Annotated in this window: 97 protein-coding genes, 7 tRNA genes and 1 other RNA gene (2 of these 105 cut by a window edge); 63 read left to right on the top strand and 42 right to left on the bottom strand. The window is 62.6% G+C overall.

Annotated features, from left to right (window positions below; all coding sequences use genetic code 11):
- Positions 1–172 carry the beginning of a DUF3000 domain-containing protein gene (locus tag AUCHE_RS04325; RefSeq protein WP_006502053.1) on the bottom strand. The gene continues 410 nt to the left of window position 1, outside the view, so 172 of the gene's 582 nt are visible here — the first part of the coding sequence; its start codon is at positions 170–172; its stop codon lies beyond the left edge, outside the window.
- A gap of 134 nt (positions 173–306) precedes the next feature.
- On the opposite strand from AUCHE_RS04325, the gene hemE reads away from it, so the two are divergent.
- Together hemE and hemQ are read left to right on the top strand one after the other, a co-directional pair.
- A complete protein-coding gene (hemE, locus tag AUCHE_RS04320; RefSeq protein ID WP_040321432.1) occupies positions 307–1,359 on the top strand; it encodes a uroporphyrinogen decarboxylase in 1,053 nt (350 codons plus the stop codon).
- Positions 1,360–1,449: 90 nt separating this feature from the next.
- The gene (hemQ, locus tag AUCHE_RS04315; RefSeq protein ID WP_006502051.1) at positions 1,450–2,154 is read left to right on the top strand and encodes a hydrogen peroxide-dependent heme synthase; all 705 of its coding nucleotides are present in this window, start codon (positions 1,450–1,452) and stop codon (positions 2,152–2,154) included.
- Positions 2,155–2,291: 137 nt separating this feature from the next.
- On the opposite strand, the gene AUCHE_RS04310 is transcribed toward hemQ, so the two are convergent.
- From AUCHE_RS04310 to AUCHE_RS04300, 3 genes are all read right to left on the bottom strand, one after another.
- Entirely contained in the window at positions 2,292–2,573 is a 282-nt protein-coding gene (locus AUCHE_RS04310; RefSeq protein ID WP_006502050.1) for a hypothetical protein, read from the bottom strand.
- A 144-nt stretch (positions 2,574–2,717) separates the two neighbouring features.
- Complete coding sequence (msrB, locus tag AUCHE_RS04305; RefSeq protein WP_040321431.1) at positions 2,718–3,137, bottom strand: peptide-methionine (R)-S-oxide reductase MsrB; 420 nt, start codon at positions 3,135–3,137, stop codon at positions 2,718–2,720.
- 127 nt (positions 3,138–3,264) lie between these two features.
- The gene (locus AUCHE_RS04300) at positions 3,265–5,709 is read right to left on the bottom strand and encodes a lamin tail domain-containing protein (protein ID WP_006502048.1); all 2,445 of its coding nucleotides are present in this window, start codon (positions 5,707–5,709) and stop codon (positions 3,265–3,267) included.
- A gap of 256 nt (positions 5,710–5,965) precedes the next feature.
- Between AUCHE_RS04300 and AUCHE_RS04295 the strand changes: the two genes are divergently transcribed.
- On the top strand, positions 5,966–7,114 hold the full coding sequence (locus AUCHE_RS04295) for an alpha/beta hydrolase family protein (protein ID WP_052024819.1): 1,149 nt from the start codon (positions 5,966–5,968) through the stop codon (positions 7,112–7,114).
- A gap of 104 nt (positions 7,115–7,218) precedes the next feature.
- On the opposite strand, the gene glgX is transcribed toward AUCHE_RS04295, so the two are convergent.
- Entirely contained in the window at positions 7,219–9,456 is a 2,238-nt protein-coding gene (glgX, locus tag AUCHE_RS04290; protein ID WP_040321430.1) for a glycogen debranching protein GlgX, read from the bottom strand.
- Positions 9,457–9,911: 455 nt separating this feature from the next.
- On the opposite strand from glgX, the gene AUCHE_RS04285 reads away from it, so the two are divergent.
- The 6 genes from AUCHE_RS04285 (at position 9,912) to AUCHE_RS04265 (ending at position 11,600) form a co-directional block, all read left to right on the top strand.
- Positions 9,912–9,984: transfer RNA gene (locus AUCHE_RS04285), tRNA-Gly, on the top strand.
- Between the two features lie 42 nt (positions 9,985–10,026).
- Positions 10,027–10,100 (top strand) — tRNA-Cys (locus AUCHE_RS04280).
- An 11-nt stretch (positions 10,101–10,111) separates the two neighbouring features.
- Positions 10,112–10,188, top strand: a tRNA-Val gene (locus tag AUCHE_RS04275).
- Positions 10,189–10,323: 135 nt separating this feature from the next.
- Positions 10,324–10,397: transfer RNA gene (locus AUCHE_RS04270), tRNA-Val, on the top strand.
- Between the two features lie 751 nt (positions 10,398–11,148).
- Positions 11,149–11,367, top strand: a complete 219-nt coding sequence (locus AUCHE_RS16905; protein ID WP_006502045.1) for a hypothetical protein — start codon at positions 11,149–11,151, stop codon at positions 11,365–11,367.
- Positions 11,368–11,381: 14 nt separating this feature from the next.
- Positions 11,382–11,600: a hypothetical protein gene (locus tag AUCHE_RS04265; RefSeq protein ID WP_155889036.1), complete on the top strand. Its 219-nt coding sequence runs from the start codon at positions 11,382–11,384 to the stop codon at positions 11,598–11,600.
- A 619-nt stretch (positions 11,601–12,219) separates the two neighbouring features.
- On the opposite strand, the gene AUCHE_RS04260 is transcribed toward AUCHE_RS04265, so the two are convergent.
- Positions 12,220–13,173 carry a DMT family transporter gene (locus AUCHE_RS04260; protein WP_006502044.1) on the bottom strand — a complete coding sequence of 318 codons (954 nt, stop codon included), beginning with the start codon at positions 13,171–13,173 and terminating at the stop codon, positions 12,220–12,222.
- Positions 13,174–13,233: 60 nt separating this feature from the next.
- On the opposite strand from AUCHE_RS04260, the gene AUCHE_RS04255 reads away from it, so the two are divergent.
- Positions 13,234–13,740, top strand: a complete 507-nt coding sequence (locus AUCHE_RS04255) for a MarR family winged helix-turn-helix transcriptional regulator (RefSeq protein WP_006502043.1) — start codon at positions 13,234–13,236, stop codon at positions 13,738–13,740.
- A 94-nt stretch (positions 13,741–13,834) separates the two neighbouring features.
- On the opposite strand, the gene AUCHE_RS04250 is transcribed toward AUCHE_RS04255, so the two are convergent.
- Both AUCHE_RS04250 and AUCHE_RS04245 read right to left on the bottom strand, forming a co-directional pair.
- A tRNA-Ile gene (locus AUCHE_RS04250) sits at positions 13,835–13,908 on the bottom strand.
- A 184-nt stretch (positions 13,909–14,092) separates the two neighbouring features.
- Complete coding sequence (locus AUCHE_RS04245; protein ID WP_006502042.1) at positions 14,093–14,359, bottom strand: hypothetical protein; 267 nt, start codon at positions 14,357–14,359, stop codon at positions 14,093–14,095.
- Positions 14,360–14,817: 458 nt separating this feature from the next.
- Here AUCHE_RS04245 and AUCHE_RS04240 point away from each other — a divergent pair, with 458 nt between their 5' ends.
- Positions 14,818–15,327 (top strand): DUF3145 domain-containing protein, encoded by a 510-nt coding sequence (locus AUCHE_RS04240; RefSeq protein WP_006502041.1) that lies wholly within the window; start codon positions 14,818–14,820, stop codon positions 15,325–15,327.
- A gap of 111 nt (positions 15,328–15,438) precedes the next feature.
- Here AUCHE_RS04240 and AUCHE_RS04235 read toward each other — a convergent pair whose 3' ends face one another.
- The 6 genes from AUCHE_RS04235 to aceE all read right to left on the bottom strand — a co-directional run bounded on the left by AUCHE_RS04235 (position 15,439) and on the right by aceE (position 24,037).
- Complete coding sequence (locus AUCHE_RS04235) at positions 15,439–16,692, bottom strand: beta-ketoacyl-[acyl-carrier-protein] synthase family protein (RefSeq protein WP_006502040.1); 1,254 nt, start codon at positions 16,690–16,692, stop codon at positions 15,439–15,441.
- Positions 16,693–16,839: 147 nt separating this feature from the next.
- Positions 16,840–17,088, bottom strand: coding sequence for an acyl carrier protein (locus tag AUCHE_RS04230; protein ID WP_006502039.1), 249 nt, complete (start codon positions 17,086–17,088; stop codon positions 16,840–16,842).
- A 107-nt stretch (positions 17,089–17,195) separates the two neighbouring features.
- Positions 17,196–18,260 (bottom strand): beta-ketoacyl-ACP synthase III, encoded by a 1,065-nt coding sequence (locus AUCHE_RS04225; protein ID WP_006502038.1) that lies wholly within the window; start codon positions 18,258–18,260, stop codon positions 17,196–17,198.
- Positions 18,257–19,210 (bottom strand): ACP S-malonyltransferase, encoded by a 954-nt coding sequence (locus AUCHE_RS04220; protein WP_040321557.1) that lies wholly within the window; start codon positions 19,208–19,210, stop codon positions 18,257–18,259. Before AUCHE_RS04220 ends, AUCHE_RS04225 begins: the two co-directional genes overlap by 4 nt.
- 79 nt (positions 19,211–19,289) lie before the next feature.
- Complete coding sequence (locus AUCHE_RS04215) at positions 19,290–20,474, bottom strand: PucR family transcriptional regulator (RefSeq protein WP_245706805.1); 1,185 nt, start codon at positions 20,472–20,474, stop codon at positions 19,290–19,292.
- Between the two features lie 794 nt (positions 20,475–21,268).
- Positions 21,269–24,037, bottom strand: a complete 2,769-nt coding sequence (aceE, locus tag AUCHE_RS04210; RefSeq protein WP_006502035.1) for a pyruvate dehydrogenase (acetyl-transferring), homodimeric type — start codon at positions 24,035–24,037, stop codon at positions 21,269–21,271.
- A 225-nt stretch (positions 24,038–24,262) separates the two neighbouring features.
- On the opposite strand from aceE, the gene AUCHE_RS04205 reads away from it, so the two are divergent.
- From AUCHE_RS04205 to AUCHE_RS04175, 7 genes are all read left to right on the top strand, one after another.
- Positions 24,263–24,682, top strand: a complete 420-nt coding sequence (locus AUCHE_RS04205; protein ID WP_006502034.1) for a DUF3052 domain-containing protein — start codon at positions 24,263–24,265, stop codon at positions 24,680–24,682.
- A gap of 77 nt (positions 24,683–24,759) precedes the next feature.
- Positions 24,760–25,239, top strand: a complete 480-nt coding sequence (locus AUCHE_RS04200; protein ID WP_006502033.1) for a redoxin domain-containing protein — start codon at positions 24,760–24,762, stop codon at positions 25,237–25,239.
- Positions 25,240–25,333: 94 nt separating this feature from the next.
- Complete coding sequence (locus tag AUCHE_RS04195) at positions 25,334–26,377, top strand: zinc-binding dehydrogenase (RefSeq protein WP_006502032.1); 1,044 nt, start codon at positions 25,334–25,336, stop codon at positions 26,375–26,377.
- A gap of 177 nt (positions 26,378–26,554) precedes the next feature.
- A tRNA-Val gene (locus AUCHE_RS04190) sits at positions 26,555–26,627 on the top strand.
- Position 26,628: 1 nt separating this feature from the next.
- A complete protein-coding gene (locus AUCHE_RS04185) occupies positions 26,629–27,537 on the top strand; it encodes a Nif3-like dinuclear metal center hexameric protein (RefSeq protein WP_052024818.1) in 909 nt (302 codons plus the stop codon).
- Complete coding sequence (locus AUCHE_RS04180; RefSeq protein WP_006502030.1) at positions 27,534–28,271, top strand: zinc ribbon domain-containing protein; 738 nt, start codon at positions 27,534–27,536, stop codon at positions 28,269–28,271. Before AUCHE_RS04185 ends, AUCHE_RS04180 begins: the two co-directional genes overlap by 4 nt.
- Before the next feature lie 14 nt (positions 28,272–28,285).
- The gene (locus AUCHE_RS04175; RefSeq protein WP_006502029.1) at positions 28,286–29,497 is read left to right on the top strand and encodes a bifunctional RNase H/acid phosphatase; all 1,212 of its coding nucleotides are present in this window, start codon (positions 28,286–28,288) and stop codon (positions 29,495–29,497) included.
- A gap of 35 nt (positions 29,498–29,532) precedes the next feature.
- On the opposite strand, the gene AUCHE_RS04170 is transcribed toward AUCHE_RS04175, so the two are convergent.
- A complete protein-coding gene (locus tag AUCHE_RS04170; protein WP_006502028.1) occupies positions 29,533–30,291 on the bottom strand; it encodes a YaaA family protein in 759 nt (252 codons plus the stop codon).
- Between the two features lie 48 nt (positions 30,292–30,339).
- Here AUCHE_RS04170 and AUCHE_RS04165 point away from each other — a divergent pair, with 48 nt between their 5' ends.
- Complete coding sequence (locus AUCHE_RS04165; protein WP_006502027.1) at positions 30,340–31,320, top strand: HAD family hydrolase; 981 nt, start codon at positions 30,340–30,342, stop codon at positions 31,318–31,320.
- A 46-nt stretch (positions 31,321–31,366) separates the two neighbouring features.
- Positions 31,367–31,756: RNase P RNA component class A (gene rnpB / locus AUCHE_RS15560), an RNA gene on the top strand.
- Between the two features lie 54 nt (positions 31,757–31,810).
- Here rnpB and AUCHE_RS04160 read toward each other — a convergent pair.
- On the bottom strand, positions 31,811–33,268 hold the full coding sequence (locus tag AUCHE_RS04160; protein ID WP_006502026.1) for a GuaB1 family IMP dehydrogenase-related protein: 1,458 nt from the start codon (positions 33,266–33,268) through the stop codon (positions 31,811–31,813).
- 114 nt (positions 33,269–33,382) lie between these two features.
- Here AUCHE_RS04160 and AUCHE_RS04155 point away from each other — a divergent pair, with 114 nt between their 5' ends.
- The gene (locus AUCHE_RS04155; RefSeq protein ID WP_006502025.1) at positions 33,383–34,048 is read left to right on the top strand and encodes an MBL fold metallo-hydrolase; all 666 of its coding nucleotides are present in this window, start codon (positions 33,383–33,385) and stop codon (positions 34,046–34,048) included.
- A gap of 16 nt (positions 34,049–34,064) precedes the next feature.
- Here AUCHE_RS04155 and ppgK read toward each other — a convergent pair whose 3' ends face one another.
- A complete protein-coding gene (ppgK, locus tag AUCHE_RS04150) occupies positions 34,065–34,835 on the bottom strand; it encodes a polyphosphate--glucose phosphotransferase (RefSeq protein WP_040321552.1) in 771 nt (256 codons plus the stop codon).
- Between the two features lie 50 nt (positions 34,836–34,885).
- On the bottom strand, positions 34,886–35,755 hold the full coding sequence (map, locus tag AUCHE_RS04145) for a type I methionyl aminopeptidase (protein WP_006502023.1): 870 nt from the start codon (positions 35,753–35,755) through the stop codon (positions 34,886–34,888).
- A gap of 171 nt (positions 35,756–35,926) precedes the next feature.
- On the opposite strand from map, the gene AUCHE_RS04140 reads away from it, so the two are divergent.
- Positions 35,927–36,148 (top strand): hypothetical protein, encoded by a 222-nt coding sequence (locus AUCHE_RS04140; RefSeq protein ID WP_006502022.1) that lies wholly within the window; start codon positions 35,927–35,929, stop codon positions 36,146–36,148.
- Positions 36,149–36,211: 63 nt separating this feature from the next.
- Here the strand turns inward: AUCHE_RS04140 and AUCHE_RS04135 are convergent, their stop codons facing one another.
- On the bottom strand, positions 36,212–36,619 hold the full coding sequence (locus AUCHE_RS04135; protein ID WP_006502021.1) for an SRPBCC family protein: 408 nt from the start codon (positions 36,617–36,619) through the stop codon (positions 36,212–36,214).
- 240 nt (positions 36,620–36,859) lie between these two features.
- On the opposite strand from AUCHE_RS04135, the gene AUCHE_RS04130 reads away from it, so the two are divergent.
- The 5 genes from AUCHE_RS04130 (at position 36,860) to AUCHE_RS04115 (ending at position 44,444) form a co-directional block, all read left to right on the top strand.
- On the top strand, positions 36,860–38,197 hold the full coding sequence (locus tag AUCHE_RS04130; RefSeq protein WP_006502020.1) for a glutamine synthetase family protein: 1,338 nt from the start codon (positions 36,860–36,862) through the stop codon (positions 38,195–38,197).
- Between the two features lie 10 nt (positions 38,198–38,207).
- On the top strand, positions 38,208–41,201 hold the full coding sequence (locus AUCHE_RS04125) for a bifunctional [glutamine synthetase] adenylyltransferase/[glutamine synthetase]-adenylyl-L-tyrosine phosphorylase (RefSeq protein WP_006502019.1): 2,994 nt from the start codon (positions 38,208–38,210) through the stop codon (positions 41,199–41,201).
- Positions 41,202–41,325: 124 nt separating this feature from the next.
- Entirely contained in the window at positions 41,326–41,976 is a 651-nt protein-coding gene (locus tag AUCHE_RS04120) for a response regulator (RefSeq protein WP_006502018.1), read from the top strand.
- 163 nt (positions 41,977–42,139) lie between these two features.
- Positions 42,140–42,583, top strand: coding sequence for a universal stress protein (locus AUCHE_RS16105; protein WP_081578126.1), 444 nt, complete (start codon positions 42,140–42,142; stop codon positions 42,581–42,583).
- A 100-nt stretch (positions 42,584–42,683) separates the two neighbouring features.
- Positions 42,684–44,444, top strand: a complete 1,761-nt coding sequence (locus AUCHE_RS04115; RefSeq protein ID WP_074788470.1) for a GAF domain-containing sensor histidine kinase — start codon at positions 42,684–42,686, stop codon at positions 44,442–44,444.
- 20 nt (positions 44,445–44,464) lie between these two features.
- On the opposite strand, the gene AUCHE_RS04110 is transcribed toward AUCHE_RS04115, so the two are convergent.
- Positions 44,465–45,442, bottom strand: a complete 978-nt coding sequence (locus tag AUCHE_RS04110; RefSeq protein ID WP_006502015.1) for a 3-oxoacyl-ACP synthase III family protein — start codon at positions 45,440–45,442, stop codon at positions 44,465–44,467.
- A gap of 915 nt (positions 45,443–46,357) precedes the next feature.
- Between AUCHE_RS04110 and AUCHE_RS16495 the strand changes: the two genes are divergently transcribed.
- Positions 46,358–46,525 (top strand): hypothetical protein, encoded by a 168-nt coding sequence (locus AUCHE_RS16495; protein WP_155889034.1) that lies wholly within the window; start codon positions 46,358–46,360, stop codon positions 46,523–46,525.
- Positions 46,526–46,538: 13 nt separating this feature from the next.
- Here AUCHE_RS16495 and glnA read toward each other — a convergent pair whose 3' ends face one another.
- A complete protein-coding gene (glnA, locus tag AUCHE_RS04105) occupies positions 46,539–47,978 on the bottom strand; it encodes a type I glutamate--ammonia ligase (protein WP_217994347.1) in 1,440 nt (479 codons plus the stop codon).
- Positions 47,979–48,151: 173 nt separating this feature from the next.
- Between glnA and AUCHE_RS16100 the strand changes: the two genes are divergently transcribed.
- A complete protein-coding gene (locus AUCHE_RS16100; protein WP_006502013.1) occupies positions 48,152–48,613 on the top strand; it encodes an RDD family protein in 462 nt (153 codons plus the stop codon).
- Positions 48,614–48,969: 356 nt separating this feature from the next.
- Here AUCHE_RS16100 and AUCHE_RS04100 read toward each other — a convergent pair whose 3' ends face one another.
- From AUCHE_RS04100 to lipB, 3 genes are all read right to left on the bottom strand, one after another.
- The gene (locus AUCHE_RS04100) at positions 48,970–49,704 is read right to left on the bottom strand and encodes a DUF4191 domain-containing protein (RefSeq protein ID WP_006502012.1); all 735 of its coding nucleotides are present in this window, start codon (positions 49,702–49,704) and stop codon (positions 48,970–48,972) included.
- A gap of 66 nt (positions 49,705–49,770) precedes the next feature.
- A complete protein-coding gene (gene lipA, locus AUCHE_RS04095) occupies positions 49,771–50,793 on the bottom strand; it encodes a lipoyl synthase (RefSeq protein ID WP_006502011.1) in 1,023 nt (340 codons plus the stop codon).
- 158 nt (positions 50,794–50,951) lie between these two features.
- Positions 50,952–51,584 (bottom strand): lipoyl(octanoyl) transferase LipB, encoded by a 633-nt coding sequence (lipB, locus tag AUCHE_RS04090; protein WP_006502010.1) that lies wholly within the window; start codon positions 51,582–51,584, stop codon positions 50,952–50,954.
- A gap of 137 nt (positions 51,585–51,721) precedes the next feature.
- Here lipB and AUCHE_RS16095 point away from each other — a divergent pair, with 137 nt between their 5' ends.
- Positions 51,722–53,404, top strand: coding sequence for a serine/threonine protein kinase (locus AUCHE_RS16095; RefSeq protein WP_006502009.1), 1,683 nt, complete (start codon positions 51,722–51,724; stop codon positions 53,402–53,404).
- Between the two features lie 81 nt (positions 53,405–53,485).
- On the opposite strand, the gene sucB is transcribed toward AUCHE_RS16095, so the two are convergent.
- The 4 genes from sucB to AUCHE_RS04060 form a co-directional block, all read right to left on the bottom strand.
- The gene (gene sucB, locus AUCHE_RS04075) at positions 53,486–55,135 is read right to left on the bottom strand and encodes a 2-oxoglutarate dehydrogenase, E2 component, dihydrolipoamide succinyltransferase (RefSeq protein ID WP_006502008.1); all 1,650 of its coding nucleotides are present in this window, start codon (positions 55,133–55,135) and stop codon (positions 53,486–53,488) included.
- Positions 55,136–55,194: 59 nt separating this feature from the next.
- Positions 55,195–56,577 (bottom strand): dihydrolipoyl dehydrogenase, encoded by a 1,383-nt coding sequence (lpdA, locus tag AUCHE_RS04070; protein WP_006502007.1) that lies wholly within the window; start codon positions 56,575–56,577, stop codon positions 55,195–55,197.
- Between the two features lie 136 nt (positions 56,578–56,713).
- Positions 56,714–58,735: an acyltransferase family protein gene (locus AUCHE_RS04065; RefSeq protein WP_006502006.1), complete on the bottom strand. Its 2,022-nt coding sequence runs from the start codon at positions 58,733–58,735 to the stop codon at positions 56,714–56,716.
- A gap of 187 nt (positions 58,736–58,922) precedes the next feature.
- Positions 58,923–60,428, bottom strand: a complete 1,506-nt coding sequence (locus tag AUCHE_RS04060) for a leucyl aminopeptidase (protein ID WP_006502005.1) — start codon at positions 60,426–60,428, stop codon at positions 58,923–58,925.
- Between the two features lie 149 nt (positions 60,429–60,577).
- Between AUCHE_RS04060 and gcvT the strand changes: the two genes are divergently transcribed.
- Positions 60,578–61,687 carry a glycine cleavage system aminomethyltransferase GcvT gene (gene gcvT / locus AUCHE_RS04055; protein WP_040321548.1) on the top strand — a complete coding sequence of 370 codons (1,110 nt, stop codon included), beginning with the start codon at positions 60,578–60,580 and terminating at the stop codon, positions 61,685–61,687.
- Positions 61,688–61,720: 33 nt separating this feature from the next.
- Here the strand turns inward: gcvT and AUCHE_RS04050 are convergent, their stop codons facing one another.
- The 3 genes from AUCHE_RS04050 to AUCHE_RS04040 form a co-directional block, all read right to left on the bottom strand.
- The gene (locus tag AUCHE_RS04050; RefSeq protein ID WP_006502003.1) at positions 61,721–62,326 is read right to left on the bottom strand and encodes a bifunctional adenosylcobinamide kinase/adenosylcobinamide-phosphate guanylyltransferase; all 606 of its coding nucleotides are present in this window, start codon (positions 62,324–62,326) and stop codon (positions 61,721–61,723) included.
- A 24-nt stretch (positions 62,327–62,350) separates the two neighbouring features.
- Positions 62,351–63,133, bottom strand: a complete 783-nt coding sequence (locus tag AUCHE_RS04045) for an SCO2322 family protein (RefSeq protein WP_052024796.1) — start codon at positions 63,131–63,133, stop codon at positions 62,351–62,353.
- A gap of 277 nt (positions 63,134–63,410) precedes the next feature.
- Entirely contained in the window at positions 63,411–64,058 is a 648-nt protein-coding gene (locus tag AUCHE_RS04040) for a TIGR03085 family metal-binding protein (RefSeq protein ID WP_006502001.1), read from the bottom strand.
- Between the two features lie 76 nt (positions 64,059–64,134).
- Here AUCHE_RS04040 and hisI point away from each other — a divergent pair, with 76 nt between their 5' ends.
- The 15 genes from hisI to AUCHE_RS03965 all read left to right on the top strand — a co-directional run bounded on the left by hisI (position 64,135) and on the right by AUCHE_RS03965 (position 81,360).
- The gene (hisI, locus tag AUCHE_RS04035; protein ID WP_040321425.1) at positions 64,135–64,521 is read left to right on the top strand and encodes a phosphoribosyl-AMP cyclohydrolase; all 387 of its coding nucleotides are present in this window, start codon (positions 64,135–64,137) and stop codon (positions 64,519–64,521) included.
- Between the two features lie 2 nt (positions 64,522–64,523).
- Positions 64,524–66,053, top strand: a complete 1,530-nt coding sequence (locus AUCHE_RS04030) for an anthranilate synthase component I (protein WP_006501999.1) — start codon at positions 64,524–64,526, stop codon at positions 66,051–66,053.
- Entirely contained in the window at positions 66,050–66,625 is a 576-nt protein-coding gene (locus AUCHE_RS04025; RefSeq protein ID WP_006501998.1) for a Trp biosynthesis-associated membrane protein, read from the top strand. Before AUCHE_RS04030 ends, AUCHE_RS04025 begins: the two co-directional genes overlap by 4 nt.
- A gap of 229 nt (positions 66,626–66,854) precedes the next feature.
- Positions 66,855–67,055, top strand: a complete 201-nt coding sequence (locus AUCHE_RS04020) for an HGxxPAAW family protein (protein ID WP_006501997.1) — start codon at positions 66,855–66,857, stop codon at positions 67,053–67,055.
- Positions 67,056–67,229: 174 nt separating this feature from the next.
- Positions 67,230–68,051, top strand: coding sequence for an indole-3-glycerol phosphate synthase TrpC (gene trpC / locus AUCHE_RS04015; RefSeq protein WP_040321423.1), 822 nt, complete (start codon positions 67,230–67,232; stop codon positions 68,049–68,051).
- Positions 68,048–69,298, top strand: a complete 1,251-nt coding sequence (gene trpB / locus AUCHE_RS04010; protein ID WP_006501995.1) for a tryptophan synthase subunit beta — start codon at positions 68,048–68,050, stop codon at positions 69,296–69,298. Before trpC ends, trpB begins: the two co-directional genes overlap by 4 nt.
- Positions 69,295–70,119, top strand: a complete 825-nt coding sequence (gene trpA, locus AUCHE_RS04005) for a tryptophan synthase subunit alpha (RefSeq protein WP_006501994.1) — start codon at positions 69,295–69,297, stop codon at positions 70,117–70,119. The genes trpB and trpA overlap by 4 nt, the downstream gene beginning before the upstream one ends.
- Positions 70,119–70,610 carry a MauE/DoxX family redox-associated membrane protein gene (locus AUCHE_RS04000; RefSeq protein ID WP_006501993.1) on the top strand — a complete coding sequence of 164 codons (492 nt, stop codon included), beginning with the start codon at positions 70,119–70,121 and terminating at the stop codon, positions 70,608–70,610. The genes trpA and AUCHE_RS04000 overlap by 1 nt, the downstream gene beginning before the upstream one ends.
- Positions 70,611–70,849: 239 nt before the next feature.
- Entirely contained in the window at positions 70,850–71,635 is a 786-nt protein-coding gene (locus AUCHE_RS03995) for a DsbA family protein (RefSeq protein ID WP_006501992.1), read from the top strand.
- Positions 71,635–72,510, top strand: coding sequence for a prolipoprotein diacylglyceryl transferase (gene lgt / locus AUCHE_RS03990; protein ID WP_006501991.1), 876 nt, complete (start codon positions 71,635–71,637; stop codon positions 72,508–72,510). Before AUCHE_RS03995 ends, lgt begins: the two co-directional genes overlap by 1 nt.
- A 302-nt stretch (positions 72,511–72,812) precedes the next feature.
- Complete coding sequence (gltB, locus tag AUCHE_RS03985; protein ID WP_006501990.1) at positions 72,813–77,360, top strand: glutamate synthase large subunit; 4,548 nt, start codon at positions 72,813–72,815, stop codon at positions 77,358–77,360.
- Positions 77,353–78,810, top strand: a complete 1,458-nt coding sequence (locus AUCHE_RS03980) for a glutamate synthase subunit beta (protein ID WP_006501989.1) — start codon at positions 77,353–77,355, stop codon at positions 78,808–78,810. Before gltB ends, AUCHE_RS03980 begins: the two co-directional genes overlap by 8 nt.
- Positions 78,811–78,942: 132 nt before the next feature.
- Positions 78,943–80,361, top strand: coding sequence for a pyruvate kinase (gene pyk / locus AUCHE_RS03975; RefSeq protein ID WP_006501988.1), 1,419 nt, complete (start codon positions 78,943–78,945; stop codon positions 80,359–80,361).
- 102 nt (positions 80,362–80,463) lie between these two features.
- A tRNA-Leu gene (locus AUCHE_RS03970) sits at positions 80,464–80,546 on the top strand.
- Positions 80,547–80,688: 142 nt separating this feature from the next.
- On the top strand, positions 80,689–81,360 hold the full coding sequence (locus AUCHE_RS03965) for an ANTAR domain-containing response regulator (protein WP_006501987.1): 672 nt from the start codon (positions 80,689–80,691) through the stop codon (positions 81,358–81,360).
- A 91-nt stretch (positions 81,361–81,451) separates the two neighbouring features.
- Here AUCHE_RS03965 and AUCHE_RS03960 read toward each other — a convergent pair whose 3' ends face one another.
- Complete coding sequence (locus AUCHE_RS03960; protein ID WP_006501986.1) at positions 81,452–81,874, bottom strand: PaaI family thioesterase; 423 nt, start codon at positions 81,872–81,874, stop codon at positions 81,452–81,454.
- Between the two features lie 116 nt (positions 81,875–81,990).
- Between AUCHE_RS03960 and polA the strand changes: the two genes are divergently transcribed.
- On the top strand, positions 81,991–84,663 hold the full coding sequence (gene polA / locus AUCHE_RS03955) for a DNA polymerase I (protein WP_006501985.1): 2,673 nt from the start codon (positions 81,991–81,993) through the stop codon (positions 84,661–84,663).
- Positions 84,664–84,714: 51 nt separating this feature from the next.
- Here the strand turns inward: polA and AUCHE_RS03950 are convergent, their stop codons facing one another.
- From AUCHE_RS03950 to AUCHE_RS03940, 3 genes are all read right to left on the bottom strand, one after another.
- Complete coding sequence (locus AUCHE_RS03950) at positions 84,715–85,755, bottom strand: alpha/beta hydrolase (protein ID WP_006501984.1); 1,041 nt, start codon at positions 85,753–85,755, stop codon at positions 84,715–84,717.
- A 74-nt stretch (positions 85,756–85,829) separates the two neighbouring features.
- Positions 85,830–87,533, bottom strand: coding sequence for a formate--tetrahydrofolate ligase (locus tag AUCHE_RS03945; protein ID WP_006501983.1), 1,704 nt, complete (start codon positions 87,531–87,533; stop codon positions 85,830–85,832).
- 45 nt (positions 87,534–87,578) lie between these two features.
- A complete protein-coding gene (locus AUCHE_RS03940) occupies positions 87,579–88,463 on the bottom strand; it encodes a class I SAM-dependent methyltransferase (RefSeq protein WP_006501982.1) in 885 nt (294 codons plus the stop codon).
- 284 nt (positions 88,464–88,747) lie between these two features.
- Here AUCHE_RS03940 and rpsA point away from each other — a divergent pair, with 284 nt between their 5' ends.
- The 3 genes from rpsA (at position 88,748) to coaE (ending at position 92,684) form a co-directional block, all read left to right on the top strand.
- Positions 88,748–90,205, top strand: a complete 1,458-nt coding sequence (gene rpsA, locus AUCHE_RS03935) for a 30S ribosomal protein S1 (RefSeq protein ID WP_006501981.1) — start codon at positions 88,748–88,750, stop codon at positions 90,203–90,205.
- Positions 90,206–90,551: 346 nt separating this feature from the next.
- A complete protein-coding gene (locus tag AUCHE_RS03930; RefSeq protein ID WP_006501980.1) occupies positions 90,552–91,445 on the top strand; it encodes a glycerophosphodiester phosphodiesterase family protein in 894 nt (297 codons plus the stop codon).
- A 45-nt stretch (positions 91,446–91,490) separates the two neighbouring features.
- A complete protein-coding gene (gene coaE / locus AUCHE_RS03925; RefSeq protein ID WP_006501979.1) occupies positions 91,491–92,684 on the top strand; it encodes a dephospho-CoA kinase in 1,194 nt (397 codons plus the stop codon).
- Between the two features lie 69 nt (positions 92,685–92,753).
- On the opposite strand, the gene AUCHE_RS03920 is transcribed toward coaE, so the two are convergent.
- Both AUCHE_RS03920 and AUCHE_RS03915 read right to left on the bottom strand, forming a co-directional pair.
- Positions 92,754–93,269 (bottom strand): roadblock/LC7 domain-containing protein, encoded by a 516-nt coding sequence (locus tag AUCHE_RS03920; protein WP_006501978.1) that lies wholly within the window; start codon positions 93,267–93,269, stop codon positions 92,754–92,756.
- An 11-nt stretch (positions 93,270–93,280) separates the two neighbouring features.
- The gene (locus AUCHE_RS03915) at positions 93,281–93,775 is read right to left on the bottom strand and encodes a hypothetical protein (protein ID WP_245706801.1); all 495 of its coding nucleotides are present in this window, start codon (positions 93,773–93,775) and stop codon (positions 93,281–93,283) included.
- Positions 93,776–94,107: 332 nt separating this feature from the next.
- Here AUCHE_RS03915 and AUCHE_RS03910 point away from each other — a divergent pair, with 332 nt between their 5' ends.
- From AUCHE_RS03910 to AUCHE_RS03880, 7 genes are all read left to right on the top strand, one after another.
- On the top strand, positions 94,108–94,482 hold the full coding sequence (locus AUCHE_RS03910) for a roadblock/LC7 domain-containing protein (protein ID WP_040321422.1): 375 nt from the start codon (positions 94,108–94,110) through the stop codon (positions 94,480–94,482).
- Between the two features lie 127 nt (positions 94,483–94,609).
- A complete protein-coding gene (gene uvrB, locus AUCHE_RS03905; protein WP_006501975.1) occupies positions 94,610–96,679 on the top strand; it encodes an excinuclease ABC subunit UvrB in 2,070 nt (689 codons plus the stop codon).
- A gap of 121 nt (positions 96,680–96,800) precedes the next feature.
- Positions 96,801–97,793 carry a TerC/Alx family metal homeostasis membrane protein gene (locus AUCHE_RS03900; RefSeq protein WP_006501974.1) on the top strand — a complete coding sequence of 331 codons (993 nt, stop codon included), beginning with the start codon at positions 96,801–96,803 and terminating at the stop codon, positions 97,791–97,793.
- Between the two features lie 383 nt (positions 97,794–98,176).
- Complete coding sequence (locus AUCHE_RS03895; protein WP_006501973.1) at positions 98,177–99,331, top strand: acyl-CoA dehydrogenase family protein; 1,155 nt, start codon at positions 98,177–98,179, stop codon at positions 99,329–99,331.
- Between the two features lie 42 nt (positions 99,332–99,373).
- A complete protein-coding gene (locus AUCHE_RS03890; protein ID WP_006501972.1) occupies positions 99,374–100,129 on the top strand; it encodes an SDR family oxidoreductase in 756 nt (251 codons plus the stop codon).
- A complete protein-coding gene (locus AUCHE_RS03885) occupies positions 100,126–101,151 on the top strand; it encodes a phosphotransferase family protein (protein WP_006501971.1) in 1,026 nt (341 codons plus the stop codon). The genes AUCHE_RS03890 and AUCHE_RS03885 overlap by 4 nt, the downstream gene beginning before the upstream one ends.
- A 31-nt stretch (positions 101,152–101,182) precedes the next feature.
- Positions 101,183–102,439: an acyl-CoA dehydrogenase family protein gene (locus AUCHE_RS03880; protein ID WP_006501970.1), complete on the top strand. Its 1,257-nt coding sequence runs from the start codon at positions 101,183–101,185 to the stop codon at positions 102,437–102,439.
- 124 nt (positions 102,440–102,563) lie between these two features.
- Here AUCHE_RS03880 and AUCHE_RS03875 read toward each other — a convergent pair whose 3' ends face one another.
- From AUCHE_RS03875 to AUCHE_RS03855, 5 genes are all read right to left on the bottom strand, one after another.
- Entirely contained in the window at positions 102,564–104,072 is a 1,509-nt protein-coding gene (locus AUCHE_RS03875; protein WP_006501969.1) for an acetyl-CoA hydrolase/transferase family protein, read from the bottom strand.
- Between the two features lie 134 nt (positions 104,073–104,206).
- Entirely contained in the window at positions 104,207–105,097 is an 891-nt protein-coding gene (locus AUCHE_RS03870; protein WP_006501968.1) for an EamA family transporter, read from the bottom strand.
- Between the two features lie 193 nt (positions 105,098–105,290).
- The gene (locus AUCHE_RS03865) at positions 105,291–105,668 is read right to left on the bottom strand and encodes a VOC family protein (protein ID WP_006501967.1); all 378 of its coding nucleotides are present in this window, start codon (positions 105,666–105,668) and stop codon (positions 105,291–105,293) included.
- Entirely contained in the window at positions 105,668–106,342 is a 675-nt protein-coding gene (locus AUCHE_RS03860) for an MBL fold metallo-hydrolase (protein ID WP_006501966.1), read from the bottom strand. Before AUCHE_RS03860 ends, AUCHE_RS03865 begins: the two co-directional genes overlap by 1 nt.
- 33 nt (positions 106,343–106,375) lie before the next feature.
- Positions 106,376–107,101, bottom strand: coding sequence for a maleylpyruvate isomerase N-terminal domain-containing protein (locus tag AUCHE_RS03855; RefSeq protein WP_006501965.1), 726 nt, complete (start codon positions 107,099–107,101; stop codon positions 106,376–106,378).
- A gap of 62 nt (positions 107,102–107,163) precedes the next feature.
- Between AUCHE_RS03855 and uvrA the strand changes: the two genes are divergently transcribed.
- The 6 genes in view from uvrA to whiA are tightly spaced (at most 56 nt apart) and all read left to right on the top strand, a layout consistent with a single transcriptional unit that may run on beyond the window.
- Positions 107,164–110,196, top strand: a complete 3,033-nt coding sequence (uvrA, locus tag AUCHE_RS03850) for an excinuclease ABC subunit UvrA (RefSeq protein ID WP_006501964.1) — start codon at positions 107,164–107,166, stop codon at positions 110,194–110,196.
- Positions 110,197–110,239: 43 nt separating this feature from the next.
- Positions 110,240–110,713 carry a Rieske (2Fe-2S) protein gene (locus AUCHE_RS15495; protein ID WP_006501963.1) on the top strand — a complete coding sequence of 158 codons (474 nt, stop codon included), beginning with the start codon at positions 110,240–110,242 and terminating at the stop codon, positions 110,711–110,713.
- A 50-nt stretch (positions 110,714–110,763) separates the two neighbouring features.
- On the top strand, positions 110,764–112,719 hold the full coding sequence (gene uvrC, locus AUCHE_RS03840; protein ID WP_006501962.1) for an excinuclease ABC subunit UvrC: 1,956 nt from the start codon (positions 110,764–110,766) through the stop codon (positions 112,717–112,719).
- Between the two features lie 20 nt (positions 112,720–112,739).
- Positions 112,740–113,660 (top strand): RNase adapter RapZ, encoded by a 921-nt coding sequence (gene rapZ / locus AUCHE_RS03835; protein ID WP_006501961.1) that lies wholly within the window; start codon positions 112,740–112,742, stop codon positions 113,658–113,660.
- 1 nt (position 113,661) lies between these two features.
- A complete protein-coding gene (locus AUCHE_RS03830; RefSeq protein WP_006501960.1) occupies positions 113,662–114,606 on the top strand; it encodes a gluconeogenesis factor YvcK family protein in 945 nt (314 codons plus the stop codon).
- Positions 114,607–114,662: 56 nt separating this feature from the next.
- Positions 114,663–115,343, top strand: partial view of a DNA-binding protein WhiA gene (gene whiA, locus AUCHE_RS03825; protein ID WP_006501959.1) — the 5' portion only. 300 nt of this gene lie beyond the right edge of the window; 681 of the gene's 981 nt are visible here — the first part of the coding sequence; the start codon lies at positions 114,663–114,665; the stop codon falls past the right edge of the window.

The following is a 115,343-nucleotide window of genomic DNA, read 5'->3' as shown; positions in this document are numbered from 1 at the left end:
CCTCACCGGGGAGGTGGATCTCGGCGCCCAATGCCGTCGAGAAGGGGGCGAGTCGTCGAGGCGCAGGCAGGTCGCTCAGGGTGACTTCCGGCCGGGTACGGACGTCGGCCAGCGCACCGATACACGCGGTGAAGTGCTCCGGTATTCCGCGGTGGGCGTGGCGACTGGTCACTGTGGCACCTTACGGGTGCAGGCGGTCCGCCGGTGAAGAGCCACGCCGTAAGAGATCCCGGCGATGGGATCGGTTCCACCGCGACGGACTTCCGGAGATCGCCTGGTGGGCGGAGTCCGTGGGAGGATGCCCTGGTGAGCGACTCCTCGAACACTACGCCCAGGGAGAGCCTGCTTGTGCGGGCTGCACGTCGTCGACCGGGTTCGCGCCCTCCGGTGTGGTTCATGCGGCAGGCAGGCAGGTCGTTGCCGGAATATCGGGCGGTCCGCGAGGGCGTGTCGATGCTGGATTCGTGTCGACGTCCTGACCTCGTCACCGAGATCACTCTGCAGCCAGTACGTCGTCATGGTGTCGATGCTGCGATCTTCTTCAGCGACATCGTGGTTCCTCTTTCTGCCGTCGGTGTAGACGTGGACATCGTGCCGGGGACGGGTCCAGTGATCTCCCAACCGATCCGGTGCCGGTCTGACCTGGACCGGTTGGTGCCGCTCACTCCGGAACACGTCCCGGACATCACCGAGTCGGTGCGACTCCTCGTGTCCGAGCTGGGGCCCACTCCGTTGATCGGTTTCGCCGGCGCCCCGTTCACCTTGGCTTCCTACCTGGTGGAAGGCGGCCCGAGTCGCAACCATGAACGGACGAAGGCACTGATGTACGGCGACCCCGCCCTCTGGCACGACTTGTGCGCCAGGCTCGCTCAGATCGCCGGTTCTTTCCTGAAGGTGCAGATCGAGGCCGGCGCCTCCGCGGTCCAGCTCTTCGACTCCTGGGTGGGTGCCTTGCCGCTGCGTGACTACCAGCGGTTCGTCGCACCTCATTCTGCGGCGGTGTTGTCCGCTGTAGCGCACACCGGTGTCCCTCGGATCCACTTCGGGGTGGGCACCGGTGAGCTTCTTCCTGCCATGGGACAGGCCGGGGCTGAGGTGGTGGGAGTCGATTTCCGGGTGCCGTTGAGCGAGGCCAGCTCCCGCTTGGGCGGTGATTATGCCGTGCAGGGGAACCTCGACCCGGCCTATCTTTTCGCTCCCTGGCAGGCACTGGAGACGGAGGTTCGGCGTCTCGTCGAAGAGGGGCGAACCACACCCGGTCACATCTTCAACCTGGGGCATGGCGTGTTGCCGAACACCGATCCCGAGGTCATCACCCGGGTGGTCGACCTGGTGCGTTCCTTGGGCGAGGAGGACTGACTCCCGGAGGACGATGCGCTGTTGCCATCCCGGATGCCTGTGCACTGGGCGGCAACTGCCCTTGTCGGGACCATGGTCCACAATGGCCGCATGAACAGTCGCCCCTCGCCGAGTCAGATCCGCGCCATCAACGACACTGTGCGCTACGCCATGTGGTCCGTTTTCGCTTCGGCAGAGCCTCTGCCCGAGGAGGAACGCGACCGGCTGTGCGAAGAGGCGGAGGCCTTCTTCGCGGGTTTGGAAGACCAGGGAGTCGTCGTCCGTGGCTGCTACGACATTTCCGGGTTGCGAGCTGAAGCTGATCTGATGATCTGGTGGCATGCCGAGACGATCGAACAGCTCCAGGCCGCCTATCAGGCCTTTCGGCGCTCCGGCGTGGGCCGTTATCTCGAACCAGTCTGGTCTTCGGCTGCGCTGCATCGTCCCGCCGAGTTCAACAAGGGACACATCCCTGCTTTCCTGGCAGGTGAGGAAGCCCGTGCCTACGTCTGCGTGTACCCCTTCGTCCGCAGTTACGACTGGTACCTGTTGGACGACTCCCGGCGCCGCGAGCTCCTTTCCGAGCACGGTCAGATGGCGAGAGGATTCCCGGACGTACGAGCCAACACCATTGCCTCTTTCGCTCTCAACGACTACGAATGGGTCTTGGCCTTCGAAGCCGATGAGCTGCATCGCATCGTCGATCTGATGAGGCACCTGCGCGGTTCGGGAGCGCGGATGCATGTACGTGAGGAAGTGCCTTTCTTCACCGGTCCCCGCCGCACACCGGCGCAGATCGTCGCTTCCTTGCCGTGAGCACGGGTATTCCGGGAGCATCTGCCCTGCCCGGGCGGTGACGTGGTCAGGGGCGGTGGTGTCCTGACATGTCGGAGGCGCAGGGGGGTACCGCTCCTGGATGCTCGCGGGAAGGGGGACCACGTCCGGCGGAAGTGTCAGTATTGTCTGGCCATCAGCCTCAGGGCGTCGGCTGCGACGCTCTTGCCGTCGTGGAAGCCCATGTTCCAGGGCGCTCCGCCGAAGAGATGCTCCTCCTGGGACGGGCTGATCCGTTCGGCCGCAGTGTGCAGGATCTCCCGGCGGATCTCGTCCGCCTCGGCGTTGAAAAGGTTCAGGCAGCTGTCGGCGATCCGGCAGGCGTCGTCGTATGCGATACGAGGCCGCCCCTCGTCGTCCGGCCCGGAGAGCATTGCTACCAGCAGGTCTCGCGTGATCATGGCTGTCGTCCTCTCTGCCTGCAGCGACCACCGGCCTGGCTGCTCTTCCCCGATCTCGATGGGCTTATCGGCAGTCGGCCCGTCCTTGTGAGGATGTGTCCAGGGGATGACGGATCTGTATTGATACGCGAAAGCCTTTGGAGCTCAGTCTTGGTCGGCTCTGTTGAACCGTAGGCTGATCGAGTTGACGCAATAGCGGCGGTCGGTGGGGGTCCCGTAGCCTTCGCCGACGAAGACGTGCCCCAGGTGGGAGCCGCATGAGGCGCACCTGACCTCGGTGCGAGTCATGCCGTGGCTGGTGTCCTCGAGGTATTCCACCGCATTCCGGTCGATGGGTTCGTAGAAGGCCGGCCATCCGCAGCCAGTCGGGAACTTCGTCCGGCTCGTGAACAGTTCCGAGCTGCATCCCGCGCAGCAGTAGGTCCCTTCCGCGCTGTTGTCGGTGTGCTCGCCGGTGCCGGGAGGTTCGGTGCCCCCTCGCCGTAGGACGTGGAACTCCTGCGGAGACAGGATGCGCGCCCATTCGTCCTCGCTGCGCTGCACTGAACGTTCGTGTCCACTCATCGTGGTGCCTTCCGGAATCGATATCGGCGGGTATGAGGCAGCCCCGCAGCTGACATCGTGGCTAACGCCGTGGTGGGGCCCTTCTCTTCCGGGAAGGGCCCCACCACGGCTGCTCAGTCTCGTCGGTTCACCGCCATCCGAGGGTGTTCAACCGGACGACCTGCGGATCGTGATCGCTGTCCTGGTCAGCGAATTCAGAGTTGGTATGGACGATGTCGTAGGACAGGGCCGGTGAGCCGCCGGCAGTTTTCTGCAGGCTGCGGCTCACCAGGATCTGGTCGAGGATCTGGCTGTTCCCCTGGAAGATGTAGCTGTACCTGTCGTTGACGGGCAGGGTCTTCGTCAGGGAGAGCAGCGCGCCTTCGCCACGTCCTTCGAGGATCCGAGCGGTCTGGCTGTACTCGAAGTCGTTCATGTCTCCGAGGACCACGACCCGTGCGTCGGGGCGTCCGGAGACCAATTTGTCGACGAAACCGCGGACCAGACGAGCCTGGGCGTGCCGGGAGGTCTCGCTGCGACGCTGCGGCTGTTGGACACGGCCGAACTGCGGATCGTCGCCACCTTTGCTGCCGAAATGGTTGGCGATCACGATCAGCGATTTGTCCTTGATCCGGAATTCCGCGGCCAAGGGCTTGCGGGAGCGATTCCAGGCCTTGTCGGCCGGTGCGATGCGCCCGGGGTTATGGGTGAGATGAGGCTGGCCGTCCTCACCGGGAACGACTCCTACGGCGGTGGTGGCGTCCCCGGCCTTACCAGGAGCCGGTGCCAGTCCTCGGTCTGTGCGGTAGAAGAACACCTGCCGGATGTTGCCGCCGGGTTTGCCTCCGTCGACATTGTCCTGCGGGTCGATCCACAGACCGCGGTATTCGGGTCCACCCTGGGCCTTCACCGCATCCGCCAGGCGTTGCACCGTGCGGGTGGAGGTGACGGTGCCGTCGTCGGCCGGGCCGGAATCGTCCTGGATCTCCTCCAAGGCGACCACGTCGGGGCTGCGCAGGTTGGTGACGATCTGCGCGGCGAGCCGGTCGAACTTGTCCTGGGGGGAGGACATGGAGAGGTTCTCGACGTTGAAGGTAGAGACAGCGATCTCGTCGGCTGAGGCGGGCGCGGTGGTCTCCCGTTGGAGGCCTCCGCTGCGGATCTCGGGTCGGCCGGTCAGCAGAATTTTCGGGACGCCGAAGTCATAGTCCATGACGCCGGTGACTTCACCGGGCAGGGTGTCGTTCACATTCGCCTTGGGCATCGAGTTCGAGGGCAGCAGAGATCCCTTCAGGTGGACCCGTGCGCTGTTGGGTTTGTCGTACCCGGAATAGACGACGCCGCCGCGGGCACTGTCGACCTGACCTCGGGCCTGCCCTGGAACGACCACCATCTCTCCGTAGGACGTCGTGGCACCCACGACACGGGCGTCCCGGACGGTGACCCTCATCCCTTCGAGGGATTCGTAGAAGTCCAGCGCATTGCTCTGTGGACGCAGTGGCGGGTTGGCCTTGTCGAGATCACCGACGTTCCCGCTGTAGACACTCTGCGCCGGGGCGACCCGATCGACACCGATGACGACCGGTGGCGGAAGCTCATTGCCGGAGGACACGGTACGGACGTTCGAGGCTGCGAGTTGGGTGGTGCTCAGATTCTTCGGGGCGTTCCTCGGCCGGAATTCGTTGACTCTCCCGGTCACCTCCACGGCGTCACCGATCTTCACGCCGGGCGCCCTGTGGGTGAAGACGTAGATACCGTCGCTGGTGGACGGGTTGTTGGCGGAGCGGGCCGACTGCATCCAGAAGCCACGTTTGTTCAGCGCGGTCACGATGCCGGGGACATCGGCGACTCCCTTTCCGGCGTAGGGGGAGATATGGGTGCCGCCCTGGATCTGAGCGATACTCAGCGCAGCCCTGCCGGGTCGTGACGGAGCGGGGTTGGCTGGTTTACCGGGGGTCGGAGCAGACGGCGGTCGGGGGACGGGCGTGTTCCGGCAGGCGACCGTCGGTGCGGAGCTGTTCAGCGGGGAAGGAGTGGTGAGGTGGAAATCGACGGCGTTGTCGTCGGTGTCCGTGCAGACGTGACGACGTGATACTGAGGTTGCATTGCTCGTCGTAGGTGCCGGGCGTCCTTCGGCACCTTGGGTTCTGGCACCCCATCCCAGCAGGTCGACAACGGTGCCTTGGGGGTCGACCACCGCGACCCGTCCGCCGGTCGCGGAGATGGCGATCCTTCCGACGGCGTCCGGCGCCGGTAACGTTCGGCCGCTGTCGTCGGTGCGTCCTGCCGCCTGTTGGATCAGGAAGTGGCGGCCGGGCGCGATCTGGCCGGACAGGGGAGTGCTGGCCGGCCGGTCGCCGGTCGCCGGCCAGTAACGCAGACTCCAACCGTGCAGGTCGACAGGCTGTGTGCCACGGTTGAAGAGCTCGACGAAGTCGTGGGTGTGAGTGGAGCCTGCGTTGCCTCCACCGCCGTAGGCCTCGGAGATGACGAGGGTGCGGCTGGCGGCGGATGCGCTGGCAGGCAACATCGCGAGGGGGCTCAGCGCGAGGGGAAGCGTGAGCGCGAGCAGCTTGACTGGGTAGCGTTGCATTGCTTCGACTTTCAGACGAAAAGTTGAGCGGTGAACCGAAGGTAACCGCCGTTACCTGCTACGGGGGTGGCGTTGCTCAAAACCTGTGGCCAACTCCCGGTGACTGGTCCGTTTCGAGAAATAACTACCCCCTGACGCGACGAAACCGGAGCGGAGGAACGGGATCTGATGCGTCTGCTCAGCGGCTCTTTGACAGGATGGGGGAGTGCAATCACCTGTTCAACACAAGCATCTTGCGGTTTACGCAGCCGGTGTCATGACCGGCGTCGGAGCGGTCGCCATGGGAGTCGTCGCGGTCGCTTCCTACGCGCTGCGTCTCATGCTCACCCCGGACAGGGACAGACCGGACAATATCGAGATCCTCGCCGTCGGTGTCGACGAAGTCACCTTGCGCGCCAATGTCGACACGGTGGTCCCCGGCCGGTACGGACTGTGGCTGGATCGCGGGCGAGGCCATGCCCGAGTGGGCGAGATCATCGAACACGACCAGGAGGCCGGGACCGTCCGCCGCATCCTGGAGGGTGTCGACTCGGGCACCCTGAAACCGGGGTCTGCTCGTTGGAACGGCTACTACCACGGTGGGAATCCGGCTACTTCCCTCGGCCTGAAGTACCACGAGGTATGTGTGCAAGGCCCTCTCGGTCATCTTCCGGCCTGGCATGTCCCGCCGGAGGACGGCGTCGGGTCGGACGATAAATGGGCGGTCCTCGTCCATGGCCGTAGCGCTTTCCGTACCGAATGCCTACGTGCAGTACCTGCGCTGCGACGTCTGGGATGGAACTGTCTGATCGTCGGCTACCGCAATGACGATGATGCGCCGGCCAGCCGGGACCGCCTGTACGCCTTGGGCCTGTCCGAGTGGGCCGATGTCGACGCCGCGTTGGAATACGCCCGGTCCCGGGGCGCTCGCCGGATCTGCCTGGCCGGATGGTCCATGGGCGGCGCGATCGTCTTCCAGACCTTGGCACGTTCCCCTCGCGCGGACCTGGTCACCGATGTCATCCTCGACGGTCCGGTGGTCGACTGGCGGGACGTCATCTCCCATCACTCTCGCCTGGGTGGGCTACCCGAGGCCGTGGCACGTTCGGCACCTCACGTGCTGCGTTCACGGGGTGCCAAACAGCTGATCGGCATCTCCCGCCCGTTAGACATCGCGGAAGCCGACTGGTCGAGTCGGGCCGACGAACTCACCCACCGGATCCTGCTGATCCATTCGGTGGAAGATGATTTCGTTCCGATCGGGCCGTCTCGTGCGCTGGCGGAGGCGCGACCGGACCTGGTGACTTTCGTGGAATGGCCTACGGCTCGACACACGAAGGAGTGGAATACCGATCCGGAGCGGTGGGAACGGGTTGTTGAGGAATTCCTGGCCGAGGGCGACGGAGGAGTTCCGCGTAGTTCGTGAGCCGACTCGGTGGGTGCACAGGTTCGGTGCGGCTACCAGCTCGATATGTGGGGCCGGGAGAGGATCTCCCGGCCCCACGATGTCGGTGACGGCGTGGAGGGGCCTCAGTCCTGCTTTTCCGTCCGGGCCGAGGAGAGGGATTCCGGCGCCCCGGGCAAGGCCGACGAGGTGGCATTGGCCATGGCGAGTTCTTCGATGTCGTCCGGTTCTTCGGGCATCGGGATGCTGTGCAGCACCAGGACGGATCGACCGGCCACCGGTACGGAGTCACCGGGGGTGAGCAGGGCTGCATTAGGGTCGGGGAGCCCTGTGGCGAGGGCGGTGTTGATCGCGACCTGCCACCGTAGGTCGGCGTGTTCCAACGGGTCGGGGATGGTGAATTCGACGGCTTCGCTGTGGGCGTTGAACATGAGGATGAAGTCGTCGTCGAGGACTCGTCGGCCGAGGGCGTCGGGGGCTTGGATGCCGTCTCCGTTGAGGAAGACCCCCAAGGTGCGGGCGTAGCCGGTCTGCCAGTCCTCTTCGCGCATTTCCTCGCCGTTCACCCCCATCCAGACGATGTCCCGTAGTTCGGACTCGCCGCCGTGGTCGGCGTTACCGCGGAAGAAGCGGCGTCGACGGAAGACCGGGTGTTCCTGTCGGAGCTGGATCAACGACCGGGTGAACTGCAGCAGACTTTCTTGTTCGCGGGACAGTTCCCAGTCGATCCAGGACAGTTCGTTGTCCTGGCAGTAGACGTTGTTGTTTCCTTGCTGGGTGCGGCCGAGTTCGTCGCCGTGGGCCAGCATGGGTACCCCTTGGCTGAGCATCAGTGTGGTCAGCATGTTGCGAACCTGTTGGCGGCGTAGTGCCAGGATGTCGGCGTTCTCGGTGTCGCCTTCCTCCCCGCAGTTCCAGGAACGGTTGTGGCTCTCGCCGTCGGCATTCCCTTCACCGTTCGCGTCGTTGTGTTTCTCGTTGTAGGAGACCAGATCACGCAGGGTGAATCCGTCGTGGGCGACGACAAAATTCACCGAGGCGATCGGGAAACGACCTGAATGTGCGTAGAGATCACTGCTTCCGGTGAGCCGGGAAGCGAATTCGGAGAGGGCGGCCGCTTCTCCGCGCCAGTAGTCGCGCACAGTGTCGCGGTATTTCCCGTTCCATTCGGTCCACAGCGGGGGGAAATTACCGACCTGGTATCCGCCGTCGCCGAGATCCCAGGGCTCGGCGATGAGTTTCACCTGGCTGATGATCGGGTCCTGTTGGATGAGGTCGAAGAATGCTGACAATTTGTCGACCTCGTGGAACTGGCGTGCCAGCGTGGCGGCCAGATCGAAGCGGAAGCCGTCGACGTGCATCTCCGTCACCCAGTAACGCAGCGAATCCATGATCAGCTGTAAGACGTGGGGGTGCCGCATGAGGAGGCTGTTTCCGGTTCCGGTGGTGTCGTAATAGTGCTCTTTGTTGTCGTCGACCAGGCGATAGTAGGCGGAGTTGTCGATACCTCGGAAGCAGATGGTCGGACCGAATTCGTTTCCTTCGGCGGTGTGGTTGTAGACCACATCGAGGATGACTTCGATATCGGCTTCGTGCAGTGCTTTGACCATCGATTTGAATTCGGTGACCTGCTGGCCCAGTGTTCCGGTCGCCGAGTATTCGTTGTGTGGTGCGAGGAACCCGATGGTGTTGTATCCCCAGTAGTTGCGCAGTTCCTTTTCCTGCAGGTGGGTGTCCTGCACGAATTGATGCACGGGGAGGAGTTCGATGGCTGTCACACCGAGATCCTGGAGATATCCGATGATCGCCGGGTGCGCGATCGCAGCATAGGTTCCGCGGATGTCTTCGGGAACCTCCGGGTGGGTCATCGTCAGGCCTTTGACATGGGCTTCGTAGAGCACGGTCTCGTGGTACTCGTGCCGCGGCGGCCTGTCGTGTCCCCAGTCGAAGAAGGGATTGATCACCACGGACAGCATGGTGTGTCCGAGGGAATCGGCGTCGTTGAAGGTCTCCGGGGAACCGAACTTGTAGGAGAAGAGCGATTCGTCTCCGCTCCCGGCCCCGTGGATGGCTTTGGCGTACGGATCGAGAAGAAGCTTGCTGGGATTGCAGCGGTGCCCCTGTTCTGGCTCGTAGGGGCCGTGCACTCGATATCCGTAGCGTTGACCAGGCTGGAGGTTGGGCACATATCCGTGCCACACGTAGCCGTCGACCTCGGTGAGTTCCAGGCGTTCCTCGACGCCGGAACCGTCGATCAGGCAGAGCTCGACCTTGTCGGCGATCTCCGAGAAGAGGGCGAAGTTGACGCCGGAGCCGTCATAGGTGGCGCCCAGGGGGTATGCCTTGCCAGGCCAGATGTCCATGTGTCCCACTTCGTCGATCCTGCCGGCCGGAGTGTCCGTCCGGTGCCGTGCGTAGACGAAGCCACGCGAGCGGCAACGATACTCCGCTTCAGGGAACCGGACCCCGCTGCGAATGGGCTTTGTCGCTGGGATGACATGTGTTGCTGAGACCGGTCTGTTCGTGGGGTGGGTCGAGGTCTGCGGCGCGTCATCGGGTTGTTGAGCGATGGATGAGCGATGCGGGACGCGCGCTGGCGACGGTTCTAAGGGAGTATCGCGGCTGGCTGGACCGCGTGGAGCGGCCACCACGAGCCCCTCGGAAGCCGTTCCATCTGTGAATTTCCTTTTTTAACAAGAGTTTTAGGGGGTGTCGCGAGGCCTCTGGTGCGGGAACTCTCTCGCCGAGTTGGACGAGGTGCATCCAATGCGTTAATGTCATGGGGCACCCGGGGACAGCAAGTCAGCGGGAAAAGCAAGCGGACGTGGCTCAGTTGGTAGAGCATCACCTTGCCAAGGTGAGGGTCGCGGGTTCGAGTCCCGTCGTCCGCTCGAAGGCCCCAGGCCTTTAAAAGAGGGTATTGGAGCTCTCACGGTGGAGTGGCCGAGAGGCGAGGCAACGGCCTGCAAAGCCGTGTACACGGGTTCAAATCCCGTCTCCACCTCCACTCTTTATCTTGGGCGATTGGCGCAGGTGGCTAGCGCGCTTCCTTGACACGGAAGAGGTCACAGGTTCAAGTCCTGTATCGCCCACCAGCAGTACTTCGAGAGGGACTCGCATCAGCTGATGCGAGTCCCTCTCGAAGTTGAGATTGCTGTGAGTTTCCTTTCAGGTCACTCAAATCGACAGTTTGATAGAGTCGCTTCTGCACTCGTCAACATGTCGAGTACGGACGTATAGCTCAGTTGGTTAGAGCGTTCGCTTCACACGCGAAAGGTCAGGGGTTCGAGTCCCTTTACGTCCACCCGCACACAAGGTCCGAACCTGGAACCACTAAAAAGTGGAAAGGTTCGGGCCTTGTTGCTGTGCCGTGTAGGAACCACGTTAGAGCGCCGATCGGATGCCAGCGGTGCGAGGTAACGGTGAAGGCCCATTCCTGATCGGTCACTCCGCCGGTCTAGCATCCATCGTCGAGATCGTTTTCCGTGCCCCCACGATGCTCCATTATCGGTGGGACGTCGTGTGCTGGATGAGGCTTTCCCAGGCAGATATGCCTGTGCGCGAGGCGCGGCCGGTGCCTAACGCGTTTTCTGTGTCGATGCCGAACAGGGGTAGATCGAGTCACCTTGCTTGTCCGGCCATTGCGCATTGTTCCGTAGCCTCAGGCTGGTCGAGCTACTCCGTGACGTGCAGATCGAGATCGGGAAGAGGGGCGACTCCGGCCGTCCGCCGGACAGGTGAGGGGCGGTTCAGGTGGCAGTGTCGATGTAGGTGATGTCGACCGGGGACAGCCGCCAGTACTTGTTGTGTCTCCTTGAACGAGGTCACACATCGCCGCGAGGCTGATCGTCGGGCCGGGGGAGCGGCACTCCCTGCCCCTGAGTGGGTCGATGTCCTGCGGGGTGGCGTCCGCACCCGCGGAATGGCCACACGCTGAGGGGCCGGAGCCTATCGAGGCGTTTACGGATGGGCGCCGACCTCCGAGCTGTTCAGCACCGGGCCCCGCTGGCGTAGTAGGGCTGCGCGACTTCCCCGGGCCGTGTCGCATCCAACCCATGCATGATGCGGCGAAGGTAGGCTTCGGGGCAACGATGGGATCAGATTCAGCTCAAGATATCGGGATCGATGGGGGCAAGGTCAAGAATCTCCTCAATGCTCCATTCGGAGTGGACGTCAAGGACGCAAACGGTTCCGACGGAGATTTTACATCCTTGAACCTTCCGGAAGAATATATTGTTTCGGAGCTCGGGATCGGCGACTCGGGGAATTATTGATGGAGTGTCATCAGATGATGAATGATCACTGGAAAATATCACCTGGGGAGCAGGTGGTCACTGCGGTCTTACTTGCGATATTAGTGTTATGGACTTCTGGGGTGGGCAGCGAAAAGCTGAGCCTCAAAAATGTCCTCCTCGCCATATCTATCTTCCTATTGAGTTCTCTTGTCGCAATGGGGACTGCGAAGTTATTCAACTACATTGGCAGAAAGCAGGAGGAGAAGCGATGAGGCATTTATTTCGAGATCGGCTCGATATCTGAGTTCTATTGTCATGAAAGGCGTGATTCCGAATCCGGCCGGCCATTAGTATCACCACAGAACAAGGCGATATTCGGTGGATGTTCCCTGCCGAAACAGGCCTCAACAGATCGACACCCTGTGGATCATCGAGTTCTTGTAGGAAGTGCTGACGCCGCGTTGACCTGTCCTGATGTGGCATCGGGTGGGCCATCCGGGCGGTGGCGGACTGCCTTGCCGGAGATGGTGTGCGTCATGATCCCGCTGCTCGACGAGATAGTGGCTGCCCCAGCCCGGCAACGACTCGTCCGTGAGCTGCCGGCGCAGCCGGACGACACGCTCTGGGGTACGATTCACCCCGACAACCAACCGTCCTTACTGAATGCGCCATCCGTCGGTCGTCAGGTCGTCGGAGGTCATGCCTGGCTCGCCCCTTCTGGACTCGCCGGTTTATGACCAGCCGAGTGAGCTGGGGTACGCGCTCACGGAGTTCTGCGCATGCCGACGCAAGGCTCTGCGACTCGCTTTAGTGCAACCCGAAGAGATGTACGCCTGCGGCCGTGGAATTTTTATGGTGTGCTCAAGTCGAAGGATTGTCTTGACGCCGATCCTACTGCTTCGTGCAGAGCAGTTCTGAATCCGAAGGAGTTTTCTCTGCGTGTGGCACAGCTGGTTTCTCTCCAGTGGATTCCATAGAAATCTCTCCGCGTTCCTCGGGTTTGCGGTCGATGCCTGCAGTCACACCGGCGAGGATGATCACGGTGCCGGCGACCTGGAGCGTGCTCAGCTTCTCGTGGGCAGCCAGAAGTCCGATCAGTGTCCCGGAAAGTGGGTTGAGTAGTCCGATGAGTCCTACCGTGCCTGCGGGAAGGCGTTGTAGGCCGTGGAACCAGACGGCGTAGGCCAGAGCGGTGGCGATGATGACGAGGTAGGTGAAAGCGACCACAGCGCTCATTTCCAACGGCGGCGGGTTGCCTTCGATCATCAGCGCGACCGGCGCGATCATGAGCCCTCCTGCGGTGAGCTGCCACGCGGCGAAGGTCAGGGGCGGGACGGGAGGCTGCCACCGTTTGGTGAGGACGAAGCCCAGTGAAGACGAAGTCATTGCGAGGAGAGAAGCAGCGACGCCGATCGGGTCGAGAGTGAGGGAAGCTCCGCCGACGAGTAACCCCACGCCGATGATCCCGCCGAACCCTCCGACATATTTGCGTAGGGGTGCTTTCTCACCGAGAAGTACCTGCCCCATGACGAGCAGGACGATGGCGGAGCTGGCCATCAGCGTGGCCGCGACACCTGAGGGCAGTCGTTGACCGGCGACGTAGATCAAGGCGAAGAAGCCACCGACGGTGAGTCCACTGATGAGGGCGGTGCGCCACCACCAGGACCCTCGGGGGAGCTGGCGGGCGAGGAGCATCAGCAGCAGGCCGGCCGGCAGGGCGCGCAGTGCCGCTCCGGTCAGCGGGATACCGGCGGGCAGCCAGTGTCGGATGACGAAATAGGTGGACCCCCAGGCGGTAGGTGCGACAGCCGTGGTGAGGACATCGCGTAGGCGCATTGCTTCCATGGAAGCAATATAGCTTCCTGGGAAGCAATGAGACTTCCCGGGAAGTGATATTTTGAGATAGTGACCTGTGGAGCGGACCACGTCGATCGTATCCAGGCTGAATGGCGTCGAGAGCGGCCCGACATCGATCCCTCACCGCAAGGCGTCTTCGGGCGGCTCTTCAGACTCACAGCCACTCTTTCCGCGCGGATCTCGGCAGTCCATGAGGCACATGGGCTCACCGAAGGCGAGTTCGATGTGCTCTGCGCCTTGCGACGGGCAGGTGCGCCCTACGAGCGGCAGCCCGCCGAGCTGGCCCGGACCACGATGATCACGACAGGTGGACTCACCAAGCGCCTGGACAGGCTCGAGGCGGCAGGGCTGGTGGAGCGTGCTCCCTCATCCTCCGGCGACGGCAGGGCCAAAATGGCGCGGCTGACCGAGACGGGTCTCCGTGTGATCGACGCAGCCTTCACCGATCACATGGCCAACGAATCGAGACTCATCGCGTTACTCGGCTCCGGCGACCAGGCATCTCTGGAAAAGGCGCTCCGGAGCTGGGCATCCGCGCTCGACGCGGAAGCGTGAAGGCAGGGCATCGATAGGAAGGCTCGCGCCCGAACACCGTAGAGTCGTCTCTACGGTTCATGTCCTTACATGCAGATCCATGTCAGGTGAAGGGTAGGCCAGGTGGGGCTTGAACCCACGACCGACGGATTATGAGTCCGCTGCTCTGACCGGCTGAGCTACTGGCCCTCACGAGTGCCGAACCGGGGTTCCTGCGCCTCGCTCCTCGCAGAGTGTAACCGGGGCAGGTCCTCGAGTTGTCGACCGACCCCCGATCAGCACCACGGCAGGGATAGATATACGAGGGCGCCTGGAAACCTCCACGAGGATTCCAGGCGCCCCTTTAGCCGCATAGCGGCCGACTGTCACACGATCATGCGTCTGCCAGGGTAAGACCGATCGTCGACAGCAGCTCGTAAGGAGGGATCTTCGTCCCCCCCGATGCGATCGCGAGCAGAGCCGAGGCGAGACTGGCCATGGCGCTGGCCAGGATCAGCGGATCCTGGCCGCTCATCTCGCTGCGCAACACATCGACGTATTCGTTCACGCTGCAGCCACCGTCCATGCTCTGTACACGAGCCGTCAGGATGGCCATGGCGCTCTGCATGCCGGGGGCAGGCAGATGTACGTGTTCGTTCATGAAATTCCCCCAAAAGAAATCTTTACGTCGATTCGCCCCGCAGCCGCGTCCCACCGCGCACCAAGCGATCGACTGTTCTTCCCCAGTGGGAACAGTGAACTTTATTTGCTGGGCATATGTCCAACTGTTTGCAGGACAGTCGTATTCGTCGAGAAAAACGGCCAGTTGAGGCGCTCCCGTGGCACTCGTGAGGCATCTGGGCAGGTAGGACTGTCAGGCATCAGGAATCCGTCAGTAGGAAAAAGTGTGTGTAAAGATCTCGTCAGTACTTCTTGGCGAAGGGGCATGGCTGCGGCAGAATGGCCGCAAAGCGCTTGCAGCGCAAGCTAAAAGGGAGAGGGCGGGCAGTAAGTATTAAATGTATTTAAGGGCGAACTGAACTTGGACAGGCGACCACCTGCACGAGAGCTGATCGGGCGTTGGGGAAGACGTCCTTCAGCAGAACACAGGAGGTTCGGATGTCTATGAAGACGCGCTCTGCGCTGACCCAGGGCGTGGTGTATATCCACTCGACGCCGTCGTCACTATGCCCGCATATCGGGTGGGCGTTGGAAGCTGTTTTCGAGCAGCAGGTCGACATCGGATGGACGGCACAGCCGTTGGGACGGCACCTCGTGCGGATGGAGCTCTCCTGGGCGGCGTCTCCAGGAACCGGGGCTCATCTGGCCAGCGCGTTACGTCGTTTCCGGACGATCCGTTTCGAGGTCGTCGAAGAACCCAGTGACGGGATCGACGGATCACGCTGGGCATACACCCCCTCGTTGGGCGTCCATCACACCGTCGTGTCCACCACGGGAGACATACTGGTGAGCGAGAACCGCCTACGAGCAGCACTCAGTTCAGGAGGCCATGCCCTGGTCCGGCGGGAGATCGAGATCGCCTTGGGGGAGCCTTGGGATTGCGAGCTGGAACCCTTCCGGCACGCCGGTGACACCGGTTCCGTCCGATGGCTTCACCAGGTGGGTTAGACGATGAACCTGATCAGGACAGCAGACCTGGGCGGTCCGTTTCGACGACAGACACAATTGGTGGGGCGCCGGCGCCGACCACCGATGCCCCACCGTTTGTCAGTGCAGAGGTCAGCTGCACCGTCGGAACGCGAGGACCACATTGTGCCCACCGAATCCGAAACTGTTGTCCAATGCGACGATGTCACCGGTTGGAAGTTCTCTGGAGGCTCCGGAGACGATATCCAGCTCAATCGACGGGTCAGGATCGTCCAAGTTGATCTGCGCCGGAGCCTGACCGTCACGCAGTGCGAGCACGGTGAAAATAGCTTCCAACGATCCTGCAGCTCCGAGGAGATGCCCGGTCATCGATTTGGTGGCGCTCACCGGGATCCGGGAAGCCACCGGCCCCAGGGCGGAGCGGATGGCTTTCGCCTCGGCGAGATCGCCCACCGGGGTCGAGGTGGCGTGGGCGTTGATATGGGCCACCTCATCGGGTGAGATTCGACCGGCGGTCAATGCCCAGGAGATGGCTGCGGCGGCGCCCGCACCGTCCGGCTCCGGAGCAGCCACGTGATGGGCGTCCGTGGTGATCCCGGCGCTCACCAGTTCCGCGTAGATCTTCGCCCCACGAGCGAGCGCTGATTCGTAGGACTCCAGGACCATGAGGGCGGAGCCTTCGCCGATGAGGAAACCGTCCCGGTTCAGGTCGTAAGGACGCGAAGCTCGCTCAGGATCCCCGTTGCGGGTTGAAAGCGCTTGCATGGCAGCGAATCCGCCGATCGGAAGAGGGTGGATCGCTGCTTCGGTCCCTCCTGCGACGACCACATCGGCACGTCCCTGACGGATCATGTCCAGCCCCATGGCGATACCCTCGGCGCCGGAGGCGCACGCGCTGACCGGAGTGTGTCCTCCTCCCCGGGCGTTGAGCTCCAGCGAGACCGTCGCCGTCGGGCTGTTCACCAACAGCATGGGAACGGACAGAGGAAAGACCCGACGAGGCCCTTTGGTGCGCAGGTTCTCCCACTGGTTGACCAGGGTCTGCACCCCGCCCACACCCGACCCGATCGACACGGCAAGCCGTTCGGGAGCGACATCGGGACTGCCTGCGTCGGCCCACGCCTCTCGGGCAGCGATCAACGCGTACTGGGCACAGGGATCCTGTCTACGCTGCTCCACCTTGGACAGGCTCTCGGAAGCAGACACCGCCAAGGGCGCACCTATCTGCACCGGCAGGTCGTACTCGACCACCCACTCGTAGGGGAGTCTCCGGGCCCCGGAACGCCCGGCCAGGAGAGCTTCCCAGGTGGAGGGGGCGTCGCCTCCGAGCGGAGTGGTGGCACCGATACCGGTGATGACGACGCGTTTGAGTGCGTGGACGGCCATGGATGACTCCTGCAAGGGCGAACGGTGGTGGACGCGGATCAGACGGACGGGGAGATGAAGTCGTGTCAAACGGTTCACGGCGGCGGGGCGCCCGGACTCCGGAAGACCAGTCCCCGGGCAGCCCCTGCCGGTGTAATGACCGCGATTTCAGCTCTGGGCTGCGGTGATGAAGGAGACCGCGTCTCCCACCGTGCGGATGTTCTTGACCTCCTCGTCAGGGATGGTCACCCCGAACTTCTCCTCGGCGTTGACCACGATGGTCATCATCGACAGCGAATCGATGTCGAGGTCCTCGATGAACGACTTGTCCAGCTGGACGTCGGCGGTGTCCACGCCGGTCTCCTCGTTGACGATGTCGGCCAGGCCGGTGAGGACGTCCTGAGTGCTGATAGCCATGATGTTGTGCTCCTTCTCGGTGAGTGTCTGTCCCCATGAGGGGAGAGCCAAGGGATGCCAAGGATGTTGACGATGCAGCCGAATCACCCGCCGGCCAACGGGAAGTTTCAGGGCAGGACGACCACCTGAGCCGCCCAGCTGAGACCGGCCCCGAATCCGATCTGAAGAGCTAGGTCACCGCTTTTGGCTCGGCGGTCTCGTAGAAGAGCTGCTGTGGCCAGGGGGACCGAGGCCGCCGACGTATTCGCCATATCGGTGATGTCATCGGCGACGACGACCCGCTGCGGCAGATCAAGGCGTCTGGCCATCGCCTCGATGATGCGGCTATTGGCCTGATGCGGAATGAAGACGTCCAGGTCGTCCACCCGAACACCGGCGTTGGCCAAGGCCTGCTCACACACCGGACCCATCCGCGAGACCGCCCAGCGGAAGACCGAAGGGCCTTGCATGTCGATGAAAGGCCAGCGCGAGACATCACTGGACTCCGCGTCCGACAGCTCTTCCGGTTCCGTTACCAGACCTGTCGATTCAGGGGCATAACGACGTTGCATCTCCGACCAGCTCGCCGATTGGGTGATCAACTGATGTCCGCTGCCGTCGGAACCCCAGGTGGTCACGCTGATCCCCGGAGTGTCCGAAGGCCCCACCACAGCGGCCCCGGCGCCATCCCCGAAGACGAAAGCGGTGCCACGATCGGAGAGATTCCGATAATCGGAAAGTTTCTCGACCCCGACCACCACGACATGTCGTGCCCGGCCTGCGCGGATCAGATCATCGGCGTTGGCGATGCCGTAGCAGTACCCGGCGCAGGCAGCTGAAAGATCGTAGGCACCAGCCGCACCGGCGCCCAGCCGGTGAGCGATCAGCGGCGCGGCAGCAGGTGTCTGCCAGGGATGTGTGATGGTCGCACAGATGACGGCATCAACCTTCTCGCCGGGCAACCCGGCCTGATCGAGAGCAGCTTGTGCAGCAGCCACACCCATATCCACCACGGATTCGTGCGGCTCGGCCTGCCGCCGCTGTCGGATGCCCGATCGGGAACGGATCCACTCGTCCGAGGAATCGATGTGTTCGCACAACTCGACATTGCCGACGACCCGGCCCGGACGGTAATCACCGATCCCCAGGATCCGGGTGAACTCGGGCCCACGGACGGTGCGGACCGTCCTCACGCCATCGCCTTCGTCTGGTGACGAGCGATAAGGGCCCGAGCGCCGTCAAGATCTCCAGGAGTTTTCACCGCGACACATTCCACGCCCCTCATGGCCCGTTTGGCCAGCCCGGTAAGGGTGCCTGCCGGCGCCAACTCGACTAGCCCGGTCACCCCGGCAGCGAGCATGCTCTCCATGACCTTGTCCCAACGCACCGGACGGACGACCTGGCCCACGACGAGATCGAGAATCTTCACGCCGTCCCTGAGCGACTGCCCTGCCTGATTCGACACATAAGTGATCCGAGCGTCATCGGGAGTGATGTCGGCGGCTGCCCTCGCCAGGACAGCTGATGCCGGTTCCATCCACTCGGTATGGAAGGCCCCCGCGACGTCGAGCGGAACGACCCGAGAACGTGCCGGAGGATGCTCCGCCAACCCGGCGAGTTGTTCCACCGTCCCCGCGGCAACCACCTGTCCGGCTCCGTTGACATTCGCCGGAGCCAGACCGAACCGTCCCAGAACAGTGGACACCTCCTCGGGATCGCCGCCGAGCACAGCACTCATCGAGGTCTTCCTCCGCGCGGCTGCTGCAGCCATGGCCTGCCCGCGCGCCCTCACCAGACGCATGGCCTGAGCAGAGGAGAACACCCCTGCGATAGCTGCTGCCGTCAGCTCACCCACGGAATGCCCGGCCACCAGATCGGTGACTTCAGGCAGAGCCGAGCTGCTCCCCATGTCCTCCCCGACCAACATCGGAGCAATCAGCAACCCCGCTGCGACGATCAACGGCTGGGCCACCGCGGTGTCCCGGATGGTGTCCGCATCGGACACCGTACCGTGCAGTCTCAGGTCCAAGCCGGCCTCCGACGAGAGCCGATCCAGACGCGCCGCGACGCCGGGTATCTCCAACCATGGGGTGAGAAAACCGGGGGACTGGGAGCCCTGTCCAGGGCAGACGATTGCGAGCACGAGCACCAGCCTGTCGCAGGGGACACATCTCCCGCACTCGGGAGATCGACAGGAAGTGAAAGAACTTTTTGTACCCTTCCTACAACTCTGCCGAAATGGAATCGCTTCTCTCCGCGAGTCGGCCCACCGCCAGAGCCACCTGCACTACATAGGCCTCACGAGGCTGAGCAAGGTCATATCCGATGGTCTGGGCAATCCGGCCGAGACGGTAACGGACCGTATTCGGATGCACGAAGAGCAACCGGGCAGCAGCCTCCAAGGACCGACCGCATGCGAGATAGGCGGTACAGGTCTCCAACAGGGCACCTCCCCCGGAATGCACTAAAGGCGCGTAGACCCGCCTCACCAGCTCATCCCGCGCCTGGCCGTCCCCGACGAGGACCCTTTCCGGCAGCAACTCCGCACTCGATACCGGACGCGGAACACCCGCCCAGGCCGGAGCCGCCTGTAATCCTGCCGCAGCAGCGCTCGCGGACATCCCCGCCAGACTCAGCCCAGCGACGATCGGACCTACCACCACCGGCCCGGGCCCGAAAGCCTCGACCAAGGCCTGCGCCACCGGATCGATCTCACCGACCGCTCCGAGAAAGAGCACCAGGCGGTTTCCCTGAGTCGATACCAGGAGTTCGATCTCCAGCCGCGCGGCCAGCGCGCGCAACCGTTCGATGTCATGTCCGTCCCGATCGAAAGGAACCGACCCCATCATGACGGCGACATCCTCGACCTGGTCCCAACCCAAGGCAGCAGCGCGGCTGGTCACCAGATCACTGCCCTCATCGCGGAGCACAGCGTCGACGATCAGGGATTCCAGCCGCGCGTCCCAGGCGCCTCGCGCCTCTGCTGCCCCGGCGTAGACCTGTGCAGCCGCGAAAGCGATGTCGCGGCTGTAACGCAGGACCTCTTCTCTCAGTGCGCCTTCTTCGCCAGGCATCGCGAGCTCAGGAATATGCTCTTCAACCACGTCCACCACTGTGCGCAACAGATCCAGCGTCTGGCGTAAGGACATCGCCCTGATCAATGCCCGAGGGGCCGTGGTGAAGATATCCGCAGTCGCTTCCTCCCCTCGCTCAGTGTTGACGTACCAGGAGACGAAGGCAGCGAATCCAGCCTGGACGGCGGTGCCGACCCAGGCCTTCTCCTTGGCAGAGAGTGCTTTGTACCAAGGAAGATTCTCCTCCATGTGCCGGTAAGCAGCAGTGGTCAACCATCCGGCTGACCGTTCAACCGCTCGGATGGTTCCTTCATATGCGCGCCCTGAGGTCACTGCACGATTTTAGGGGTTCACCAGGCTTGGGACGTACTAAGTTCACGACTCCGCCCGGTTGAGGCGGCAATCCAGTACCCGCTACGTCGGCACACCCCACCGCACTTCCTTCATGATTGTCTCGACTGTTTTGCGTGCGCATGCTCTACCTGCTCTTCCGGAGGCACCTTGTAGTTCTCGTGCACGTTGATGGGCCGGGGTATGCCTGGGGTGATTAATCGGAGCGGGCGTTCTTTCGTTCGCGTTCACGAGAACTGCCATCTTGTTGACGACATTGTGGCCACGGAGCCTGCTCTGGCCATGTTTTCACTCGAGAAGTCCTCGCTTAAAATGGAACATCGGCCCTGGAGGGATATGCCTCGGAAGAGTCGATCTCCGCCCCAGCGCTGCATTCTCGGCCGTGTACTGAAGGCTGGGCTCCAGCATCCGATCTTATCGACGCTACTTCTGTCCAGGATCTCGGACGGAGTGATGAATGGCCGACTAGGTGGCGAATTCGTAGTGGAAGAGCTTTCTGTACTTACCCGCCAGGTGGAGCTCTGTGTGCTCGCTGCTGAATGGCTGGATGGGCTTGTTCCATCAAGGAGAAATCCCTTTGATGATTCGAAATAAAAATATGGTGCGGATTGCCTGCGGATGCATTACTTGATTCTAAATTATCAGCTCCTGCCGGGCGGTCTCTCCAAAAAGCGTCGAGGTCGAAAACCGTATGGAGAAACATTGATACCGGAATCCCCGACGGGGATCCCGGCATCAATTCGTGTTGCTACCTCAGCTCGGCGTCATCGGTGAACTCAGGCGTCGCCGCCTGCGTTACCCGACGTTCCTGCGGTGACATCGAGCAGGCGGTACTTCTCGGCTGCAGCCTGGGGAAGCTGCGGGTCGACCTTGCCCTGCTCGGCAAGGAGCTGCAGTGCGCGCACCGCCATCGACGGACCGTCGATGTGGAAGTAGCGGCGAGCCGCCGGCCGAGTGTCCGAGAAGCCGAAGCCGTCGGCGCCGAGAGCAGCGAAGTCGCCGGGGACCCATTGTGCGATCTGATCCTGGACCTGCGTCATGTAATCGCTGGTGGCGACCACAGGGCCGGGACGATCGGCCAGACACTGGGTCACATAGGGAACGCGAGGAGCATCCGACGGTGTGAGGAAATTGGCCTCATCGCATTCCAATGCTTCGCGGCGCAACTCGTTCCAGCTGGTCACCGACCAGACATCGGCTGCGACTCCCCAGTCGCTACGGAGCAGGTCCTGGGCCTCCAGCGCCCACGGCACCCCGATGCCCGATGCGAGCAGCTGCGCCCGGGGGGTCTGCGCCGGGTCTGCACCTTCAGGGAGCTGCCCCTCCTTCAGGAGGTACATCCCCTTGAGGATGCCGTCGACATCGACGCTCTCCGGCTCGGCCGGCTGCACGATCGGCTCGTTGTAGACCGTCAGGTAGTAGATGACGTCCTCGGCGTTCTCGCCGTACATCCGACGAAGCCCGTCCTGCACGATGTGGGCGATCTCGTAACCGTAGGCCGGGTCGTAGTGAACGATGGCCGGGTTGGTACCTGCGAGGACGGGGGAGTGCCCGTCCATGTGCTGGAGACCTTCACCTGCCAGGGTCGTACGTCCAGCGGTGGCGCCGATGAGGAATCCGCGGCTCATCTGATCGGCCGCGGCCCAGATCGCGTCGGCGGTGCGCTGGAAACCGAACATCGAGTAGAAGACGTAGACCGGGAGCATGGGCTCCCCGTGCGTGGCGTACGAGGAACCGACAGCGGTGAACGCGGCCACTGAACCGGCCTCGTTGATCCCCAGGTGCAGCATCTGGCCCTGCGGGGATTCCTTGTACGCCAGCATGAGCTCGGCGTCGACCGAGGTGTAGTTCTGCCCGTGCGGGTTGTAGATCTTGCTGGTCGGGAAGAAGGAATCCATCCCGAAGGTACGCGCCTCGTCAGGAATGATCGGAACGACGCGCTTCCCGAACTCCTTGTCCCGCATGAGCTCCTTGAGGAGACGGACGAAGGCCATCGTGGTGGCGACCTGCTGCTTTCCGGACCCCTTCTTCACTGCAGCGTAGGCTGAGGAGTCGGGCAGGTGGATGGTCTCTTTCTTGACCCGCCGTTCCGGAACGGATCCACCGAGCTTCTGCCGCAGCTCCATCATGTAGTCGATACGCTCGTCGTCCATCCCGGGGTGGTAGAACGGCGGACGGTACGGGTCTGCCTCGAGCTGCTCGTCGCTGATCGGGATGTGCAGGGTGTCGCGCAGGTCCTTGAGGTCCTGGATGGCCAGCTTCTTCATCTGGTGGGTGGCATTGCGTCCGGCGAAGTGCTCGCCGAGCGTATATCCCTTGATGGTCTTGGCCAGGATGACCGTCGGCTGACCGGTGTGGCGGATGGCGCGGTCATAGGCAGCGTAGACCTTGCGGTAGTCGTGACCGCCTCGCTTGAGTTTCCACCAGATGTCCTCGTCGGACCACTTCTCGACCATTTTGAGAGTACGTCGGTCGCGTCCGAAGAAGTTGTCCCGGACGAACTTGCCGTTGTTGGCGCGGAAGGTCTGGTAATCCCCGTCAGGGGTGTTGTTCATGAGATGTGTCAAGGCGCCCTGAACATCCGCGGCGAGCAGTTCGTCCCAGCCTCGGCCCCAGATGCACTTGATGACATTCCATCCGGCTCCGCGGAAGTACGCTTCCAGCTCCTGGATGATCTTGCCGTTGCCACGGACCGGCCCGTCCAGCCGCTGCAGGTTGCAGTTGACGACGAAGGTGAGGTTGTCGAGCTCTTCATTGGCCGCCCATTGCAAGGCGCCACGGCTCTCGACCTCGTCCATCTCACCGTCGCCCAAGAAAGCCCACACACGCTGTTCGCTGGTGTCCTTGATGCCCCGGTTGTGCAAGTACTTGTTGAACTGCGCCTGGTAGATGGCATTAATCGGGCCCAGCCCCATGGAGACCGTCGGGAACTGCCAGAACTCCGGCATCAGACGGGGATGGGGGTAGCTCGGAACGGCCTGCACCTTGCCGTCGACGATGTGGCTGTGCTCCTGGCGGAAACCGTCCAGTTGGGCTTCGCTCAGGCGACCTTCCAGGAAGGCGCGGGCGTACATGCCGGGGGAGGCATGCCCCTGGAAGAAGACCTGGTCTCCGCCGCCGGGGTGGTCCTGTCCGCGGAAGAAGTGGTTGAGCCCCACCTCGTAGAGGGTCGCGGCCGAGGCATACGTCGAGATGTGCCCGCCGACCCCGACCCCGGGACGCTGCGCACGGTGCACGAGGACCGCGGCGTTCCAGCGAATGAGACGACGGAAAGCTCGTTCCTGGTCTTCGTCGCCCGGGAACCACGGTTCGGCCTCGACGGGAATCGTGTTCACATAGTCGGTCGTGGTCAAGGAGGGCACGCCGACATGCTGCTCACGCGAATGCTGCAGCAGGCTGAGCATGATGTATCGGGCTCGCTGCTCACCCTTTTCCTTGATGAGCAGGTCGAGTGCCTCAAGCCATTCCTGCGTCTCCTCGGGGTCGATGTCCGGGAAACGACTGGGCAGGCCGTTGATAATAGGGCCGGCGTCCTCGATCGGCACGTGGGGTCCTTCCTCCAGCAAGATTGGCGTCAACCCATCCTCGCACCTATTGAGGACAAAGGTCACATGCGGGTTCGGCGACGGAGATGCTTGAAGTCGTCCGATGGGGGTACGACGCGCCACTATGAACCTGGTGGTGCTTGCAGAATTGGCTGTGAACAGATGAACTTAACGACACGACAGAGACCGGCATCGACAGATGCCGCAGGTGAGGGAGGTGTCCGCGTGGGCCAGACCGCGGCCAATGCCAGTGCGGTGGCCAAGCTCGGCTTTGCGCCGAAGCAGGTGGTGCTGGAGTTGGGGTATGACGACGATGTCGACGACGAGCTGAGAGATCAGATCGAAGACGTTCTCGGTGTCCCCCTGGAGGACGAAGACTACGGCGATGTGGTGGACGCCGTTCTGCTGTGGTGGAGAGACGACGATGGCGATCTCACGGATGCGCTGGTCGATGCCCTGACGACCTTGGAGGACGAGGGTTTCATCGCTCTACTCACTCCGAAGGTGGGCTTACCCGGGGAGGTCGATGCGAGCGATGTCGCCGAAGCGGCTTCGACCGCAGGTCTGCAGGCGGCGGCTTGCCTGAACCTCACCCAGCACTGGTCTGCAACGCGATTGGTGACGCCCAAGTCCGGTCGACGCTGAACGTTCTCCCTGATGAGAGCGGGTGACTCCCCCAGGGCGTCTCCCGTCTCATCAGGGATGTCTGGCACAGTGACCATATGACTGCGCAGCGTTTCCAGGTCGGCGCTCCGGCGCCGGATTTCACGCTTCCCGATCAGTTCGGGCGGTTGACGACTTTGTCATGCCTGGTATCGGACAGGGCGGTGCTGCTGGTGTTCTTTCCTTTCGCCTTCTCCGGGATATGCACCGGTGAGCTTCGTGAGCTGAGGGACGACCGCGGCCGGTTCGACAATGACGTAGTTCATCCGGTCGGCCTTTCCTGTGACCCAGTGCCGTCATTGCGTGCTTGGGACGACGCAGAGGCTTTCTTCTTCCCGCTGTTGAGCGATTTCTGGCCGCACGGGGCTGTCTCTGAGGCCTATCAAGTCTTCGACCCTTCTGACGGCGCTTCCCATCGCGGCACCTTCCTGGTTGACCGGGATCTGCGGATCAGATGGTCGTCGGTGCAGGACCGCTCTTCCCGTAGGGATTTCTCCGCGGTCGATCTCGTGGTGGGCGAGTTGTCCCGCGAGCGCTGAGTCCGAGGCCTCCGTCCGGCCGGTGACCGGGATCACTTTCCTGCGTGCATCATTCGTCCTGGACGGCTGTCGCTCTCAGGGCCAGGATGGGGCAATGGTCGATTCGATGTTGGCAGCACGTTTCCACTCCGCAGAGAAGGTCACGCGGCTCGAAGAAGTACCCGTTCCCAGGCCCGGACCCGGCGAGGTGCTCATCGAGGTGGCCTACTGCGGGATCTGCCACTCGGACATCTCTCTGATCGACGGCCATTTCCCTGCACTCTTGCCGGTGGTGACGCAGGGACATGAAGCCTCGGGGACGATTGTCGAGGTCGGCTCCCAGGTGTTCGGATGGGCGGTGGGGGACAGGGTCATCCCGGCGGCAGGTCAAGCGTGTTTTCGTTGTCGCGCCTGTCTGCGGGGGGCTTTGGCGAACTGTCTCGACAAGCGATTGATGGCTTTTGCTTACGACGGTGCCTGGGCGAAATACCACTTGGCGAAGGCCACTGGTCTGACTCGGATCCCGGAGGGTGTGCCTATGGAGCAGGCTGCGCTTCTCGCCGATGCCGTATCAACTCCGTACGCAGCTGTGGTCCGGACGGCCCAGGTGCGTCTGGGGGAATCGGTAGGGATCTGGGGTCTGGGCGGCGTAGGAAGCCACTTGGTGCAGTTGGCCAAGCTCGCGGGTGGGATGCCGATCATCGCGGTCGACATCGATGACCATGCGCTGGAGCGGGCCCTGCGGCTCGGCGCAGATGCTGCACTGCGCAGTGACGATCCGCAACTGGGTCGGCAGATCGCCGAGCTGACGAGCGGACGCATGCTGGACGTGGCTTTCGATGCCGTCGGGATCCCGGCCACATTGCGGCAGTCCGTGGCCTGGCTGGACACGGAGGGGCGAGCGGTCAGTGTTGGGATGAGTGACGCTGAAATCGAGATCGGCCCGATCCTGGACTTCAACCTGCGGCGTAAACAGCTCCTGGGGCATCTGGGGTATCAGACCCAGGACGTGGCATCCCTGGCGGAGATGGTGAGCCGTGGCCGTCTCGATCTCAGTGAGTCGGTCAGTTCGATCATCGCTCTTTCCGATATTCACGAAGGGATCAGTGCTCTGCGGGAACGGAGGGGAAATCCCATCCGGATACTCGTCCAACCATGAAGGTAACTTGCTGAAAAGCATTGCTCCGGTAGGTGGCAGACCTCGAGTCAGACTGAAGCGGCCAGCATCGTGATAGGCGTAGAGGAGGGCCTGTGGCGCCCACACCAGGTGGGCGACTTCGTGGTGGCGGCCGATGACTGGCACAATAGGCCCACCTGCCGGAGATTTTTGCGGCAAGGGCCTGTAGCTCAGTTGGTAGAGCACCGCGTTTACACCGCGGGTGTCGTCGGTTCGAACCCGGCCGGGCCCACATGAACGACACACCGGGTTTTCCCCTAGGCGTGCCGGATGATGAAGCGGATGTCTTGCTGTGTGACGTTCTGAAGGTCCTGGAGCGCCTCTACCCAGCGGAGACCGCTCAGTCCTGGGACCATGTAGGGCTCGTGACCGGAGACCTCCAGCAACCGATCCGCCGCATTCATTTCGCGGTGGATCCAACGATCTCCGTGATCGAAGAGGCCCGTAGCGCCGGAGCAGATCTGATCATCACCCATCATCCGCTGCTGATGAAGGGCGTGCACGGGGTAGGGACGAACACAGCCAAAGGCGCTGCGGTCACCTCACTGATCGTTTCCGACATCGCGCTCTTCGCGGCACACACCAATGCCGATGTCGCCGAGCCTGGCGTCTGTACCGCATTGGCCGAGGCCTGCGGAGTGCATGAGAGTGAGCCGCTGACCACTGAGGAAGGTCGCGCGATGGGGCGTTTCGGGCGTCTCAGCGAGTCGATCTCCTTGCGCGATTTCGCGGCGAGACTGTCCTCGGCGCTCCCGAGCGCTCCGGTCGGCATCCGCGTCGCCGGACCTGCCCACGCTCCAGTGTCCTCCGTGGCTGTGTTGGGCGGAGCCGGTGACTCCCTGATCGATGTGGCCCGCAGGCGTGGTGCCGATGTCTACGTCACCGCAGACCTGCGCCACCATCCCGTCCTGGAGAGCCGTGAGGAATCACGGGGCGGCACGCCATATCTCATCGATGCGGGTCACTTCGCCACGGAGTGGCTGTGGCTCGAGGAAGCGTCTCGTCGTGTCGTCGCAGGCTTGGGCGCCAGCGGCGGGTCCGTCGAGACCTATGTCAGTCAGATCGTGACGGACCCGTGGACCTTCGTGATCGGGAACAGCGGACCCGACATCGTCCAGGGCCAGGAGGGAATGAACGGGTGAAAGCCGACCACGCACACCAGATGCGTCTGTTGGACCTGCAGGCGCTGGACACGCGGTTGGCGCAGATAGCCCACCGCCGCGCGCATCTCCCCGAGCAGCAGATCTTGGACGTGGCTTCGGCTGAGAAGACCTCAGCAGATTCCGATCTGGTGAGGGCCCGTATGCAGCAGACGGACGTGCAACGCGATGTCACGAAGGCAGAGGACGACGTGCAGCTCGTCCGCGACAGGGCTGCCCGCAATCAGGCTCGTCTCAACAGCGGAATCGGCTCGCCCAAGGAGCTGCAGTCCCTCCAGCACGAACTCGACTCCCTGAGTCGGCGTCAGGACGTCCTGGAAGAGGAACAACTCGAGATCATGGAGCGAGCCGAGGCTGTTGATCTCATGGTGGCTTCTCTCGAGGCCGAAGCGGCGCGTTTCGAGCAGTCCGTCCGCGAAGCACGCCGGGTACGAGATGCAGCATTGTCCGTATTGTCCACAGAGGCGGATGAGTTGGAGCTGAAGCGGGCTGAGATCGTACCTTCGGTCGACGAATCGCTGATGAAGCTCTACGAGAAGGTCAGGGCTCAGACTGGAATGGGCGCAGCCGCCGTGGTCCATCGTCGGTGCGAAGGCTGCCGTTTGGAGCTCCTCGGAGCAGATATCGCAAGGGTCGCCGCAGCAGCGGCTGACGACGTGATCCGCTGTGAAGAGTGCGGACGCATCATGGTCCGTACAGCTGATTCCGGTCTGTGACGAAGGTGACCCGCATGCTCGTCGTCGAAGCGGACGGGGGTTCGCGTGGCAATCCCGGTGTTGCCGGTTACGGCGCACTGGTCCGCGATGCGGAGACCGGCCGTGTTCTGAGAGAACGCGCGGAGCCTCTCGGCAAAGCCAGCAACAATGTCGCCGAATATTCAGGACTGATCGCAGGCCTCCAGGCTGCTGCGGAGGTGGATCCTGCTGCCGATGTCGATGTGCGGATGGATTCCAAACTGGTCGTAGAGCAGATGTCCGGCCGATGGAAGATCAAACATGAGGACATGCGACGGCTCGCCGACGAAGCACGCCTGCTCGTGGCTGCCCGAAAAACGGCGGGTGGGAAGGTCACATTCGCCTGGATCCCCCGAGAGAGGAACAAAGCTGCTGACGCGTTGTCGAATGTGGCCATGGACGGGAAAAGCGTCGACCGGGTCCACTCTTCGTCGGATCAGCGCGAGAAATGCATCCCGCTGGAGGATGTGGCCGGTTCCGACGAAATCGTGGTGTCACGGCCCGAAGGTCGGAGCGCAGCAGCACAAGCCGCTCGGGATGCTGTTCGTGCGCACAGAGACGCCGAACCCGATCTCGCCCCGCCGACTCAGATTTTCCTGGTTCGACATGGGATCACCGAGTCGAACAGTGCCGGGCTTCTGGATGGCCGCGGCGGCAGCGATGCGCCTTTGACCTCAGAAGGTAGGCAGCAGGCCAGCCTGCTGGCGAAGGCTTTGTCCGGTCGTTTTCTGGACGGTCAGATTCAGATCGTGTCTTCTTCGTTGACGAGAGCGCAACAGACCGGGGCGATCATCGCCGCGGAATTCGGTGTGCCCTTGACCACCGACGGCAGATGGGACGAACAACACTTCGGCGATTGGGAGGGATACACGGTCGCTAGGGCGTGCCGTGAAGACAGCGACGCGTATGAAGCTTTACGCCGCGACCCCTCGTACGCCCGACCGGGGGGAGAATCCCGCGCGCAGCTGGCCGCTCGGGTTCTCGAATCCTACGAAGCGCTCACCTCCGGACCGGAGACCCAGGGAAAGGCCGTGGTGGTGGTGAGTCACCGCGCCGCCATGCTGACGGTGTTGGACCATGTTCTGGGCCTGAGATCTCCCTGGTCCTTGACCCTGGCCCCGGCGTCGTTGACCAGACTACGTCGTTGGCAAGACGGGGTTTGTGCGATCGACGTCGTCAACGACACCCATCACCTCCGGTTTTCCTGACGGGTCCGGTATCGTCAGCCTCCGACGAGTTCTTCTCAGCTCGGACGGTGCACGTCTAGCAGCCACGGGGCCCGAGATCGGGTCGGAGCTGTGAGCCACAGGTCGAAATGACCCGAAAGGTGAGTGGCAAGGTCGGCCGGGGCCTCCGCATCGATCCCGCATTCACAGATCGCTCGGGCCACGAGACCGCGGGCGTATTTGGCATGATGTGACGCCCCGGGTACTCGTACCTGAACCCATCTGTCTGCTAACTCTGCATCGACCGGCCACGCCGCCTGGTAGACCGCTGAGCGGCAGTCCACGACGACACCCCGTGTGGCGACAGGCGCGAGCGCGTTCTGCAGTGGTTCCCGCCATACTCGGGCGAGCTTAGGTAACCCGGGAAGAGAACCTCCGATGGACAACCTGTACGGAGCGACCCGGTCGGTCAGCCGCAGAGCTCCGTAGAGCGCAGAAGCGACAACGACCCATCGCGTTGCTCGACGCCGCGCAGCCGAGTCGAGGGAATCCAGGTCCAAGGCGTCGTACAACACCCCGGAATACAGCTCAGCGACCGGTAGCGCAGGATTTTCCTCGAGCCGTAGATTACGCGCCAGCTCGTCAGCAAGTGATGGACCTAACTTCAGCAAGGACAAGGCATCCGGCCTGGCACTCGTATCGATCAGGGCGGACAAGATCTTTTCGCGAGTGGGCGTGAGCGAGGGGAAGGACAACTTTGTGAGGTCCATGGGTCGTCCTCGCTTGCTCGCGGACTTCCCTTCTGACGGCGGTAGCAGGATGAGCACGTCGGACATGCTACGTCGTGGTGCTGGAACGCCCTTCTCTGCTGGGAGGATAGTTCCATGGCAGCGGGACGACACCAAGAGAAGGACTCCGCGGACAACTGCATCCGAAGAGAACATCGTCGACGTTTCGAATGCGCTGGCAAGAGCAAAGGCAGCCAAGAGGCACCCACCGCCATCCGTCGGGCCTCGCCGCGTTGGCGAGAAACTATCGCTGAACTGCCTTTTCCTGCGGTGGTCGCCACCGACCTCGACGGAACTTTGCTGAATTCGCAAGGCTTCGTCTCTGATTTCACCAGGCGGATCTTCGAGCAGTATGTGGCCGCAGGTGGAGTCCACGTCATGGTGACTGCTCGTCCGCCACGTTGGTTGTCCGCCGTGGCGGACATGGTCGAACCTGGGGGCGTCATCCTGTCGGGTAACGGAGCCTTCGTCGTGTATGCAGGATCAGGGGAAGTGATCGATGCTCAGGTGTTCTCCAAGGAAGGTGCCGTGAACGTCGTCCGTTCGCTCCGTTCCGCGCTGCCCGCTGTGAGTTTGGCTGTGGAAACGGCAGGGTGCATCGTGCGTGAGGAGACATTCGTGACTGATATCGGTGATGACTCGGGCACGGTAGTCGAGGACATCGGAGGATGGCTCTCCTCCGAGAACGCAAGACCCGTGGGAAAGCTCGTCGGCCGGTGCCCTGAGCTGGATCAGGACACTCTGTACCGCAGGGCTGAGGATGCAGTGGGCGTCGACGGATGCCTCGCCTATTCCGGGGCGGTCGGACTACTGGAGATCACTGCTCCGCAGGCGACGAAGTCACGTGCCTTGAGTGAATGGTGTGAACAGCGAGGTTTTTCGGCTTCGCAGGTATGGGCTTTCGGAGATATGCCGAACGACCTGTCGATGCTCTCCTGGGCCGGAACCGCTTTCGCGCCGGCCAATGCTCATAGACAGGTCACCGAGTGCGTGACGGCGGTCGTTCCTCATCACGACGACGACGGGGTGGCTCAAGCCGTAGCCGAGGCCTTGCGTACCTGGTCGTCCGGAAGATGACCGTATACGCATAGAAGCGAACGTATGCGTACACTGTTGACGCGGATGAGTCGGCCAGGCGGTCGCGTCGGCAGCCACCCCCGGTATAAACCGGTAGGGTCTGCCGCCGAGGAACGTCCGGGCTCCACAGGGCAGGGTGGTGGCTAACGGCCACCCGGGGTGACCCGCGGGACAGTGCCACAGAGAATAGACCGCCTGTTCTCCTCCGGTGACCCGGAGAAGAACAGGTAAGGGTGAAACGGTGTGTGTAAGAGACCACCAGCACGCCAGGTGACTGGCGTGGCTTGGTAAACCCCACCCGGAGCAAGACCAGACAGTGCACGTTAGAGGGCTGCCCGCCCGAGTGCACGGGTAGGTCGCTAGAGGTGCCTGGCAACAGTCACCCGAGATGGATGGCCGCTCATGACAGAACCCGGCGTACAGGCCGACTCATCCGCCTAGCCTGTACGCCGAACCGATCATCTGTTCACCTGTCTGTTCCTCCAGGTGTTCACCAGGACGTGTGGCGTGGACGCCCTTCGTCATATCCAGCGGCGCCCTGGAGCCCAACAACAGCTCGAGAGTGGAAGTCTCCGATAGAGGTGGCCCCGGCGTAGGTGAATGCGCTGCGTACACCGGAGACGATCTGGTCCAATACATCCTCGACCCCAGGGCGTTGCGGGTCCAGATACATCTTGGAACTGGAGATGCCCTCTTCGAAGAGCGCCGAGCGTGCGCGGGAGAAAGCATCTGCTTCCCTGGTCCGGTTGCGGACTGCACGTGCAGAGGCCATTCCGAAGCTCTCTTTGTACAGACGCCCGTTCGCATCACGGATCAGATCGCCCGGGGACTCGTACGTCCCGGCGAACCATGATCCGATCATGACGCTTGCCGCACCGGCAGCCAGCCCGAGAGCGACATCCCGGGGGTACTTGACCCCGCCGTCGGCCCACACCGTGGCGCCGCATTCCTTCGCCGCCGCTGCACATTCCAGGACCGCAGAGAATTGCGGACGTCCGACCCCGGTCATCATGCGGGTGGTGCACATCGCTCCCGGCCCTACCCCGACCTTGATGATGTCGGCACCGGCCTCGGCCAGATCCCGGGCGCCCTGCGCTGCCACCACATTGCCGGCTGCGATCGGGATACGCCGCCCGCTCTGGGCCTCGTGGGCATCCCTGGCCTGTCGGGTGAGCGCAAGCGCCTCCAGCATCCTTCCCTGATGCCCGTGCGCGGTGTCCACCACGAGGACATCGACTCCGTAGGAGAGCAGGCGGGAAGCTTTTTCTGCCACGTCGCCGTTGATCCCCACCGCGGCGCCGACCATGAGCCGACCCTCCGGATCGACCGCAGGCGAGTAGATCGTGGAACGGAGGATGCCCTTCCGGGTAAGGACACCGAGCAGCCGGTCGTCCTCGACAACAGGCGCCAGGTCGAGATGACGGACGCTGAGCTCGTCGAAAGCGGCGCTCAGATCAGTAACGGGGGAGAGCGTCACCAGGTCGTGACTCATGATCTCTCCGACCGTGGCGAAACGGTCCACGTCCTCGCAGTCGCTCTCGGTGACGATACCCACCGGACGTCCGTCGTCGACGACCACTGCTGCACCGTGCGAGCGCTTACCGATGAGAGCCAAGACCTCCGCGACCGGGGCCTGCGGAGTGATGACGATCGGAGATTCGAAGACAGGATGCGCCGCTTTGACCTCGGTCACAGTCTGTTCGACCGCTGAAGCGGCGATGTCCTGCGGGATGATGGCGACTGCGCCGCGTCGAGCGACTGTCTCGGCCATACGGCGTCCGGCCACTGCCGTCATGTTCGCGACGACGACGGGGACAGAGGTGCCCACACCGTCAGGAGTCGTCAGATCGACGTCGAGTCGTGAAGCGACCTCGGACCGCGAGGGGACCATGAAGACGTCGTTGTAGGTCAGGTCGTACGCAGGCTTCTGCCCATTGAGGAAATCCACCAGATCATGGTAAAGGCTTGCTGGTGTAGTTGCCTTTCTGCGCAGTTCAGGAGGGTGACGTCCCGATGTGGAGGTTCTCTTCCGCAGGCTTTCTCTCCCCCCTAGGCTGGGGGAATGTTGGTGACACATCTAGGACACTCATGTTTGCTCGTGGAAATCGCGGAGCGACGTCTTCTGGTGGACCCAGGAACGTTCACCCCCGGCTTTGAGGAACTCACTGATATCGACGCCGTGCTGGTGACCCATCAGCACCCGGACCATCTGGACCAGGAGCGTCTTCCCTACCTGCTGCGGAGAAATACTGGTGCACGGCTCCTGAGCGACCCGGAGACCGCGGCCCAACTGCGAGAACACCGGTTCGACGTGGACGAACTACCTTCACGTCTGCTCTGGAAGTTCGGTGACGTCGAAGTGAGACCGCATCTCGGTGCTCATGCGGTGATCCACGCCGACATGCCCAGGATCGGTAACACCGGTCTGACGCTGTCCGCTCCTGGCGGGATGTCGCTCTTCCATCCAGGTGATGCGTTGGACATCGATCCCGGATCGGTCGATGTCGTAGCGGTACCGGTCAATGCGCCTTGGTGTGCCATGAAGGAGAGCGTCGATTTCGTTCGGAGGCTTGCGCCGAGCATGTTCATCCCGATCCATGATGGCCTTCTCGCGCCACGAGGACGACAGCTGTACGTCGGACAGATCGATCGCCTGGCCGGTGAAGAAGTCTCTCTATGTGACCTGGCGGGGCGGGGCCCGGTCGATCTGACCTGCTGTCGCAGCTGATCGACCGGACCGGGGATCACACCGCTGAGCGGCTCCGTTGTGTGGCAAACCAGGCTGCGCCCACGATTCCGGCTGAATTGCGCAGGGCGGCCGGGATGACCGGCGCCGCCAGTTCGAGCAGCGGAAGGAACTTGTCAGCACGTCGGCTGACGCCTCCTCCGACGACGATCAGGTCGGGGGACAGCAGCATCTCGATATGGGAAAAATACCGTTGGAGCCGTCCCGACCATTCAGGCCAGTCGAGATCTTCCCGATCGCGGACGGCAGCCGAAGCTCTACTCTCCGCGTCGTGCCCGTCGATCTCCAGATGGCCCAGCTCGGTGTTGGGCACGAGGACGCCGTCGACCATGAGCGCAGTTCCGATGCCTGTTCCCAAAGTGGCGAGAAAAACAGTTCCGGGAACATCTTTCGCTGCGCCGTAGTGCATCTCGGCGACACCTGCGGCGTCGGCGTCGTTCAGGACGCAGACCGGCCGACCTAACCGTTCACTGAAGAGATGTTCGACGTCGACACCGATCCATGACTTGTCGATATTCGCGGCCGAGTACATGACCCCGCGACGGACGATACCGGGAATGGTAATCCCCACAGGAGAATCCCCGGTCTGGGATTCGAAGGATGCCGCAACTTGAGCCACTACCTCCGCCACGGCATGTGGGGTCGCCGGCCGGGGGGTATCAATGCGCAGGCGTTCGGTCGTCAGAGCGCCTGTCTCGAGTTCCACCGGCGCGCCTTTGACCCCGCTACCACCGATATCGATACCGAGAGGGTGTGTGAGCCTGACCATCATCGGTCCTTTCTACGCGCCGGTCGAAACCGAGCAGAGGGCAAACAGGATCAGGGGAGGGTGAGGATCTCGGCCCCACCCGCGGTGACCAGAATCGTGTGCTCGAACTGGGCCGAACGGCGCAGGTCAGCGGTGACTACTGTCCAGTCGTCGTCCCACAGGTTCCAATCCGGTGTGCCGAGATTGAGCATCGGTTCGATGGTAAAGGTCATGCCTTCTTCGAGCACGGTGGCGTACTCGGGAGCTGCATCGTAGTGCGGCACGATCAGGCCGGAGTGGAAGACTGTTCCGATGCCGTGCCCGGTGTAGTCCCGGACGACGCCGTAGCCGAAACGTTTGGCGTAGCTCTCGATCACCCGGCCGATCACGTTGAGCTCTCGTCCCGGCCGGACCGCCTTGATCCCCCGACGGAGTGATTCTCGGGTGACTTCGACAAGTTGGGCGGACTCTTCGTCGATCTCGCCGACCGCGAACGTGGCGTTCGTGTCGCCGTGGACCCCGTGGATGAAACAGGTGACGTCAAGGTTGACGATGTCCCCTTCGCGGAGGGGACGATCGTCGGGGATGCCGTGGCAGACGACCTCGTTGACCGAGGTACACAGTGACTTCGGAAAGCCTCGGTAGTGGAGGGGTGAGGGATAGGCGCCGTGGTCGCAGAGGAACTCGTGGACGACCTTGTCCAACTCGTCGGTGGTGACACCGGGAGCGACTGCAGCCCCACCGAGTTGGAGCGCCTGAGCGGCCAGACGGCCTGCGAGACGCATCTTCTCGATCGTCTCCGCGTCCTTGATCTCCGTGCCCTCGAAAGGGGCAGGAGCAGGTTTGCCGACGTATTCGGGCCGGGCGATATGGGCAGGAACCGGCCGCGTGGGTCCGATCCGTCCAGGCAGCAAGGGCGTGAACTCAGGGATGCTGGGCATGGTGGCGATTGTGTCAAAGATCGCGCGTCACTCGCGCATCGCCGACGATCCCGGTGCGCGAGCAGGACAACAGGGTGCTCTCCGGTTAGCGTGATCCAAAGCTGCGGCACCGGCGGCGAAAAAGACGGCCGGCGCACGCCATTGGACGCCCGCTGTCACGAAGGAGGATACATGTCGTACTGGTACAACCTGCGGACAGGTGAGGTTGAGCAGGACCCGAATACCTCTCGGAAAGCCGATCTGATGGGGCCTTACGACGACGCCGTTACGGCTGAGCATGCTCTGGACAGAGCTCGCGCGCGCACATTGGCCTGGGACGAAGAGGGCCGTAAGGAAGCTGAGCGGGAGGGTGATGACGGCTCCGGGGGGATGCTCGGCAAGCTCTGGCGTTGATACGTCCGTTGCGGGGTGGAGAAGGCAGGGCAAGTCCGCCGTCTCCACCCCGCAACGGGTTCTTCAGATCTGGGTCAGACGGTGCATCGCCGCGTCCCAGCGTCGGCTCAGGTCGTCTCGGTCCATCTCGTCGGTGAGCTGTTCATGGCGCAGGGTCAGGAGGGTGCCCTCTCCTTCCGGTTCCATCTGAAGGTCGACCATGGTCTTCGGTGCCTCCGCATCAGCATGCCAGGACACGCGGACCTGCTGTTCTGGGTGGTAGCTGCGGGTAACGCCGTAGGTCCCGTCGGCAGCATGCCAAGAATCTCCTTTGCCGCCCAGCATGGCGCCTTCGCCGAGGAAAGCTTCGATACCTTCCCGTTGGGTCAGACGCTCCCATACCTCTCCGATGGGACGGGGTACGTGTTGGACGACCTGGATGGAATCGGTCGGCTTGGCGTCGGCCTCGGCGATCTCGTTCGGAAGAGTCATGTTGTCTCCTCAGATCAATGTCCGCCGGGCAGGTCGCCACGGCGGGAACTGCGCGTGTGATCACCTCATCACTTTCCGGGCCCGGATACAACGGGTTCGGTGAGTTCTGCTGACGAACGGCACGTTTTCGGGTCTGCTTGTCACCGTAAGGTGTCCGCATCGTGGCTGTTCCCGGGGAGTTCTCTCGACCGAGGGGCCTCGCTGCTGCCGGTGTCGGCCCGGATGGGGCAGGATCGAGTCATGGATCGTCAGGAGGAATTCGTTCTGCGCACCCTCGAGGAGCGCGACATCCGTTTCGTGCGGCTGTGGTTCACCGACGTACTGGGAACGTTGAAGTCGGTCGCAGTGGCGCCGGCCGAACTGGAGGGCGCATTCGAGGAGGGTCTCGGGTTCGACGGAAGCGCCATCCAAGGGTTTGCCCGGGTCACCGAGTCGGACATGCTCGTGAAACCGGATCCGGGAACTTTCCAGATCCTTCCCTGGCGGGACAGCCCTCCTGGGACGGCGCGGATGTTCTGCGATGTGCTCCTGCCGGACGGATCGCCCAGTCTGGCCGACCCTCGCTATGTCCTGCGCCGGACGTTGGCTAAGGCCGCCGACATGGGGTTCAGTTTCTACACCCATCCGGAGATTGAGTTCTTTCTCTTCCGTGCGGACACCGAACAAGGACGTCCCCCGGTGCCGATAGACCACGCCGGGTACTTCGATCATGCGGCCCATGCCGCAGGACAGGACTTTCGCAGACGCGCTATCACTATGTTGGAGTCGATGGGGATCTCGGTTGAATTCAGCCATCATGAGGCGGCGCCGGGACAGAACGAGATCGACTTGCGTTACGCCGATGCCCTGTCGACCGCGGACAACATCATGACCTTCCGTACCGTGATCAAGGAGGTTGCTCTGGAACAGGGGGTCTTCGCCTCCTTCATGCCCAAACCCCTGCAGGATGTACCTGGTTCAGGGATGCACACCCATCTCTCGCTCTTCGAGGGAGACAAGAATGTCTTCTACGAAGCTGGTTCCCGCTATCAACTGAGCAAGGTTGCGAGGCAGTTCATCGCCGGTATCCTCCGGCATGGCGCTGAGATCACCGCAGTGACTAATCAGTGGGTCAACAGCTATAAACGTTTGTGGGCCGGAGATGAGGCTCCTGCCTACTTGTGTTGGGGGCACAACAACGGCAGCGCCATGGTCCGGGTGCCCATGTACAAGCCGATGAAGGGAAACAGCACGCGCATCGAAGTGCGTTCTCTCGACCCTGCGTGCAACCCTTATCTCGCTTTTTCTGTATTGCTTTCCGCCGGGTTGAAAGGTATTGAGAACGAGTACGAACTCGGTGAGGAGGCGGAGGACGACGTCTGGAGTCTGACGCCTGCGGAACGAGCTGCTCTGGGTATCGAGCCCTTGCCGACATCACTCCATTCGGCGATCTCGGTGATGGAACGTAGCGAACTGGTCGCGGAGACCTTGGGGGAACAGATCTTCGAGGTCTTCCTGCGGAATAAGCATGCGGAGTGGAAGGAGTATCGCGCGCAGGTCACCCCGGTGGAACTGAACCGACTCCTGCCAGTTTTGTGAGCCTGCGCCGATGGAGAGGCAGAATTCACCGACGGCACACCTGGCACGGCTGGGTTTTCGCGAACCGCGAAAAATCGCTGAGATGTTGGCCAGATCCGAGCTACTCGTGCCGATGTCCGCCGAGGATGGCAACGACCTGCTGCGCGCCTTGGCCCGCACCGCGGACCCGGATCTGGCGGTGCTCGGCGCGATCACTGTTCTGGAGTCCGCAGCTGAAGACGCGCAGGTGTATGTCGAGTTGCTCGAGACGTTGAGGTCCCCGGGAATGCCCCGCGACCGTTTGTTGGGTGTTCTGGGATTTTCCGGTGCGTTGGCGCAGCATCTGACACGGCATCCGGCGCACTGGCGATATGCCGCGTATGCGGGTCTGCCGACTCCGCAGGAATGCACTGATCGTCTGGTTGCTGCGGTCTCGGTGGAAAACAGAGGAGAACGCACTGCTTACGATGCCTTGAGGGTCGCTTATCAGGACCAGATGCTGGCTATCGCCGCACATGACGTGATATGTCCGGAGCCGGGGGAAATCCTGCCTTCGATCGCAGCGGCACTGGCCGATCTGGCGTCGGCTGCTCTCGAAGCGGCACTGGACGTAGCCAGACAGGAACATCCCGAGGCCGCGGACGTCCGGCTCGCGGTGATCGGCATGGGTAAGTGCGGTGGCCGCGAGCTGAACTACATCTCCGACGTCGACGTCATCTTCGTGGCAGAGCCAGGAGCGGGGATGTCGGAAGAGTATGCGTTGTCAGCGGCGACCGTATTGGCTTCGACCCTGATGCGAGCCTGTTCGTCGTCGACAGCCGAAGGAAGCCTGTGGCAGGTGGACGCCGCGCTGCGACCGGAGGGGAAACAAGGTCCGTTGGTCCGGACACTTGCGAGCCATGTGCGCTACTACCGCCAGTGGGCGAAGACCTGGGAGTTCCAGGCCCTGTTGAAAGCTCGGCCGGTAGCGGGAGATCCCGACTTGGGGCGTGCCTATATGGGCGCGCTGTCGCCCTTGGTGTGGGAGGCCGCAGGTCGTCCGCATTTCGTCGACGACGTCCAGGCGATGCGCCGACGGGTGGAACGGCATGTCCCGGCGGCTGAAGCTCGGCGCCAGCTGAAACTCGGGCCCGGTGGTTTACGCGACATCGAGTTCTGCGTGCAGCTGTTGCAGCTGGTACACGGACGGGCGGACGAGTCGCTGAGGTTGTCGGGCACCTTGGCTGCCTTGGCTGCTCTGTCGGCTGGGGGGTACGTCGGCAGGGAGGACGCTGCACGTCTGGATTCGGCTTATCGATTTCTGCGCTCCTTGGAGCATCGAGTGCAGGTCCATCGGATGCGGCGTACTCATTTGATGCCGACCGGTGAGGTAGATCTGCGACGTTTGGGTCGCTCGATGGGTATGCGAGCAGATCCGGTCCGGGACGTGACAACGGCATGGCAGGAAGAGACGAGGGAGGTTCGCCGGATCCACGAGAAGCTTTTCTATCGCCCGTTGTTGGCCGCCGCTGCCAGATTGTCCTCCGACGATGTCCGGTTGACCCCGGAAGCGGCGAACGAACGTTTGAAGGCCTTGGGGTTCGGGGACCCGGCAGGCGCGATGCGGCATCTTCAGGCCTTGACCCAGGGGGTGAGCCGGACGGCGGCCATTCATCGTCAGCTGCTGCCGGTGATGTTGGGTTGGTTCGCAGATGAGGCGGATCCGGACGCGGGTTTGCTGGCCTATCGTCGGGTGAGCGAATCCCTCGGTGCGACGCCGTGGTACGCAAAGATGCTACGAGATTCCGGAGAGGCCGCTGAGCGGCTGGCCCATGTGCTGGCCCGGAGCCGTTTTGCCGGTGATCTGTTGGTTCGTATCCCGGAGGCGGTCCGACTGCTTGGCGAGCCGGAGGGGCTCCTTCCTCGCCGTCGGGAGTCTCTCGTCTCGACGATGCGTTCGGCGATGGCACGTAAGGACGATGCTGCGGGCGCTGTGGAAGCAGCGAGGGTCATCCGTCGGTTGGAATTGTTCAGGATCGCCGCCGCTGATCTGTCTGGGATCGTCGACGGCGACGCTGCGGGAGAGGCCCTGACCGAGTTGACCGAGGCCTTCCTCGAAGCGACGTTGGGCGCGGTGGTCCATTGGTGGGGAGAAGAGCCGGGCAGACCGTTTCCTGCGGATGTCGCGGTGATCGGTATGGGACGTCTCGGAGGGTACGAGATGGGCTACGGGTCCGATGCCGATGTTCTCTTCGTGCACCGGGCGCATCAGGGGGTCCTGGAACAGGCGGCCTGTGACGCGGTTTCTGCCGTGGTGGTCGAGCTACGTCGAATGTTGGCTCTTCCAGGGCCCGACCCGAGTCTGGAGATCGATGGGGACCTGCGACCTGAGGGAAAGTCTGGGCCGTTGTCGCGGACGCTGGACGGATACGAGGGTTACTACTCCCGCTGGGCGCAGCCCTGGGAGTTCCATGCGCTCCTCCGCGCCAGGGTCGTTGCTGGTGATTGCGCTCTCGGTGAGGAATTCATGGCCTTGGTGGATCCGCTGCGGTACCGACCCGAGGGGCTGTCGGGATCTGCGTTGCGCGATATCCGCCGCCTGAAGGCGCGGATGGAGTCTGAGCGGCTTCCGCGTGGCGCCGATCCGAGAACCCACGTGAAGCTGGGGCCCGGGGGGCTGTCCGACGTGGAGTGGACGGTGCAGTTCCTGCAATTGGCCCACGCCGGCGGTTCGCCAGGTCTGCGGACGACCCGCACGAAGGAGGCCTTGTCCGCGGAGGCAGAGGCTGGGTTGTTGTCCGTCGGGGACGCTGAGGTGCTCGGCCAGGCATGGACCGCGGCTTCGCGGATGCGAGACGCCAATCTTCTCTGGAGGGGCCGTGCCAGCGATGTGATTCCGACGGACGTCCGTGATTGCGAAGGTGTCTCACGGATCCTCGGGAGGGACGCGGACCGTGGATTCTCCCTCCGGGACGACCATGTCCGTACGGCGCGGCGTGCCCGCTCGGTGACCGAGCGTGTCTTCTACGGACGTGACGACAGCTGATTCCGTGGTGGAGATCTCCAGTGAATGGCCTTGAGGCGGTGCGCATTCGGTGTGAGGCTCCTGGCGACGTAACCTTGGGGACCATGGACGGGGGCTCTCCCGTCGGTGCGACTGGAGGTAGACCATGACCGTGCGCGTATATCTGCTGGATGATCACGAGATCGTGCGGCGAGGTCTACGTGAACTCTTGGAGCTCGAACAGGACATCGAGATCGTGGGTGAGTCGAGCTCGGCTGAGGAAGCCGAACGACGTATTCCTGCGCTCCGTCCCGATGTCGCCATCCTGGATGCCAGGCTTCCCGATGGCTCAGGTATCGAGGTCTGTCGCCATGTGCGCGCCGTCGACCCGACGATCGCCGGCCTGATCCTGACATCTTTCGACGACGAGCGGGCCCTGGCTTCGGCGGTCCTGGCAGGGGCCGCCGGATACTTGTTGAAAGACATCCACGGATCTGATCTCGTCGAGGTTGTCCGTGCTGTGGCACGTGGTGAGCGGTTGCTCAGCGACGAGGACATCGCAGGATTCCAAGAATCCTTGAGCCTGCCGGTCACCACGGATCCTCGCCTCCGGAGTCTCACCCCTCAGGAGCGTCGGATCCTTCTCCACGTCGCGCAGGGAATGACCAATCGCCAAATCGGTCAGGAGCTCTTCCTGGCCGAGAAGACCGTGAAGAATTACATCACTGCGGTGTTGGCCAAGCTGGGCATGGAGCGACGCACCCAGGCTGCGGTCTTTGCAGCAACGCATGCCGACCAGCTCCAGGAACGCCCCTGAGGTTATTCCCTGACCACCGCAGGACGCGAAATGGTGCTGTTGAACGCATGAAACGACCGCTCGTCGCGCCCATGAGGGTCGCTCGGCGCATCCGCCCAGAGTACCTGCTGTCAGGGGACTTTGGGCCTTGCCCAGCCCTTCTGCCCCGACCAATCATGTTCCCATGACGACGACTAGGTGGCCGCATCATTCGGCCAGGAGGCCCTCCGTGGGCGATGTCGTCGCCGGCCTACTCGCAGGCGATGGATCAACGTCTGCCGTAGCGCGCGCTGCTGTGCGAGAAGCAGTCTCCCGAGGCGCGCGCGTGCGATTCCTCCAGGTATTACCCAGCGGGTTGACTCCGGAGGAACGCGCTGCCTGTGACGAATCCACCTTTGCCGCTGCCTTGCGGGCCCTGCGTGAGGCGCCTCGCCTTCCGGTCACCTTCGAAGTGGTCGATGGTGATCCTGGCGAGATTCTCTGCTCACGGAGCGCTACCGCCAGTGTGCTTGTCGTGGGGCATGATCTTCCGGGTGAGGAACACGGCGTCGCGAACTACTGTTTCACCCACGCCGAATGCGATGTGCTGACCGTCCACCCTGAAACGGCGAGTCGGATTCCTCGATAACGGAAATTGAGATCATCCTGTTCAGACTGCATGGCGGCTGCTGTCCCGGTTCGAAGCCGCCGAGGCAGGGGAGTAGCTCGTGGTTCGTTACCATCGACAGGTGAGTGACCTCGAGGAATCTAGGCCGGCCCACGCGCTGGCGCGTGTCGCAGCTCTCGACATCGATGATCTGCTCGCAGAGATCAGGGCACGCGCCGCGGGGGCGCAGGAGTCTCAGGAGCGTCTGGCAGGTCTGCTTGACGCGGTGGTCGCGGTAAGTTCCAACCTGGATCTCCCCACAGTGCTGTCCCAGATCGTGGCCTCGGCGTGCTCCCTGGTCGACGCTAGCTACGGCGCATTGGGCATCATCGACGAGTCCGGTCAACATCTGGTCGAATTCATCACGTACGGAGATATTCCCGGTGGTGTTCAAGGTGAGCTTCCGACCGGACACGGCATTTTAGGGCTGCTGTTACAAGATCCTCGCCCGCAACGAATCGCCAATGTCGCCGAGCATCCTCTCGCTGTCGACGTCCTGCCGCCGGGGCATCCCCCTGTGGACTCCTTTGTAGGTTCTCCGATCCGGGTCCGTGACCACATCTTCGGCAATCTCTATCTCACCCAGAAGCGTGGCGCACCGGCCTTTACCGAGGAAGACGAGCAGTTGATCGTCGCCCTGGCCGCTGCCGCGGGCATTGCCATCGAGAATGCTCAGTTATACCGGCGGGCCAGTCGAAACCGTGACTGGGCGCGGGCAGTCGGTGAACTGACCCAGACGCTGCTGGAAGGGCGGAACGAGCGGGGTGCGCTGGCCCGGATGGTAAAACGGGCGCGTGACTTGGGGGAAGCCCAACTTGCTGTCTTCGCGACAGTGGAGGAGGAGAGCGGTCACCTGGTCATCCAGGCTGCGGACAACGACGGGGAAGGTTCTCCGGCTCTCATCGGTTCGATGCTGAGCAGCCCGCGATGGCGTCTGGTCCTGGCCAACAAAGTTCCCTTGTTGTTGATGATCGATCCGGAGGACCGTCACGTCGGGGAGCTGTCCGCGGACCTTCGGATGAGGGCCGACCTCAGTCCAGATGGTGTCACCGCCATCGTCCCGTTGACTGTGGGCGATGTCGAGGTCGGCATCATTGTTCTGTGCTGGTCAGGGGAGCATCTGCGGAATGCACTGGACACGATGGAGGTCTTGACCCCTTTCGCGGAGCAGATGGGTCTGGCAGTTGAAGCAGCTCGGGCGCAGCGAGCACGTTCACGGACGGCGCTGCTCGAGGACCGAGACCGGATTGCTCGTGACATGCACGATCACGTCATCCAGCGGCTGTACGCAACGGGTCTGTCCTTGCAGTCCGCAGCGCGCCGTGCCGATGGACCGGTGCGGGACAAGATCGATGTGGCGGTGGATGAGCTCGACGCAGCGGTCAAGGATATCCGTCATGCCATCTTCGAATTGCACCATCAGATCCCTGAGGGTGGGCTCGGGCCTGAGCTCGAAGCGATTGTGGAGAGTGCCAGTGAGGGTTTTGGTTTTGTTCCGGATGTGAGTTTCGAGGCGCTGGGCGATATTCCTTTCGAGTACGAAGCCGATGTGTTGGCCGTGGTACGTGAGGCTTTATCGAATATCGTCCGTCATGCCAGGGCGACGGACGCACATGTTTCGGTCGCTGCTGTCGACGACATCGTTATTACGGTGCGAGACAATGGAATCGGTATCCCTGAGGGCGCTGGGCGTTCTGGATTGGTGAATCTGAGGGAACGTGCGGAGGCGCGCGGGGGGACATGCTTCGCCAGCCCGCTGGATCCCAATGGCACCGAGGTGCTGTGGAGGGTTCCACTTCCCGGGCGTTATGCAGCTGCTTCGGAATATCCTGTGACGGTGTAGAGGGATGGTGACTTATCGGGTCACCAGACGATCAGCGCCAACCCGGCCGCCATCCCCCCGCCGAAACCTGCGAGGAAGATCCTGTCACCTGAATGCAGCTCGCCTTCGCGGGCGGCCTGGTCCAAGGTGATTCCCACGGATGCGGCACCGGTATTTCCGTATTTTTCCAGAGTGCGGTGGGTGCGGGCCCCGCTCAGCCCGAGCGTAGGAACGAGTTCGTCCAACATCATGCCGTTGGCCTGATGGGGGATGAAATGATCGACTTCCTGGGGGGAGATTCCCGTTTCGGCGAAGAACGAATCGACAAGAGGGGGAAGCTCCTGGAGGACGAACTCCTTCACCGCTCGTCCCTCCATGGTGAAGTAGGCCAATCCGGTTTCATAATGGGTGTCTTCTGTGGGAAGACGACTCCCTCCAGCCGGGACCATGATCTTGTCGTTCAAAGCGCCGAAAGTATGCAGGCTGGTGGCGAGGACGCCGTGGTTGCTGCCGTCGCTCGGGCCAAGGACGACAGCTCCGGCCCCGTCGCCGAAGAGAATCACGGTACGTCGGTCCCTAGGATTGAGGATCCTGCTATACACATCGGCTCCGATCACCAGACCGTAGCCGCCGGTAGCGGCGATCATGCGAGCCACAGTCGAGCCAGCGAAAACAAAACCACTGCAGACAGCGTTCATGTCGAATCCCGCCGCATGATGCGCCTGGAGATTGTGCTGTACGTAAGCTGCGGTTGGAGGCTGGGGCCGGTCAGGAGTGGATGTGGCCACCACGATGTAGGAGAGTTCGTCAGCGGTGATGCCAGCTGCTTCGAGAGCCCGTCGTCCTGCTTCGGTGGCCATGTCCGAGGTCGCTTCGTTCTCGGCCACCCACCGCCGTTCCCGGATCATGGTCTTGGAACGGATCCAGGCGTCGTCCACGCCTGCCGGGGCACCGACCTCGTCGTTGGTGACGATACGTTCGGGGACATAGGCACCGGTTCCCCATACGGCCACACCCATGATCGTCCTCCTCGTCTCAGATCTGTGTCGGACCACTGTTGCACTGGGTGACCTTCGCTGTTCATCAGGAGAGATGCGGTGATGATCACAGTTTTCGGCAGCAGAGGAGTGTGAAGAGCCCGGCAGCCTGACCTGGATGAGTCGGTCTCCTTGTCGTAAGGCTTTCTCGTCAAATAAAGACCAGGACCGAGGAAGAATCCCTCGAGCAACTACGAGCCTGAAGGCAATTCCCGTACGGCATCGCTGTGGAGGAATCGCGAGATATCACTGCAAAAGATGCGGCTGTAGATCGATAGGGCTACAGAGATGGCATCTCTACAGAAATGGCCTGACGGTTCGGCCCGGTCAAGAACCACTTCGATGAGAAGGGGCTGTCATCGATCTAATCTTCAAATATTCAGATCACAGGAAATTCCGCCTACGACGGGTTCATTTCCCGTCCTTCCTGTTCGTGATGTTCTTCGCCCGGCCAAGCTCGTTCTCGCCCCTGTGTCGCTACCACAGCGCAGATATGCGATCTGCGCGATGCCCTTTTCTGGGTTCTGCCTGCTGTTATCCCTAGACACTTTTCAGGGCTACGGATGTTCGAAGCCGCACTGCTGTGTATAGCAGGCATCGATTTCATGCAGGAAGGGTCTCCCGGCCATCCACTATCCGCAGGAATCGTTAAGACGGAGCGTAGCGGGGCATCTGTTCCGTTTCCCCAGGAATTGTCATCGAGGTTCTCTTCCGAGGTCGCTCGAACAAGTGCGAAGGTACTTCGTCACCTGTCAATAAAGGGAGCCGACCACCCCGAGTGCCCTTGAGCGGTCGGTCCGTGCCGTTCGAGGAGAGATACAGGGACTCTCTGAGAGTTCTCGCTTCCATGACCTGAGGCACCACTTGACCTCACTAGTCATCGGACGGAGCCTGGATGTGAAGCTGGTACGGATTCGCATGCGTCATGCCAATGCCATGACCATGTTGAACACCTACGAGCATCTATGGCCGGATGCGGACGAGTCCGCACGAGCTGCTGTCGCTTCGGTGTTGACAGCTCGTGCGGACTCGTCCGCGAACCCGATCCGTGGTTTAACGTTTTGACCTACTTGTTCTCTCAGAGGTCGTAGTACATCTCAAACTCGTGCGGGTGCGGGCGGAAACGGATCGGGTCGACTTCGTTCAAGGTCTTCCATTCGATCCAGGTCTGGATGAGATCTTCGGTGAAGACATCCCCTTCGAGGAGATATTCGTGGTCTTCGCTGAGAGCCTTCAAAACCTCAGGCAAGGAGCCAGGGACCTGCTGGATCGCGTTGTGCTCCTCAGGCGGGAGCTCGTAAAGATCCTTGTCCACCGGCTCCGGCGGCTCGATGCGGTTACGGATCCCGTCGAGGCCGGCCATGAGCTGGGCGGCAAAAGCCAGATAGGGGTTGGCTGAGGGATCAGGGACGCGGAATTCGATACGCTTGGCTTTGGGGCTGGTCCCAGCGATAGGAATTCTGATACAAGCGGATCGGTTGCGGGCCGAGTACACCAAGTTGACTGGCGCTTCATAGCCCGGAACCAAGCGATGGTAGCTGTTGACGGTGGGGTTGGTGAAGGCCAGCAGGCTTGGGGCATGTGCCAGAAGGCCACCGATGTACCAGCGAGCCAGGTCGGACAGGCCGCCGTATCCCTGCTCGTCGTAGAAGAGCGGCTTTCCATCCTTCCAAAGGCTTTGGTGGGTGTGCATTCCGGAACCGTTGTCTCCAAAAACAGGTTTCGGCATGAAGGTCGCTGATTTACCGCCATCCCAGGCCACATTCTTGATGACGTATTTGAACTTCATCATGTCGTCGCCGCTGTGCAACAGGGTATTGAATTTGTAGTTGATTTCCTGCTGCCCTGCACTGCCTACTTCGTGGTGGGAACGCTCCACATCGAGCCCTACCTGGTCGAGCACAAGACACATCTTGTCTCGCATGTCAGCGAAGTGATCAACTGGCGGGACCGGGAAATACCCACCTTTCTGACGGGTTTTGTACCCCTTGTTTCCTTCCGGATACTCTCGCCCCGTGTTCCAATCCGCCTCGACTGCATCGATGTAGTAGAAGCTGGCCTGAGCGCTGGTCTGGAAGCGAATATCGTCGAATACGAAGAATTCTGCTTCGGCACCGAAGTACGCTGTATCAGCGATGCCGGTGCTCTTGAGATAAGCTTCAGCCTTGGCTGCAATATTCCGCGGGTCCCGACTGTAGGGTTCGTCGGTGAACGGGTCCACGATGGAGAAGTTCATAATGAGAGTCTTCTCAGTGCGGAAAGGGTCCAAGTAAGCGGTCCCCACGTCGGGAAGAAGTTTCATATCTGATTCGTGAATGGCCTGGAATCCCCGAATGGAACTGCCGTCGAAAGCCTGCCCCACGGTGAAGAAGTCTTCATCCACAGACTGAGCTGGAACGTTGAAGTGCTGCATGACGCCGGGGAGGTCACAGAACCGGATGTCGACGAATTTGACATCTTCTGCCTTGATGTAATCAAGGACCTCTTGCGGTGTGGTGAACAAAACCGGCCTCCTCATCGGCGCGCCCTCAGGCCTGCCGTCAGCTGCTTGCTGCATGTGTCACCCCACCCTAGAGCACGAGCATTTCCTTGCCGTCACTCGAATGTTTCTCGAATGTTACGCACAGAGCGTGCCCTGCAAGGGGGTCCGCTTCGACGGAGTTCGTCAGCCGCTCCGATTAGTCTGTTCAGGTGGTCAACCGTGAAGACATCGGATCTTGGCTCAACGGCCCTCGGCTGGAGGGGAAGCCTGAAGGATATCCAGGCGAGCGACTCGGCCTGCCCGAGCATGGTCCCGGGGCGCTTGGCAGGTTGTCCCGACGATGCCCAGCGCTCGTCATCGACTGGGCCTTGTGTCAACTGATCGCCGTGGGGCTGTTGGAACATCAGATAGGCCAGGGAGGGATCGGCTCGTTTACGCCTTTGTTGGTTTTCCTGATCGAGAATCTCCTGCTGGTCGGCACGATCGGGACTACTGTGGGGCATCGAATTTGCGGACTCCGAGTGATCCCGATCGGGGGAGCATACACCGGACCAGTTCGAGCGCTCTGGCGAACAGTGCTTCTCTGCTTGGTGATCCCTGCTGTGGTCTGGGATCGAGATGGCCGCGGCATGCATGATCGATGGGCTGGCACGCTGATCATCCGATCATGATCTTTTGGGGTCCGAATCTGTGCCTGTATGAAGGGTGTTGATCAGCAACTTTGGAGACAAGGGTTGTTGTGTCGATGAGCGCCGAATCATGCCCTGCTCCCTCGCGGAGGCGCGCTCCGTGAAACTCGACATCGCAACACGAAGTAAATCGGATATGCAAATACGCATAAATCTGACAAACGGGAGCGACCGATTGGTCATCGCCGAATCGATATTCGCCAGGAAGCTCTGAGAGAGATATGTCTGCAGGGAAACTGTTGCAAAATGGCGGTGGCGGAACCTCAGAGACACGCTCTGTGCCGAGGTCCCGCCACCGCCTATCTGGGCAACTATGAGAATTCCCCTGCTTTCTCAGGTCAACGACGTTGCCCCTTCATGCCCTTCATTCGCTGCGGATCGATGCCTTGGGGAACGGGAGGTCGCATGCCACCCATGGACCGGAGCCGCTTGTCGATGGCTGGGACTTCATGCTTGGTCAGCGTCTTCTTCAGGCCATTCATCCTCTTGAGCAGGTCCTGCGAACTCGTCACCTCCGTGCCTTGACCAGGGCCCACACGGAAGATATGGATCGGGACATTAGGGACGAGCCTCGCGGTCCGCTTCTGTTCACTCGTCAGAAGTTTCGACGCACGACCGGCAGGTCCTTCCGCGATGAGCACCACGCCAGGGCGCCCGATTGCCCGATATACCAGAGCCGCATGACGTGGGTCGCGCGAGCCGCCCGCATCAGCTGCCACTGGCTCTTGCTGGTAGGACCATCCTCGACGGATGCCACTCAAAGCGGCACCAACTTCTCCTGGTTGCCCCGCAATCTGCTTGTAAACGCCTTTCTCTGCCTTCTTTGCCACCATCCATACACAGGCAAGGAGGCCCACCATGAGGACAAGGAAAGCAACATAGACAGGCTGCCCGATCGACAGACCTATCGAGTATCCAACCGCAATCGAACCAAGCATGATGGCTGCAAGGTACAGAGGAAGGCGCGGCTCAGCAGACTTAGCGAGGCTAAAGACCTGCTTGAACTGACTGAAACGCGTTTTCATCTTTGCGATGAAGCCGGGTGAATTAGGGTCCTTTGCTGCGCGCGCCATGGTCTGGGGTCATTCCTTCTGTGACATTGTGCGGTGGGGCAGATCGTTCGGAAGTGCTTATTCGGCTTACGAAGCTGCTGCTTTATTACGGAGCAGGCTGGCCGCTTCCTGCCGGGGCGCTGCGTGCTCCCGCTCAGCAAGGTGTGCCAGGTGGTCAGGAACCTCGCGACCTGCTTTGCGCATCGCTTGGGCCCAGAGGCGTCCTGCACGGTAGGAGGAGCGGACCAAAGGGCCTGCCATTACTCCGACAAAACCTTGCTCTGTAGCGAATTCGGACCAGCGAACGAATTCTTGAGGTTTTACCCAGCGGTCGACAGGGTGGTGCAGGGGGGAAGGACGGAGATACTGGGTAATGGTGAGAATATCGCAACCTGATGATGCCAGGTCCTTGATGGCCTGTTCGATCTCGTGCTCTTCCTCCCCCATTCCAAGTATGAGATTCGATTTCGTGACGAGCCCTTCTTCTTTGGCCATGCTGATAACTTTTAAGGAAGTGTCGTAGCCGAAGGCTGGGCGGATGCGCTTGAAGATTCGAGGGACAGTTTCTAGGTTATGTGCGAAAACCTCTGGCTGTGCATCGAATACCTGGCCCACGAGTTCCGGCCGTGCGCCGAAGTCAGGAGGGAGGATCTCCACCCCTGTCGATGGGTTGAGCTCATGGATGGCGCGCACGGTATCGGCGTACAGTTTGGCGGCTCCATCAGGTAAGTCATCGCGGGCCACCCCGGTGACCGTGGCATAACGCAGTCCCAGCTGCAGAACGGACTCGGCCACACGTCGTGGTTCGTCGAGGTCCAGCGGTGCAGGTTTGCCCGATGCGATATCGCAGAAGTCGCATCTACGGGTGCAGGTGTCGCCACCGATGAGGAAAGTAGCTTCCCTATCCTCCCAACATTCAAAAATATTGGGACACCCGGCCTCTTGACAAACCGTGTGGAGTCCACCTTTCTTCACCAGGCCGTTCATGGCCGTATATTCCGGACCCATCTTCGCCGTCGTGCGAATCCAGGACGGCTTGCGCTCGATGGGCGTCTCAGCGTTACGCGCCTCGATCCGAAGCAGCCGCCGGCCGTCGGGACCTGCACTCACGAGCTCTCCTTGCTAGATGGTGACGTGTCCGTTCAAGAGTACGCCGCGACTGGGGATGCAGATGGCGTGCCATGGAGCCTCCCATCATCACAGAGTGGGCACAATCGCGCAGTGCTTCCTTAGAGAGCTCGTGACGGTTCTCCGAAATCAATTCGGGGTCAAGAGCCCAGAACCCTCAACAGATGCTTCTCGACCGAGGGCAGGACGTCCCGTACCGTGACCTCTCGTCCGACTTCCGCGGACAAGGTCGTCACACCGGCGTCCGTGATGCCGCAAGGAATGATGACCTCTCCCCACCCGAGGTCACAATTTACGTTCAAGGCAAAACCGTGCATGGCCACTTCTTGGCTGACTCGGATGCCGATCTGCCCGATCTTCCGCTCCGGGCGGCTTCCGTCAGCTGGCAACCAGACGCCACTCCGGCCGTCCACCCGGATCGTCTCCACCCCGAAATCGGCGCAAGCCGAGGCCATGACCTCTTCCAACCTGCGCACGTGCGCGACGACATCGATGGGGTTGTCCAACCGGACGATCGGATAGCCCACCAATTGGCCCGGCCCGTGCCATGTGATCTTTCCTCCCCTGTCGACATCGACCACAGGGGTCCCGTCCAAGGGGCGCTCGTGAGGCTCGGTACGTTTCCCTGCTGTGTAGACCGCAGCATGCTCCAAGAGCATGACTGTGTCAGGCGAACATCCGGACACGACCTCGGCGTGCAGAACCTTCTGGCGGTCCCAGGCCGCGAGGTAGTCGACATAATCCGGCGCAAAACCCAGATGCTCGAAGCGCATGTGGATCACCTTAGAAGGTCGTTGAGTCGACCGACGAATCTTCCTCGGAGATCGATGACCGACTCCTGTGGATAACTTCACGGAGCGATTCGGTGATGTCGGCATAGTGGGTGGGCCACCCGAGCGAAGAGGACAAGATGGACCATCTCCCGCAGCCCACACTTCCCGGATTCACCGTGCATACCCTGCGAGGCCGCGGAGCCACCAGCACTGTGTACTCTGCGCGCCGCGACCTCGACGGCTGGATCTGCGCGATCAAGGTGTTTTCCGACGGAAGCGATGCACAGGACGCCGCAGTCCGAGAAGTGACTGCGCTCTCCGGGGTACGGGTCACTGGACTGATCCGGATGCACGATGTCATGACGACCGAAGACGGGCGGACCGCGTTGGTCCTCGATCTGGTCGAAGGAGGCTCTCTCCGGGAAATCATCAAGGATCGGGGTAAATTGACACTCCGCGAAGCGCTCGGCGTAGCTAGAACGGTCCTGAGCGTCCTGGCCTCGGTCCATGCTCGGGATGTCGTCCATGCTGATCTTTCCCCGAGCAATATCTTGGTCTCGGCCGACGGACGGGCTGTCGTGGGGGATCTCGGCAGCTCTCGCTTCCTGGGAGAAACCGAATGTCCCTCGACGATCTCCGGTACCCGAGGTTTCATCGCACCGGAGCTGCTGATGGGTGGATCTCCCTCCACCGCCAGCGACATCTACGCTTTCGGCGCGTCGATGTGGACGATGCTCACCGGTCAGCTTCCCGGAGGGCTTCTGGAAGAACCCGAGGACATCCCCGAGTGCCCGATTGCGATGCGTGACCTGCTTCGCGACTGCCTTGCTACGGAGCCGGGGCGGAGGCCTACCGCTAGAGAAGCTCAGAGTCTCTGTGAAATGTTGGGTCCCGATGAACCGCTCAGTCTCCCGGACGGCCCTGACCTGGGTGGAAGACTCACCCATCGCTTGCATTGGCAGGCCGAGGAAGTGAAGGATCTCCCGAGCGCCGTCCTCGCTGCCAGCTCTTCGATCACAGAGAGAGTTGTAGCGGATCGATCGGTGACGAAGGCAGAAGGACGTCATCGCGACGGGCAGGATCCCCACCCGGTGATCGTCTTCGTCTCTGCCTGCGTGCGTGTACTCCTGTCCGCGCCGAGCCGAATCGCCGTATCAGCAGTATTAGGAGTCTGCGCAGGACTGGGTCTGTGGTGGGGGATCTCCCGTCCGGAGATCGTCGAAACTGTCTCGATAGAACGTGCTGCTGCGGAAAACCAGGAAAAGAGGCCGACTGCTCCTACAGCGAGCGTGTCACCCACCTCGTCACCGCGGACAGCCCCGTCTGTCGAGAAAAGCAACTCGGCCCCTACACCTGGGCGCTCTTCCAGATCACTGGCTGTCGTTCCGAACTCGACAGATGTCGACCCGACTACCGCGCCCAAGGAATCGGTACCTGAGACCTCCCGGGTCCTGTCCGAGGTGCTTAATGCACGCGCCGCCGCCTATGCCTCTGCCGAGCTCCCTGCTCTTGCGGACTGCTACGTTCCCGACTCTCCGGAGTACGAGACCGCGACATCGGATGTCGAGCGGTTACGCCGAGCCGGTCTTCGCTACCGCGGACTGGGCTATGTCGTCCGAGAAGTCTCTCCAGCTCCGCCGTCGGGGAAAGACGACCAGCGTATGACGGTACACGCCACCGTGGATACCAAGCCTTATCGGATTGTCAGCCAGATCGGGGACGGCAACGGGGTCGAGGTTCCCGCTGAGCAAGGTGTTCACCTGTCCTATCAGCTTCAGCGCACCCCGGCGGGGTGGCGACTCTTCGGAATTGGCCAGTGATTTTCCCTGTGGATGCGATGAGGGGGTGTGTCCACAGGAAATGTGGGCACACCCCCTCATCGGTCAGCTCTCCCGACCAGATCAGAGTTCGAAAGCCCCGCCTTCGAGCCTGGTCTTCAGCGCGGAGAGGAAACGTCCGGCGTCCGCACCGTCGACTACCCGGTGGTCGTAGGTCAAGCAGAGGTACATCATCGAGCGGATCGCAATCGACTCTCCGCCGAGAGCGTCCTTGATCACGACCGGCCGTTTGGTGATAGTTCCGGTACCGAGGATGGCCACCTGCGGCTGGTTGATGATCGGGGTGTCCTGCAACGACCCGTTGCTCCCGATATTGCTGATGGTGAAGGTTCCCCCGCCGAGCTCGTCCGGCCCGACCTTGTTGGTACGGGTCCGCTCAGCCAGATCGGCGATCTTGCGGGCCAGCCCTGCGATGTTCAGGTCGCCGGCATCCTTGATCACCGGAACCAGCAGACCGCGATCGGTGTCGACGGCGATGCCCAGGTGCTCTGCACCATGGAACACGATCTCGTCACCGTCGATGCTGGCATTCAGGTGGGGGAACTGCTTCAGCGTCTCGACCGTGGCCAACGAGATGAAGGGCAGGAACGAGAGTTTTGCACCTTCACGCTTCTCGAACTCGGCCTTGGCGCGGGTTCGCAGAGCAGCGACCTGCGACATGTCCACCTCGACGACAGCCGTCAGCTGGGCAGACGTCTGGAGCGATTCGACCATCCGCTGGGCGATGATCTTGCGCAAACGGGACATCTTCTCGGTGGTTCCTCGCTTCGAGGACACTACAGGCGCAGAAGCTGCCGTAGCTGCGGCAGGAGGCGATGCCGGAACGACCGGGGCTGCGGGTGCGGCGGCCTGCTGCTTCGCCGATGCAGCCTCCAGAACATCCTGCTTGCGGATACGCCCGCCGACGCCGGTTCCCTTCAAGGACGCAAGCTCGACCCCATGTTCAGCGGCAAGCTTGCGCACCAACGGGGTGACATAAGCGGTCTGGTCGCTCTCGGTGACTTTGGCCTGCTCCTGCTGAGGGGCTGCGTCCTCCTCCCGTGGGGCCGGGGGAGCAGCCGGAGCCGCCTCGGCCTTCTCCTCGGTGGGAGGCTCAGGTGAACCTTGTTCTGCAGCACCGGTCGCCTCCCCGCCGATGACAGCGAGGTCGGCACCGACGGGTGCGGTCTCGTCCTCTTGAACCAGGATCTCCTGAAGGGTGCCCGCGACAGGTGACGGGATCTCCGTGTCCACCTTGTCGGTCGAAACCTCCAGCAGGGGCTCGTCCACCTCGACGGTGTCACCCACGTTCTTGAGCCACCGGGTGACAGTCCCCTCGGTGACGGATTCCCCGAGAGCCGGCATGACGACCTTCTCGCCCCCGGTGACCTGTCCGGTGTCAGATGCCGTCGTGGTCTGAGGTGCCGGGGCCTGCTCGGGCTCTTCAGCCTTCTCCTGCGCGGGTGCTTCCTGGGCGGTACTCGCGGTCGGAGGGGCACCGTCACCGATGACAGCGAGGTCGGCACCGACGGGTGCGGTCTCGTCCTCTTGAACCAGGATCTCCTGAAGGGTGCCCGCGACAGGTGACGGGATCTCCGTGTCCACCTTGTCGGTCGAAACCTCCAGCAGGGGCTCGTCCACCTCGACGGTGTCACCCACGTTCTTGAGCCACCGGGTGACAGTCCCCTCGGTGACGGATTCCCCCAGGGCTGGCATGGTCACGCGCTCGGACATTGACAAGCCTCTCCTCATTGTGCGGTCGTGTCGATCAGTGTAGAGGGCCGCCCCACAGATCAGCTGTGGGCATGCAACGGCATACCGGCAAGGGCTAGATGAGCCTCGCCGAGCGCCTCATTCTGCGTCGGATGCGCGTGGATGAACGCGGCAACCTCCTCAGGCATAGCTTCCCATCCCACGACCAGCATTGCCTCTCCGACCTGTTCACCCATGCGCGCACCCACCATGTGGACACCTACTACAGGGCCGTCGATCTGCCTAACTACCTTTACGAATCCACCGGTAGCGAGAATCTGACTTTTCCCATTTCCTCCGAGATTGTATTCATAGCAGGAAATGGAGTCCGAACCGAAGCGATCACGTGCTTGGATCTCTGACAAACCGACGGAAGCTATTTCCGGGTCGGAATATGTCACGCGAGGTGTGGTGGCTGAAGAAATCGGACTCGGCTCGTTTCCTGCGGCGATTTCCGCGACCATCATCCCCTGGGCGAATCCACGATGCGCAAGCTGAAGGCCTGGCACTATGTCACCGACAGCAAGAACGCCAGGGACATTGGTCCGGCAATATTCATCAGTCAGGACGAACCCTCGATCCATCGCCACGCCCACTTCCTCATAACCGAGGTTATCCGTGACCGGTTCTCGTCCCACCGACACCAGGAGGAGGTCCGCAGATATCCTCTCCTGCGAGTCCAACAGCAGACGAACACTTGATTCGTCCTGCTCGACCTCGGTCACTGAACAGGACGTCCGAACCGAAATTCCACGGCGTCGGAAAGCTCTCTCCAACTGGGCCGAGACCGACTGGTCCTCTGCAGCGACCAACCGCGGGAGAGCTTCCACCACGCTGACCTCACCACCGAAGCTGCGGAAGATCGAAGCGAACTCCACGCCGATCACACCGCCACCGAGCACCACCACACTCTTCGGCAACTCAGTCAACTTCAAGGCTTGATCACTGGTCATCACGCGGCCCCCGATCGGAATTCCAGGGATCACCCGCGGACGCGAGCCGGTGGCGAGAACGACAGTTCCGCCCATCAGAGCGCGGGAGCCCACCTGCACCGTGTCTCGCGCGCTCAGCCTGCCCTCGCCTTCGACCAGACATACTCCGGAAGAACGGACGAGGCCCTGCAAGCCCTTGTAGAGACGGCCCACGACCTTGTCTCGATAGCGTTGTACAGCAGGAAGATCCACGCCCTCGAAGGCGGAAGCGATCCCGAAGTCGGAACTCCTCCGAACGGTGTCAGCCACCTCGGCGGCGTGCAACAGGGCTTTTGTGGGCACGCACCCTCGATGCAAGCAGGTCCCACCGAGCTCAGCTTTCTCCACCAAGGCCACCGACAGTCCCAGCTGAGCACCTCGCAGTGCACAGGCATAGCCGCCGCTGCCGCCGCCGAGGATCACCAGATCGAAACGGTCCGTACTCGCACCCATGGCGACATCTCCTTCGATGTTCCAGAACCCTTGGGCCTTCACCGTGCTGGTGGAACGGTCCGGCCCGCCGAGCGCATCTTCTCAGAAGAACGGGCCCCCTGCCCGCCTATCACAGCGGACAAAGGGCCCGAGCTCGTCAGTTCTCCCGCCGGGGAGGTAGCGAACCCATCACTCGTTCCAGAAGAACCTCAGCCACTCGATCGCGGGCTGCGGCAGCGAAGTGCGACCCATCAGGTCTGGCCACCGCATCACCAGGCGGGGGGAAACTGCCACCGGAGGACAGCGGCAACCTGTCGTCACAGGGGTTGTTGTCCGACCGACAGAAGACGTCCGAGATCGATACCATCCGCAGTCGCGTGTCATGGAGGACTTTCTCCTCCAACAGTTCGATCCACTGTCTGCGGACCTCGTCCTGGAACCGGAGACGTACCAGGAAAGCTGCGCACAGGCCTTCCATGTCGTTCTGGTCCGGGGAACATCCCTGCGCCGTACGTTCTCCCGTCGGTTCGGGACGCACGACCACCACGGTGGCGCCGCCTGCAGTCAACCGCTCGATCGCTGAGTCGAGGACAGCTTTCTGTGCTTCCCGGTAGCCGGGATCTTTAGCCCGCAGCGGCTTCCCGTCCGCACCGATGAAGTCGGCGTACTCGTACCGGGACCACCACACGACGACAGTCGGCTTCTCCACTTCGAGTTGACGTTTCTGCTCGTCCTTCACACTGACACACGTCGGATCCTCGTCCCCCCCGAGAGCTACCACCCCCGGATTGAACGGTGAACCGTCAGGGTTCGCCGTGATAGCGCCAGAAGCACCGCAACCGCCGTGTGAACCGTTGATCACCGGGACCTGGCGTTTCTCACCCGCTTCGGCGAGCGACCCGAACAGCTGCATCGGCACGCTGTCGCCCACCACCATCACTTTGGTGGCACCTGAAGCCACGACGACCCCGTGACCCGCATACCAAGGAGTCCCACCCAAGACCACCGGCAGCGCGCAGGTCGCAGCCATCGCCGCTGCGCCCACCCCCAGGACAGACACCGAACGAGCTTCCCGGCAGCGTCCGGAACGCAGCGGCATCTCGACGAGGTGGTAGGAGAGCATGGACGACACCAAGGTGGCGACAACGACCACCAGGGCTTTCTGCGCGTCGAATGTGCCGTGGGGGAGCAGCCAGACCGTCCAAGGCCAGTGCCACAGATAGATCCCGTACGAGATCCGTCCCAGATAAGTCATCACCGAGTTGCTGAAGACCTTGGCCAATCCACTGTTCTGGTCCACCCTGCTGGCGCCCACCACCAGTGATGCGACCGCGGCTGCCGTCAGGACAGCTCCACCGAAGAAGTACACAGGGTTCGGGCCATGCTTACCACCGAGGAAGGCGACAGCCGCGGCCAACCCTGCTAAACCGATCCACATGAGCAACCGCGCATATTTCGTCGCGAAGGAGCTCACCGAAGGGCGCAGGAGCGCAGCGGCACACAGCGCGCCGATCAACGGTTCGAAGACCTTCGCATCCGTCCCCATGTACGCCCGGTCGGCTCCGGCCCGGAGAAAGACGTACAGCATGACGGATGCGGAGATCACTGCCAGGACCCCTGCGATGGCCATCACCGACACCGAACTGGCACGCTGAGCCCCCGGCACATCCCTACGAGCATGCCTGCCCGGACTCATACTCGCCAGCAGTACCGCCAGGACCTGCAGGATCAACGGCCAGAAGACGTAGAACTGCTCCTCCACGGCCAAGGACCACAGATGCATCAGCGGCGAGGTCGTTCCGTCGAACGCGAAATAACTCGTCGAGGTGATGAAATGCCAGTTGCCTACGTAGAAGAGACTCCATAGCAGGTCAGCACCCAACGCAGGACGCCGATAGGCCGGAGCTGCGACGGCCGCCCATAGCCCCACCACGATCAGCAGCAACAGGGCCGCCGGGATCAACCGGGACATCCGCCTCGCCCAGAACCTGGGAAGATTCACCTTCCCGTGCACCACGATCTCCTGCAGGAGCAACGTCGTGATGAGGAAACCGGACAGGACGAAGAAGACGTCCACCCCGAGATAGCCACCGGAGAACACCGGTATGCCTAGGTGGAAGAGAAACACCAAGGAGACGGCGATCGTGCGGATCCCGTCAAGTGTCGCGACCCTGCCCACGAGAGAAGGCGCGACTTCTCCCGGAGCAGCGGGCCTGGGAGTATCCGTTCCAGGAGACGTCGAGGCCGACGTCTCCTGCTGGATCACCTCTACATCAGTTGAGGACGACATCACGGTTCCGATCGGGCGTGCACTCACGAGACGTGAACGCCCGTCGACACGGACAGACAGCAGATCTGAAACGCTTTCACGAGCGAGATTGTGCCAGGCCCACCAAAGTCCTCATCCCGAAGCCCGTGCCTCCCTTGAGCGTGTAGCCGTAAGGAGACCCCTCGTGGAAGGCAGGACCTGCGATGTCCAAGTGAATCCAGGGGATCGGTGACTCGCCGTCAGCGGCTTTCCCGACGTACTCCCGGAGAAAAGCCGCCGCGAACAGCGCCCCGCCTTCCCTGGCGCCGGCATGCTTACGATCTGCGACATCGGACTCCAGGTCCTTCATCACCTCATCAGGAATGGGCATCGGCCAGATACCCTCGCCGCAGAACCCCGCCACCGTGACGACTTCCTGCCGTAGATCATCACGATTCGACATCGCTGCAGCAGTGCGATGCCCCAGGGCGACAACCGCTGCCCCGGTGAGCGTCGCGATATCGACCAGGACGTCCGGCTGCCGCCTGGAAGCCAGAACGATTCCGTCGGCCAAGACCAGTCGCCCCTCCGCATCGGTGTTGATCACCTCACAGGTCGTGCCATCCGCGATGGTGACGACATCGCCCGGCCGGAAAGCATTCCCGTCGGGCATGTTCTCGGCGAGACACAACCATCCGTCTACCGCGACAGGCAGGCCCAGCTCCGCGATGACCGCCACGGCGGCAGCCACGGAGGCAGCACCGGCCATATCTCCCTTCATGCCGACCATCGACGCTGCAGGTTTGATGCACAGGCCACCGGAGTCGAAGGTGATGCCCTTCCCCACGAAGGACAACCGTTGCTTCGCACCCTCCGGGGCATACTCCAGATGAACAATCCTCGGAGGGTGGACCGACCCCTGCCCGACACCGAGGATGCCACCGCACTGCTCCTCGGACAACGCTTCCTCGTCGTACAGGCGGACCTTCACCTGCTCCGGGACGCGGTCCTGGACCCTCTGTGCGAAAGCTACCGGGAAGAGTTCATTCGGGCAGGCGTTCACCAGATCACGAGCCCAGCAGGCTCCCGAGGCCAAGATCTCGGCACGGCGTAGCGTTCCACGCACATCGGTGGCATCGATTCCCTCGGGAAGGCCTGCCAGGGTCACCTCGCCCACCGGGGAACGCTCTGCCTTCCCCGCACGTGCCTTCTCGCCGTGATACCCCTCGAACGAATAAGCGCCCATGGCCAAGCCTTCAGTCACCTGACCGATCCAATCGGGGCCGGGAACGACCACACAAGCCGACCCTCGCCCCGCCAGGGACCGTCCCGCCGTGCCCGCAGCACGCCGCACCCGTTCACCGTCGAGTTCAGCCACCGCTACGCCGACACCCACAACCAGGGTCAGCGCGGCAGACGTCCCCTCAACGCCGTGAACCCACGTCGTCTCATCGGCTTTACCCCTGGCACGGAATGCGTCCAGAGCGGACAACAACCTCCGACGCAGGACGTCGTTCACCTCCCCCAACAGCGCAGGCCCTTCTTCGCCAGGAGAGGCGAAGAGGACCAGGACATCGGTCTCCTCTTCGGATGCAAGACCGGTGGACAGCGTGAAGGTCGTCACCGAACAGCCTTTCGACAGATTGGATTCGAGATGACAAGGCTTACACGAGCTCATTCCTGAGACGAAGCCGACACGAGGTGTCGATCAAGCGCACTCCTTACCCCCGAACCGCCTGATTATCCCCGCCCCGGGCCATTAGCGTGGGCAACATGAGCGATTCGCAGCTGCAGACCTCTCCGTTGCACGCACGCCACCGCGAGCTCGGGGCGAAGATGGCCGACTTCGGCGGGTGGGAGATGCCCATCGAATATCCCGGCGGTGGTGTCCTGCGCGAACACCAGGCGGTTCGGGAGAGGGTCGGGATCTTCGACGTCTCCCACCTGGGAAAGGCCTCAGTCCGGGGCCCCGGGGCCGCAGATTTCGTGAACAGCTGTTTCACCAATGACCTCCGGAAGGTCACACCGCCGAAGGCTCAGTACACGATGTGCTGCGACCCCCAGACCGGCGGCGTCATCGACGACCTCATCCAGTACTTCAGGTCCGAGGAGGACATCTTCCTCATCCCGAACTGCGCCAACACCGCCGAAGTCGTCCGACGCATGCGCCAGGAGCTTCCGGACCAGCTCGAGGTGACCGACCTCCACCGGGAATACGGCATCATCGCTGTTCAAGGACCTCGTTCCGAGGATGTCCTCGACAGCCTGGGGCTCCCGACCCGTCTCGAGTACATGTCCTTTGCCGAAACCGTCTGGCACGGGATCTCGCTGACGCTCTGTCGTACGGGCTACACCGGTGAGAAAGGTTACGAACTGGTCATGCCGTGGGACGACGCAGAACGCCTCTGGGACGCGCTGACCGAAGCGATGTCGCCCTTCGACGGGCTTCCCTGCGGGCTGGGGGCCCGGGACACCTTACGTACCGAGATGGGATACGCCCTCCACGGCCATGAGCTGAGTCCTACGATCACCCCCAACATGGCCCGGGCAGGGTGGGCAGTGGGATGGAACAAGGACGGATTCTGGGGCAAGGAGGTCTTGGCCGAACAACGGTCTGCGAAGGAATGCCGACTCTCCTGGGGACTGCTCGTGGAAGGGCGCGGGATCCCCAGGAAGGACTGCGCCGTGAAGAACGAGGACGGGCAGGAGATCGGCGTCGTCACCTCCGGAACCATGTCGCCGAGTCTGAGGCAGGGTATCGCCCTGTGTCTGCTCGACCGCGGATGTGCTGTCGGCGACCGCGTCGTCATCGACGTCCGTGGACGAGAGGTCGCCGCCACCGTGGTGAAGCCGCCCTTCGTCACCACGCAGGTCGCAGGTTGAGCGCATTCACCTCTTGACGACAGCGGTGGGGTGTCAGTCCACGGGCGGACGCCCCACCGTGTAGTCACTGAAAGACAACACCGGAATGTCGTCGATCCGAGGACGACCACCCAGATCAACCACCCGGCCGGCCAACACCAGGTACACCTGGTCGCAGCAGTCCGCAATCCCGGCGTTCAGCCGTCCGATCAAATCACGGAAGAGACGCCCCGAAGGATGATCCGGGACCACACCCAAACCGACCTCGTTCGACACCATGACCACGGGGTAGCGCGCCACATCCAACGCAGAACTGAGCCGTTCACCAGCGTCGACGACAGCCTGCCTCGCCCTGGCCGGTTCTTCCCAGGCCACAGCGTCGTCCACCACCCGTGACACCCAGGTGCCCAGACAATCCACCATCACCGCCTGATCGGCGTCGCGAACAGCACCCGGGACATCGGCGGTCTCGCAGGTACGCCAGGCCCGCGGCCGAGAACGCTGATGGACGGCGACCCGCGCCGCCCACTCCGGATCGACCATAGGATCCGGAACAGGACCCGGCGCCACATATGTGACCGACGGAAAACCGCTCACCAACCGTTCCGCGAACCGGCTTTTACCACTGCGCACCCCGCCGAGTACCAGGACCTTGCTCATGCCGGAGAATCTATCGGGACCCGATCAGGGAACAGCAGGCAGGTCGTCTGCTGACTTCTTTTCCCGACGCTTCTTCATCAGATAGAAAACCCCGAAACCGGTGCCGACCACGACCACTGCCACCCCGGTCAGGATCGTCTTGGACGGACTCTGCGCCGTCTCGCCGTGCACCGTGGCAGCATCCTGGGGTTTCGGTTGCTCCCGAGGCGCGGATACTGCAATACCGACCCGTTCGTCGGCAGCCTTGGCTTCCTCAGGAACTGCGGTCAAAGGTTCACCACAGACATTGCCACCAGGATAGTTGTCGATGGAACAAACTCTCCCGGAAGCATCCCGCGGCATGGCGACCGCAGTGAGCACCTCGCTGCTGGAGGCTCCGCTGGGGACCTGAGCACACCGTGATATCGGAGCGGGAGGGTTGGCGCCCTCGGCACCGTCCGCCTTACGCCCGTAATCGATGACCACCCCGATACGTTTCTTACCGGCTTCGGCCACAACTTTGCTGCAGATGTCATCGAACGACGGCATCGCCCGCGGCATCCGAGGGGTCTCGGTCTCAGTCGCCGCATAACGCCACCCGTCGACCGCGCCTTCGGAAGGTACGACCGAGTACGGCCCGGTCGGCGCCTTCGTCCAGGCGTTGTCCTTCAGATGCGCGAAGGTCCAGGCACGCTCCGCCGTCGCGCTCGCCGAAGGCGTAGGCCCGGGCTTGTGGACCGGAGCGCTCTCCGAGGAGGAAGCACCCGACAGGAGACCCGCGAGCGCCAGGAGCAGTCCTCCTGCGGTCCGACAGATATTGCGTTGCATTGACGACAAGGGGACGACCTCCTCAATCGGGTCGGTGACAGGCTCCTGCGAGGAGGACCAGACACCGCCTACTGTCTGCGACGACTACTTCCCAAGGGCCTGAACCGTATCGGCGTCCGACGCCCGGGCGTCATCGGTCCTCATGATCGGTGTCCGAATCCGTCGCACGGCAGCGGCATCGGCTCCGACCATTGCACCCACCCAGAACTCTGTCAAAGGTCCCGCCGCGACGCGGCGTGTCTGTGACCATCCGCAGCGGAAAGGGACCGCCCACTGTTCAGAAACCTAAGTCGGCCTTGCCGAAAGCCTCGACCGCAGAGGTCTCTCCTTCGATGTCCACCTGCGCCACCGCGCTACGGCCGAAGGCGTACAGCAGTACTTCGCCAGGTTCTCCCCGGAGGACGATCTCACCTTGCGCGGTGGGTGCTTTGATCTTCTTCCGACCGTGTCCTTCGCAGAGGAGCGTCACACCGACCGGGGAACGTCGGAGAAGCAGCTGCCCAGCTTGGCGAAGACGTATCCACAACGCCTCCGACTCCTGACCATCAACCTGCCGCCTCTGCCCCGGATCCCAGTCCTCCTGCGCCCGCAACACGTCCTCGTGATGGACGAAGAACTCTGCAAGGTTCACGGCATCGTCCACCCCCGGAACCCGTAAGGGCGACCAACCACGGGGACCTTGCCGGACCATGTCCACCAGCGCCGCCCACGGCTGGTCGGCATACTGCTCCTGCACCCGATGCGTGTGCTCCGCCAAAGCAGGGACGACGACCCCCGCAGCAGCATCAGGTCTGCGCTCGCGGATAACGAGATGTGCTGCGAGGTCCCGCGTGCTCCAGCCGTCGCAGAGAGTGGGTGCGTCAGGTCCGAGCCTGGTGAACGTGGAGCAGAGTGCGGCGCGTTCGAGCTGAGCGAGTCCGGTCATGGCTGTCAGTCTCCCAGGAAGTGGGCGCTGGTCGGGTACGGGAGCGAGACCGTGTCGTCGCCGGTCTGTGTGCACAATGTCTGGCGTGACCGATGTCTCCGTACCGAACAGCCCGTTGGACCCGGCGATCGCTTGTCGGCTCAAGCGGGACCCTGCAGGCCTGGTGGCAGCCGTCGTACAGGAGCACGACACCTCCCAGGTGTTGATGCTGGGCTGGATGGACGACGAAGCTCTGCACCGCACCCTGACGACAGGACGAGTCACCTTCTGGTCGCGGAGCCGCCAGGAGTACTGGCGCAAAGGCGATTCCTCAGGACATGCCCAGTACGTCCGTACGGTCTCCTTGGACTGCGACGGCGATGCTCTCCTCGTGACTGTGCAACAGATCGGCGCAGCGTGCCATACCGGAGAACGGACCTGTTTCTTCACCGACCTTCCGGCACGGATCGGAGTGGCCCCGTGACCGTGGACGAGCCGGCGTACGGACAGCCTTGGCCCGACCGTGGCAGCTTCCGCTCGCTGTGCTCGGAGCGCCCGGTAACACCGGTCGTACGTAGGCTCTTGGCAGACGCCGAAACCCCGGTGGGAATCTATCGAAAACTGAGCGGTTCTCGTCCGGGAACCTTTCTGCTGGAGTCTGCAGAACACGGTGGAACATGGTCGAGATATTCCCTCATCGGGGTTCGGAGCAGAACCCAGCTCACAGAGGTGGACGGGCATGCCACTTGGAGCAAGGAAGGCGCCCCATCGCTGGTGGAAGAACGCTCTCCGGTGACAGCCTTGCAGGAAGTACTGGCCGAACTGTCCACCGACCCTCTGCCGGGGCTACCTCCGCTGACCGCAGGATTCGTGGGGTATATCGGTTACGACGCAGTACGACACTGGGAGGAAGTTCCCACTCGGGCAGTGGACGACCTGGGGCTTCCGGAGATGGCCATGATGCTGGTGGCCGATGTCGCCGTGATGGACCACGCGGACGCTTCGCTCTACCTCGTCGCGAACGTCTTCGCCTCTGAGCTCGAGGAGAAGGGCACCGATCGGGCTTATGACGAGGCGATCGACAGACTCGACCAGATGACCCGTGCACTGTCCTCGCCGACGCCGAGCACGATCTCAGTGGTGAACTCCGCCACAGAGGACCCCCCGCCGTCGAGCACCTGCACCCGGAACGACTTCCTCACGATGGTGGATGCGGGGAAGGAGGCTATCCGTGCCGGGGAGGTCTTCCAGGTGGTGCTCTCCCAACGGTTCTCCACGCCCTGCCCGGCAGACGCCCTCGACGTGTACCGGGTTCTGCGGACCAGCAATCCCAGCCCGTACATGTACCTCCTTCGGCTGCAGGACGGCGAAGGACGGAACTTCGACGTTGTCGGCTCGAGCCCCGAGGCCTTGGTCAAGGTCAAGGGGAGGCGCGTGGTTACCCACCCCATTGCAGGATCACGTCCGCGAGGCAACGACCCCAGGGAAGACGAACGCCTGGCGGTCGAGTTGGCTGCCGACCCGAAGGAAAGGTCGGAACACGTGATGCTCGTCGACCTGTCTCGCAACGATCTCCAGAAGGTGTGCGATCCCGGGACGGTCGATGTCGTCGACCTGATGAGCATCCGTCGTTACAGTCACATCATGCATCTGGAATCGACGGTGGTCGGTCGGTTGCGTGAAAACTGTGACGCCTATGACGTACTGGCCGCTACCTTCCCCGCAGGTACCTTGTCAGGGGCTCCGAAGCCTCGCGCCATGGCGCTGATCGACGAGCTGGAACCGGTCAAGCGGGGTGTCTACGGAGGCGTCGTCGGATATCTGGACGTGCATGGTGACATGGATACCGCCATTGCGATCAGGACAGCGGTCGTGCTCGACGGCTACGCCCATGTCCAAGCAGGCGCCGGAGTGGTGGCCGATTCCGACCCGGAAGCGGAATACACCGAGACCGTCTCCAAGGCTGCGGCGGCTCTCAGAGCAGTCTCGCGCGCCATGAACCTAGGCGAGCCATGAGCCTGCAGGAGCAAGCCGCGCAGCGTGCCACGGCTGTGGTCCTGAGCCTCTTAGGAGCAGCGATCGGGTTGACTGTTTCCACGCGGACGGTGGTCTCCGGGGCAACCGTGCACGGCGGTTTGGGTGTACGTACCGTTTTCTCGGTGTCCGGGACAGCTGCGGCCCCGGTCTATCCAGCCTTGTTGCTGATCGCTGCAGCAGGTGCCATGGTCTGGCTTTTCGCCCGCCCGCTGATGGTGCGGGTCATCGCGGTGATGACTGGAATCTCCGGTGTGGGAGCGGCATTTACATGGCGGTCGGGGATCGTGCAGGCCGGTCGCTCACCGAGCCTGCCCGACGGCCATGTCATCCAGGAGGTATCGGTGCGATGGTGGTCGTTCTCCGGCGACCTTGCGGCCTTGATGATCGTCGTCTCTGCAGGTCTTGCTCTGTGGGCGGCAGGAAGTTGGTTCCCGGCGCAGGCCGGAGCTGAAGCACCAGGCGGGGAAGATGCCTCGGCTTCCTCTCCATCCTCGAGATCCGCATCGGACCAGTGGGAAAGGCTGAATCGTGGCGAGGACCCTACGGTCTGACGAATCACTGACGGTGTGACGAAGAGATGTCCATGCCTGCGAGCGACCGATCAGCGCAGGGAGCATCCGCCTGGCTTCTGAAGGTGCAGGCAGCTTCTCGCTCACGGCTTCCGGGCCGTTGCTTGCTGGCACACTGTGCACAAGCCATCAAGGGTCTCCGCCGAAATGGCCCTGTGAACGTGCTCTTCGGAGCCGTCGACGGATCTACGTCCAACGAAGGAAGTTCCAGATGTCCGGCACGGTTTCCCACGGGAACACTCCCGCCGCATGGGTGGGCACCGCATTTCTCCTGCTCGGTTCTGCTGTGGTGAGTGTGGGGGTGATCGTCAATCTTTCCTGGTTATGGATCATCGGCGCAATCCTCTGTCTCGTAGGCGTGATCGCATGGGTGGGGATGAACAGAGCCGGGATGAATCAAGACATGTTCTGATAGCCAGGCATATCGGATTTCCTCCGATCGCTCCCGGCAGCAGCAGGCCTGGGCCAATTCCTCGGCCCAGGCTTCTTCGCCCCCTGGATGAAATCGGGTCGCCGACACCACGCACTCTCAACGCCGGCCGGGGCGATTCGAGTCGAAACGACATGGGTGGTTAGTCTGAGCATCGTGCCTACTGTTCTGGACGAGATCATCTCCGGTGTCCGTGAGGACCTCGTCGAGCGCCGCGCGCATACGAGCCTCTCCGAGCTGAAGGAGCGAGTAGCTCGAACGCCCGGAGCCCGGGACGCCACAGCGGCTCTGTGTCAAGGCGAAGCCGGGGTGAAGGTCATCGCCGAGGTGAAACGCTCCAGTCCCAGCAAGGGCGCGCTCGCAATGATCGCCGATCCCGCCGGTCTCGCCCGGGATTACGAAGCAGGCGGCGCGAGTGTCATCAGCGTACTTACCGAGCGTAGACGTTTCGGCGGCAGCCTAGAAGACCTGGTGTCCGTGCGGGCCGCAGTGGACGTCCCGATCCTGCGCAAGGATTTCGTGGTCGACCCGTATCAGATATGGGAGGCCCGTGCCCACGGCGCCGACCTCGTGCTGCTCCTGGCTGTGGCACTTCCCCAGGACATCTTGATCGGCATGCTGGAGCGCACCCGTTCTCTGGGAATGTCCGCGCTGGTCGAGGTCCATGACGAAGAAGAGGCTGTCCGTGCTGTGGAAGCCGGGGCCCGGATCATCGGTGTCAACAACCGCGATCTCCGCACCTTGGATGTCGACCGGGGGACCTTCGCGCGCATTGTCCCCCACCTGCCGTCGTCAGTGGTGAAGGTGGCCGAGTCCGGGGTCCGTGGTCCGCACGATGTCTTCGAGTTCGCCCGACATGGCGCTGACGCCGTCCTGGTGGGGGAAGCCGTCGTGACCGGCGGTCAGCCACGCCATGCTGTTCACGAACTGGTGACGGCCGGGGCCCATCCGTGTTTACGACATGCCGGAGAATCATGAACTCCTCCACAAGAATCGGACGGTTCGGCAATTTCGGGGGGAGGTTCGTCCCGGAAGCCTTGATCGCAGCACTGGAACAATTGGACGAGGAACGTCTTCTGGCGGCACAAGATCCGGATTTTCGTTCTGAGCTGAAAAATCTTCAGGAGAGATACACCGGACGCCCGAATCCGCTGACCGAGGTTCCTCGTTTTGCCGAACACTGTGGTGGGGCCAGGGTCTTTCTCAAACGAGAAGATCTCAACCACACCGGATCCCACAAGATCAACAATGTATTGGGGCAAGCTCTCCTCACCGTTCGCATGGGAAAGAAACGGGTGATCGCCGAAACCGGAGCAGGGCAGCATGGTGTGGCCACTGCTACGGCGGCGGCCCTCATGGGGCTGGAGTGCATGGTCTACATGGGGGAGCGGGACACCTCAAGGCAGGCCCTCAACGTTGCCCGGATGCGTTTGCTCGGCGCTACCGTGGTGCCGGTCACACACGGTAGTCGTACCTTGAAGGACGCCGTCAACGAGGCCCTGCGCGACTGGGTGGCCAATGTCGAGGACACTCACTACATTCTCGGAACGGTCACCGGGCCTCACCCCTTTCCCGAGATGGTTCGTGACTTCCACGCAGTGATCGGCGAGGAAGCCCGAGAGCAGGTGCTGGCCTGTGTCGGACGCCTCCCGGACGCCGTAGTCGCCTGCGTGGGCGGCGGTTCTAATGCCATCGGCATATTCCATCGTTTCCGTCACGATCCTCAGGTCCGGTTGATCGGGGTCGAGGCCGGGGGACAGGGCATCGGTAGCGGGAAACATGCTGCGCGCTTCGCCGGTGGATCGCCGGGGGTTCTGCACGGTGCCGCGACCTATGTACTCCAGGACGAGGACGGGCAGACCATCGAGAGCCATTCGATCTCCGCAGGTCTGGACTATCCCAGCGTGGGACCGGAACATGCTCACCTGCACGACTCTGGGCGTGCCGAGTACCGTTATGCGACCGATGCCGAGGCGATGGCCGCTTTCCGACTACTGGCGCGGACCGAAGGCATCCTGCCTGCGATCGAGAGCGCACACGCCTTAGCCGGTGCCATGAGTGTAGGCCGTGAGCTGGGTCCCGACGCCGTGATCGTGGTCAATCTGTCCGGACGTGGCGACAAAGACGTGGACACCGCAGCCCGTTATTTCGGGCTTCTTGATTCGGGCACCGCAGACGGCCGCGCCGGAGCTTCTGGAGAAATACCCGAAGGGAATGGGCGGTGACCGCAAGTTCGTACGGTGCAGAGAGACTCGAGCGGGTCCTGTCCTCCGCGCGTGAGGAGAGGCGCGCAGCGCTAGTGGGTTATCTCCCGGTGGGCTTCCCCGATGTGGAGCTTTCCTTGGAGGCGATGACTGCACTGGTCGAGTCCGGGTGTGATGTGGTCGAGATCGGTTTCCCCTACAGCGATCCAGTTCTGGACGGGCCGGTGATCCAGGATGCTGCTGCCTGTGCGCTCCGGGCCGGAGTCCGGACGTCGGATATTTTCCGCGCGGTTCGTGCCGTGGTCGCCGCGGGAGGTACTGCTGTGGTGATGAGCTACTGGAATCCGATCCTGCGGTACGGGGTGGAACGCTTCGCAGCAGACCTCGCCGCAGCGGGAGGATCCGGAGTCATCACCCCGGATCTGATTCCGGACGAGGCCGAGGACTGGTCCGCTTCGGCTGAGCGTCACGGGCTGTGTCCGATCTTCTTGATCGCTCCGTCTTCCACTGATGAGCGAATTGCAGCTACTACTGCTCGTTGTCGTGGTTTCGTCTACGTCGCCTCGGTGATGGGAGTCACCGGGACCAGGACGGCTGTGGGATCTGCTGCGTGTGACCTTGTCGATCGGGCGCGTCGCTCCACCGGACTTCCCCTCTGTGTGGGATTGGGTGTCAGTAACGGTGCGCAGGCAGCCGAGATGGCTTCCTACGCTGACGGGGTGATCGTGGGCTCCGCGTTGGTGAAGAAGCTGGCCTCCGATGCTCCGTGGTCAGAGCGGCTGATGTCTCTGCAGGAACTGACCGGCGAGTTGCGCGCCGGAGTGAGAGAGGGAAATCGCTGATGATCGCTCGTCTCGCCGATCGGCAGTGGCAGGACTGGATGGGGTTGGTGTCCAGATTGGTGCTGGCCTTCGTCTGGATCTACGCAGCGGTGACCAAGATCGGGCGACCACTGACGAGCGCGAGAGCTGTTCAGGCGTATGACCTGATGCCTTTCGAGATGGCTGATGCGGTGGGGCAGATCCTGCCGATCATCGAGTTGGCCGTGGGTGTCCTCCTCCTGGTCGGCCTCTTCACACGTTTTTCCGGCCTGCTCTCCTCGATTCTCCTGGTCGTGTTCATCATCGGTATTGCTTCCGCCTGGGCGCGAGGGCTGGAGATCGACTGTGGATGTTTTGGCGGGGACGGCAGCCTCGAGGCAGGCCGCGAGCCGAAGTATCTGCAGGAGATCCTGCGGGATCTCGTCTTCCTCGGTTTCGCGGGATGGTTGTCCTGGCGGCCGGGTAGCGCTTTCTCGCTCGACGCGCGTCTGGACCGCGGAACCACGCCCTGAACGCATCCGTTCTCGAAATACGAGCTCGGGTCCAGAAGGGAAAGCCTTCTCGCGGGATCTGCTCAACCGGTGAGTGTTTCCATGCCTCGTCATAGCAGCCAGACCCGTTGCGAGGACACTAAGGACGAGGCTGAGCGGAATGACCTGATCGTGCATCTAGTCTTGAGGCGCTACAGGAACGCGCTGATGTACTCGGCAGCCCGTCCGGGCACCGTACTTGCCGCAAGGAGATAAATCGCATGGCACCGCCCCAGAACTCACGCCAGGCCAAGATCAGCGCAGCCGCGCCGGCACAGGGTAGGAACGTCAAAGGGTTACTGGCTGTGATCATCGCTGTCGTCGTCGTGGCAGCAGCTTTTTTCATGCTCTTCTTCCGTCCTGGGAGTAACGAGCCGTCCGCTCTGCCGAGTGGGGGATCCTCGGCCCCCAACGGGGAAGTCAAGCTGCCCAAGGGCGTCTCCGGTAAGGACGCTCCGGTGGTGGCCACCAACGGCGGCGTTTTGAAAGAGGGAATCCCGACCCTGCAGATCTTCGAGGACTTCCAGTGCCCGTGGTGCCAGAAGTTCGACCAGATGTTCGGCCCGAAGATCGGCGAGTTGGGCGCTGCGGGCAAGATCAACGTCGTCTACTACCAGAAGACCTTCCTGGACGACAGCCTGCGGAACAACAGCTCGACCAAGGCGGCCAATGCGGCACTGTGCGCGTCCGACGCGGGGAAGTTCTTCCAGGTGCACGAGAAGATCTTCGCGAAGCAACCGAAGGACGAAGGCAAGGGGTACAGCGACGAGGACATCCAGAAGTCCGCAGTCGAGGGCGGCCTGTCCGGCGAGCAGCTGGAGACGTGGAAAACCTGTGTCGCCCAGGAGACCTACAAGCCGTATTTGAAGAACTTGGAAGAGTACACCTCCAAGACCATGGGGATCAGAAGCACTCCTTCCTACTACGTCAACAGCAAGAAGATCGACACCAACGGCATCAGCAACGCCGATGAGTTCGAGAAGAAGATGTTCGAGACAGCGAAGTGATGTTTCCGTCGGCCCTCCCGAGTCCGGAGATCGCTGTTTGGCACCTCGGGCCGATTGCCTTGCGTGCCTATGCCTTCTGCCTGCTAGCCGGAATCGCCTTGGCCACTTGGGTGACTGCTCGACGACTGCCTGCTCGGGGGATTGCCCCTGAGCGGGCGTTGGACGTGGCGTTGTGGGCCGTGCCTTTCGGGATCGTCGGCGGACGGCTCTACCACGTGATCTCCAGCCCGCAGGCATATTTCGGGGCCGGCGGTGACCCGATCCGTGCCTTCTTCATCTGGGAAGGCGGATTGGGTATCTGGGGTGCTGTGGCTCTGGGTGCTCTCGGGGTGTGGCTGGCTTGTCGTCATTACGATGTGCCTTTCCTCCCCTTCGGCGACGCGATCGCGCCGGGACTTGCTCTGGCCCAGGCGGTAGGACGTTGGGGGAACTGGTTCAACAACGAGCTCTACGGGGGGCCGACGGAACTTCCCTGGGCCTTGCAGATCCATCAGTGGAACCACGCTGAGGGCAGAGCCGTCCTCGACAGCAAGGGGGAGGCGGTGGTCCTGGGAACCTTTCATCCGACCTTCCTGTACGAGTCGTTGTGGTGTCTGTTGATTGCGGGAATGCTCTTCGCCATGGATCGGCTCTGGCGGAGCAGGCTGCGCTTGAAGCCAGGGCAGCTCTTCGCCGCGTACACCATGCTGTACACCCTTGGTCGGGTCGGGATCGAGAATGTCCGGATCGATGCAGCCAATCATGTTCTGGGGCTGAGGTTGAACGTCTGGACATCGATCGTGGTCTTCCTGTTCGGCCTGTGGTGGTTCTGGTGGTTGTCGCGTCGAGAGCCCGAGGAGAAGAGGCCTGAGGCAGCGGAGGAATCTGCTGCTTAGCAGACGTGGTGATTTTTCGCAGGAGAACGCCTCCTCGGGTATCTGTAAACAGGTCCTGAGGAGGCGTTCTCTCTGTTGGGGGACCCTTTGGATCCGCAGGATCGGTGAAACTTGCATCGCCATGCGGACTTTTTATCCCATATGATGGGATGAATTCGGCTGTGTGGTATTCCACCGGCCGGTAGAGTTCCGCCACCGGACATCGTCGTCCACCAGAGGGTGCAAGCCGCGACCTGCGCCCTCTCCATCCTTTTTCGAAACCGACCTTCCTGGTCCCTCGCACCTCAAGGACGGTGAGCCACGTGTCAGCACGCGCTTTCTCCGCCATCCCGGCGCCCACCGGCTTGTACGACCCGATCTACGAACACGACGCATGCGGTGTGGCCATGGTCGCCACACTGCGAGGCACCCCTGGACACGACATCGTCGAACAGGCTCTGGAGGCACTCCGCAATCTCGACCACCGAGGCGCCACAGGCGCGGACCCTCTTGTCGGCGACGGGGCAGGAATCCTGACCCAGATACCTGACAGCTTCCTCCGCGGAGTCACGGCCTTCGACCTCCCGCCCGCGGGGCGTTACGCCGTCGGCACCGCTTTTCTTCCGGTCTCGGAGAGCGAACGCTCGCTCTCCGTCCAGCAGATCGAGAGGATCGCCGTCGAAGAAGGCCTGAAAGTCCTGGGATGGCGTGATGTCCCGGTCCAGGAGGAGACCATCGGCAAAGTGGCTCGTGAAGTCATGCCGCACTTCGCCCAGCTCTTCGTCGCACCGGCAGGCCAAGGTGAGGAATACACCGGAATCGCCGTGGACAGACTCGCTTTCTGCCTACGCAAACGTTCTGAGCACGAAGCCGGCATCTACTTCCCCTCACTGTCGGCGCGGACCCTCGTCTACAAAGGCATGCTGACCACCGAACAGCTCGACCACTTCTACCCGGATCTGCACGACCTGCGGTATACCTCTGAGTTGGCCGTCGTGCACAGCCGATTCTCCACGAACACATTTCCCAGTTGGCCGTTGGCTCATCCCTTCCGGCTCATCGCCCATAACGGCGAGATCAACACCGTCCGCGGAAATCGGAACTGGATGGCTGCACGCGAATCCGTGCTCACCAGTGATCTTATCCCCGGAGATCTCGCCCGGCTCTTCCCCATCTGTGACCCGAACGCTTCGGACTCGGCCTCCTTCGACGAAGCTCTTGAACTCCTGCATCTGGGGGGACGCAGCCTTCCCCACGCGATCTTGATGATGATCCCGGAAGCATGGGAGAACCATGCGGAGATGAGTCCCCAGCTCAAGGCGTTCTACGAATTTCACAGCTGTTTCATGGAGCCCTGGGACGGCCCGGCATGTGTGACGTTCACCGACGGCACCCTCGTCGGTGCTGTGCTCGACCGCAACGGGCTTCGACCGGGACGTTACTGGGTCACCGATGACGGCCTGGTGGTCCTGGGCAGTGAGGCCGGGGTCCTGGACATCGAGCCGGAACGCATCGTGGAGAAAGGGAGGCTCTCTCCAGGGCGGATGTTCCTCGTCGATACCGGAGCCGGACGCATCGTGCCCGATGCGGAGATCAAATCCGAGCTGGCCGCAGAGCATCCGTACAGCCAGTGGCTGGAGACGGGGATGGTCAACCTCGTAGATCTGCCCGAGCGTGAGCACATCCTCCACACGCCCAGCTCGGTAGCCCGCCGCCAGCAGACCTTCGGTTACACCACGGAGGAGCTCCGACTGATCCTCGGGCCGATGGCTGTCCAGGGAACCGAAGCTCTGGGATCCATGGGGACGGACACCCCCATCGCGGTGCTGTCGACCAGGCCCAGGCTGCTCTTCGACTACTTCACACAATTGTTTGCCCAGGTGACGAACCCGCCGTTGGATGCCATCCGTGAAGAGTTGGTCACCTCGGTATCGACGACCGTCGGGCCCGAACTGAACGTGCTCGACGCTACGCAGGGGCATTGCCGGCAGATTGTCCTGCCCTTCCCCGTGATCGACAACGACGAATTGGCCAAGATCGTCCATATCGATGCCGAATACGATGAACCGGGTACAAAGACTGTGGTCGTCTCCGGTCTCTACGATGTGGCCGGCGGCGCCGCTGCGATGAGGCAGCGCCTGGAGATGATCTTCAAGGAGGTCTCCAGCGCTATCCGCCGAGGCGCCCGTTACGTGGTGCTCTCGGACCGGGATTCCACTGCTGAACGCGCTCCCATTCCATCGCTGCTCCTTACCGCAGCGGTTCACCACCACCTCATTCGGGAGAAGACCCGGACCCAGGTGGGTCTGTTGGTAGAAGCCGGGGACGTGCGGGAGGTCCACCACATCGCTCTGTTGGTCGGTTACGGCGCGGCTGCTGTCAACCCTTATCTGGCCATGGAAACCGTGGAGGACATGGTCCGGTCTCGGGCTATCACCGAAGTGACCAGCGAGAAAGCCGTTGCCAACCTCATCAAGGCGCTGGGCAAAGGTGTACTGAAAGTCATGTCCAAGATGGGGATCTCGACGGTCGCCAGCTACCGTGGCGCCCAGGTCTTCGAATGTATCGGGCTGTCACGCGAAGTCATCGACGTGTATTTCACCGGGACCACGAGTCGTCTGGGTGGGATAGGTCTGGACGTCATCGCGCAGGAGGTCGCAGCGCGTCATCGAGTGGCCTATCCGGTCTCAGGTGTGGGTAACGCTCACCGTGAGTTGGCGGTCGGTGGCGAGTACCAGTGGCGACGCGAAGGTGAGCCTCATCTCTTCGATCCTGAAACGGTCTTCAGGTTGCAGCATTCCACTCGGAGTCGTAGGTATGACCTCTTCAAGCAGTACACCGCTCGAGTGAACGACCAATCGAGTCGGCTCATGACGCTACGAGGGCTCTTCGAGTTCGCGACCGCAGGTCGTACGCCGGTGCCGCTCGAAGAGGTCGAGCCGGTCGGGGCGATCGTACGGCGATTCAGCACCGGTGCGATGAGCTACGGCTCGATCAGCAAGGAGGCCCATGAGACTCTTGCCGTCGCGATGAACCGGATCGGCGGGAAGTCGAATACCGGTGAAGGTGGGGAGGACGCTGATCGTCTGCTCGATCCGGAGCGTCGCAGCGCCGTCAAACAGGTTGCTTCAGGACGTTTCGGTGTCACGAGCCACTATCTGACTGAGTCCGATGACATCCAGATCAAGATGGCCCAAGGCGCCAAGCCTGGTGAAGGTGGCCAACTGCCCGGGCAGAAGGTCTATCCGTGGGTGGCCAGGACCCGTCACAGTACGCCGGGCGTCGGTCTGATTAGCCCGCCTCCGCACCATGACATCTACTCGATCGAGGATCTGGCGCAGCTGATCCACGATCTGAAGAATGCGAATCCTCGAGCACGTATCCACGTCAAGCTCGTCTCCGAAGTCGGCGTCGGAACGGTCGCCACCGGGGTCAGCAAAGCCCATGCCGATGTGGTGTTGATCTCCGGACACGACGGCGGGACCGGGGCTTCTCCACTGACCTCCTTGAAACATGCAGGCGCGCCTTGGGAGATCGGGCTGGCTGAGACTCAACAGACTCTCGTCCTGAACGGATTACGTGACCGCATCGTCGTGCAGACAGACGGTCAGTTGAAAACAGGCAGAGATGTTGTGGTGGCCGCTCTTCTCGGAGCGGAAGAATTTGGTTTCGCAACGGCGCCACTGGTTGTGTCGGGATGCATCATGATGCGGGTCTGCCACAAGGACACCTGCCCGGTCGGCATCGCGACCCAGAATCCAGAACTTCGGCAACGCTATTCAGGAAAACCTGAGTTCGTGGAGACCTTCTTCGAATATATTGCCGAAGAGGTCCGGGAAATTCTGGCCGAACTGGGTTTTCGTACCTTGGAAGAGGCCGTCGGTCAGACTTCCGTCCTCGACATCCGTCGCGCCGTCGGACACTGGAAGGCCTCTGGTCTCGACCTGACCTCTGTGCTTGCTGAGGCGGTCCCGCAAGAGGGGCAGTCACGACACTGCACGCGCGAGCAGGATCACGGACTGGATCAGGCTCTCGACAATCACTTCATCGAACAGGCTAGAGAAGCTATCGACCATGGTCGTCCGGTGAGTATCGATGCGCATGTCAGAAATGTGAACCGGACGGTTGGAACAATGCTCGGCCACCAGGTCACTAAAGCCCACCACGAGGGTCTACCGAAGGGAGCAATCGAACTTCGACTGACCGGAGAGGCCGGTCAGTCTCTGGGTGCTTTCCTTCCTGCGGGTGTGAGCATTCAGCTACGGGGTGAAGCAAATGACTATGTCGGAAAAGGTCTTTCCGGGGGTCGGATCGTGATCCGCACGCCAGAGGGAACATATTTTTCCGCCGAGGACAATGTGATCGCAGGAAATGTCATCGGATATGGCGCCACCAGTGGAGAAATATTCCTGGGTGGCCAGGCCGGAGAACGCTTCTGCGTACGGAACTCTGGTGCGGTCGCCGTCGCCGAAGGAATCGGCGACCATGGTTGTGAATACATGACAGGAGGTACGGTCCTCATCCTCGGTCCGGTCGGTCGTAATTTCGCGGCAGGAATGTCGGGAGGAACCGCCTACGTCCTGGATCTCATCGCCGATCGGGTGAACGGTGGCCTCGTCGACGTCCTACCGCTACGGCCGGCAGACCGAGACCGCGTGGAAGACCTACTGCGCCGCCATGTCGAGGCCACTGGTTCCACGATTGCAGCTGCCCTTCTCACATCCTGGCCCGAGGCTCAGCACCGATTCTCGTTGGTGCTGCCCCGCGCCTACCAGCGAGTCCTCGACGTCCGACAGTCAGCGGAAGAGGAAGGACTCGATCCCGACGGTGCTCTCGTATGGGAGCGGATCATGGAGGTGTCCCATGGCTGACCCCCAGGGCTTTCTGACCCATCGTGAGCGCAAGCTCCCCCCGCGTCGCCCGGTCCCCGTCCGGTTGACGGACTGGCGTGAAGTCAACGAGTCACAGGACGTCGAAGAGCTCAGGGACCAGGCCAGCCGCTGCATGGACTGCGGCATCCCTTTCTGCCACAGCGGCTGCCCCCTGGGAAACATCATTCCCGAGTGGAACGATCTGGCCTGGCGCGGACGATGGGGGGAGGGGATCGAACGACTCCATGCCACGAACAACTTCCCCGAATTCACCGGACGGCTCTGCCCCGCGCCTTGTGAGAGTTCCTGTGTTCTGGGCATCAACCAGCAGGCGGTGACTATCAAACAGGTTGAAGTCACCACCATCGAACGCGCTTTCGATGACGGCCGGGTCACTCCTTTGCCTCCGGAACGACTCTCCGGGCGAACTGTCGCGATCGTTGGCTCCGGACCGGCGGGACTGTCTGCAGCCCAGCAACTGACCCGTGCCGGACATACCGTCGCCGTCTTCGAACGTGCTGACAAAGCCGGTGGATTGCTGCGCTACGGCATCCCCGAGTTCAAAATGGAGAAGAGTGTCCTCGATCGTCGGTTGGCGCAGATGAGAGCGGAGGGGACCCGTTTCCGGACAGGAGTGGACATCGGGGTGGAAATCACCGGGCAGGAGCTGCGCCGACGCTACGACGCGATCGTCCTCGCCACCGGGTCCACGATTCCCAGAGATCTCGATATCCCCGGCAGGAACGGCAGAGGGGTGGTCCAGGCGATGGACTATCTTCCTCAGGCGAACAGATCTGCTCTCGGCCAGCCGATCGAGGACCAGATCGTCGCCACGGACAAGGACGTGATCGTGATCGGTGGTGGCGATACCGGCGCCGACTGCATCGGCACTGCTCTACGGCAGGGTGCCAGATCGGTGACCAGCCTGGAGATCATGCCTCAACCACCGACGGCACGGAATGAGGCTCATCCTTGGCCGACTTATCCCGTCCTCTTCCGGGTCGCCAGCGCGCACGAAGAAGGTGGGGAACGTCTCTATGCCGTGAACACCAAGGAATTCGTGAATGACGAGAACGGCGAGCTATGCGCCCTGAAACTGAGTGAAGTGCGTTTGGAGGACGGGCGCTTTCAGGAGATCGAAGGCACGGAACGTGAGCTCCCGACACAGTTGGTCCTCCTGGCGATGGGGTTCACCGGGACGGAGAGGGACGGGGTCGTGGCCCAGCTCGGGGTGGGAGTCGACGGCCGTGGGCAGGTGGTCAGGGACCAGAACTACATGAGTACTGTCCCTGGTGTCTTCGCGGCCGGGGACTGTGGGCGCGGGCAGTCCCTCATCGTGTGGGCCATTGCCGAAGGCCGGGCCTGCGCCCATGGGGTCGATGAATGGCTGACCGGTTCGTCGGTGCTTCCACGCCCAGTTGGCCCCCGGGACCGTCCCCTGACGGTCTGAGACGTCGAGCCGAACCGCTGAACGCTCGCCGAGAGGGACTTCCCCTCTCGGCGTAGCGTGTTCGTCGGAGAACGCAGGCTCCTCCACTCCGTTGGTCAGAACGATCTACGGAGCAGTCGTAGAATGGAATTCATGCGTCGCGCCAAAATCGTTTGCACCATCGGACCTGCCGTCGATTCCCCCGAGAAAATCCGTGCCCTCGTCGACGCGGGCATGGATGTTGCCCGTATCAACCGGTCTCACGGCTCCTACGAAGACGCCGAACGTCACATCGCCCTGGTGCGACGTGCGGCAGAGCAGGCCGGCCGCCAGGTCGGCGTACTGGTGGACCTTCAAGGCCCGAAGATCCGCACCGGCCGTTTCGCCACCGGCCCGGTTCTCTTGAACGAAGGTGACCGGTTCACCATCACCATCGACGACATCGAGGGGGACGGAGAACGGGTCTCCACCACCTTCAAGGGCCTGACAGGAGATGTCCGAGCGGGCGACACCCTCTTGGTCGACGACGGCAAGATCACGCTCCGTGCGGTCGAGGTCACCCCGACCGATGTCGTGACCGAGGTGGTCGAGGGCGGCACCATCTCCAACAACAAGGGCATCAACCTGCCGGGAGTTCCCGTCAGTGTGCCGGCACTCTCGGAGAAGGACGAGGAAGATCTCCGCTGGGCACTGCGGATCGGAGCGGACTGGATCGCGCTCTCCTTCGTCCGTGACGCTCGGGACGTCATCCGTTGCCACGAGATCATGGAGGACGAGCAGGTACGACGCCCTGTCCTGGCCAAGGTCGAGAAGCCGCAGGCTGTTGCCAATCTTGCAGAGATCATCCGCGCCTTCGACGGGATCATGGTCGCTCGAGGTGACCTCGGCGTGGAAATGCCGTTGGAAGAGGTTCCGCTCGTCCAGAAGCAGGCCATCGCACTGGCCCGCAGAGAGGCCAAGCCGGTCATCGTTGCCACTCAGGTGCTGGAGTCGATGATCGACAACAGCCGTCCCACTCGGGCGGAGGCCAGCGACTGCGCCAACGCGGTGCTCGACGGAGCAGATGCGATCATGCTCTCCGGTGAGACCAGTGTCGGGTCCTGGCCCATCAATGCCGTCAGGACCATGGCGCGGATCATCGAGAACACCGAGGACCACGGTCTTTCCCGGATCCCCCCGCTAGGTACCGAGCCTTCCACGGTAGGCGGTGCGGTGACCGCGGCTGCCGCAAGGATCGGTAACTCTCTCCAGGCGAAGTACCTGGTCTGTTTCACTTCCTCGGGTGACTCCGCCCGTCGCATGTCACGTGTGCGTTCCGGGCTTCCGATGCTGGCTTTTACCACCGACGCGGAGACGGCCCGTCGTCTGACTTTGACCTGGGGAATCCGTGCATTCATCGTTCCGCAGTTCAGTCACATGTCGACCATGGTCGAAGCTGTCGACCAAGCACTGCTCGCAGAAGGTGTCGTCACACAGGGTGACGTCCTGGTGGTAGTCGCCGGGCGTCCCTTTGGAGTGAGCGGTACCACGAACTCTCTGCGGGTTCACGTCGTGGGCAGCCTCGACAGCTGACCAGCGGGCAGGGCAACGGTCCGGAAAAATATCCGGACCGTTGCCCTCTGCAGGCATCCCGTGTACGAAGCGCCGCGAGAGTGACGTATAGTAGGCGGGCACGCCGGGATGGTGGAATGGCAGACACGGAGCACTCAAAATGCTTTGACCGAAAGGTCGTGCGGGTTCAAGTCCCGCTCCCGGCACTCTTCAGATCTTCTTTGACTCACCGCTTCCGGAGATAATCCGCCTGAGGGTCTGAGCTGCCCAGGTTTTCCTCCTGAAGTTTCTCCGGGGGAGAAGCGACACCGGTACTGATGCTCGGCATGGCGCATCTAGGATGTTTTTGTGACCGACACACCTTCCAACCCCATCCCTACGCCGCCGCCGTCGCGCGCGACCTCCACCGAGTCCACCGCTGAGAAGCCAACCGGGCTGCTGCGAGTCGTCGTTGCTGAAGACGAAGCCCTCATCCGGTTGGACCTGGCAGAAATGCTCACCGACAGCGGGTACGAGGTGGTCGGTCAGGCCAGCGACGGAGAACACGCGCTCGAACTGTCTCGTCAACACCGCCCGGACCTGGTCATCTTGGATGTCAAGATGCCCGTTATGGACGGCATTACCGCCGCAGAGGTCATCGGCAAAGAACGGATCGCCCCCTGCGTCATGTTGACCGCCTTCAGCGACCGTGATCTGGTCGAGCGGGCACGCGATGCCGGTGTCATGGCCTACGTGGTAAAACCCTTCACCATCGATGACCTACGCCCAGCCTTGGACATCGCCCGCTCTCGCTGGGTCGAGCTCCACGCACTGGAAGCCGAGATCGCAGATCTCGGTGAGCGGCTGGAAACCCGGAAAGCGGTCGATCGCGCTAAAGGCGTCTTGATGGAACAGATGGGACTGACTGAGTCGGAAGCCTTCCGGTGGATCCAGAAGACAGCCATGGATCGCCGGCTCGGAATGCGCGAGGTAGCCCAGCTGGTCGTCGACGGTCTGCCTGGAAGCAAGAAGAAACGCTGACGGGATATCGCTCTCCTCGGAGGGCCGTCTCGATCTCCCGCCAAGGGTAAAGACGGCCCTCCGGTCACGCGGAATAACCGAGGAACCCGGGTCAGGCCCCCTCCTGTCGAGGTTGAACCAGCATGCACGACAGCCTGGCGGTACAGACCAGACGTCCCTGGCCGTCCTCGATCTCGACGGCATAGGTCGCCAGACTTCCACCGGCGTGCAACGGCGTCGCCACAGCACGCACCAGTCCTGCTCTGACCGCCCGATGATGGGTGCAGTTCAGTTCCACGCCAACAGCCACTCGTCCATATCGAGAAGCGTGGTGGGCCGCAGCTATCGATCCGACTGTTTCAGCCAAAGCAGCATTCGCACCACCGTGCAACAGCCCGTAAGGCTGCCGGTTGGGCGTCACGGGCATCGTGGCGACGCATCGTTCTGACGAGGACTCGACCACGTCGATCCCCATCGTGCCCAGAAGGGTCTCCTCCAGAGGAAGAAGACCGTCGAATCCCTCGGACTGGCCCATGGAACCACTCATCCTGTCTCGTCCACCATCGACGACTCCTCGGGCGGGGCAACATCGTCCGCTAGGCCCCGGAGGGTTCTTCGTGGTTGTCAGCTGGTGGGCCTAGGCTGCCACATGTGAACCGACTCCTTCTTCTCGACGGACACTCGCTCGCATACCGAGCCTTCTTCGCCCTGCCCGCAGAGAACTTCGCCACCAGCACCGGCCAACACACCAATGCTGTCTACGGGTTCACCTCGATGCTGATCAATCTTCTCCGTGCAGAGGAACCATCTCACCTGGCGGTGGCTTTCGACCTGTCCCGGCAAACCTTCCGCGCGAAGGAGTACCCGGAATACAAAGCCGGGCGTTCACAGACCCCCGAAGAGTTCCGTGGCCAAGTCGACTTGATCCAGGAAGTGTTGGACGCCCTATGCATCCCGTACGTCCAGACCGATGGTTTCGAAGCGGATGACATCATCGCCACCTTGGCGACCTCCGCAGCCGGTGAAGGAATGGAGACGCTGATCGTCTCCGGCGATCGCGACGCCCTTCAACTGGTCGACGAGACCACGACCTTGCTGTACCCGATCAAAGGGGTCTCCGAGCTCGCGCGGATGACGCCCGAGTCCGTCGTCGAAAAATATGGGGTCGCGCCCGGCCGGTACAGCGACCTGGCAGCCCTGGTGGGGGAGACCGCAGACAACCTGCCAGGAGTGCCTGGAGTCGGCCCCAAAACCGCCGCGAAATGGCTGAGCAAGTACGGAGATCTCACCGGGGTCCTCGAGGCGGCCCAGGACGGAGACATCAAAGGGAAAGTTGCAGACAATCTCCGGACACACATCGACGCCGTCCGGCGAAATCGTCGACTCAACCAGCTGGTGCGTGAAGTCCCCCTGCCGATCGCTCTCGACCAGACGGCCCGGCGGCCCTGGGACCGGGAGAGGGTCCATCAGATTTTCGACAGTTTGGAGTTCAGGGTTCTACGGGAGCGACTCTTCTCGACTCTGCCGGACTCCGCGCCGACCAGTGAGAAAGCGCCAGAGACTCCGGGACGCGTCCTCGACAACTCCGAAATCGAAGCCTGGCTGGCACGACATGCAGGCAAAGAACGCACCGGCGTCGTCGTGATCGGATCCTGGGCCAGAGGACAAGGCGACGCCGAAGCCGTGGCGCTGTCCAGCTCCACAGAATCCGCCTATATCGACCTGACCGCCTTGGATCCGAAGAGCGACGCCGCGCTCGCTGCCTGGTTCGCGGACGAGCATCGGCCGAAATGTCTGCACGAGGCAAAACCTCAGGTCCACGCACTCGGGTCAAGAGGGTACGAACTGGCCGGCATCGTGCACGACACTGCTCTGGCGGCCTATCTCGTCCGTCCGGACCAGCGATCCTACGACTTGGCAGACCTGGTGGTTCGGCATCTTCAACGGGAACTCCACGCGGAGAAGAGCTCCGCGGAACAGGGCATGTTCGACTTCGCCACCGACCAGGACGAGGCCGCTCAGGAATCGATGCAACAAGCTCGAGCAGTGTTGGATCTCGCAGCCGCCTTGGACATCGTCCTCGAGGAGACCGAGAGCCTGCGACTGCTGTCAGAGATCGAACTGCCCACGGTGCCTGTCCTGACCAGGATGGAGTCGACCGGTATCGCGGTGGATCCGTCCGTCCTGACCGAGTTGGAATCCCAGTTCGCCGAGAAACTCGCCCGCGCGCAGCGGGATGCCTGGGCCGCCAATGACGGTGAAGAGGTGAACCTGGGCTCGCCCAAACAGCTCCAAGTGGTGCTTTTCGAGAAGAAGGGTCTTCCACGGACCCGGAAGACCAAGACCGGATACACGACGGATGCCGAAGCCCTCACCGATCTCTTCGCGAAGACCGGGGATCCCTTCCTGGAAGCGCTCCTGCGCCATCGGGATGCGGCGAAACTCCGGGTCACCGTTGAAGGACTGCTCAAAGCTGTCGCCGACGACGGCCGGATCCACACCACATACATGCAGACGATCGCCGCCACCGGGCGCCTGTCCTCGACCGACCCGAACTTGCAGAACATCCCGATCCGGACCGAGGAAGGTCGACGTATCCGATCTGCTTTCGTGGTCGGAGACGGTTTTGCTTCCTTGATGTCTGCCGATTACAGCCAGATCGAGATGCGGATCATGGCGCATATGTCCCAGGATGAAGGCTTGATCGAGGCCTATCGGGCCGGGGAGGACCTCCATCGTTTCGTCGGCTCGCGGGTCTTCGATGTGGAGCCGGAGCAAGTCACCAGCGCCATGCGTGCCAAGGTGAAGGCGATGAGCTACGGGCTGGCCTACGGTCTGTCCGCCTTTGGCCTGTCGAAGCAGCTGTCGATCTCCACCATTGAGGCGAACTCGCTGATGGAGACTTATTTTTCCCGTTTCGGAGGCGTGCGAGACTACCTGAAGTCAGTGGTCGACACCGCGCGGAAGCAGGGATATACCGAGACCATGATGGGGCGTCGACGTTATCTGCCGGATCTGATGTCGACGAGTCGTCAACGTCGGGAGATGGCCGAAAGGATGGCTTTGAACGCGCCCATCCAGGGCTCCGCCGCCGATGTCATGAAATCAGCGATGCTCCAGGTTGACTCAGCCCTCAGGAAAGAAAGGCTCTCCTCACGCATCCTGCTCCAGGTGCACGACGAACTTGTCCTCGAAATAGCGCAAGGGGAGGAGCTCAGAGTCGAAGATCTGGTTCGACGTGAGATGGGTGCCGCAGCGGCATTGGACGTACCCCTGGAGGTCAACGTCGGGATGGGCCGGAGCTGGTTCGATGCCGAACACTGACTTCGGGACACCCCACGGAAAAACACCTCGGGCAGGTGAGGGCTCAGCGGGTCAGACGTCTCCTGACCCCTCCGCCAGCCGGCGCGCGAGGAAACGTCTCCGTGCTTCGTTCGCGTCCTGAGCCAACCGAACATGGGGAGCCATCTCGGAGAAACCGTGCCACCCACCCGCCCACAGATGCATCTCCGTGGGAACACCCGCCCCGACGAGCGCCGCGCCGAAGGCGAGGACATCGTCCCGGAAGAGGTCCTCGGTGCCGACATCGAGGAAAGTGGACGGTAGTCCCCGTAGAACTTCAGGATGATCAGCTGCTCGGCCGGGTGCGGCGTAGAAGGAGACCTCCTCCCGGGCGACAGCCGGCCCGAGGTAGGACTCCCACGCTGTACACGAGCTGATCCGGTCCCATACGCCGGAATCCATGTGTTCGAAGGTCGACGGTCGGTGATGGCGGTCGTCCAACATCGCGTCCTGCAAGATCTGGTACCTGGGGGAGGGGAGACGCAGATCACGGGCCTGTAGTGAGAAAGACGCCGCCAGGCAAGCACCTGCACTCACTCCGAAGACGCCCGATCGTGCAGGATCTAAGCCCAAGTCCTCGGCATGTGCGTGCATCCATGACCAGACAGTCATCACGTCTTCCACTGCGGCCGGATGTCGATATTCGGGTGCCAGCCGGTATCCGACGGAGAACACGACCACACCGAGCTCCTCCACCCACAGCGCGAGCGCAGGAGTTCCGCTGTAGGCGGTACCGGTGACCATGCCTCCGCCGTGGCAGGCCAGGAGCGCGGGCCGGGGGCCGGTGTACGGGGTGGTTGGCCACAGGAGAACGACGGGTACGTCCGGGTGACCCTCGCGACCGGGGACCGTCCGTTCTTCCGGCCATACCCGTCCGGAACGTCGGAGGGTCTCCGGTCGCGGACGCCAGTGATCGGTGAGGGCTCGCAATCGGGGTATGTCCTCGGCCCGGAGGCTGTGTCCGTCGACCGATCCCTGCGCGGCCAGGGGCGCCAGCTCGGGGTCGTAACACGGGATACGTCGGGCCGTGGGAGATCCGACGCAGGGTTCCTGCGGTCCCCGGGTGGTCGTCATCCGTCCATGCTGCCGCAGAGCGGAGCCGATGCCACCGCAATCGGTAGGGAAGAGGCGGGCTCTGCGGCAGATGGTCAGAAAAGTCCGACGATCTGGCCGTCCGCGTCGATGTCGATGCGTTCTGCAGCAGGACTCTTGGACAGACCTGGCATAGTACGCATCTCTCCGCAGATGGCGTAGACGTAACCTGCGCCGGCAGCGAGACGGACTTCCCTGACCGGAAGTGTCCACCCGGTCGGGGCCCCGCGGAGCGCTGGATCGTGGGAGATCGACAGGTGGGTCTTCGCCATCACGACGGGCATTCCGCCGTATCCCAGCCGTTCGAACTCAGCGAGGTTTTTCTCGGCTTCGGGCGCATAGGCGACATGGTCCGCGCCGTAGACCTTGGTGGCCACCGCGGTGAGTTTGTCCTTCAAAGGCATGTCGAGCTCGTAGGAATAGCGGAAATCATGGGGTTCGTCACAGGCAGCGGCGACGGCTTCGGCGAGCGCCACGGCACCGGCACCACCGTCGACGACATGGGTACTGGTGGCAACACGTGCGTTCGATTCCCGGGCGATCTCACGGATCACTTCGTGCTCGCTCTCATGGTCGTCGGGAAAGACATTGATGGCGACGACGGGGGAGATACCGAACCCGGAGAGGATCTGCAGATGCTTTCGCAGGTTGTCTGCGCCCGCGCGGACATCGTCCGGGTTCTCCTCGAGCATGGCTGCAGGCAGCGGCTTACCTGCGGTCACCTTGTACCGTCCGGAGTGGGTCTTCAACGCTCGTACGGTCACTACCAGCACGGCCGCGTCTGGTTGCAGGCCTGATTCACGGCACTTGACGTTGAAGAAACGTTCGGCGCCCATGTCCGATCCGAAACCTGCTTCGGTGATGAGATAGTCACCCATACGGATTCCGACGAGATCGGCGATGATCGAACTGTTTCCGGTGGCGATATTGCCGAAGGGACCTGCGTGGATCAGTACTGGTGTGTGTTCGATCGTCTGCATCAGGTTGGGTTTCACGGCGTCCCGCATGATCACTGTCATGGCGCCGGCCGCTTTGAGGTCTTCGGCGGTGACGGGAGCCCCGTCGAAGGTGTATCCCACCACGATCCGGCCGAGCCTACGGCGCAGGTCCTGCAGGGATGTCGCGAGTGCGAGCGCCACTCCGACCTCTGAAGCCGCTGTGATGTCGAAGCCAGACTGCCGAGGGACCCCGTCGATCCGGGCGCCTAGGCCGAGCACAACATTCCGTAGGGAGCGGTCGTTGATGTCGACGACACGTCGCCAGGAGATGCGCCGGGGGTCGATCCCGAGTTCGTTGCCGTGATGGAGATGATTGTCAAGCATTGCGGACAACATGTTGTGTGCTGCGGTGATGGCGTGGAAGTCGCCGGTGAGGTGCAGGTTGAGCGTCTCCATGGGGACGACCTGGCTGTACCCGGCGCCGGCTGCTCCGCCTTTGATGCCGAAGGTCGGGCCCATGGACGGCTGCCGCAGTGCGAGGGTGGCCTGTTTCCCCAGGTGCTTGAAACCCTGCGCTAGGCCGACCGCAGTGGTGGTCTTGCCTTCTCCGAGTGGTGTCGGGGTGATGGCAGTGACGACGATGTATTTAGCGCGTGGTCGCTCTGACATGGCGCTGAGGGCGGTGTCGGCGATCTTGGCCACGGCATGTCCGTAGGGTTCCAGATGATCGGCGGCGATGCCTGCGTCCAGGGCGATCTGGCCGAGTGGTGCCAGAACGGTCCGTCGGGCGATCTCCAGGTCTGAAGGCAGTGATGTGCTCACGGGGGCATCGTGACAAGTCCGGCAGGGCGCGCGCAGCTGTTTTGCTTAATTCGCTGGTGAAGGGGCTTGTCCTGCTACGTCGACTTTGCTCTGTTCCGAGGTTCTGGGGCGTTCTGCGGTCAGGATGAGCGTTCCCGGGATGAGACGCCCTCGTAGCGGAGACCATCCGCCCCATGTTGTTTCGTGTCCTTCGGGCCACTCTGGTTCGGATAGCCCGGTGAGGACGAATCCTGCTTGGAGGAGCTCACCGACCCGGTCGGCCAGGGTTCGATGGTGTTCGGCGTAAGTAACTTCTGTGCCGACACGTTCGACATAGGGGGTGCGGTCGAAATAAGAGCGGTGGACGGTCAGACCTGCTGGGCCGGGCGCGTCGGGGAAAGACCAGCGTAGTGGGTGTGTGACGGAGAAGATCCAGCGTCCACCTGGTCGAAGGACACGTGCGACCTCTTGCATCAGTTTTGCGCTGTCCGCGACGAAGGGGACGGCGCCGTAGGCGGAGAACGCGATGTCGAAGGTTTCATCGGCGAAGGGGAGTGCGCAGGCGTCGCACTGTACGTAGACGGGGCGGGGTGAATCGTTGCCGGTGTCGATCTTCCTGGCCTGTGCCAGCATGCCTTGGGAGAGGTCTGTGGCCACGACTCGTCCGCCGGCCGTGGTGACCCATCGGGCACCTTGGGCTGCTCCGCATCCGATCTCGAGGACGTCCTGGCCTCGGACCTCACCGAGCAGGCGTGCGTCGGACTCCCGGAGGCCTTCAGGACCCCATACGAGTTCGCGGTCGCCGAGGAATGCGCCGTGTTCCTGGTAGTAGTCGGTGGCTTCGGCATCCCACCATCTCCTGTTGCCTGTGACGCTCTCCGCCTGGCCTGCAGCTCTGTAGCCTGCGTCATGAGTAGGTGATCCGTGGTCCTGAAGGCTGCCGGTCGTCATGTGTCCAGTTTTGCCCAAGAGGCCTGTGTCGGCGTATCTGCAGAGGAGGGGCGTGCTCCGCTTTGCCCGGATGGGCGCCACCCGATAGGGTGGATCAGCGGATACGCGTGCGCGCGTGTCACTTCATGTGTTTGTCACTCGCTGGTACCAGCCGAACTTCCGGAATAGCGGGGTTCTGTTGGGCACGCGAAGTGGCAGGCACAACGAACATCCCTGTAAGCCGGGGTACGGGTCCGATATCCGTGCCCCTTGACGTCCTGTCCACCAATCGGAGCCCCGACTACATGACTGCCAGCCCGGCCACCAACGAGATCGCGATCAACGACATCGGTTCTGAAGAGGACCTGCTCGCGGCGATCGACGCCACCATCAAGCACTTCAACGACGGAGACATCGTCGAAGGAGTGATCGTCAAGGTCGACCGCGACGAGGTCCTCCTCGACATCGGCTACAAGACAGAGGGCGTCATCCCCTCTCGCGAGCTGTCCATTAAGCACGATGTCGACCCGGGCGAGGTCGTCACCGTCGGTGACGAGGTCGAGGCCCTCGTTCTCCAGAAGGAGGACAAGGAAGGCCGCCTGATCCTCTCCAAGAAGCGCGCTCAGTACGAACGCGCCTGGGGAACGATCGAGAAGATCAAGGAAGAGGACGGCGTCGTCACCGGCACCGTCATCGAGGTCGTCAAGGGTGGACTCATCCTGGACATCGGCCTCCGCGGCTTCCTCCCTGCCTCGCTCGTCGAGATGCGCCGCGTTCGCGACCTCCAGCCGTATGTCGGCAAAGAGATCGAGGCCAAGATCATCGAGCTGGACAAGAACCGCAACAACGTGGTCCTGTCCCGCCGCGCATGGCTGGAGCAGACCCAGTCCGAAGTGCGTACGACCTTCCTCAAGGAGCTCCAGAAGGGCCAGGTCCGCACGGGCCAGGTTTCCTCGATCGTCAACTTCGGTGCCTTCGTGGACCTTGGCGGCGTCGACGGACTGGTTCACGTTTCCGAGCTGTCCTGGAAGCACATCGACCACCCCTCCGAGGTCGTCGAGGTCGGCCAGGAGGTCACCGTCGAGGTCCTCGACGTCGACATGGACCGCGAACGCGTCTCTCTGTCGCTCAAGGCCACCCAGGAAGACCCGTGGCAGCACTTCGCCCGCACCCACGCCATCGGCCAGGTCGTCCCGGGTAAGGTCACCAAGCTCGTCCCGTTCGGTGCCTTCGTCCGCGTCGACGACGGGATCGAAGGTCTGGTCCACATCTCCGAGCTGGCCGAGCGTCACGTGGAGCTGCCGGAGCAGGTCGTCACCGTCGGAACCGACATCTTCGTCAAGGTCATCGACATCGACCTGGAGCGCCGCCGCATCTCGCTCTCGCTCAAGCAGGCCAACGACGCCGCTGTCGCGACGAACGAGTTCGACCCCACGCTGTACGGCATGGCCGCCGAATACGACGAGCAGGGCAACTACAAGTACCCCGAGGGCTTCGACCCCGAGACCAACGAGTGGCTGCCCGGCCACGAAGCGGCTCGCGAGCGCTGGGAGAAGCAGTACGCCGATGCCCACGCCCGTTGGGAAGCGCACCGCGCTCAGGTCGAGGAGGCTCTCAAGGCCGACGCCGACGCAGCGGTCGCAGGAGAGGCTGCTCCGGCTTCCTACTCCTCCGGTGCGGCTGCTAGCGCAGCACCGGCCGAAGGAACGCTCGCCTCTGACGAGGCGCTCGCTGCGCTTCGTGAGAAGCTGACCGGCAACTGAGTGTCGGAGACGACATTCTCCGACATGGTCGTGTGACGAGGACCTAGGTCCGCACACACCTATCGTCAAAAGGGTCTCCCCCGGTAAACGACCGGGGGAGACCCTTTTGCGCCGACGGTCGACCTCCCTCTGATTTCTTCGAACCTCGGGCCAAGTTCTGCATCGAGCCGTCTCCTCGACCGTTACCGTGACCGACAGCGGCCATATTCTCCCGTCCCGAACAAGATCCCTCAGCGCTCCCTCAACCCCGCGAAGACCAGGCTGTCCCTACAGGGCCTGGTTCTCCTGCCTCGATTCAGAAGAGACCCCTGCTCTTCCCCCTACATGATCGGAAGGTGTCATTGTCATGGCAGTACGAGGACCCTGGCATCGAGGGCACTTCGATATACAGGCGCATGCCGGAGCCCAGGGGTACTACGTCGGTAACACCTGGTCGGCCTTCGAAGATGCTGTTCACTGCGGTTCCATGAACATGGAACTCGATGTGCGAGTCACCAAGGACGGGGTTCCGGTCGTCTGGCATGACATGGAGATCACCCCGCGAGAAATCCAGGCGTGGGATCAGCGTCTCTACGGACGCCGGATCGACGAACTGACCTTCGACCAACTTCAACAGGTCGAGGTAGGCGGGGTACTCGATGCACGTTTCCCCAGACAACGCCGTGGTCGATATCTGAGGATGCTGGGCCTGGCAGATCTATTCAACCGACTTTCCCGGCTCTCGCCCGAGATCTGGTTCACGGTCGAGATCAAATTGGAGTCCTTCGATCCCCTCCAGGCGGCACGCCGACGGGCCATCGTGGATGCGGTTCTGGAAGCTGTCGACGCTGCCCGGGTCCGGGAAAGGGTGACCATGCACAGCTTCGACTGGGAGTGTCTGCGCCTCATCACGAACCTGGCTCCGGATCTTCCTCGATCAGCTCTGGTCGCGCACGGTGAGACGTGGCTCCCCGGGAGTATCCACGTCGGGGAGAACACTTACGACCTGAACGGCGGCGATGCCGCGTTGGCGGCGTATCGGCTCGGAGCACACGCCATCGCACCACGGTTACGGGACGAAGACGGGAGGATCGTCGTCGACAGAGCTCTGATCGATCGGGCACATGCCTTGGGACTGGCCGTGGTTCCTTGGACCGTTGATGTACCCGGTGAACAGACAGCCCTGATCAGAGCAGGCGTGGATGGGATCGTCACCAACTACCCGGAGCAGCTGCGCGGAGTCACGATCGAACCACGCTGATACGCAAAGCTCCCATGACCGGCCCGACGGACCTAGAGTGATGTCATGTTGCACGTAGGGCTTACCGGCGGAATCGGTTCGGGGAAATCGACGGTCGCTCGGCGGCTTGCGCAGCATGGCGCGGTGGTCATCGACGCCGATGCTTTGGCACGCGAGGTCGTCTCGCCGGGGACATCTGGCCTAGAACAGGTGCGTCTGCGTTTCGGTGACGATGTCATCGGGCCGCACGGCGAGCTGGACCGTCGTGCTTTGGCCAGTATTGTTTTCGACGACGAGAAAGCTCGGGCCGATCTAGAGTCGATCACCCACCCCCTGGTGGCGGCACGTACCGCTGAGCTGCTCGCCACGACAGGTGAACAGAGCATCGTGGTGCACGACGTTCCTCTGCTGGTGGAGAACCACCTCGGCCCGGACTACCACCTTGTAGTGGTGGTCGAGGCTTCCCCCGAGACCAGGGTGCAGCGGTTGACCGGCCTACGGGGGATGCCTGAGGCCGATGCGTTGGCTCGGATGGCTCACCAAGCAGGAGATGAGCAACGGACAGCTGCCGCAGACGTCGTCCTCGGTAATGACGGCTCTCTCGAACAGTTGGAAGCGGCCGTGGACCAGCTGTGGGCGGAGCGGCTGTCCCCCTACGAAGAAAATTTGTGGCAAGGCCGGCTTCACGTTCAACAGGATCTCCCGGTGACCAGCTCATATAAGGATGAGTGGCCGCAACAGGCCGAACGGGTCATCGAAAGATTGAGTAGGATCCTCGGTGCTCGAGCTCCGGAGCTGGAGCATGTGGGTTCAACATCGGTGCCAGGTATGCCTGGCAAGGATGTCATCGATATCCAAATCGGCGTGACCGATCTGCGGAGCGCAGATGACCCCGAATTCGTCGAAGCATTGGCCCGGGCAGGCTTTCCGAGGGTCGACAAGATCCGGATGGACCACCCGACCGGTGAGCTGTTGGACCCCTCGTTGTGGGTGAAACGCTTCCACGGGTCCTGCGACCCCGGCCGGATCGTACACATTCATGTACGTGAAGCCGACAGCGCGGGATGGCAGTCCGCACTGCTCTTCCGTGATTGGTTGCGCGCGAACCCAGACGCCGCTGACGAGTATGTCGAGGTCAAAAATGCTTTGTCAGCTCAAAGCGACTCTGCACGGGCCTATGCCGATGCCAAGGAGCCATGGTTCGAAGAGATATGGCCACGTATCACCGCCTGGGCACAGAAAACAGGATGGCGTTCGTAGGACACTCTCTGATCCGATGCCTCCCACACACGGGCGAGGCGCTCGTCGAAGTTGGAGACGAAGCTGATCTCAGCCTCCGCTGAGCCAGGTCCGGATGTCCTCTGCCGCATTGCGAACATTGACCACCACTGTCCCCAACGGAACATCCCGGGCGCTGACTGCCAGGAGAAGATGCCCCAACGGTTCTTGGACCAGGCTCACCATCACGGTGTGCGTGGTCTCAGAGGTCAGGTGAACCAAGGTTTTCATCGGCGATGCTTCATCGCCCTGCACGATCTCCGTCTGGGCTGAAGAGACCGCAAACATCGAGCTGTTCAAGGCGGCCAGCCGACCGACATTTTCCGGTGAGATACCGACAGCGCACAAGTTGAGACCGTCAGCAGTGCTGAGAATAGCTGAGGTCATCGTCGGAAGATGTTCACGGAGTTGCTCGAGCCGAGGCAACGCGGTCTTACCAATGATGGTCGACCACAGTTCCCACTGGGTAGCGATCCCTTCATGCATGTGGACTTCATGATGGGCATCATCGTCATTGGCCAGGGACGAACCAAGCTGCGCGTCGTCATCGGCCGTTTCGGTGCTCACGTACTGCTCCTTCATGAGGCGGCGGGCGGTAGACCTGCCGAAGCTGTGGGAAGTTTGAGCGCTGTCAGGATGATTTCGGCAACGTCAGCAGCCACCCGCGGATCTGCGTCGAGGACGGCGATATTTGGACTGTAATCACGGACACGATCGCGGTAGTCATCGAGTGTGGGTGCCTGAGGCGCTCCTGCGCGCCTGGTCACCGCGATGACGAGTCGTCCCCAGACAGAGGCGTCGCCGATACGTTCGATCCACTCGGCAGCTTCTTGGACCCCATCGGTGTGATCTCCGTAGAGCCACAGGACGATGCTGCCGCGACGTGCAACGACCGAGGCCCGCGTCGAAGAGAAGCGTACCTGCCCGGGCGTCCCGATGAGACTCACCCGGATCCCGTCAGGTGTCGTCCATTCCCCGTAATCGATACCGACTGTGGTCGTCTTCTTGTCGTTGAAGCTGTCGGCGCGGACCGCGATCGCCGCGCGCATGACTTCGGTACTGATGACAGGCACTTGCGAAACCGATCGGACGGCAGTCGTTTTCCCCACCCCGAGCGGCCCGATGAATGCCACCTGCTGTTGTGTCGTCGGCCCCAGGACGACAGGCATTCCACTGCTTCCACTTGCACTCACAGTATTCAGCTTGCCATGCTCGTGGGACACCAGATGACGATCTTTTGCATTTGGCCAGGTCACAGGCGTTGCATTCTTGCGCATGAGTGGGTCGGACGTCTGACCATCTACTATTGGACACAGATGGCTGCGACGAGATGTGTACCGCAGCTACTTCGTCGGGCTTCGTCAGAGCAGCCCAAAGCGAGCACATCGACATCGAAAGGGAACTCATGGTCAACCAGGACCAGATGACGGAGATCATCAACGCCATCGAGGCCGACACCAATGGCTTCATGGGTGCTTCGATCGTAGACGCCGAGACCGGGATGCCGCTGGCTGGTAAGTCTCGTCTCGCCGACTTCGATCTCGAAGCCGCCAGCGCCTACAACACCGAAATGGTCAAGGCGAAGCAGAAGACGATTCGCGTCCTCAACATCCAGAGCGAGCTGGAGGACATGCTGCTGACCCTCGGGGACCAGCTGCACCTGATCAAGATGATCACCCCCACTACCTTCCTGTACCTGGCAGCTTCACGTCAGGACACCAACCTGGCGCTGCTCCGTGCTTCGGTGAACCGCCACGTGAATCGCTTGATCAACAAGTGAGTTGATCGGGCACGACGCTCGACCACCCGTCGCCCTCCGGACCTGACCAGGTCCGGAGGGCGACGTCGTTCGGAAGCAGGCTGCTTCCAGAAGGGCGAACTATTTGCTCTCGCGATAGCCTGCAGCCATGCGGCCCATCACCGACCTGCAGCGTCGAGTCGCCCCTTTTCAGGTGGTCTCGGAGTTCTCCCCTTCGGGGGATCAGCCCACAGCAATCGCGGAGCTGTCGGAACGGGTCCGGGCGGGGGAGAAGGACATCGTCCTGCTGGGAGCCACCGGCACCGGGAAATCTGCCACCTCGGCCTGGCTGATCGAACAGATCCAACGGCCGACTCTGGTCCTGGCTCCCAACAAGACCCTGGCGGCCCAGCTGGCGAACGAACTTCGAGAACTTTTTCCACACAATGCTGTGGAATATTTCGTCAGTTACTATGACTATTACCAACCGGAAGCTTATGTTCCCCAGACCGATACATATATTGAGAAGGATTCCTCAATCAATGACGAGGTGGAACGCCTTCGACACAGCGCCACGAACTCCCTGCTGACCCGCAGAGATGTCATCGTCGTAGCCTCGGTCTCTTGTATATACGGGCTGGGGACGCCGCAGGAATATGTAGATCGGATGGTCACCCTAAAAATAGGACAGCAGATCGATCGGGATCAGCTGCTTCGACGATTCGTCGAGAATCAATATGTCCGCAACGACATCTCCTTCACCCGAGGCACTTTCCGGGTCAGGGGAGACACCGTGGAAATCATTCCGGTCTACGAGCAGCTGGCCGTGCGAATCGAACTATTCGGTGACGAGATCGAGCGCCTCTACACATTGCATCCATTGACCGGAGAGGTCATACAGGAAGAAGAGGAGCTCTATGTTTTTCCGGCCACACACTATGTCGCAGGACCTGAGCGCATGGAACGCGCGATTACAGGAATAGAGGGCGAACTAACTTCGCAATTGGCAGATTTCGAGCGGCAGGGTAAGTTGCTCGAAGCTCAGCGACTACGGATGCGCACCACCTACGACATAGAGATGATGCGCCAAATGGGTGCCTGCTCAGGCATTGAGAACTATTCGATGCATATCGACGGTCGACTTCCGGGAAGTGCGCCGAACTGCCTGCTCGACTACTTTCCGGAAGATTTCCTGCTTATCATTGATGAATCCCATGTGACAGTTCCTCAAATCGGGGCGATGTACGAAGGAGACATGTCGCGAAAGCGGACTCTTGTCGATCATGGTTTTCGGCTGCCGAGCGCGATGGACAATCGGCCATTGAAATGGGAGGAATTCCTCGACCGGATCGGCCAGACGATCTATCTGTCGGCAACTCCCGGCCCCTATGAGCTGGCGCAGTCCGACGGTGTCGTCGAACAGATCATCAGGCCGACCGGACTCGTCGACCCGAAGATCGTCGTCAAGCCGACCTCCGGACAGGTTGATGACCTACTCGCCGAGATCCGGGCACGCACAGAACGTGACGAGCGAGTCCTGGTGACGACACTCACCAAGAAGATGGCTGAGGACCTGACCGACTACCTGCTCGAACGTGGCGTTCGCGTGCGTTATCTTCACAGCGAGGTCGACACCCTGCGCAGGGTCGAACTCCTCAGGGAACTACGCCTGGGGGAATTCGATGTACTGGTGGGGATCAATCTGCTGCGCGAGGGTCTCGACCTCCCCGAAGTGGCCCTTGTCAGCATCCTCGATGCTGACAAGGAAGGCTTCCTGAGGTCCGCTCGCAGCCTGATTCAGACCATCGGCCGGGCTGCGCGCAATGTCTCCGGGGAGGTCCACATGTATGCGGATGTGATCACTCCGTCGATGAAGGAGGCCATCGACGAGACCGCTCGCCGCCGCGAGAAGCAAATAAAATACAATGTGGCTCACGGCATCGATCCGCAACCACTGCGTAAACGCATCGCGGACATCACCGATATGCTGCACCGGGAGGATGCAGATACGGCCGAGTTGTTGAATTTGCAACGTTCGAATGGTCGACGAGAGACGCGTTCAACGCGAGCGGAGGTCGACTCGCGTCCAGTGTCGGAGTTGGCAGAGCTCATCGACGAGCTGACCGCGCAGATGCACCAAGCCGCTGCGGACCTACGCTTCGAACTCGCGGCTCGCCTTCGGGATGAGTTGTCCGAGCTGAAGAAGGAGCTGCGTCAGATGCAACAAGCGAGCAGATAAGGCTCCGCGAGCAGGCCCCTGGCTCAAGGAGTGCGCGTCCTTCCACGTGGGGGAGGAGTCTCGCCCGTGGTCTCGGCAATGCCAAACTACGGGTTCTGCTATCAGCTGGAAGGATCCTGGTGTGACTATCCCCATGTGGGTCTGGGTTTCGGTCACGGTGACCACCGTCGCCGTTCTGCTCTTCGACGTCCTCATCGTGGCGCGACGTCCGCGCGTTCCTTCGACCAAGGAATGTGGTGCTTATCTTGCCTGCTATGTGCTCGGGGCGGTGCTCTTCGGCGCCGGCGTCTGGATCTTTGCAGGGCATCGTTATGGAGCTGAATTCTTTGCGGGATGGCTGACGGAATATTCATTATCTGTGGATAATCTGTTCGTCTTCCTAATTATCATGGCGAAGTTCAAGGTTCCGGAAAGATTCCAGCAGACTGCCTTGATGATCGGCATCGTCATCGCCCTGATCTTGCGGGCGATATTCATCGCAGCAGGCGCCGCTGTCATTAATCGCTTCTCCTGGATGTTCTACATCTTCGGAATCTTCCTCATCGTCACCGCATATAAACTTTTCCGCGAGGCCCTCGAGGACGATGCGGAAGAAGAATTCGAAGAGAATGCCTTCCTTCGCTGGGTGGAGCACAGGTTCCCAGCCACCCAATCCTGGGACGCAGCCCCGCATCTTCTTGTCAACATCGACGGTGCGCGAATGATGACCCCGATGCTGATCGTGATCCTGGCCTTGGGTACCACCGACCTGCTTTTCGCTCTGGACTCCATTCCTGCGATCTACGGCCTGACCAGTGAGCCGTTTCTCGTGCTGACGGCGAATATCTTCGCCCTGATGGGACTTCGCCAGCTGTACTTCCTTATCGGTGACCTGCTGAAGCGACTCGAATACTTGGGAATAGGCTTGTCGGTGTTGCTCGGCTTCATCGGAATTAAATTGATCCTGCATGCTCTACATGAGAACACGCTGCCTTTCCTTAATGGTGGCCAAGGGATCCATGCTATTCCCGAGATTCCCATCAGTGTTTCCCTGGGCGCTATCATCCTCATTCTCGGAGTGACCACGGTCGCAAGCCTGATCCGCACCAGGAATACGATCAGCCAACACGATTGAGACTCGCACGAAGCGCCGTCACCGGGAGGACAACGACTCCCCATGGCGGCGCTTTGCTGTTCCCGGATACAGGGGATCATCCCTGATACGGCCGATAGCTTCCTGCGTACAGACGCGCGCCCACGCCAGGTCGGAGCCGAAGCTGGCCAGAACTTCTGGACAGATGCCCAATCGGCGCATGGAACGACTTGAACGCCTTCACTTCCCGCCCGTCGTCCCGCGAGCTGCTCCGTTCGTCGACGCGCCCTAGCGTGCCCTTGACGCTCTTACATCTACCGGCGAGTATCGTCACCATCGTCGGAGCTGACGGCTATTGCGCTCCGGCCTCCCCAGGGTTCCGTCGACCGGCCATTACCTACGGTCGACAAACAAGAGGAGCAGGTATGCCGCGCAATATCTACAGCGAGGACCATGACGCCTTTCGCCAGTCCTGTCGAGAATTTGTCGAACGCACGCTGGCACCTCGAGCAGAGGAAATGATCAAAGAGAAGCGCATCCCCCGCGAGATCTGGACAGAAGCAGGACGACAGGGCTTCTTCGGACTCTGTATCCCTGAAGAGTACGGCGGTGCAGGTATTGACGACTACCGTTTCAACGCCGTCCTCGGAGAAGAGCTAGGTAAATTCACAGCCGCCGTCTCCTCGTGCTTCGGAATTCACTCCGACATCACCGCCCCCTATCTTGTCCACCTGGGGACCGAAGAACAGAAAAGCCGGTGGCTCCCCGGAGTCGCCGCTGGCGAGAAGATCATGTCCATCGGGATGACCGAACCCTCAGGTGGATCCGACCTCGCCGCACTGAAAACCAGCGCTGTCCTGGCTGACGACGGCACAGGGGACTGGATCATCAACGGGTCGAAGACCTTCATCACGAACGGCCATCAATGCGATCTCGCGGTCGTCGCAGCCCGCACCGACCCCACCAAAGGTGCCCGCGGAATCTCCCTCTTCATCCTTGAAACAGGGACCCACGGATACACCAAAGGCAATAAGCTCGACAAGGTCGGGCAACCTGAATCCGATACCGCAGAACTCTTCTTCGACAATGTCCGCGTCTCGGCAGGAAACCTTCTTGGAGAAGCCGGGACCGGCTTCATCGCCATGATGCAACACCTCCCTCAGGAACGCATCGGCAATGCCATCGCCAATATCGCCAATGCCAAGCAGATCCTCATCGAGACGATCCAGTACGCCAAGGACCGCAAAGCCTTCGGACAGTCCATCGGAAGCTTCCAACACAACAAGTTCAAGATCGCCGAGATGGTGACCGCAGTCGAGATCTCCGAAGCCTATATCGACGACTGCGTCATCGCTCACACTGAAGGAAAACTCACCCCTGTCGATGCAGCCAAAGCCAAATGGTGGGCCTCCCAGGTGCAGTGCGAGGTGCTCGACGAATGCGTCCAACTCCATGGCGGATACGGATTCATGAACGAATACCGAGTCGCCCGCGCCTGGAAAGACGCCCGAGTGCACAAGATCTGGGCGGGATCCAACGAAATCATGAAAGAACTCATCGGACGAGACCTGGGCCTGTAGAAAACCCATCCGACCCGAATCACACCCTCGACGAGGAGAGCCATGAGCCGACGATTCTCAGACCGAGTCGCACTTGTCACCGGCGCCAGTCGCGGTATCGGACTGGCCATCGCTCACCGGCTCGTGAACGAAGGCGCCAAGGTATGCCTCACCGCGCGAGGGCAAGAACAGCTCGAGATCGCGATACACGAACTCGGCGGCCCCGAACATGCGCTCGGGGTCGCCGGCCGGGCCGATGACCCAGACCACCATCAGCACACCGTCGACACCATCCTCGACCGATGGGGGCGACTCGACCACCTGGTCAACAACGCCGGGATCAACCCCGCCTACGGACCCCTGACCCAACTCGACCCCCGAGCCGCCAGGAAACTCCTCGACGTCAACATCCTGGGAACCCTCGGCTGGATCCAACACACACACCGGTGCTGGATGGCCGAACACGGCGGCAGCATCGTCAACATCGCCTCCATCGCCGGTATCCGCCCCGCACCAGGAATCGCCATGTACGGCGCCAGCAAATCCGCCGTCATCCACCTCACCGAAGAATTCGCCCTCGAACTAGCCCCCACGACCAGGGTCAACGCTGTAGCTCCCGGCGTCGTCAAAACCCACTTCGCCGAAGCCCTCTACCGCGACAAGGAAGAGCACCTCAGCGCCCACTACCCCCTGGGCCGGCTCGGCGAACCCCGCGACATCAGCGGAGCAGTCGCCTTCCTCCTCTCCGACGACGCCACCTGGATCACCGGACACACCATCGTGATCGACGGTGGACTGACCCTGCGCGGTGGCGAATGAACCACCCCCCAGGGATCAACCTGGAAAGCCTCCGTACACACCTCGACCAGTACGCGCCCGACCTGCTTCCCGGTCCGCTCCATGCCGAACTGCTCACCGGAGGACGATCCAATCTCACCTACCTGGTCTCCGCCGGGACACAGACTGCCGTCCTACGCCGACCCCCGCTGGGCCACGTCCTCGACAGCGCTCACGACATGCGCAGGGAACACCGCGTCCTGACCGCGCTGAGCGCCACACCGGTCCCCGTACCCAAGACCCTCCTCCTGGTAGAGGACACCACCCCCCTAGGCGTGCCCTTCTACCTGATGGAACACATTTCAGGTACGACCTACCGCAGCGCAGCACAACTCCACGAACTCGGCCCCACCCGCACCGCGCGTATCGGAGCACAACTCCTCACCGTCCTCGCCGACCTGCACAGGATCTCCCCGTACGAGATCGGCCTCGACAGCTTCGGACGCCCCCACGGATTCTGCGCCCGACAAGTCGAACGATGGCGCCACCAATGGGAACACTCACGCACCCGCGACCTGCCCGATGCCGACGAACTCCACCACCGACTAGCCGGAACCATTCCGCCAGAACAAGCACCCGCCGTCATCCATGGCGACTACCGCCTCGACAACGTGCTCATCAATACCCAAGACCAGATCGCCGCCGTCATCGACTGGGAGATGGCCACGCTCGGCGACCCACTCACCGACCTCGGGCTCCTCGCCGTCTACCACCACCTGGCCACCATCGTCCCACCCGGAAGCCCCCTCGTCCTCGACGTGCCCCTCGCACCCGGCTACCCCGACCTCGACCACCAACTCCAGCTCTACACACAAACCAGCGGACGCCCCCTAGACCACCTCGGATGGTACGAAGCACTCGCCTTCTACAAACTCGCCGTCATCCTCGAAGGCATTCACCACCGCCACCTCGCCGGACAGACCGTCGGAGACGGATTCACCCACATCGGAGAGTACGTCGCCCCTCTGCTGGCACATGGGCTCAGCGCGCTCGCCACCCACTGACCGCCACGACAGGAACGAGGAAAGGACCCCCATGGACTTCGCCCTCGACGAAGTGACCGAAGAGTTCCACCGTCGTCTCCGTTCCTTCATGACCGACCGGATCGAGCCCGCCCGCCACACCTTCGCAACCCAACTGGCAGACAACGCAGCCCGCGGCGAACACTGGAGCTGGGACAACACACCCGTCATGCAGGAGCTCCAGGAGGAAGCTCGAGCCCGTGGACTGTGGAACCTCTTCCTCACCGGCGAACACGGCGCCGGACTGACAAACCTGCAATATGCGCCGCTCGCAGAACTGAGCGGACACGCCATCCACCTGGCACCACCCGCAATGAACTGCGCGGCACCGGACAGCGGAAATATCGACGTCCTCACCGCCTACGGCAACCCCGAACAACAAGAACGCTGGCTGATCCCACTGCTCGAAGGCCGCACCAGATCCGCCTTCGCCATGACCGAACCAGACGTTGCCAGCAGCGACGCCACCAATATCGAGACCCGCATCACCCGCCACGGCGACCGCTACCTCGTCAACGGACGTAAATGGTGGGTCACCGGAGCACTCAACCCCGGCTGCGCCTTCTTCATCGTCATGGGTAAAACCGACCCCGACGCGAAAAGACACCGCCAACAGAGCATGATCCTCGTCCCCAGAAATACCCCCGGCGTGCAGATCGTCCGCCCCTTGCACGTCCTGGGTTTCGACGACCACGAACACGGCGGACATGCAGAGATCAGCTTCACCGACGTCGAAGTACCCGCCACCCACCTCATCTCCGAAGAAGGAGACGGATTCGCCATCGCCCAAGCCAGACTCGGCCCCGGCCGCATCCACCACTGCATGCGAGCCATCGGCCTGGGCGAAATGGCACTCGAAGCCATGAGCCACAGAGCCACCAGGCGAATCACCTTCGGGAGCCCACTCGCCAGCCGCGGAACCATCCAGGACTGGATCGCCGACGCACGCGTACGACTCGAACAACTCCGGCTACTGACCCTCAAAACTGCCTGGCTCATGGACACCCGAGGCAATCACGCCGCACACACCGAGATCCAAGCCATCAAGATCGCCGTTCCCCACACGGTCCAGACCATCATCGACCGCGCCATCCAAGTCCACGGCGCAGCCGGACTCTGCCAAGACCACCCCCTCGCCGAAGCCCTGGCCGGAGTACGCAGCCTCCGGATCGCCGACGGCCCAGACGAAGTACACAAAAGCTCGCTGGCACGCCACGAGATCCGACGACACACCGGACAGGACACCAAAGAAACACCACGATCACCGTGACGCGCTATCCCACACCGCCCCGCAGATCCCTACACCGAACCGGCGGGTCCAGCCTTCACTGAAGCGACACCGGTGCAGGAACCCCGAGGAATCGAAAGCTCCCGCACCGGTGCACAACACACAATCAGCGCATCGTTCCCTCGGCGAGGAACTTACGGTGCCAGCTGTGTGCCAACGCCAGATCATGCGGCGTGTGCATCCCATTGGCGACCTTCTGCGCACGCTCGAAATACTCCTCGAGCATCGGCCTGTAATCCGGATGCGCACACTTGTCGATGATGACCCGAGCACGTTTACGCGGCGCCAGACCACGCAGATCGGCCAACCCCTGCTCGGTGACGATCACATGAGTGTCGTGCTCGGTGTGGTCGACATGGGACACGAAGGGCACGATCGCCGAAATGGCCCCACCCTTCGCCACCGACGGCGTCACAAAACAGGACAGATAGGCGTTACGCGCGAAATCACCCGAACCGCCGATACCGTTCTGCATCCGGCTACCCATGATGTGGGTGGAGTTCACATTGCCGTAGATGTCGGCCTCAATCAGCCCATTGGTGGCGATGACACCGAGTCGCCGGATCAACTCAGGATGGTTCGAGATCTCCTGCGCGCGCAGGATGATGTTCTTGCGGTACTTGGCAGCCTCGTTGTTCATCCGTTCGGCGTACTCGGGGGAGAGGCTGAACGCCGTCGCCGAGGCCACCGACACCTTGCCGGCATCGATCAAGTCAATCATGCCGTCCTGGATGACCTCGGTGTAGGAGGTCAGGTTCTCGAAAGGCGCATCCAGCAGCCCGGCGAGCACGGCATTGGCGATATTGCCGACACCGGACTGCAGGGGAAGCAGCTCCTTGGGCACCCGGCCGACCTTCACCTCGTGCATGAGGAAATCGAGTAGGTGACCGGCGATGGCCTTGCTGTCCGCGTCGAGAGGCTTGAACGCTGTGTTGCGGTCGGGGGAGTTGGTCTCCACGATCGCAACGACCTTGTCCGGGTCGACCCGAAGGTGCGGTTCACCGATGCGGTCGGCGGGGCTGGTCATCATCACCGGACGACGGCGGGGCGGAAGCGCGGTGCCGTAGTAGATGTCGTGCATGCCGTCGAGGTCGAGCGACTGCCACTCGTTGACCTCGAGGATCACCTTGTCAGCCTGGTCGATCCAGGTCTTGTTGTTGCCGATGGAAGACGCCGGGATGAGGCTGCCCTCCTCGGTGACCCCGGTGACCTCGATGACAGCGACGTCGAGCTTGCCGAAGAAACCCTCCCATACCAGCGGTGCCACATGGCTCAGATGGGCGTCGATGTAGTCCATCGTTCCGGCGTTGATCTTCGAACGGGTCACCGGGTCGGACTGGTAGGGCAGCCGCAGGTCGACACCGTCGGCCTCGGCGAGTGCCCCGTCCAGTTCCGGGGCCGTGGACGCGCCGGTCCAGACCCCGACGCGGAAGGATTCACCGTCAGCGGTCGCCTCGCGGATGCGTTGGGCGAGGGCCACCGGCACTTCCTTGGGGTACCCCGCTCCGGTGAACCCACTCATACCGACGTTGTCGCCGGGGTTGATCTTCGCGGCGGCTTCGCCGGCCGACATGACCTTCTTACGAAGCTCGGCGTGCGCGATGCGGGTGCCCATTGCTCCTCCAGGGATGTGCTGCGGACTCTGCGACGACTACGGTAGTCGCCTGCAAACAGGATGTATTGGGACCTTCGGGCATGAGACGACGAGCCGGGCCTCCACGAAGCCGACCGGCCGAGAACGACCTTCGGTCAGTCCACCGGATCGGACGTCCGCCGGGTGACCCCGACGGAGGCCATGGTCACCAGAAGCATGCCGAGAAGCTGCGTGCTCTCCAACCCCTGCCCAAGAACCAGGAACCCGGCGAGGGCCGCGGCGACCGGCTCCACGCTCAGAAGCACACCGAAGGTACGTGCATGCATCCGTCGTAGAGCCACCAGCTCGAGGGAATAAGGCAGGACGGAGGAGAGTATCGCGATGCCGAGCCCCTTGGCCAGAGCTTCTCCACCGAAGAGCGACGTCCCTTCGAGCCAGAGGCCGCTCGGGACGGTACAGAGGGCCCCTACCACCATCGCCCAAGCTAAGCCTTCCGTGCCGTGGAAACGACGTCCGGTGCGTGCGGACAACACGATGTAGACGGCCCAGGCCGCGCCCGCCGTAGCGGCCAGGAACAGGCCTGTCAGGTCGATCCGGGACCACGAGGTGGTAGCGACCCCGGATACCAGGACCACTCCGGTGGCAGCCGCAACCACTGCGAGTCCGTCCCGTAGATGTCGGGACAGAGCTGCGGCCAGGAGCAGCGGGCCGACGAACTCGACGGTCACCGCCACCCCGATCGGCAGACGGGCCAAGGAGGCGTAGAACGCGGTGTTCATCGCCGCCAGGGCCAGCCCGAAGGCCCCGACCGTGACCCAGTCCTGCCACGGATGGCCTCGCGGATCCGGGCGCACCAGGACCAACATGATCAGGGCGCCCAACCCCAACCGGATCGCCACCGCGCCGACGACACCCACCACAGGGATCAGGGTCGCGCCGAGCGCGCCACCGAACTGGACCGACAACACCGCGGCCAGGACCAGCAGAACCGGGAAGGACGAAGAGGACCGTAGCTCTGCCCAGCGTCCTCGGAGAGGAGAGATCACCCGGACATCCTGACATCGGCCACCGCTCGGCTACGGGACAGAACGTCTCCTCAACACCGTGTCCCGCGAGTCACCATCCGCATTCCCGCCAGAGACGCAGATCGTCTCGTTAAGCAGACGCGGGTCTTCCGACTCCTCCCACGCGACTAGTTGGTCATGTGATCAGCCCTCCACGCGTCGCGTGGACACGCGGCTACTCCGGCACGGTCACCAGACAGAAGGGGTGTCCCGCGGGATCGGCGAAGACACGCCACGCTTTCGGCCCGGGGTCGAGCACCTCGGTCAGAGCGGTCGCACCTGCCGTCAGGATGCGGTCTGTTGCCTCCACGAGGTTGTCCACGAGAAGATCGAAATGGCTCTGAATCTCGCCCGTGCGCCCCGGCCACTCAGGGGGCACGTAGCCGTCGACCTGATGGAACGAGAGCCGCCCGACGGGCGCCCAGTCGACCGTCAGCCACATGAACTCGCCATATGGCTCCTCCGTGTCGAGCACCTCCTTCCAGAATGCGGCCAGCCGCGGCGCGTCACCACACTCCAGGACCAACTGGGCGAGACGTCCGACGGCCACCATCACCAGCCTCGCTCACGCCACTCGCCCAGGTGCGGGCGCTCCGCGCCGAGCGTCGTGTCCTTGCCGTGCCCCGGATAGACCCAGGTGTCATCGCCGTACGCCGCGAAGATGCGCTCCTCGACGTCGTCCATCAGCATCTGGAAAACCTCCGGCGTGGGAGTCTTCCCGACACCGCCCGGGAAGAGACTGTCCCCGCTGAAGACATGAGCGCGGCCGGTGGGCTCCTGCCAGACCAAGGCGATACCCCCGGGGGTGTGTCCACGGAGCTCGACGACCTGCAGAACCTGACGGCCCAGCTCGATCTCGTCACCATGCGCCAACCGGCGATCGGGGAGCACCGGAAGAGCCTCCGCGTCATCCCGACCGGACATCGTGACGGCGCCGGTCGCCGAAGCCAACTCGGCCAACGCCCGGACATGGTCGTGGTGACGGTGCGTGGTCACGATCGTCGACAGCCGTCCAGCCCCTTCCGCGACCAACCGGAGCAACCGCTCAGGATCGTCCGCGGCATCGACCAGGAGCTGGTCGCCGGTGACGGTACAGGTCAACAGGTAGCAGTTGTTGTCAAGATCTCCGACACTGCACTTTCGGATCAGCAGCCCGGGCAGCTCCCGCAGCGCGGTGGGACCGCCAGGGGACACCTCACCGGTGTACAACGTTCCAGGCATGTTCATCGTCGATCCTCTCGTAGGGAAGGGAACAGCAGATCAGGGTGTCTCCGGCACAGGGAGCCCGTCATCGCAACGGATCCCGGCGACGACCCCCCAGGAGAGCCAGGCCAGCAGAGCATCGGCGGGGCCCCGCACCGTACGAGAGCCGTCACCGACGACGAAACGGTCGCCCTCGTCGCTGACCACGGTGAACCCCGCCGACCTGGGCGCAGCCCCGAGACGGGACACCGCCGCGGCCAACAGATCGGCGACAGCCAACGGATGCGCAGAAGCCAGCTCCCACCCGCAGCCCAGGTCCGCATGGCTCAGGACGACCTCCTGCAGCCGCATCCGAGGCAGATCCTGCGCAGACACCGGCCCGTCCACCAGCTCCAGAACCGGACTGGCCAACGGCAAGGTCAACGCCCCCAGGGCATCACCGAGGAGATCACAGGCCTCGACCAGGTCGATCTCCTGCTCCGCCGTCGACCAGGAGACACCATTCCCGTCGTCCCCTTGCCCGATCTGCTCCGACGGATCTCGGACCGTCCGGACGCCGGTACGAGCCCAGACGACCAAACGGACCAGGACCTCGGCATCCCGGGCCAGCTGCGACACCACCTGCCCCCGGGTACACCCAGATCGGCGTGACGGCCCAGCCAGATCGGCCTCGGTCAACCCGGCCACGGACTGCAGAAGAGACCTGGTCTCCAGGTCGAGCAGCTCCAGATCGGCGTAGACGTCCGAGATGCCCCCGGGTGCGGTCTTCTCCGTGTCGGTCATCACCCCATCCTGGCCCATGCACATCAGGATGACTTGTCGGACCGGCGCCCTAGCATGATCAGGTGCCCGAAAACACTTCTCCCCCCGCGCACGACCGTGACCGTCTCGTCGTACGCGGTGCCCGCGAGCACAACCTGAAGAATGTCTCGATCTCCATCCCGAGGAACGCCCTGTGCGTCTTCACCGGGCTGTCCGGGTCAGGGAAGTCCTCGCTGGCCTTCGACACGATCTTCGCCGAAGGACAACGCCGATACGTGGAATCACTCTCGGCCTATGCCCGCCAGTTCCTCGGCCAGATGGACAAACCCGATGTGGACTTCATCGAAGGCCTGTCCCCGGCGGTGTCCATCGACCAGAAATCCACGAACCGGAACCCCCGCTCCACCGCCGGAACCATCACTGAGGTATACGACTACCTCCGCCTACTCTTCGCCCGCACCGGAATCCCGCACTGTCCGATCTGCGGAGAACAGATCATGCGACAGAGCCCCCAACAGATCGTCGACAAGGTCCTCACCCTGCCCGTCCGCACCCGCTTCCAGGTCCTCGCCCCGGTGGTCCGCGGACGCAAAGGCGAATTCGTCGACCTGTTCACCGAACTCCGCAGCAAAGGCTTCTCCCGCGTACAGGTCGACGGCCAGACCCACCCCCTCGACGACGTACCCGCCTTGGAGAAACAGAAGAAACACCACATCAACGTCGTCGTCGACCGGCTCGTCGCCAAAGGCGAAGACACCTCCGCGCAAAGACGACTCACCGATTCCGTGGAAACCGCGCTCCACCTCTCCGGCGGTCTGGTCGTCATCGACCTCGTCGACGCCGGCGACGACCCCGCCGGACAGATCCCCGGCTGGAGCCGCCAACGCCGGTTCTCCGAACTGATGGCCTGCCCCAACGAACACCCCCTGTCCGTCGACGAGATCGAACCACGCACCTTCTCCTTCAACAGCCCCTACGGCGCCTGCCCCACCTGCACCGGCATCGGCACCCGCCTCGAGGTCGACCCGGAACTGCTCGTCCCCGACGAGGAACTCACCCTCCGCGAAGGAGCTATCGCACCCTGGGCCCAGGGGCGAACCATGCAGGAGTACCAGCTCCGCGTGGTCACCGCGCTCGCAGAGGAACTGTCCTTCTCCCTCGACAAGCCCTGGAAAGCGCTCCCCGAACGCGCCAAGGAAGCGCTCCTGCACGGCAGGGACTACCGGGTCCACGTGAAATACCGCAACCGCTACGGTCGTGAACGGGCCTACACCACAGGGTTCGAAGGTGCCGTCGCCATGGTGAAACGGCGACACGCCGAGACCGACTCCGACTACTCGCGGGACAAGTACGAGGCGTACATGCGCGAGACCCCCTGTCCCGACTGCCACGGAGCCAGACTCAAACCCGAAGCATTGTCCGTGCTCATCGCAGGGAAGAACATCGCCGACGTCTCAGCGATGTCCATCGCGGAATGCGCCACCTTCCTGTCCTCCCTGACCCTGACCTCCCGTGAAGCACAGATCGCCGAACGCGTCCTGAAAGAGATCGAGGCCCGACTCGGCTTCCTCCTCGACGTAGGCCTGGAATATCTCTCTCTGGACCGTCCTACCGCGACCCTCTCCGGCGGCGAGGCCCAACGCATCCGCCTGGCCACCCAGATCGGCTCCGGCCTCGTCGGAGTGCTCTACGTCCTGGACGAACCCTCCATCGGCCTGCACCAACGCGACAACCACCGACTCATCCAGACCCTGACCAGACTGCGTGACCTGGGCAACACCCTCATCGTCGTCGAACACGACGAGGACACCATCGCCGCCGCCGACTGGATCGTCGACATCGGACCCCACGCCGGCGAACACGGAGGACAGGTCGTGTACTCCGGTGACCTCCCGGGGCTCCTCACCAACCACGAATCGGTCACCGGCGCCTATCTCTCCGGGCGTAGAACCATCCGCCTACCGGCCGCCCGACGCCCGATGTCACCCGACCGGCAGGTCACCGTCCGTGGCGCTCGCCAAAACAACCTGCGTGAGGTCGACGTCAGCTTCCCCCTGGGTCTGTTCGTCGCTGTCACCGGGGTCTCCGGCTCAGGTAAGTCGACCCTGGTCAACGACATCCTCTACAACGTCATGGCCAACCGGCTCAACGGCGCCCGCCACGTCCCGGGCCGGCATCGCACCGTCACCGGCCTGGAACATCTCGACAAGGTCGTCCACGTCGACCAGAGCCCTATCGGGCGGACCCCACGCAGCAACCCGGCCACCTACACCGGAGTCTTCGACCATGTGCGAAAACTGTTCGCCGAGACCACCGAGGCCAAGATCCGCGGATATCAACCAGGACGGTTCTCCTTCAACGTCAAGGGCGGCCGGTGCGACGCCTGCTCCGGTGACGGCACCCTCAAGATCGAGATGAACTTCCTCCCGGACGTCTACGTGCCCTGCGAGGTCTGCCACGGAGCCCGCTACAACCGGGAGACCTTGGAAGTCCACTTCAAGGGTCGCACCATCGCCGACGTCCTGGACATGCCCATCGAAGAGGCCGCAGAGTTCTTCGCCGCAGTTCCCGCCATCGCCCGCCACCTGACCACGTTGAACGCGGTCGGCCTGGGATATGTCCGTCTCGGACAGAGCGCCACCACCTTGTCCGGTGGTGAGGCCCAACGGGTGAAACTCGCCTCAGAACTGCAGAAACGCTCCACCGGACGCACCATCTACGTCCTCGACGAACCCACCACGGGACTGCACTTCGACGACATCAGCAAGCTGCTGGAAGTCCTGCAGGGGCTGGTCGACAAAGGCAACACGGTGATCGTCATCGAACACAACCTCGATGTCGTCAAGAGCGCCGACTGGGTCATCGACATGGGCCCCGAAGGCGGTGACAACGGGGGCACCGTCGTCGCCGAAGGAACTCCCGAGGAGATCGTCGCCGTCGAAGCCAGCTATACGGGACATTTCCTCGCACCACTGCTCGCCGCCCACGGACCGGTCCCTGTTGCTCCACCACCGCCCACCTCCCCCGAGGGCACCTCCCGAGAAACAGCCCGACGACCCGCCACGTCCACGAAACGAGCCGGCGGATCCGCCGCCCGCCGGGCACGGAACGCCTAGAGCGCCACACCATCGGCTCGACCACGAACAGAAGGAATGGAACATGACCGCCACCGGTTCCCACACCGCCCCCGTCCTCAGCCGCCGTGACATGCTCCGGGCCGGAACGACCCTTACCATCGCCGGAGCGACCGTCACCCTCCTGACCGGATGCGGCGACAAAGGCGGACCCTCCGCCAACACACCCCCCAGCGCGCCCCGTTCACTTTCGCCCGCCGCCACCCAGAAGATCACCGACGCGGTGAAAAGCAACAAGGTCGACGTCGGAAAGGCAGCAGTCCTCGGCGAAGGCGTCATCCTCGCCCAACCCGAGGCCGGGAGCTACGTCGTCTTCAGCGACATCTGCCCCCACCAAGGAGCCAGGATCACCGACATCTCCAGCCGCGGAAACCTACGCTGTGCCCTCCACGGCAGCGAATTCGACCCCAAAGACGGAAAAGTCAAAGTCGGCCCCGCGAGCACCGGCCTGACCCCCGCAAAAGCCACCGTCGACGGAGACAAAGTCACCCTGGCCTGACCCGACCAGCACACACCCCCAGACGTACCCCTCGTCGTACGCTGTGCCTCGTGGCCGACCCATCGACATACCGACCGCGCCCCGGCGAGATCCCCACCGACCCCGGGGTCTACCGCTTCCGCGACGACAACGGGCAGGTCATCTACGTCGGCAAGGCCAAGAACCTCCGCGCCCGACTCTCCTCCTACTTCCAGGACCTGACCCGGCTCCACCCACGCACCCGACGCATGGTCTGCACCGGAGCCGCCGTCGAATGGACAACGGTGACGACCGAGGTCGAAGCGCTACAACTGGAATACAGCTGGATCAAGGAATTCGACCCCCGATTCAACGTCAAATACCGGGACGACAAGTCCTACCCCTATCTCGCCGTCTCCATGTCGGACGAATTCCCCCGCGCACACGTCTTCCGCGGAGCCAAGAAACCAGGCACCCGCTATTTCGGCCCCTACGCCCACGTCTGGGCCCTACGAGAAACCCTCGACGAACTCCTCCGCGTCTTCCCCGTCCGGACATGCACCGCCACCGTCTTCCGCCGAGCCCACCTGTCCGGACGTCCGTGCCTGCTCGGCTACATCGACAAATGCACCGCACCCTGCGTAGGCCGGATCAACGCCTCCGACCACCGTGCCGTCGCCGCGGACCTGTGTTCCTTCCTCGCCGGCGACACCGGACGTTTCGTCCGCGAACTCGAGAAACAGATGCACGCCGCTGCCACAGACCTACGCTTCGAAGAAGCCGCCCGACTCCGAGACCGACGAACCGCGCTGCAGAAAACGATGGAACGATCCGCCGTGGTTCTCCCCGACGCCACAGACGCCGACGTCTTCGGTTTCGCCGGAGACGAACTCGAAGCCTCCGTCCAGGTCTTCCACGTCAGAGGAGGCCGTATCAGAGGCCAACGAGGATGGATCACCGAACGGGAAGACGAGGACAACCCCGCACTCATCGGGCACCTCCTGCAACAGATCTACGGCGGCGAATCCGGCGAATCCGTACCCCGCGAAGTCCTCGTCCCCGACCTCCCAGAACCCCCCGCCGTCTTCGAGGACTGGCTCTCCCGACTCAGAGGCGGACGGGTGACACTCCGGTCCCCACGCCGAGGAGACAAAGCCACCCTGACCGCCACCGTGACCCGCAACGCAGAACAAGCCCTGGCCAGACACAAGGTCACCCGCTCCGGCGATCTCACCGCACGTGGACAAGCCCTCGCCGAACTCCAGGAAGCACTCGGACTGGACACCGCGCCCCTGCGCATCGAATGCTTCGACGTCTCCCACATCCAAGGCACCGACGTCGTGGCCTCGATGGTCGTCTTCGAAGACGGCCTACCCCGCAAGAACGAATACCGCAGGTTCATCGTCCACGGCGAAGGACCCACCGGACGCAATGACGACACCGCAGCCATGCACGAGGTCCTCACCCGACGTTTCCGCCGCCCCCCACAGGACGGCCGCCCCGAGAACACCGAGGCATCCTCGAAGATCGATCCGGACACCGGACGTCCACGCCGCTTCGCCTATGCCCCGCACCTCGTCGTAGTCGACGGGGGAGCACCCCAGGTCAACGCGGCACACCGTGCGCTCGCCGACGCGGGGGTCGTCGACCTGCCGGTCGTCGGCCTGGCCAAACGACTCGAGGAGATCTGGCTGCCCGGTGAAGAGTTCCCGGTGGTGCTTCCTCGGCACAGCGACGGGCTCTTCCTGTTGCAACGGGTCCGGGACGAAGCCCACCGTTTCGCGATCACCTTCCACCGTAAACGCCGCTCGAAAAGCATGACCGCCAGTGACCTCGACGATATCCCCGGCCTGGGCCCGGCCCGGCGCCAGGCGCTCCTGGACGCCTTCGGTACCGTCCGTGCCCTGCGCGAGGCAACTCCGGAGGAGCTGTCGACCGCACCCGGGATAGGTCCTGCCCTGGCCAGGACGGTGTCCGAGCATCTGAGATCAGCCGAGCGGACACGAGTTCCTCCGATTCATGCAGAAACCGGTGAGATCCTGGAGTGAACACAACGGGAGGGGACCACATGACCGACTCGACGAAGACCCGACCGGACGCTCCACCGGCGCCGGTCGACGAACACTCTGCGGAGTTGGAACTGACGATCGTCACCGGGATGAGCGGCGCCGGACGTTCGACGGCCGCGCACGCCCTGGAGGACCTCGGCTGGTATGTCGTCGACAACCTGCCCGCGTCGATGCTCCCTCAGCTGGCACAGCTCAGCGCAGGCCCCACATCCACCGTGACCAGGCTCGCTGCCGTGGTCGACGCCCGTTCACGAGGGTTCTTCAACGACTTCCAGGAGGCACTCTCCTCCTTGCGGTCGATGGGGATGCAACCTCGGGTCATCTTCATCGACGCGAACGACGAGTCCCTGATCCGTCGCTTCGAGAGCGTGCGCCGCCCCCACCCTCTCCAGGGGGACGGCCGGCTGCTGGACGGTATCCAGGCCGAGCGGGACAAACTGGCGGACCTCCGCGCAGACTCCGACCTGGTGGTCGACACCTCAGGCCTGAACGTCCACCAGCTCTCGGCGAAGGTCCGCGACGTGATGGGAGGCACCAGCAGCACCCGGCTGCGGATCGCGCTGGTCTCCTTCGGGTTCAAATACGGCGTCCCCCTGGACGCGGACCTCGTCTTCGACATGCGCTTCCTGCCCAATCCGTACTGGATCCCCGAGCTCCGCAGCTCGACAGGACGGGACGAAGCCGTCGCCTCCTATGTCATGTCCCAACCGTGTGCGCTGGAGTTCGTGGACCGTCTGGTCTCCCTCATGGAACCGATGCTGGCGGGCTATCTCCACGAAGGACGCCGGTACATCACCGTCGCCATCGGGTGCACCGGAGGTAAACACCGTTCGGTCGCCGTCGCCGAAAGACTGGCCCTCCGCTTGCACACCCCGGAGATCGCCACCATTCTCTTCCATCGTGACCTCGGACGGGAATGACATGCCAGGACGGCCATCTGTCGTCGCCTTGGGAGGAGGACATGGGCTAGCAGCCTCTCTCGCCGCGCTACGCCACGTATCGGACGACATCACCGCGGTGGTGACCGTCGCAGACGACGGCGGCTCCAGCGGCCGCCTCCGAAGCGAATACGACATCCCCCCGCCCGGTGACCTCCGCATGGCCTTGGCCGCACTGTGCGACGACTCGGCCTGGGGACAGCTGTGGGGCGACGTCCTGCAACACCGCTTCGAGGGCAACGGACCCCTGGGCGGACACGCCGTGGGCAACCTGCTGATCGTCGCGCTCTGGGACCTACTCGGCGACACCGTCCAAGGCCTCGACGTGGTGGCCCGACTCCTCAACGCCCGAGGGCGGGTCCTGCCCATGGCCGCCACCCCACTGGCCATCTCCGCCCACGTCCGAGGACTCGACCCCGACACCCCGAACGGCATCGTCACGGTCCACGGCCAGGCCGCCGTCGCCAAGACCCGCGGCAAGGTCCTCGACATCAGCCTCGAACCCGCCGACCCCCCGGCCCACCCCGAAGCGGTCACCGCGGTCCACGACGCCGAGTGGGTCGTCCTCGGCCCGGGATCCTGGTTCACCTCCGTCATGCCCCACCTCCTCGTCCCCGACCTCGCCCGAGCCCTCACCGACACCTCGGCCCACCGGCTACTCACCCTGAACGTGGAAATGAACACCACCGAGACCCAAGGCTTCACCGCGGCCCGCCACCTGGAGGTCCTGGCCTCCTACGCGCCCGACCTCCGACTCGACGTCGTCCTGGCCGACCCCCGGGTCATCGACGACCGAGACCGGGTCGAGTCGGCAGCAGCAGCGCTCGGTGCCGAACTGGTCGTCGCCGGAGTCGCCGCCACCGACCGCCCCTCCGTCCACGACGTCCTCCGACTGGCGGCGGCCTACCGCGATGTCTTCGGAGGGTAACTCCCGATCCGGGATCTCGGACCGAAGGTCCCTGTTGCAGTGGCACTATGGACGGCATGGCCATGACCGCGAATGTCAAGGACGAACTGAGCCGCCTGCCGGTGACCAAACCCAGCTGCCGCAAGGCCGAGGTCTCGGCGATACTGCGCTTCGCCGGAGGACTACACCTCATCGCCGGCCGCATCGTGGTCGAGGCGGAACTCGACACCGCATCCGCGGCACGCCGACTCCGCAAGGACATCACCGAGGTCTACGGACACACCTCTGAACTCGTCGTCGTCTCCGAATCCGGTCTCCGCAAAGGCAACCGCTATGTCGTCCGCGTAGACGCCGACGGCGAAGCACTCGCCCGCCAGAGCGGACTCGTCGACCAACGAGGACGACCGGTCCGCGGCCTCCCGCCCCGTGTCGTCAACGGCGCCGCATCCGACGCCGAAGCCGCCTGGCGCGGAGCCTTTCTCGCACACGGCTCCCTCACCGAACCCGGCCGATCCAGCTCCTTGGAAGTCACCTGCCCCGGCCCTGAGGCTGCGCTCGCCCTGGTGGGTGCAGCACGCAGACTGGGTATTCAGGCCAAGGCCCGTGAGGTGCGCGGGGTGGACCGAGTGGTGATCCGGGACGGCGATGCCATCGGTGCGATCCTCACCCGGATGGGCGCCCATGACGCGGTCCTGGCCTGGGAAGAGCGTCGGATGCGGCGTGAGGTCCGGGCGACGGCGAACCGATTGGCCAATTTC

Source organism: Austwickia chelonae NBRC 105200 (genome assembly GCF_000298175.1).
GTDB classification, from domain to species: Bacteria; Actinomycetota; Actinomycetes; order Actinomycetales; family Dermatophilaceae; genus Austwickia; species Austwickia chelonae.
This window is presented reverse-complemented; position numbering and strand designations above follow the sequence as displayed.

What these genes read in the sequence shown, in the direction of transcription:
- AUCHE_RS03865 (WP_006501967.1), bottom strand. Translation starts at nt 105,668, where the DNA reads ATGGTGGCCGTCGGACGTCTCGCCCAGTTGGTCCTGGAGTGTGGTGAC.
- AUCHE_RS03980 (WP_006501989.1), top strand. Translation starts at nt 77,353, where the DNA reads ATGGCTGACCCCCAGGGCTTTCTGACCCATCGTGAGCGCAAGCTCCCC.
- pyk (WP_006501988.1), top strand. Translation starts at nt 78,943, where the DNA reads ATGCGTCGCGCCAAAATCGTTTGCACCATCGGACCTGCCGTCGATTCC.
- AUCHE_RS16105 (WP_081578126.1), top strand. Translation starts at nt 42,140, where the DNA reads ATGACGACGACTAGGTGGCCGCATCATTCGGCCAGGAGGCCCTCCGTG.
- AUCHE_RS04300 (WP_006502048.1), bottom strand. Translation starts at nt 5,709, where the DNA reads ATGCAACGCTACCCAGTCAAGCTGCTCGCGCTCACGCTTCCCCTCGCG.
- AUCHE_RS04020 (WP_006501997.1), top strand. Translation starts at nt 66,855, where the DNA reads ATGTCCGGCACGGTTTCCCACGGGAACACTCCCGCCGCATGGGTGGGC.
- glgX (WP_040321430.1), bottom strand. Translation starts at nt 9,456, where the DNA reads ATGGACATCTGGCCTGGCAAGGCATACCCCCTGGGCGCCACCTATGAC.
- AUCHE_RS04295 (WP_052024819.1), top strand. Translation starts at nt 5,966, where the DNA reads ATGACCGGCGTCGGAGCGGTCGCCATGGGAGTCGTCGCGGTCGCTTCC.
- AUCHE_RS04120 (WP_006502018.1), top strand. Translation starts at nt 41,326, where the DNA reads ATGACCGTGCGCGTATATCTGCTGGATGATCACGAGATCGTGCGGCGA.
- AUCHE_RS15495 (WP_006501963.1), top strand. Translation starts at nt 110,240, where the DNA reads ATGACCGCCACCGGTTCCCACACCGCCCCCGTCCTCAGCCGCCGTGAC.
- lipB (WP_006502010.1), bottom strand. Translation starts at nt 51,584, where the DNA reads ATGCGCTTCGAGCATCTGGGTTTTGCGCCGGATTATGTCGACTACCTC.
- AUCHE_RS03875 (WP_006501969.1), bottom strand. Translation starts at nt 104,072, where the DNA reads ATGGGCACCCGCATCGCGCACGCCGAGCTTCGTAAGAAGGTCATGTCG.
- AUCHE_RS04050 (WP_006502003.1), bottom strand. Translation starts at nt 62,326, where the DNA reads ATGAGCAAGGTCCTGGTACTCGGCGGGGTGCGCAGTGGTAAAAGCCGG.
- AUCHE_RS04310 (WP_006502050.1), bottom strand. Translation starts at nt 2,573, where the DNA reads ATGATCACGCGAGACCTGCTGGTAGCAATGCTCTCCGGGCCGGACGAC.
- rpsA (WP_006501981.1), top strand. Translation starts at nt 88,748, where the DNA reads ATGACTGCCAGCCCGGCCACCAACGAGATCGCGATCAACGACATCGGT.
- AUCHE_RS03940 (WP_006501982.1), bottom strand. Translation starts at nt 88,463, where the DNA reads ATGACGACCGGCAGCCTTCAGGACCACGGATCACCTACTCATGACGCA.
- AUCHE_RS03860 (WP_006501966.1), bottom strand. Translation starts at nt 106,342, where the DNA reads ATGAACATGCCTGGAACGTTGTACACCGGTGAGGTGTCCCCTGGCGGT.
- lpdA (WP_006502007.1), bottom strand. Translation starts at nt 56,577, where the DNA reads ATGGGTGCGAGTACGGACCGTTTCGATCTGGTGATCCTCGGCGGCGGC.
- AUCHE_RS04140 (WP_006502022.1), top strand. Translation starts at nt 35,927, where the DNA reads ATGTCGTACTGGTACAACCTGCGGACAGGTGAGGTTGAGCAGGACCCG.
- AUCHE_RS04265 (WP_155889036.1), top strand. Translation starts at nt 11,382, where the DNA reads ATGATGAATGATCACTGGAAAATATCACCTGGGGAGCAGGTGGTCACT.
- AUCHE_RS04260 (WP_006502044.1), bottom strand. Translation starts at nt 13,173, where the DNA reads ATGGAAGCAATGCGCCTACGCGATGTCCTCACCACGGCTGTCGCACCT.
- ppgK (WP_040321552.1), bottom strand. Translation starts at nt 34,835, where the DNA reads ATGGTCAGGCTCACACACCCTCTCGGTATCGATATCGGTGGTAGCGGG.
- AUCHE_RS04245 (WP_006502042.1), bottom strand. Translation starts at nt 14,359, where the DNA reads ATGAACGAACACGTACATCTGCCTGCCCCCGGCATGCAGAGCGCCATG.
- AUCHE_RS03890 (WP_006501972.1), top strand. Translation starts at nt 99,374, where the DNA reads ATGAGCCGACGATTCTCAGACCGAGTCGCACTTGTCACCGGCGCCAGT.
- AUCHE_RS03950 (WP_006501984.1), bottom strand. Translation starts at nt 85,755, where the DNA reads ATGACGACCACCCGGGGACCGCAGGAACCCTGCGTCGGATCTCCCACG.
- AUCHE_RS16905 (WP_006502045.1), top strand. Translation starts at nt 11,149, where the DNA reads ATGCATGATGCGGCGAAGGTAGGCTTCGGGGCAACGATGGGATCAGAT.
- hemQ (WP_006502051.1), top strand. Translation starts at nt 1,450, where the DNA reads ATGAACAGTCGCCCCTCGCCGAGTCAGATCCGCGCCATCAACGACACT.
- AUCHE_RS03910 (WP_040321422.1), top strand. Translation starts at nt 94,108, where the DNA reads ATGGTCAACCAGGACCAGATGACGGAGATCATCAACGCCATCGAGGCC.
- trpB (WP_006501995.1), top strand. Translation starts at nt 68,048, where the DNA reads ATGAACTCCTCCACAAGAATCGGACGGTTCGGCAATTTCGGGGGGAGG.
- msrB (WP_040321431.1), bottom strand. Translation starts at nt 3,137, where the DNA reads ATGAGTGGACACGAACGTTCAGTGCAGCGCAGCGAGGACGAATGGGCG.
- map (WP_006502023.1), bottom strand. Translation starts at nt 35,755, where the DNA reads ATGCCCAGCATCCCTGAGTTCACGCCCTTGCTGCCTGGACGGATCGGA.
- AUCHE_RS04200 (WP_006502033.1), top strand. Translation starts at nt 24,760, where the DNA reads ATGACTGCGCAGCGTTTCCAGGTCGGCGCTCCGGCGCCGGATTTCACG.
- AUCHE_RS04130 (WP_006502020.1), top strand. Translation starts at nt 36,860, where the DNA reads ATGGATCGTCAGGAGGAATTCGTTCTGCGCACCCTCGAGGAGCGCGAC.
- AUCHE_RS04235 (WP_006502040.1), bottom strand. Translation starts at nt 16,692, where the DNA reads ATGGCCGTCCACGCACTCAAACGCGTCGTCATCACCGGTATCGGTGCC.
- AUCHE_RS03855 (WP_006501965.1), bottom strand. Translation starts at nt 107,101, where the DNA reads ATGACCGACACGGAGAAGACCGCACCCGGGGGCATCTCGGACGTCTAC.
- AUCHE_RS04185 (WP_052024818.1), top strand. Translation starts at nt 26,629, where the DNA reads ATGAACGACACACCGGGTTTTCCCCTAGGCGTGCCGGATGATGAAGCG.
- AUCHE_RS04170 (WP_006502028.1), bottom strand. Translation starts at nt 30,291, where the DNA reads ATGTCCGACGTGCTCATCCTGCTACCGCCGTCAGAAGGGAAGTCCGCG.
- glnA (WP_217994347.1), bottom strand. Translation starts at nt 47,978, where the DNA reads ATGAGGAGGCCGGTTTTGTTCACCACACCGCAAGAGGTCCTTGATTAC.
- AUCHE_RS04110 (WP_006502015.1), bottom strand. Translation starts at nt 45,442, where the DNA reads ATGGGTGTGGCCGTATGGGGAACCGGTGCCTATGTCCCCGAACGTATC.
- AUCHE_RS03895 (WP_006501973.1), top strand. Translation starts at nt 98,177, where the DNA reads ATGCCGCGCAATATCTACAGCGAGGACCATGACGCCTTTCGCCAGTCC.
- rapZ (WP_006501961.1), top strand. Translation starts at nt 112,740, where the DNA reads ATGACCGACTCGACGAAGACCCGACCGGACGCTCCACCGGCGCCGGTC.
- AUCHE_RS03960 (WP_006501986.1), bottom strand. Translation starts at nt 81,874, where the DNA reads ATGGGCCAGTCCGAGGGATTCGACGGTCTTCTTCCTCTGGAGGAGACC.
- AUCHE_RS16095 (WP_006502009.1), top strand. Translation starts at nt 51,722, where the DNA reads ATGGACCATCTCCCGCAGCCCACACTTCCCGGATTCACCGTGCATACC.
- gcvT (WP_040321548.1), top strand. Translation starts at nt 60,578, where the DNA reads ATGAGCGATTCGCAGCTGCAGACCTCTCCGTTGCACGCACGCCACCGC.
- AUCHE_RS04155 (WP_006502025.1), top strand. Translation starts at nt 33,383, where the DNA reads ATGTTGGTGACACATCTAGGACACTCATGTTTGCTCGTGGAAATCGCG.
- AUCHE_RS04100 (WP_006502012.1), bottom strand. Translation starts at nt 49,704, where the DNA reads ATGGCGCGCGCAGCAAAGGACCCTAATTCACCCGGCTTCATCGCAAAG.
- AUCHE_RS04165 (WP_006502027.1), top strand. Translation starts at nt 30,340, where the DNA reads ATGGCAGCGGGACGACACCAAGAGAAGGACTCCGCGGACAACTGCATC.
- coaE (WP_006501979.1), top strand. Translation starts at nt 91,491, where the DNA reads ATGTTGCACGTAGGGCTTACCGGCGGAATCGGTTCGGGGAAATCGACG.
- lgt (WP_006501991.1), top strand. Translation starts at nt 71,635, where the DNA reads ATGTTTCCGTCGGCCCTCCCGAGTCCGGAGATCGCTGTTTGGCACCTC.
- AUCHE_RS04045 (WP_052024796.1), bottom strand. Translation starts at nt 63,133, where the DNA reads ATGCAACGCAATATCTGTCGGACCGCAGGAGGACTGCTCCTGGCGCTC.
- AUCHE_RS04040 (WP_006502001.1), bottom strand. Translation starts at nt 64,058, where the DNA reads ATGACCGGACTCGCTCAGCTCGAACGCGCCGCACTCTGCTCCACGTTC.
- AUCHE_RS04000 (WP_006501993.1), top strand. Translation starts at nt 70,119, where the DNA reads ATGATCGCTCGTCTCGCCGATCGGCAGTGGCAGGACTGGATGGGGTTG.
- AUCHE_RS03830 (WP_006501960.1), top strand. Translation starts at nt 113,662, where the DNA reads ATGCCAGGACGGCCATCTGTCGTCGCCTTGGGAGGAGGACATGGGCTA.
- AUCHE_RS03930 (WP_006501980.1), top strand. Translation starts at nt 90,552, where the DNA reads ATGGCAGTACGAGGACCCTGGCATCGAGGGCACTTCGATATACAGGCG.
- hisI (WP_040321425.1), top strand. Translation starts at nt 64,135, where the DNA reads ATGTCTGGCGTGACCGATGTCTCCGTACCGAACAGCCCGTTGGACCCG.
- AUCHE_RS03885 (WP_006501971.1), top strand. Translation starts at nt 100,126, where the DNA reads ATGAACCACCCCCCAGGGATCAACCTGGAAAGCCTCCGTACACACCTC.
- AUCHE_RS04125 (WP_006502019.1), top strand. Translation starts at nt 38,208, where the DNA reads ATGGAGAGGCAGAATTCACCGACGGCACACCTGGCACGGCTGGGTTTT.
- uvrB (WP_006501975.1), top strand. Translation starts at nt 94,610, where the DNA reads ATGCGGCCCATCACCGACCTGCAGCGTCGAGTCGCCCCTTTTCAGGTG.
- AUCHE_RS04135 (WP_006502021.1), bottom strand. Translation starts at nt 36,619, where the DNA reads ATGACTCTTCCGAACGAGATCGCCGAGGCCGACGCCAAGCCGACCGAT.
- AUCHE_RS03995 (WP_006501992.1), top strand. Translation starts at nt 70,850, where the DNA reads ATGGCACCGCCCCAGAACTCACGCCAGGCCAAGATCAGCGCAGCCGCG.
- AUCHE_RS04025 (WP_006501998.1), top strand. Translation starts at nt 66,050, where the DNA reads ATGAGCCTGCAGGAGCAAGCCGCGCAGCGTGCCACGGCTGTGGTCCTG.
- AUCHE_RS04175 (WP_006502029.1), top strand. Translation starts at nt 28,286, where the DNA reads ATGCTCGTCGTCGAAGCGGACGGGGGTTCGCGTGGCAATCCCGGTGTT.
- AUCHE_RS04230 (WP_006502039.1), bottom strand. Translation starts at nt 17,088, where the DNA reads ATGGCTATCAGCACTCAGGACGTCCTCACCGGCCTGGCCGACATCGTC.
- AUCHE_RS04195 (WP_006502032.1), top strand. Translation starts at nt 25,334, where the DNA reads ATGGTCGATTCGATGTTGGCAGCACGTTTCCACTCCGCAGAGAAGGTC.
- sucB (WP_006502008.1), bottom strand. Translation starts at nt 55,135, where the DNA reads ATGTCCGAGCGCGTGACCATGCCAGCCCTGGGGGAATCCGTCACCGAG.
- AUCHE_RS03880 (WP_006501970.1), top strand. Translation starts at nt 101,183, where the DNA reads ATGGACTTCGCCCTCGACGAAGTGACCGAAGAGTTCCACCGTCGTCTC.
- AUCHE_RS04240 (WP_006502041.1), top strand. Translation starts at nt 14,818, where the DNA reads ATGTCTATGAAGACGCGCTCTGCGCTGACCCAGGGCGTGGTGTATATC.